Raw genomic sequence first — 111729 nt, forward strand, 5'->3', positions numbered from 1 at the left:
CATGATCTGCTCCGCCTTCCCCATCACCTTGTCCGTCGCGCCCGCCACGGCCTTCACTACCTGCCTGCGCGTGCGCTGGTCCATCATCGAAGCCACCGCCCACGCCGACACGCCCGCCAGCGCGCCCCACGCAATGCCCTTGATCCATCCGTCACCCATGATCCGTCCCTCCTTCCGATTCGATCAGCACGTCGCCGCTCGCAAGATTTACCGCGTACCGAGTGACCCATTGCCGGCCCGTGAACAGGTCGTCGAAGTAGCCCCGGGACAGCTCGAGCGCCTTTACTTCCAGCGTCTCCTCGTCCAGCAGAGCGCCGGTCACCGCGCCCACGCGGCAGCCGTCGCTCGTGCGGGCGCGCCGCAAGGCGTTGTCCTTGGGCCGCGCGCGCTTGCCGAAGTCGTCCACCAGCACCGAGACCTCGCCCAACAACCGGACCGCATGCCTGCCGATGCGGCGCGTGCCCGAGAAGCCGCCGTCCACGTACAGTGCGTTCATCCGCGCGAGCGCCTCGTCCAGTTCCACGTTCGTCACATGGCCGATCGGCTCGCCGTTCATCAACACCGGCCGGCCGATCAGCGCCTTCATGTTCCTCAAAAAATCGCCTCCACGCACATGGCCGGACAATGGGTCCTGAGTGGTCTGACAGCCACGGTAGCCGCGGTATCTTGCGGATCTTTTTCCGTCCGGCCGCGTCGCCTTCCGCTTGACGTAGCGCTGCTACGCCTGCGCTCCAGTTCCTTGCCGGACGAAAAAATTCCTCGCAATCTCCCGCACCTCCTGTGATCGTCAGACCACTATTATTGTGCGCCGTGGACGGCGAAGCTATGGTGGTAATAATTCTTGCCGCTGAGCGATCAACCAATTTTTGTCATGTCCGGAGCCGGTTCAGCCAGTCCAGAAACCTCGGTTCGGGTTCAGCTTGAAAGGTCATGTGTTCGCCGGTCGTGGGGTGCAGGAACCCCAGCCGGCAGGCGTGCAGCAGCTGCCCCCCTTGGACCGGATGAGGCGATTTCTTCGGCCCGTACACCGCATCGCCCAGCACCGGGTGGCCGATCGACGCCATGTGCACCCGGATTTGATGGGTGCGCCCGGTCTTGAGCCGCGCCTCGATCAGGCAGGCCCCGCGCAACCGTTCGAGCACGGTCCAGTCGGTGATCGCCTCGCGCCCGCCTGACACGACCGCCATTTTCTTGCGATCCGACGGGTGCCGGCCGATCGGCGCGTCTACCCGGCCGGTTTCCTCGCGCGGGTTGCCGATCAGGATCGCGCGGTAGGCGCGCTCGAGCGAATGGGCCCTGATCTGCTCGGACAGAATCACATGGCTGCGGTCGTTCTTGGCCACGAGCAGCAGGCCCGACGTATCCTTATCGATCCGGTGCACGATGCCGGGCCGGATCTCGCCGCCGATGCCCGACAGCCCCTCGAGGTGGTAGAGCAGCGCGTTGACCAGCGTGCCGTCCCAGTTGCCGGCGGCCGGATGCACCACCATGCCGCTGGGCTTGTCGATCACCGCCAGGTCGCCGTCCTGATAGACCACCTTGAGCGGCAGCGGCTGCGCCTCGGCGCGTGCCGGCGTCGCCTCGGGCGCCTCGAAGGCCACCTTCATGCCGGACCGCAGCATCAGCCCGGACTTTGCCGGAGGCCGGCCGTCCACCGTGCACGCCCCGGCCTTAATCAGCGCCGCCGCGCGCGAACGGGTCACGCCGGTGTTTTCCGAAAGGTATACGTCCAAGCGCATGCCCGCGCATGCCTCGTCCACGTTCCAGATCACGCCGCACGCCCCTTCTTGTCGCCGATCAGCATGCCCGACGCCGCCAGCACCGTGCCCGCGCTGACCAGCACGTCGGCCAGGTTGAACACCGCGAAGCGCATGAAGGTCAGCTCGATGAAGTCGATCACGTAGCCGTAGACGAGCCGGTCGATCAGGTTGCCGAGCCCGCCGGTCGCCACGAGCAGCAGGCCCCAGCGCGTTAGCCGGTTCAAACCCTTGGCCCGAAATAGCAGCGTCAGCACCACGGCGATCATCACGCCGTTGACCAGCGCCAGCGCCCAATTGTTGCCTGAGAGCATCGAAAACGCCGCGCCGGTGTTGCGCGCGTAGGTGAAGCGGAACAGCCCCGGCAGCGCGTCCGTCGTACCGATCGGCTGTAAAATGCGTTCGGCCCACAGCTTGGTGAGCCGATCGACCAACAGCATTATCGCAGGCCCTATCCACCAGTTTTTCTCCATGAATCGCTCCTTATGTGAATTATGACCGGCTCTTGACCACCTTCACGACCTCGGCGAGAAAGTCGCCGATCAGCGGGATGTTGTGGGTGACCACGCGCTGCAGAATCACCACCAGCACCGCGCCCAGCAGCGTGAACCCGACCGCCATACCCAGCCCGTGCATCACGCCCGCGAAAAAATTGACGGTGAAAAACCGGCGCTTGTCATTTACGTAGCGCAGATAGTCCGTCAGCCGCATCCGCTCAAACCGCCCGGCGATCTGCTCCAGCCGGTCGATCATCTCTTCTTTCAAATGGGGCCGCCTCCAGCAAAGGTCTCCCCCATATTGTGCCACGCGGTCGTCCTTCCATTCAGCGGAACGACCAAAACCCTGCCGCGCGCGGCAGGGTTTGATGAGGTGCAAAACCTATTTGCCGTACAGCAGCTTGAGCTGCTCCTGCAAAAGGCCGATGAACAGCGCCTTGTGCTGCGTGACCGCCTGCTTGATCGCGTCGAGCTGCGCCTTGTTCTGCTCGGTCTCCTTGCGCAGGTTCTCGCGCACCTCGTCGGCCTCGCGCTGGGCGTCCGCCTTGAGCGTGTCGGCCTGCCGTTCGGCCTCAGCGACGGTCTGCGTGGCCTGCTGCTCGGCTTCGGCGACCGCCTGCTCGGCCTGCCGCCGGGCTGCGGTCAGCGACTCCTCCGACTGGCGCTCGGCGTCGGACACCGTCTTGTCGGCGATGCGCTGGGCGGTCATCAGCGCCTCGCGCATCGTGGCCTCCAGGTTTTTAAAGTAGCCCGAGTCGTTCACCGAGGGTTCGGCGGCCTGCTGAACGGCTTCGGCCTCGGCCTGCGCCTGGCTCAGCGCCTCCGCGCGCGCCTGTGCCGTCTCGGCGCGCTCATGCGCCTCGCGTCGGCCTTCTTCCGCGCGGGCCTGCGCTGCCTCGGCGCGCGCCTGTGCGTCCTTGGCCTCGTCGGCCTTCCGTACCAACGCGCGGTTTTCGCGGATCAGCGCCTCCATTTGGTCGGCGATCTCGTCCAGAAACTCATCCACCTCGTCCTCGTGGTAGCCGTGCTTCTGCACCGAGAATTCCCGATCGCGAATGTCCTTTACGGTGATCATGCGCACCATCCCTTCAGCGCGGCCAAAAAACCGCGTCACAAATAAAAGGTAGAATAACCCTTATCCATCTTGTATTCGCCATGCATGCGCAAAATCCTCTGCATATAGATGTAAATTTATCCGCCATATACCATCAGTTGAAGCGCCAGGCGGCCCTTGCGCGTCTCCTCGGCTTCATGAAGCAGCTTCGCGCGCCCGTAGCCGCGCGCCGAGATCAGGTCGCCCGCCCGAACGCGCGCGTCCGCGCGGACTTCCGGCACGTGGTTGAGCTTGACGAGCTCTCGCGCGATCAGCCGCTGCGCCTCGGATCGGGACAGGTTGTACGCGCCCGACACCACCGCATCCAGGCGCATCGAGCCGACGGTGATGCGCTTCACGCACCCATCGGGCTCGGCGAGCGGCCCGGGCCCGTCCACGCGCATAAGTTGCAGCTTGCAGCGCCCGGCCCCGGTCAGGTTGCCCTCCAGATAGCGCGCCGCGTCCTCGAGCGCGAACAGGTAGGCGGCATCCTTACCCATCGCGATATCGCCCAAACACGCCCGGTCGAGCCCCAGCGCCATCTCGGCCCCCAGCAGGTCGCGGTGGGCGGCCTCGCCGAAGCGGGCGTCCCAGGCTGCCCGCACGCAGACGACCGGCCAGTCGGCTTCGTCGGGCGCGTCTGCCATGTAGAACGCACAGACCGCGCGCTCGGCGTCCGGGTAGCCGCCGTAAAACGCCGCCTGCACCCCGGCCTCGGCCGCGGCGCGGCGCGCGTGCGCGCGCTCCGCAGGATCCAGAAAACGCGAAAAGCGCGCGTCGCCTCGTTTGAACGCACCGCGCGCCAAATCGGAAAGGTGCTTGAACAGCACGTCGTCCATCTGCTTTAATACCGCCGCCCGTCGTCGTTGGTGCTGGCCACCATCACATTGTTGGGCGCGATCAGGTAGGTCTTCTCCGAGGCTTTGCGCAGCGTGGCCCCCAGCGCGAACGCCGCGCCGCACAGCGTGTCGATGCTGCGCTGCACCGAGCGCTCGTCCATGTCCTCGAGGTTTAAGAGCACCGATTTGCCGTCCAGCAGATCGTTGATTACCTCGCGGCACTCCTCGAGGCTGCGCAGGTAGTAGATGACGGTCTGATGGCCCGCCGGCGGCTGCGGCCGAAGGGGCACCACATTGCCGCCGCGCCCCTCTGCGCCGCCGCGCGGTTCGCGCTCGGCCCTGGGCGGGCGCTGTTGCGCGCGCTCGAACTCGTCCTCCAGCGGGTCGCGGGGCCGCGGTTCGGGCCGGTAGGGCGGCTGACGGTCGCGCGAAAACGCCGCGCCGTAGTCGCCGCGCGGCGTACCGCTTCCGCTTCGGTAATCGGAGCCGTAGCGGGGCGGCGGAGCGCTGCTGTAGGCATCGCGCCGCTGGCGCGCGTCGTAGTCGGGCCGGGCGGGCGAGGCGTAGCGCCCGCCCGCGCGGTCGTCGTAGTCGCGCGCGCGGGACGGCGGCTGCGGCGCGCGCCGACCCTGCGGCGCGCCATAGGTCTGTCCGCCCATGGGCCTCCTGCCTTGGTCGAACTCGTCCTCCTGCTCGTCGTCCACCAGCCCGATGAATTCCAGAATTTTATTGAATCGACCCGCCATGTCTACGCCTCCCGAATTGACCGGCTGCCAAAGATCGCACTGCCCAAACGAACCAATGTCGCGCCTTCTTCGGCGGCAACCACGTAGTCCCCCGACATGCCCATCGACAGCGTATCCATATTGACTTTGGCGATGGCCTCGCCCTGCAAGCGCTCAAACCATGCGCGCATCCGCCGGAAGTAGGGGCGCACCTGCTCGGCGTCGCCCGCGATCGGCGCGACGGCCATCAGCCCCTCGATCGCAATCCCCTTAAGGCGCGCCGCCTTCCGCACAAAGGCAAGCAACTCATCCTCGGGAATGCCGCCCTTTTGCGCTTCGCGCCCAATGTTGACCTGAACCAGGCAGGGCATCGCGCGACCGCGCGCCTGACAGCGCCGGTCGAGCTCCTGCGCCAGCGCCATGCGGTCGAGCGACTGCACCCTTGATACACAATCCACGATGTATTTTACTTTATTCGTCTGCAATTGTCCAATCAATTCGACCGTAAAACCTCGATTTAACGCGGGTAATTTCTGCAAAAGCTCCTGCACCCGGTTCTCGCCGATGCGCGCCACGCCCGCTGCGTAGACCAGATTGACGACCTCCGGCGGCATGGTCTTGGTCACGGCGAGCAGCTCGGGCGCGCCGTAGCGCGCCGACGCCTCGCCAAGCCGCGAGCGGCACCGTGCGACATTCGCCGCGATCTGCGACTCGTTCATCTGTGTCACCTACTTAATCAGCACGCGTTGTCCGACGGAAAGCGTGCCTTCCTTGATCGGCTTGATCAGCGCGTTGCCGCCGCCGCGCGAGAGCACCTCCACCGGGATGAAGGTGCCGCCGCCCGGCACGTCGCTCAGCCACACGCCCTGCTGCCCGGCCTGCTCGGTCAGCGCGCGCAGCGGCACGATCAGCCCCGACAGCTGCGCGCCGATCTCGGCCTTGCCCTTGCGCTGGTTGATTAACGGGCCCAACTCGCCCCGGATCTCCAGTTGCGCCATGACCGCGCCCTCGCTCTTCTGCGCGCGCACCACGGTGCCGGTATAGCTCACGTCGGGGAAGCCGACCATCTGAAACGAGATCGGCTGGCCGCTGACCGGATTCCAGTCGGGATCGCCCGACAGCAGGATGATGTACCACTTGTCGATCGACACCATGCGAAACACATTGGTGGTCAGCCGCGACTTGGCCGCGTCCGGCTTGCGCCCATCCAGTACGGCGCGCACGGTGGCAAGGCCGATCTCTGACAGGTTGTCGGCGCGGAGCTGATCCTCGTAGCCGTCGAGGTAGAAGCTGACCACCCCGGCGCGGGGCGCAACGGCCTTGTTTTGCCACGATTCGATCGCGCCCAAGCGCTTCTTTTCCTCGTCGTAGAGCGGGATCAGCTTCGCATCCTGCAGGTTGGTCTTGCGCAGGTACTCTTGGCGCTCGGCCATCGACGCTTCGAGCTGCCGCTCGAGGTTGAGCAGACTGCCGCTCGCTTTTTGGCGCACCAGCGTCTTGATCTCAAGGGCGTTCGCCTGCACCTTCTGCTCGAGCCGCTCGAGCCCGGCGTCCTTGATGTTGTCGAGTTTCTTTTCGTGGTAGGCGCGGATCAGATTGCGCACCGCGTCGAGCTTGACCATTTCCTTTTCAGAATAACCGGCCGAGTACACGTCGCACACCGGGTCGCCCTCGTTCAGGTGCGCGCCCTCGGCCGCGATGTACACGATGCGGCCCGTGCCCTCGTATCCCTCCACCTGCTCGTCGCGCACGATCACCGCGTCCACGCTGCGCGTATAGTTGGAAAAGCCCTCGGTGACCATGGCCAGCCCCGCCGGCTTGGGAAACAGCTCGCGCAGCACAAAGTACCCGCCGATCAAAAGCAGGACCAGAAACACATAGAACCTGCCCGTGACCCTCTTTCTGCGCATTCGCAATCTCCTTTATCGAGGAACATAATTCTTCACATTATGCTATTATACCCGCTCATGCAATCAAGCGCAACCCAAAAAAGCGCACATACCCGCCAGAACAAGGCGCGATACGGGTGTTTTGGTTGCGCGCGGGTAAATTATCGCGCGCGGGCGGTAGCGATTGACAGCGGTGGGGTAAAATGAGATAATATCAAGCAGTCTGCGAAACCCAAGTCCGCGATATGACGCAAAGGTCTTTTCGTCCGGCGGGGAGCCTTCGCTGCGGCGTAGCGGCGCTACGCCGAGGATTTTTCGGGCGCGAGATGGCGGACATGCCGCCCCCGCCGCGCGCGGGATTTCATCAGCGGTTGCCTGGGAGCGGCGCGGCCGGGCGGAAAAGATCAAGCCGGATCGCGGGGATTGGTTTGCGCAGACTGCTTCAGGAGGGTTCACATGCCTGTGATCGATCGAGTGGCTTTTACGCTGGCGGGCGTTCCTGTTTATTGGTACGGCATCTTGATGGCGCTGGCCATCGCCTTGGCGGTGCTTACGTGCATGGCGCGCGAGCGGCGGCTGGGGCTTGCGCACGACACCACGCTGAACCTTTCGCTGTGGGTGGTGCCGATGGGGCTGATCGGCGCGCGGCTGTACTACGTGCTGTTCTCGCTCGGCGACTACATCAAGAACCCGCTGCTGATCTTCGATCTGCGATCCGGGGGCCTTGCGATCTACGGCGCGGTAATCGCGGGGGTGCTGACGGGCATCGTCTACGCGCGCGTCACCCGCCAGCCGTTCTGGGCGCTTGCCGACCTGGTCGCGCCCACGATCGCGCTGGGCCAGGCGATAGGGCGGTGGGGCAACTTCGTCAATCAGGAAGCCTACGGCTACGCGGTGGCAGATCCCGCGCTTATGTGGTTCCCGATGAGCGTGTTCATCGAGGCCACCGGGCAGTGGCACCTGGCCACCTTCTTCTACGAGTCGGTCTGGTGCCTGCTGCTGTGCGTCGCTCTGCTGATCGCGGAGCGGCGGCGCGCTTTCAAGCGCCGGGGCGATCTGTTTTTGTGGTACGTCATACTGTACGCGCTCGAGCGCGGCCTCGTCGAGGGGCTGCGTACCGACAGCCTGATGCTGGGGGGGCTTCGCGTATCGCAGGTGCTGAGCATGGCGGCCTGCGTCATTTGCGCGATTGTGCTGTGGATGCGAAGAAACACCAAAGACCCGGAAAACGATGGGAGGCCCGTATGAAATGAGAAACCTTACGATGCTCACCGACCTGTACCAACTGACGATGATGTACGGCTACTTCAAGACCGGCCAGACCCGATCAAGGGCGGTGTTCGACATGTTCTACCGCCAGCAATCGGATGAGATGAACTTCGTGATCTTCGCGGGGCTTGAGCAGCTGATCGACTACATCAACGAGCTGCACTTCAGCGAGCAGGACCTCGCCTATCTGCGTTCGTTGGGCCTGTTTGACGAGGACTTCCTCAAGGCGCTCGGCGAGCTGCGCTTCACCGGCGATCTGTATGCGGTGCCCGAGGGCACGGTGGTATTCCCCGGCGAGCCGCTGGTGCGCGTGTCCGCGCCCATCTTTGAGGCGCAGCTGATCGAAACGACGCTGCTCAACATCTTGAACCATCAAACGCTGATCGCCACCAAGGCCCGGCGCGTCGCGCAGGCCGCCGAGGGCACGAGCGTGCTGGAGTTTGGGCTTCGGCGCGCGCAGGGCCCGGACGCCGGGCTGTACGGCGCGCGCGCCGCGGTGATCGGCGGCGCGGACGCAACCAGCAATGTGTTGGCCGGCGAGATGTTCGGTATCCCGGTTCGCGGCACGCACGCGCACAGCTGGGTGATGTCGTTCCCGGACGAGCTGACCGCGTTCCGCGCCTACGCGCGCTGCTTCCCGGCCAGCTGCCTGCTGCTGGTGGACACCTACGACACGCTGAAAAGCGGCATGCCCAACGCGATCACCGTGTTCCGCGAACTGCGCGCGGCGGGGTACGAGCCCGCGGGCGTACGGCTGGACTCGGGCGACTTGGCCTACCTGAGCCGCGAAGCGCGCCACATACTGGACGAGGCCGGATTCCCGAACGCCAAAATCTGCGCGTCGGGCGACCTCGACGAGGTGCTGATCCGCGACCTGCGCCTTCAGGGCGCCCAGATCGACATCTGGGGCGTGGGCACCAAGCTGATTACCAGCATGGACTGCCCGGCGCTGGGCGGGGTGTACAAGCTTTCGGCCGAGATTGTGGACGGGCGCACGATCCCCAAGATCAAGATCTCCGAGAACCCGGCCAAGGTCACCAACCCCGGCGTCAAGCAGTTGCTGCGCATCTACGACAACCAAAGCGGCCGCGCGCTGGCCGACCTGATCGCGCTCGAGCACGAGCAGTTCGACGAATCGCAGCCGCTGACCATCTTCCACCCGGTCGACACCTGGAAGCGCAAGACGCTGACCGACTACCACATCAAGGTCTTGCAGGTGCCGATCTTCGTGGGCGGCCGCCAGGTGTATGAGAGCCCGTCGCTCGTAGACATTCAGGCGTACGCGAAGAAGGATCTGGGCACCTTCTGGGAGCAGTACAAGCGCATGCTGAACCCGCATGTCTACAAGGTGGACCTGTCGGACGGCCTGTGGATGCTCAAGCAGTCGATGCTGCAAAACAAGAACGGGGCGTCATGAGAAACCCGCTCTCCTTTAGGGTGGGGAACGGAGAAGGCTGCAACGCCTTTGGCGCTGCAGCCCCCCGTCGATCCTTCGCTTGGCCCGGCATCTGCGCCACCCGCTTACAACTGGCCTTGCATCTGCTGGAATTTCTGCCTTGCGGCATCCACTTCGGGCATCGGAGCGTTCTTGGTCGGATATAAGCCCATTTGGCTCATCTTCTCAAAAACGGTGTACTGGTTCTGCACACAGCCGTTGAAGTTGTCGTTCAAGATCGTTCTCAACTGCGGGCAGTTAGCCTCGGGAATGAACGTGCCATAGGTGCTGATCAGGTGCTTTTCCTGGGTCAGCAGATCTTCCATCCTGTCCTGGTCGGTCAGAACACTTTGTCCCATATGATTCTTCACTGAATTACCCTCCTTCTACGCGTGGCTGTTCAGGTACCCGAAGAGCTTACCAAAGCGTTGCCGGTGTTGCTGTGCGAGATTGGTCGCCAGATCGCGAAGAGAAGGGTCTTCGAATGTCTGGGCATAGTGTTCCGCCTTTCTGCAAGCCAGAAACTCGTGCTGCATCTGATCTTCCAGTATGGTCAGGGTCTTGGTCTGAATGGCGTTGTTCGGCATGTTCATTCCCCTCCTTTTTCTGCTCGGGATCGCTCCTAATGTGTCCCAAATCATGCGTATGATGCGAGGTGATTTTTCCCATGCCGGTGGTCACGGGTCTATATGAATCGCGCGGTGTGGTGCGCGTTGCGGTGGACGGCCGCGCAGCGTGCGACATAGGCGCAAAATTTTTCCAAAAGTACCCGCTCGCCGAGGGCGAGGCGGTGGACATCGAGGCATACCTGGGCCGCGTCGCGGCGGCGCAGGCGGAAGCTTGCTACGAGTCGGCGCTGAAGCTTTTGTCACTGAGCGCGCGCACGAGCGCGGAGATCGAAAAAAAGCTGACCCAGCGGGGCTTCGTACGCCCGGCGATTTGTGCCGCGCTCGAGCGGCTGACCGAGGCGCACTTGATCGACGACCGCGCGCTGGCCGAGCGGCTGGTGGAGCTCAAGGCCGAAAAGCCGGTTGGGCGCTACGCGCTCAAGCAAAAGCTGCGCGCCAAGGGCGTGAGCGACGAGGATGCACAGGCGGCTCTCGAACAGCTCACCGATGAGCAGCAGCGCTCCGCCTGCCGTCAAATGGCCGAGAAGCTCTACCCGCGCTATCGGGACATCGGCGCGCGCGCGGCGCGCGCGAAGCTTAGCCAGGCGCTCGCCCGGCGCGGCTTCTCCTGGGACGCGATCGGCGCGGCGGTCGACGCGCTGTTGAGCGCGGACGACGACGAATGGTAGAACCCGGCGGCGGTTCGTGATATAATGGTCAAAACAAATGAAGCGGGGGCGCGCATTATGAAGGCGGTCATGTATGGCGCAGGCAACATCGGGCGCGGGTTCATCGGGTACCTGTTTAGCAAATCGGGCTATGAAGTGACCTTCATCGACGTGGCCGAGCCGGTGGTTCATGCGCTGAACCGCGACCGCGCCTACCCGGTGCGGGTGGTCTCGAGCGAGGGCTACGAGGAAGAGATCGTCTCAGAGGTTAAGGCAGTCAACGGCCGCGATGAGAACGCCGCCGCCGAGGCCATCGCCGAGGCCGACGTCATGGCCACCGCAGTGGGCGTGAACGTCATGGGGTTCATCGCACCGGTCATCGCGAAGGGGCTCAAACTGCGCCGCGCGCGCGCGCGCGCCCCGCTCAACATCATCATCTGCGAGAACCTGATCGACGCCAATCACGTGTTGTCAAGGCTCATCAAGGAGCATCTCGACATGGCTGAGCGCGCCTGGTTTGACGAAAACGTCGGGCTGATGGAGGCCTCGATCGGGCGGATGGTGCCGGTACAGACCCCCGAGATGCAGGACGGCAATCCGCTCAGGGTGTGCGTCGAGCGCTACGGCTTTTTGCCGGTGGACGCCGCCGGCTGCCGGGGCGAGATGCCGCGCATCGCAAACATGGTGCCGTTTGCGCCGTTTGACTTCTACATCCGCCGCAAGCTGTACCTGCACAACTGCGGCCACGCGATCGCGGCCTACCTCGGGCTGCTGCAAGGGCGCAACTACATCTACGAGGTGGCGGAAAACGCCGACGCGCGGCTGATCTGCCAGAGCGCCATGACCGAGAGCGCCATAGCGCTCGCCAAGGCCTACGGCGTCGACCCCGCGCCGCTGCTCGACCACGCGTTCGACCTGCTCGTGCGCTTCGAAAACCGGGCGCTGATGGACACCTGCACGCGCGTGGGTGCGGACACCGTGCGCAAGCTGGGCGCCTCCGACCGGCTGATCGGCGCGGCGCGGCTGTGCCTTGAGCAAGGCGTGACTCCGGCCTTCATCGCGCTGGGCGCGGCGGCGGCGCTGATGGGGCACCTGGACGCCGCCGGCCAGCCGCAATCGCCCGGAAACGCGCGCGCGGCGCTCGAGGCGGTGTCCGGCGTCGGCGCGGACGACCCGCTCGCCGCTCTGATCCTGCCGCTCTACGAGCTGGCCGCCGGCGGGGCCGACCTCGGAGCGCTGCGCCGCGCCGCCGACCGCGCGCGCGTAGCCGCGCGCGGGCCGATCGTTTAATTTACCTCGCCGGTACGATTTCGATCCGGTAGCCGTCGGGGTCGGCGATGAAGTACACGCCCATCGCCTCGTTCTCGAAGCAGATGTGGTCGAAGGCAAATGTCATATGCGTTCCTCCCGGATGTTATAGCTCAATCGACGCGCCCGGCTCGGTGAGCGCGACGGCGCGCGTTCCCTCGGGCATCTTTTGTTCGGCGAAGCGCTCGGCGAAGCGCGGCTGATCCCAGAAGTGCATCGGGATGATCAGCTTGGGCCGGATGCGCTCGGCAAAGCGCAGCGCGCCCTCGTCCGCGTTTTCGCCCATGCGCGGGTCGACCGGGAAGAACGCCACGTCGACCGGCAGTCCCTCCATGGTCTTGAGAATCGCCTCAAATGCGCGCTCGGCCTTGCGCGTCCAGTCGGCATTGGCCTCGCCGCGCCAGTGCCACAGGTTGAAATCGCCCGCGTGCAACACCTTGAGGGCGTTTGACTCCACCCAGAAGCTGACGCCCTGATCGGTCGAGCCGAACGCGCGCACGATCGCGCCCTCGATCACCGTGCTGTCGCCCGGCCGCATCGCATACCCCGCGCCGTGCACGTCGTATCCCTCTGCCAGATGGCACAGCCCCTGCCGAGCCCAGCCCTGAACGATCGGGTGGTTGTGGTCGCTGTGCGCGTGGCTGATGAACGCGATCGCGCGGTCCAAAGGCTCCGGATCGTCAAGGCCCGTGCCCAGGTAGTCGAACACCAGCAACCGCTGGGCCGTGCGAACCGAGAAGCCGCTGTGCCCGTGGTAGGTAATGCGCGCCATCGTCCACACCTCCTCCATATTGGTATTATGCCCACGAGGCGAGCCGATGCAACTGCCGCCCTGTCAGGTTCGTCCAATCCATGCCACTTTACAACCGGGAGGGATTGCCATGACGCCCAAGGCGGTGATCTGGGATGAGCGCGCGATGGCGCGCGCGATCACGCGGATCGCACACGAGATCCTCGAGCGCAACCGCGGCGCGCAGGACCTGCTGCTGATCGGCATCCGCCGGCGCGGCGCGCCGCTGGCCGAGCGCATCGCGGAGGCGATCCACTCAATCGAGGGCGCGCGCGTGCCGGTCGGCGCGCTCGACGTCACGTTCTACCGCGACGACTTAAGCCTGAAGCAGCCCGACCCGTGCGTGCGCGGAGTCGAACTGCCCATCTCCCCCACCGGGCGCACCGCGGTGCTGGTCGACGACGTGATCTTCACCGGCCGCACCGCGCGCGCCGCGCTCGACGCGCTGATGGACCTAGGCCGACCGGACCGCGTGCAACTGGCCGTGCTCATCGACCGCGGCCACCGCGAACTGCCGATCCGCCCCGACTTCGTCGGCAAAAACCTGCCCACCGCGCGTTCTGAACGCGTCGCCGTGCGTTTGATTGAGCAGGACGGCGAGGATGGAGTGGTTTTGTTCGAGGGATAGGGTGGACCGCTCCTTCCCCGCGTGAGCGGTCATGGGTGAATGCCTCGCAATGCTTCTGAACGGCCCCTGCGGGGAACGGCGCCGCTTCGGCGCGCCGGGGCGGGCGACCGCATGCCGCCGCCTACTCCACCCCCGTCAAGTCAAACGCCGGGATATAGCGCTCATCCGAGCTCGACAGCTCCTGCACATACCCTTCCGCAAGCCCAATTGCCAGCATGTGGTCGACCACGCGGTCGTACTCGCGCCGGGTGATCGGGCGATTGATCTCGGGCATCTGCCCGGCCCTCGCGAACGGCACGTATTGGGCCATCAGGCTGACGTAGGCGCCGGGCAGGTTGGCGGCGATCCAGTCGAGCGCTTGCATCGATTGGCGCGCGCGGCCCGGCAGGATCAGGTGGCGCACGATCAGGCCGCCGCGAATGATGCCGTCCTCGTCCAAGACCGGGTCCCCCACCTGGCGGTGCATCTCGATCAGCGCCTTCGAGGCCCAGGAAAAGTAGTCGGGCGCGTTTGAATAGCGCCGCGCGCCGTCCTCGTCCACATACTTGAGGTCGGGCAGGTAGATCTGCACCTTGCCCTCGAAGCGCTTCAAGGTGTCGGCCTTTTCGTAGCCGCTGCTGTTCCACACCACCGGCGCGCCGAGCGGTTGCTCGAGTACACGCTCCAACACATGGGAATAATGGGTGGGGTTGACGAGGTTGACATTGTGCGCGCCCTCGGCGATCAACCGCTCGAGCGCAGACCGCAATTGTTCGCGGCTCTGTTCGCGCCCGAACCCGCCATGGCTGATCGGGGCGTTCTGGCAGTAGGCGCAGCCGAGCGCGCAGCCCGAGAAGAACGCCGCGCCCGAGCCGCGCGTACCGCTGACGCAGGGCTCCTCGTCAAAGTGCAGGGCGATGCGCGCGAGCCTCGGCTCCGGCCCCACGCCGCACGCGCCCATTTGCTCGCCGCGCAGCACGCCGCATTCGCGCGGGCATTGGCGGCAGATGAACGGTTTTGTCACTATCGCACCTGCCCCGATCCGTCGATCTCGTATTTGTAGGTGGTCAATTCGCTTAGCCCCATCGGGCCGCGCGCGTGCAGCTTCTGGTTGCTGATGCCGATCTCCGCGCCAAAGCCGAACTCGCCGCCGTCGGTGAAGCGGGTCGACGCGTTCCAGTAGACCGCCGCGGCGTCCACCATGCGCTGAAAGTACGCGGCGCGCGCGGCGTCGGCGGTGACGATCGCCTCGCTATGGCGGGTGCCGTGGCGGTTGATGTGATTGACCGCCTCCTCCACCCCGTCCACCACCTTGACCGAGTAGATCAGGTCGTTGTACTCGGTATCCCAGTCCGCATCGGTCGCGGGCACGGCCCAATCGCAAATTTCAGCGACCTCCGGGCAGCCGCGCACCTCGACGCCCGCCTCGCGCAGCGCCGCAAGGCAAGGCGGCAGGAAGCGGCCCGCGACCGCGCGGTCGACCAGCAGCGTCTCGGCGCTGTTGCACACCGACGGGCGGCTTACGCGCGCGCTGACGGCCAGTTCGACCGCCATGTCGAGCTCGCACGCGCCGTCCACATACACATGGCACACGCCGTCGCCGGTCTGGATCACCGGCACGGTCGCCTTCTCGATCACCGAGCGGATCAGCCCCTTGCCGCCGCGCGGGATCAGCACGTCGATATACTCGTTCAGCGTCATCAGCCGCTCGGCGGTCTCGCGCGAGGTGTCCTCGACCAGCTGCACCGAGCCTTCCGGCAGGCCCGCCTCGCGGGCCGCGTCCGCCAGCACGCGCGCAAGCGCCCGGTTGGATTCAAAGGCGTCGGAGCCGCCGCGCAGCACCACGCTGCTGCCCGCCTTGAGGCACAGCGCCGCCGCGTCCACGGTCACGTTGGGCCGCGACTCGTAGATGATCGCGATCACGCCCAACGCCACCCGGCGCTTGCGGATTTTGAGCCCGTTCGGGCGGGTCCATGCCTCGATCACCGCCCCGACCGGGTCGTCGAGCCGAGCCACCGCGCGCAGCCCGTCGGCCATTTGCCGGATGCGCGCCTCGCTGAGCGTCAGCCGCTCGATGAACGAGGACTTGAGCCCCTTCTCCCCCGCCGCGCGCACGTCGAGCGCGTTGGCCGCCAGGAGTTCCGCCGTCCTCTCGGCCAGCATCTCGGCCGCACGCAACAGCGCCAGGTTCTTCTGCTCGGTGGTCGCGCCGCACAGCGCGAGCGACGCCGCGCGCGCATGCTCCGCCAATTGAATCAAAGCGTCCATCTTGTGGCCCCCCTCTCTATGTCTGCTTATTATAGAAAATGCACTCCGCCCTGTCAATTGCCCTTGCGCAAATCACACGTTTGGGATACACTAAGAAGGAAATTTATCCAGGAGGCGCACGTATGAAACTGAACTTCCCGGTGGATAAGGCGGCGCGCCTGTCGGCCGCGCTCGACGCGTTCGAGGATGCCGAGCGCACCGGCGAGGGCGAGTATGTGGTGGATTTCTACGACTTCGAGCCGCCGCTGTCGATGGAGCTGGCGTTTGCGCAGGGCGGCGTCGAGGTGCTGGCGGCGCAGCGGCTCTCGTTCGACGAGGAGCTCGACGGCTACTACCTGAGCGGCCCGGAAAACGACGCGGCCCTGATCGCCCGCGCGCTTGAAACGCTTTTATGACCGACGGGGAGCTGCTCGCGCGGCTGATCGGCTATGGCATGCCAAAGGCCGACGCGCCCGCGCTCGCCGGGCGCATGCTGAGAAAGCACGGCTCGCTCGCGCCGGTGCTCGAATCGCTGCCGGCGGACCTGGTTCGCGCGCACGGGCTGAGCGAGTCCGCGGCGCGGCTGATTCACCTGATCCCGGAGCTTACGCGCTACGCGGCGCTCGAGCGGCTGCGCGCCACGGAGCATGTCGGCACGTTTCTTGAGGCGGGCGCCTACCTCGCGCAGCTCTACATCGGCCAATCCAACGAGTGCTTCTACCTGCTGAGCCTGGACGCGGCCGGCCGGCTGCTCGACTGCAGCCTGGTGCAGGAGGGCACGGTGGACGAAGCGCCGTTCTACCTGCGCCGGATCCTGGATCTCGCCACGCGCGCCGGCGCGTACGCGGTGGTGCTCAGCCACAACCACCCGAGCGGCACGCCCTATCCGTCGCGCGGCGACGTGGAATGCACGATGCTGGCGCTCGAGGCGCTGCTGCCGATCGACGTGCTGGTGCTCGACCATGTGCTGATCGCCGACGGTCAGCCGCAAAGCATGCGCCGCTCGGACGCCATGCCCGAGGTGCTCTTCACCCGGCAGCGGCCGGGCGATGCGCTGATCGATAACTGGTATGAGGAGGACAACAAATGAAGGCGCTGATCCTGGCCGCGGGCTATTCCACGCGGCTGTATCCCCTGACGCTCAATACGCCCAAGGCGCTGCTGCCGATCGGCGGCCAAGCGATGATCGACTACCTGGCCGAAGCGCTGCGCACGCTGTCCAGTCTGAGCGAGGTGGTGCTGGTGACCAACGCCCGGTTCTATCCCGATTTTGAGCGCTGGGCCGAGGGCGCGCGCGCGCGCTACGCCCCGCTCAAGTTCTCGGTGCTGAACGACGGCACCGCGAGCGACGGCGAGAAGCTGGGCGCGGTGGGCGACATGGCGTTCGCGCTTGAGCGCATGGGCATGGACGACGACGTGCTGGTGGCGGCGTCCGACAACTTCTTCACCTTCGATCTGTCTGACTTTGTGCGCGATTTCGAAAAGAGCGGCCTCGATACGCTGCTGGCCGCGCGCATCGACAGCGTGGAGGATCTTCGGCGCTTCGCGGTGGCTACGGTGGATGAGCAGCTGCGCGTGACCTCGCTCGTCGAAAAGCCGAAGGATCCCCCGAGCGACATCGCGATCTACGCGCTGTACCTGTACCGCAGGGACACCCTTCAGCTGATCGCCGAGTACCTGAAATCCGGCGGCTCGCCCGACGCGCCGGGCTACTTCCCCGAATGGCTGCACAAGCGAAAGCCGGTCAAGGTCTACCTGTTCGACGGCGAGTGCATCGACATCGGTACGCCCGAGGCCTACCGTGCGGTGTGCGAGCGGTTTGGAGGGGCCCATGGATAAGTGGGATCACCGGTTCATGGAGATGGCGCAGGTGATCGCCACCTGGGCCAGCTGCTACCAGGCGAGCCGCAAGATCGGCGCGGTCATCGTCAAGAACAAGCGCATCATGACCACCGGCTACAACGGCGCGCCGGCCGGCGTCAAGACCTGCGTGGAGCGCGGCGAGTGCCTGCGGCGCAGGCTCGGCATCCCCTCGGGTACGCGCCAGGAGCTGTGCTACGCGATCCACGCCGAGCAGAACGCCATCATACAGGCCGCGCGGCTGGGCGTGTCGATCGAGGGCGCGACGCTGTACTGCACGCACCAACCCTGCGTGATCTGCGCCAAGATGATCGTCAACGCCGGCATCGCGCGCGTCGTCTACCGCGAGGGCTACCCCGACGAATTCTCGCTGGAGATGCTGGCCGAGGGCGGGGTGGCGCTTGAAAAATATGGGGACGAAATGTAATTTCGCGACCCGCCCGCCGGCGAGTAACATCAAGAGCGAGGTGATGCCAGATGACGACGCATGAATTCCTCATGCCTGTTCTGACGGCTATCGGATTGTTTACCCACTTGTTCAATAAGCGTGATGCTGCCACAGAGTAAGCGAACTGCCGTGCGGCTCCCCGCCGCACGGCGTTCTGCTTTCATCCGAACATCGGCTCCATCGGGACGGGCGCGGGCGTCGCCTCGGGCTCGGCCCAGTCGAGCGTGGGCGTTATGCGGGCGATCGGGGAGGGCTTGCCGGCGAGCTCTACGCCCTCGGCCTTGAGCGTCTTTTCGAGCGGCAGCACGTAGTAGCCCGCGTCGCCGATAGCGTCCTCGAAGTCGATCGCCGCCAAGACGTCGCCGGCCGCGCCGCTGAGCTCGGCGATCAGCTTCGCCCCGCCGTCGCGCACGCGGTACAGCTGGTAGATCGCCCAGTCGTCCACGCAGGTGAAGCTCACGCGAACGCCGCCCTCCACGCGCGCGGCCTTGAGATCGAACACGCGGCTGGGCGCGCGCCATACGTCGCTGACCGCGCGCGGCACCTGCGGCTCCGGGAACAGCTCGGCGCTTATCTGCGAGCGGGGCGTAAGCTCGCTGACCAACATCGCCCGATGGCGCTCGCCGAGCGCGCGCTTGTCGATCAGCACCTCCACAAGCCCGCTCGGCACCGGGAACGGCCCGCCGTCCGCGCGCTTGCCCGCCGCTTCCAAAAAGGTCGCCAGCAGCCGCGCCGGCTGGGCCGAGCCGCTCACCTGGTCGCTCAGTTTGCGCTCGGCGCTCGGCTGGTCGAAGCCCATCCACACGCAGGCCGTGGCCTTGGGCGTATAGCCCACCGTCCACACGTCGCGGTTGCCGCCGCCCGCCATCCCCACGGTGCCGGTCTTGCCGGCGACCGGGAATTTAAGCTTGTTCAGCGCCCGCGCGGTGCCGCTTTCGGCGGTGGTTATCAGCATGTCGGTGATCAGCCGCGCGCTGACGGGCGACATCACCTGCTTTTCGGGCTGGTAGAACGAATACACCTCGACCCCCGCCGCGTCCTCGACCCGGCGGATCAGATGGGGCGTTACCGCGCGCCCACCGTTGGCCAGCGGCGCGTAGGCCGCGCTCAGCTGAAGCGGCGACACGCCCTGGGTGAGTGCACCCAGCCCCATCGACAGGTTGTTATCCGCGGGATCGAGCCTAATCCCCGCCGCTTCGGCGTACTCGCGCGCCGCCTGCACGCTGGTCTTTGACAGCAGGTCGATCGTGGCGACGTTGAGCGAGCGCGACAGCGCCTCCCTGAGCGTGACCTCGCCGTAGTAGCGGCCGTTTACGTTGCCCGGCGTGTAGCCGCCGCCGAAGTCGCGCTGCGTGTCGTCCACAAAGCTCACGGGCAGATAGCCGAACCGATCGATCGCCTCGGCGTAGACCGATATGGGCTTGAACGCCGAGCCCGGCTGGCGCAGTATGCCGCCGGCCCGGTTGAGCCCGCGCTCCACCGCGTAGTCGCGCCCGCCGATCAAGGCCATGACCTCGCCGTCCTCGGCCCCGGCGCACACCAGCGCCGCCTGTACCGGCACGCCGCCCGCTTCGGGCGGAAACAGCGTGGGGTCGCTGAACAGCGCCTCGGCGTCGCGCTGCATCTGCGCGTCGAGCGCGGTGTAGATTTTATAACCGCCGCCCAGCAGCTGCTCCCGGTCGATGCCGAGGATTTTCACCGCTTCATCCGCCGCCTGCTCCGCGTACCAGGCGAATTGTGCGTCCTGCTTGCGCTCCATGATCTCGGGCACGTCGGCCCCGGCGGCGTCGGCCTGTTCCCGCGTCACATAGCCCTGTTCGACCATCTCGCTCAGCACCAGCTTTCGCCGCCGGATCGCGTTTTCAAAGTGCAGGTGGGGCGCGTAGTTGCTGGGCGACTTGATGACCGCAGCCAGCAGCGCGCCCTGTGACAAGGTGAGCCTGCGCGCCGGTACGCCGAAGTAGGTCTCGGCCGCCGCCTCAATCCCGTACGCGCCCGCGCCGAAGTACACGGTGTTGAGGTAGGCTTCCAAAATCTGCGGCTTATCCATAATCATCTCGAGCCGGATCGCCAGCAGCGCCTCGCGCGCCTTGCGCATGAGCGTCTTGTCGCTGGTCAGATGGGTCAGCTTAATCAGTTGCTGGGTGATCGTGCTCGCACCCTGGCCGTAGTCTCGGGTCTTGACGTTCGACCACAGCGCGCCGCCGATGCGGTAGAGGTCCACCCCGAAATGACGGTAGAAGCGCGCGTCCTCGGCCGCCACAAACGCGTACTGCACATCCTCGGGAATCTCGCCGAGCGCGATCACCTTGCGATTGACGCTGCCCGACAGCTGCGCCGCTTCCTTGCCCTCGTTGTCGAGCAGCACCGTGCTCTGCGATAGCGTGTTGAGTTTCCCCAAATCGAGCATCGAAAACGTCTCCAGCGCGAACGCCATCGCCCAGATCAGCGCCACCGCGAACAGCGCTGCGATTATCCACCATATCCATCGCCTGCGCAAAATCTCACCTTCTCACAAAGGTCAGTATGCCCGGCAAGTGCGGTTTTCTTGCCGGAACCTCTGTGCCGGCCTCATCGCTGCTTGATATCTCAAGGACCGCCGCGTATAATCGTACCAAGGCAGGTGGTTCGGATTGCAAAGGATGCTCAAGTCGCAACAGACGTGAAATCAAGCGATGCGTATCATGTGAAAGACGGGGATTTGCTTGGGGGGATAAGGGGCGAATATGAAGAACAAACAGACACCCTCGGACTGCGGACCTTTCTACCACGGCACAAAGGCCGTCCTGAAGCCGGGAGACTTGCTGGAACCCGGCTATCGTTCCAACTATGGCGGGAGAAAAAAGGCCAACTACATCTACCTGACCGCGACATTGGATGCGGCTACGTGGGGAGCGGAACTGGCAGTGGGCGACGCGCCCGGCCGAATCTATTGCGTTGAACCCACGGGCCCTTTTGAGGATGATCCAAATCTGACTGACAAGAAGTTTTCGGGCAACCCGACGCGGTCCTACCGTACCCAACACCCACTGCGGGTCGTAGGCGAGGTTTTGGACTGGAAGGGCCATTCTCCGGAGGTGCTCCAGAAAATGAGGGATCACTTGGACGAGCTTAAACACCTCGGCATCGAGGCGATCAACGATTGACCGCGCGGCGGTTGCCCAATTCCAATTTGCCTTGACCGCAAGCGCCATCCGGCAGGATGGCGTTTCTCATGCCCATCCCCGCCTTTCCTGCCAGAACTTACGCGTGGACGCGCGGTGACGGTATATATTATAATTAGTAAGGAGTTTGTGTTTCGGAGGCGGTATGATGAGGCGGATCGACGCGGTGCTGTCGGTGGCGGCGGCCTGCTGCGTGGCGGCGGCGCTGGCGCTGACGGCGGCGGGCGGCCTTGCGCCGGACGCGGCGGGCATCTGCGCGCGCGCGTTATTGGGCGTAGCGCTCGTGTGCGCGGCGCTGTTCTTCATGGGCGGCGGGCGCGCGCGCGCGGTGGAAAAGCTACCTGGGCGCTTTGACGGCGCGCCGGACGAGGCCGAGACGCCCGACATCCGCTTTTCCGACGTGGCCGCCAACGACGAGGCGCGGCACAGCCTGCTCGAGCTGACCGATTACCTGAAAAATCCGGAAAAATACGAGCGCATGGGCGCGCGGATGCCGCGCGGCGTGCTGCTGTACGGCCCGCCGGGCACCGGCAAGACGCTGCTGGCGCGCGCGCTGGCCGGCGAGGCGGGCGTGCCTTTCTTTGCGCTCACGGGCTCGGACTTCGTGCAGATGTATGTGGGCGTGGGCGCGAGCCGGGTGCGCGCGCTGTTTGACAGGGCGCGCAAGGCCGGCAAGTGCGTGATCTTCATCGACGAAATCGACGCGATGGGTAAGGTGCGCGACGACCACGCGTCCGACGAGCGCGAGCAGACGCTGAATGCGCTGCTGTCCGAGATGTCGGGCTTCCGTCCCTGCGCGGGTACGCTGGTGCTGGCGGCCACCAATCGGCTGGACACGCTCGACCCGGCGCTGACCCGGCCCGGCCGGTTCGACCGCCAGATCGAGGTGGGGCTGCCCGGGCGCGAGGAGCGGTTGAGCATCCTCAAGCTGCACGCGCAGAACAAGCCGATCGAAGGCGACATCGACCTGACCGCGCTGGCGGCGCAGACCGTGTCGTTCAGCGGCGCGTCGCTCGAGTCGCTGATTAACGAGGCGGCGATCCGGGCGGTCGGGCGCGGCGCGGAGGCGATCGGACAGCAGGACATCGACGCGGCCTACCTGGTCGCGGTGGCGGGCGCGGACAAGAAGCCGGTGGCCAGCCGCGCGGAACTTTCCGTGATCGCGCTGCATGAAGCCGGGCACGCGCTGGCTACGCGGCTGCTGCTGCCGAACGACCGGGTCACGCGCGTGTCCATCCTGCCCACCGCCAGGGGCGCGGCGGGCTACAGCCTGTCGATCCCGCAGGAGGTGCAGCTGACCGACCGCGACCGGCTGTCGCGCCAGCTGTGCGTGCTGCTGGCCGGGCGCGCGGCCGAGCTGCTGGTGGGCGGCGAGGACGCGCTGACCAGCGGCGCGATGAACGATTTGCAGCGCGCGAGCGACCTGGCCGCCGTGATGGTGATGGACCTCGGCATGGCGGCCGAGCCCTGTGTCTCGCTCAGGCAGCTGCAAAAGTCGATCGGCGGCCAGGCCGGCGAGGGCATGCAACTCGCGCGCGAGCTGCTGGGCGCGCAGTACAAGCGCGTGACCGAGCTGCTGGCGGAAAACCTGGATCCTCTCATGCGCATTACCGAGGCGCTGATCGAGCGCGAAGCGATTGATGGCGCGGCGCTCGACGCATTGATCTAAATAACGAGCAAAAAGGACAACCCCCGTCGAACGGTTATAACCGTTCGACGGGGGTTGTCCTTTTTCATGGAAGGATTCGCGCGCGGACAGGTTGAAATCACTTCTTGTTTTTGGGGAAAAAGACCGGCCAGGAAAAGTCAAGTGGTTATTCCGGGGGATTAGGAGGAAATGCAATGGTGGCGCATGAAAAAAAGCGCGGCGAGGTGGTGGTACGCCTGAGCGGCGAGCTGGACCACGCGCTGGCCGAGCGCATACGTCCGGAGCTGGACGAGCTGATCGGCGACGCGCGGGTCAAGCGGCTGGTGTTTGACCTCAGGGGCCTGAGCTTCATGGACAGCTCGGGCATCGGCATGATTCTGGGCCGCTACCGCACGATGGTGCGGCGCGGCGGCACGGTGGCGGTCAAGTGCGACAAGGGCCACATCGACCGGATCTTCGAGATGGCGGGGCTGTATCAATTGATTCAGAAACTGGCATAGAGGAGAAAGTGAAATGACCATCATCAATGAAATGCGGATCGATTTTCTGGCCTGCCCCGACAACGAGGCGTTCGCGCGCATGGTAATCAGCGCGTTTTTGTTGCCGCTCAACCCGACGCTCGAGCAGTTGGGCGACGTCAAGACCTCTGTGTCGGAGGCGGTGACCAACGCCATCGTGCACGGCTACAGGCGGCTGGGCGGCACGGTGCGCATGCGGGCCACGATCGCGGCGGACGGCACGGTGACCGTGGACGTAATCGACAACGGCTGCGGCATCGCCGACGTCGCGCAGGCGCGCAAGCCCTTCTTTACCTCCGACGCCGCGGGCGACCGCAGCGGTATGGGCTTCACCGTGATGGAGAGCTTCATGGACGAGGTGACGGTGTGCTCGGAACTGGGCAAGGGCACGACGGTCCGCATGACAAAGCGCATCGGCGCGACCGAGGAGCCGGTCGCGCGCATGGCTTGAGCGAGGCGCTCAACCAATGCAAGGCGTTGATCGAGCGCGCGCAGCGCGGCGACGCGGAAGCCATGAAGGAAATGGTAGAAGACAACCTGGCGCTGGTCAAGTACGTGGTCAAGCGCTTTCAGGGCGCGGGGCGCGACTGGGACGACCTGTACCAGCTGGGTTGCATGGGGTTGGTCAAGGCGATCAAGAACTTCAACGTGTCCTTTGACGTGAAGTTTTCGACCTATGCGGTGCCGGTCATCCTGGGCGAGGTGCGCCGCTTTCTGCGCGACGACGGCCCGATGCGGGTGTCGCGCTCGATCAAGGAGAACGCGCGCAAGATCGCCGCCTATTTGCAGGACTGCGAAGCCGAGGGCACAATGCCCACGATCGCCCAGATCGCGGAGCGGGTAGGGCTCGACCGCGAAGAAACCGTGCTGGCGCTCGACTCGCTGCACCCGGCGCGCTCGCTGTCGGAGCCGGTGGGCGGCGAAGGCAGCCTGACGCTGGGCGATACGCTGGGCGCGGATCCGTTCGAGGCGGTCGACCGGCGCATCGAGCTACAGCAACTGATGGCCGGGCTCGACGAGCAGGAGCGCGCGCTGCTGATTCGCCGCTATTTCGACCGTTGGACGCAGGGCCAAATCGCCGAAGCGCTGGGCATGACCCAGGTGCAGGTATCGAGGATGGAGAGCAAGCTATTAAAACGCCTGCGAGAAATCGCGCAGGCGGTGTGAGGTCAATTGGGTGATTTGCTTGCGAAGCCCTCCATAAGCCGCGCGGCCTTTCAGTTTTTCGGATACTGCGGAAGGCGAAGTATCCCTGTGAAGTCATGCACCCGGGAAAGGCTCCGTCGGTCCACGAGCCAGTTGCCGGGGTCATCCATGAACACGGGCTGTTTGTCTGCGCGATCCATGGGTTGCCGATTCGGACATACGGCGGCGACTCACTACGCCATGTCAAGACCGACAAGGCCGATGCGAAGAAAATCGCTCGCTGCGCCCCGACACAGGGTACTTTCATTCGATCGGATGTAACCGCAATCCTATGCCGCGCGCCGCGTGGGCACATGCGCCGTACATGCCGGCTTTCGAGCCCAACGTCGAAATCTCGACGGGGCAATGCTGCCGTTTGTCTATGACCAGGCGCCCGGTTTGTTCATAGACGGGATCGCACAACAGCTCCTTGCCTGCGTTGGAAATGCCACCGCCCAAAAGCACCTTATCGGGATTGAACAGCATCATAATGTTGGAAATCCCGATGGAAAGATAGTGGATGTAGCGCTCCCAAATCTCCCTGCTCAGTCGATCATTCGCACGAAAACCCTTCGTTACCATGGCGTTGTCAAAAACGCCTCCGTTTTCCGCCAGGTATTCATGAAGGACGGTTTGCTTCTCAGCGCTCATGCGTCCAAGCGCATATCTCTTTAACGCGGTACCGGAGCAATAGGCCTCAAAATGGCCTTTCCTCCCACACAAACATTCTTCTCCATCATCGGAGACGATAATCATATGCCCAAACTCGGCGCCCAGGTTCTCTGCACCCCGGAAAGCCTCATCATTCAGGACGACGCCACCGCCGACGCCGGTGCCCAGCGTGAGCATGACGATGTTGCGAGAACGCTCGGGGTTGCCAAAATAATATTCACCCAACACGCCCATGCTCGCGTCATTGTCGATGAAGCAAGGCGCGCGATAATGATCCGCTATCTTTCTGCACGGATTGAACCCATTCCACATCAGTTTAGCTAGATACACGGTTCTCTGGGCCTTAATGTCTACCGTGCCCGGCAGCCCCATCCCAATGGACAGCACCTTCCTCCCGGCGCTCCCGGTACCGGAGAGCATCTCGTCAAGTCTTTGAATGATCTTGTCGGAAACGGCCTCATACCCGGATTCGCTGCAGGTTTCCATAGATGCGGACGAGACGAATTCAAATTTGGAATCCACAGCCATCATTTTGATGTTCGTTCCGCCAACATCAATGCCGATGATATATTCGCCCATCAGAGATTCCTCGTTCATCGTTTTGTCGGTCAGCAAGCGTACGCGCGGAGGAAGGGGAAGCTCCGTCCACTAAAACACCGGTCAGTTTCTTCCCCATTTCCCGGTTCCTCCCTGCCCTTTTCATTCATTTCGCTCTCGTGAAATGAATGAGGGGGCAACTTCGCACGGAAACTACTCCAGGTTGGCGTGCAGCGGGAACCTTTCGCCGACCTCAAAGGCTTTCTTTTCCGCCATGTCCAAGATCATCGCGTCGCCCAATACCAGCATGCTTTCTTCAAACAGGGTGCCGCCCGGCAGCGTGGGGGGCGCCAATTCCTTGCCGCCGGCGCGCTCCACCATTGCGGGGATTACAACGAGAAAATCGCTCAGATCCGCCATCGTGGACTGCGGTTTGGTTGTAATCAGCGCCACCTTGCCGCCTGTGGACTTGGCCTTGGTGGCGAAATTGATCTGGGACGAGGTTTCGCCCGAGCCGGAGCCCACAATCAGAAGGTCGCTGCCGGTAAAGGCGGGCGTGGTGACGTCCCCCACGATATGCACCTGAAGTCCGATGTGCATGAAGCGCATCGCAATGCCGCGAAGCGCCAAGAGCGACCGCCCGCAGCCGGTAAAGAAAACCTTCCGGGCCTTCAGCGCGCTTTCGATCAGCGTCTGGACGCTCTCCTCGTCAATTCTGCTCAGCACATTGGACAACTCCGCCGCCGCCTGTGCCGCCGTACGAACCACGTTCATGGTGCTCACTCCTTGCCGTTCTTCTTGTCCAGGATCTTGCGCATGGCCTGGGCCAGCTCGCGCATGTTCTTGTGGTTGTACAGGCCGCCTCCCACGATGATGACATCCGCCGAGCTGTCCACTGCCGCCTGAAAGGTCTCCATCCGGATGCCGCCGGCAATCGCCTTGGGGATTGCGACCCCGTCCAGCCTGCGCAGCTCGGTGATCGGATCGACGCCACTTTTCTGAATGTCATAGCCGACATGGCAGCAGATGAAGTCCGGGCCCATGGCCTCGATTTGCCTGGCGCGGCCCTCCATGTCCTTGACGGCACACATATCGACCAGCACCTTGCGGCTGTAGCTCCGAGCACACTCGATCGTCGCCCTGAGGGTGCTGTCCTGCGCGACTGCCATGACGGAAACCATGTCCGCGCCTGCGTCAAAGGCCATCTTGCCGATGATCCCGCCGCCGTCCATGATCTTCACATCGGCGAATACGATCTTGTCGGGGAAACGCTTTTTGACCTCCGTGACCGTGGACATGCCGGTGGAGAGGCACAGCGGGGTTCCGATCTCTATGATGTCGATGTATTCGCCAACCTGATCGAGCACCGAGAGCGTGGTTTGGGTATCGAACAGATCCAGCGCCGCTTGCAGTAGTTTCATGTTCAGAGCACCTCTTCCAGCGTATTCTTTTTGTCCAGCATCCCCATGATTTCACCGAACCAAGCGTCCGGTTCGCTCAGGAACCGGAAGGCCTCCGGATTCTTCAGGAAGCTCTGGTAGACCGGTAGGCCAAACTTGATGCCCAGCGCCTCGTTCTCCCGGACGCGCGCGAACTTGGGCGCAATTTTCTGAGCATAGTTGGGGTTGGGGGTCACGCGCAGCTTGCCGCCCTCCTTCCGGGCGTAAAAGGACATGCCCTGATGGTGCTTCACCGCGTCGTAGTGTACTTTACAGGGGCTGTACGCCAGATTGCTGAACACCAGCGGCCCTTCGCCGATATTGATGGAGCAATGGCCGTAATCGGGAGGCACGATGATCGTCTCTCCCTCCTTGACGACTGCCAGGATCACATCGTCGATGTTCAGCTCCTCGGGCATGGCCTCAAAGTTGTCCGCCCGCTGCAAAACGTACAGTGCCGTCCCCTTGATGACCTCGTAGACTTCTCCGTAGGTATACGTCCGCTGCGGATTGTAGCCGTGGTAGTGGCCGGAGGTCTTTTTACACTCCCCGTTCAAAAGGCCGCTGCGCACGATGGTGATGTCGTATTGAAATTTCCACTCGTCCAAAATCGGCTTGTCCGCCGGATAGATGAGAGAGCGGTAGACGTCGTACACGATTTCTTCGGGCGCGAGGTCGGTTTCGTCGGCAAAAAGGCCTTTCATCTGGCCGACGGTCTTGTGGCTGAACCCCCCCAGCGTGAGGGGGACGCTGATCGCCATCAGCTCGTCATTTTCTTTCAGATAAATGGGCAATCCGCTATTCTTTAGTTCGATCATATTGTTCACCTCAGCGTGTTGAATGGCGTACGCGCGGCGGGTATCATCGCGCCGCGCGCACGCGCGGAGGAGGGGGAAGCTTCCTCCCTTGAATGCACCGGTTCTTTATCCCGGTTAATGGCCTTGCGCCTTCCCGGCGCCGATTAGTTATTTGATGAACTGGTCGACGTTGTCCTTCGTCACCAGCTGGAACGGAATCCAGGTTTCTTTTTCTACGGTCTTGCCCTGCGCCACTTCCACCGCGGCCTGCGCGGCGCCTGCGCCTTGCCCGACGCCGTCCTGGAACACCGTCGCGTCCAGCTCGCCCGACTTCACCATCTGCAGCGCGCTGTCAATCGCGTCCACGCCGATCACCACGATGTCCGCCCGGTTCGCCTCGATGCATGCGATCTTCGACGCAACAGACATGTCGTCGTTGTCGCAGATGATTGCCTTCAGCTCTTCACCGTACAGCGCGATCCAGTCCTGCGTGAACTTGCTCGCCTTGTCGCCCTGCCACTCGGCCGTCTGCTCGTCCAGCATCTTCCAGCCCGTCGCCTTGTCCATGATGTTGTGGACGCCTTCCGTCCTTTGGATCGCCGCCGAGTTCCCGATTGCGCCCTGCAGGTGGCCGTACGCGCCCGTCTCACCCAGCGTATCCAGAACGTACTGCCCCATGATCTCACCCGCGTTCACGTCGTTCGAACCCACGTACGCCGCCGCCAACTCCGCCGTGTTGCTCGTCCGTGCGTTCACCACCACCACAGGAATCCCCGCCTCCACCAGTGCCTGCAATGCCGGCGCGCTCCCATCCGCTTCTGCCGGCTGCAGGATCGCCACATCCACCCCAAGGTTGATAAGGTCGCTCGCCTGGTTGATCTGCGTCGATGGATCCGTGTTCCCGTCAAAGGTGATGTAGTCCTTGATCGTCCCATCCGCCTTCGCCTTGTCCAGGTATTCCAGACCGCCCTTGTTGATATAGGTCTCAAACACGTTCGTGGTGTTCTTCATCAGCCATCCCACCACGATCCCGTCCTCCGCCGCCTGAGCCGCCGCCGCCAGCGACAGCGCAAGCATCAGCGCAAGTACCACACTCGTCAGTTTCTTCATCATTTCCCAGTTCCTCCCTATCCTTTTCTTTCTATTCACTTTCGTGAAGTGAATGCTTGAGGGGGTGTCAGGCCATGCGCTTTTTGTTGATGACCATGTCCAGCATGACCGCGCCGATGATCAAGACACCCTTGACGACCGTCTGGTAATAGGAGTCCACTTTCAAAAGGTTCATCCCGTTGTAGATCACGCCGATGATGATGATGCCGATCATCGTCCCGGGGATGGTGGAAACACCGCCTGCGAACGATGTGCCGCCGATAACGCAGGCCGCGATCGCGTCGGTCTCGTAACCCAGGCCGATGTTGGGCTGCGCGGCGTTGATGCGGCTGGTCAGGATTATGCCCGAAATACCCGAGCAGGCGCCCATGATGACGAAGGAGAGCACGCGGGTACGGAACACGTTGATGCCCGACGCCGTGGCCGCATTGATGTTTCCGCCCACCGCGTAGATGTAACGGCCGAACTTTGTCCAATGCAGGATGACGTAGGCGACGATGGCCACGCCGATCAGGATTAGCACCGAATAGGGCACGGCATCCCAAAGCTTGCCAAGGCCGATCTTGCGAAAGTCGGCGTTGACGAGCGAAACCGACTTGCCCTTGGCCACGATGTAGGCCATTCCACGGATGACCAGTTGGGTGGATAGCGTGACCACGAAGGGGAACATGTTGAACTTCGCCACCAGATAGCCGTTTATCAGGCCGAAGATCGAGCAGGCGACGACGGAGATGAGCACGGCGAGGGGAATCGAGTTGGTGGCGCCCAGCACCGCGCCGACGATTACGCTGGTCAGCGCCAGCATGGAGCCGATGGACAGGTCGATGCCGCCCGCCGTAATCACGAACACCATGCCCAGCGCCAACACGCCGTTTGTGGAAATCTGCTGCAGGATGCTGATCCAGTTGTTGGGGGAACGGAACGTGGGCGACGCGATCGAGAGCCCTATCACCATAATCAGAAGCACGATGCCGATGCCATACTTCTGGGCGAAGGTGTCTCTGGACAGAACTGAAAGCTGTTTCCCTTTGGAATCTTGCATTGGAATTAAGCTCCTTTCTCGTGCCCGAACGCCAGCGAGATGATATCCTCCTGGGCGACGTTGCCGGAAACTATGTCTTTACGATCGATGCAGCCCCGGATGCGCCCCTCATGGTATACCAGAATCCGGTCGCTCATCCCCATGACTTCCGGGAGTTCCGAGGATACCATGATGATTGCCATGCCCTGGCTGGCGAACTGACACATGAGACTGTGCAACTCGGACTTCGCGCCGACGTCCACGCCGCGGGTCGGCTCGTCCAGAATCAGCACCTGAGGGTCGCAGAGGATCCATTTCGCCAAAACCACCTTCTGCTGGTTGCCGCCGCTGAGCGAGATCGCGTCCGCCTCGATGCTGGCGCTCTTGACCCGGAGCTTTTTGCAGATCTCGAGGGTTTCCAGCTTTTCCCGCCGCTGGTTGATGAGCGCCCTGCGCTGCCGCTTCCAAAGGTTGGGTTGCGAGGCGTTCTCGCGAATGGAGCGCATCAGGCACAGGCCGAACTTCTTGCGGTCCTCATTGACCATCGCGATGCCGTGTTTGATGGCGTCCCGCGGGTCCGAAATCTTGATTTCCCTGCCGTTCAGGAAGATCCGGCCTTTCGAAATCTTGTCCAGTCCGAAGATGGCGCGCATGGTCTCGCTGCGCCCCGAGCCTACCAAGCCGGAGACCCCCAGAATCTCGCCCTTGTGAACCTCAAAGGAAATGTCGGAAAAGCCCTTGCCACTTAGGCCCTCGACCTTGAGTGCCACCTCGCCGATCTCGCAGTCAACCTTGGGAAACACGTTCTGAACCTCCCGGCCGACCATCATGGCGATCAGTTCTCCCTTGTTCGTCTCCTGCAGGTCCTTCGTGCCAATGTACTGGCCATCCCGGAACACAGACACGCGGTCGCACACCTCGAAGATCTCCTCCATGCGGTGGGAAATGTAGATGATCGAAACCCCCTTGGCCTTGAGCCCCTGAATGGTCCTGAACAGGCGCTCGGTCTCCTCGCTGTCCAGCGAGGAAGTGGGCTCGTCCATGATAATCATCTGCGCATTGCAGGAAACAGCCTTGATGATTTCGATCATCTGGCACTGCGCCAGCGTTAGCTCATGCATCTGCTTTTTTTCATCCACCTGAAAGTTGAACTGCCGAAGGATCTCGGCCGCACGCCTGTTGGTCCTGTTCCTGTCCAGAAATGGCGTGCCTGGGATCACATCCTCCCGATTCAGAAAGATGCTCTCGGCGATGGTCAGGTGCGGCTCGGAGTTGAGCTCCTGATGAATCATCGAAATGCCCTTTCGAATGGCATCCTGCGGACTTTTCACCATGTAGGGCTTGCCGTTGAGTAGCATCTGGCCGGCGTCCGGCTTGTAAAGTCCGATGATGATCTTCATCAGCGTGGATTTTCCCGCGCCATTTTCACCCAACAGCGCGTGTACCTCGCCGGGCCTGATGCCAAATTGCACGTTTTTCAACGCCTCTGTACCGCCGAAGGACTTTGAAATGCCCATGCATTCGAACACATTGTTTTTGCTCATCGCCGCGCCTCCTATTCGCAAGCCGGGAATGCCGAACGGCGCCAATCAGTACTTGTACTGGGACAGCACGATCTCGGCGGGGTCTGTCGAGTCCATGCCGTTCGGACACCTCTGCATCAGGAAGTACACCAGGATGTCCACCACCAGCATCTCATATAGATGGGATTCGCCGCCGAAGTGCTTAAAGATCTGATCTTTGACGTTGGTGCTGAGTATATAATTCGCGATTGACGCCGCGGTCGATTCGGCGGCATTGGTGATAAGGATGGAGGGCATGCCCTTCTGCTTGGCGATCTCCAGCGCCTGGCACACATGAATGGTAGCGCCGGAATGGGAGACCGCGATAAGGATGTCCCCCGGGCCGGCCAGGAACAGGCTCATCAGGAAATAGTCCGCCACCGGGGACACGATGGTCTTCTTCCCCTGTCGCGTAAGCCGGTGCGCGATATCCTGAGCGATCGCGTTGGAATTGCCCCAGCCGGTAATGTGTATGTTCCGCGCGTTCGCAATCAACTCAATGCATTTCTCGAGGACATCCGGGGTCAGGCTCTTGGTCAGGCCCAGCACCTGAGCAGAGGTCATGCTCAAGTATTCCGCCACATCGGTCGGCTGAAACTCGCCGTCCTTCTTTTCCCGCTCCCCGTATCCGTATTCGCTGGCCAGGGTCAGTTTGAGCTGGTGGAAACCGGTGAATCCGAGGTGCTTGCATACGCGCACCACCGTCGCCTCGCTGGTGTCACTGGCCTTCGCGACTTCCGTGACATACATCGAGATGATGCTCGTCGGATTTTTCAGAATGAAGTCGGCGACCTTCTTCTCCGCCTGATACATCTCGTCGTACATCTTTGCAACAATATCAATAACCATAGCCAGCAAAAAACCCATTTTCACGAATATGAAAATCAATTTGACCGGAATGTGAGCGATGCGCGCTATTCGTGATGGATTTTTGCAATTTCACCTCCGTATCTCCGACTTGTTGCCCTGATTATACATCTCTGCACACCTCTTGTCAACTACCTATAAAAATTATTTTCACATCTTCGGAGCTCAACTTCTTGGCTGTGAGTAAAGGGCCGCCTGCTTATCGGAATTCGCGGCCAAAAAAAAGCGGCTGCGGAACTCAGTTTCATCCGCAGGAATTTATACGAACCGAAATGATGAACGCGTTCATGATTTCGATTGGCATCAGATGCTCGATCACGCCGGGCGGCACGCCGATACGCGCAGCCATCGCGCCGGAACAGTCTACAGGATAAAATCCACATCCACGGCATGAACGAGGACGAGTTGCCTGGGTAAGCGCTGATTAAAGCGCGCGTGCATCAGCAGCGCGCGCATGTTCTCCATCCGGTCGATTTCCCCAAAATTGCGCCGCAACCCCGGCGACAGCGCGGGCAGTTGATGCCCGGCGCCCCGCAGCGGTAATGGCGCATCGACTCGTCGCGCTCGTCATCCGCCGCATACATGTGCGTCCCTATACAAGCACTTTTATGCAGGCCGCTACGGGGTAACGGGTCTGGTTGTCTTTCGCAGCACCAGGCTCGACGCGAACACCGTGTGCCGCCGGCAGCTGTCGTCGCCGTTCAGTATGCCCAGCAGCATCCGCGCGGCCTCCTTGGCCATGGTGTAGTGGGGCTTCGCAACCGTGGACAGCGGCGGCTCGAAAATGCCGGCGAAGTCCAGGTCGTCGAAGCCGATCACCTCGATCTCCTCGGGCACCCGCACACCGCGCTCGGTCAGCGCCCGGATCGCGCCGATCGCCGCCAGGTCGCTGCCCGAGAACACCGCGTCGAACCGAAGGCCCTCATCGAGCGCGCCGAGAATCGCCCGGTGGCCGTACTCGACCGAGAAGTCGCCCTGGCGGATGTACTCTGGCCGGGCGGGCAGCCCGGCCCGCTCCATCGCCCGGCGGTAGCCCTCCAGTCGGCCGATGCAGCCCGAGGTGCCCGGAACGCCGTCCAGGTACAGGATGTGCCGGTTGCCGCCGCGAATCAGGTGCCCGACCGCCTCGAGCGCGCCGGAGACGTTGTCGCCGGTCACGCCCGCGTCGCTCACATAGGTGTCGAACTTGCGCCCGATCAGCACCGTGGGAATCTCAAAGCGCCGGTAGCCGCGCAGAAACTCCTCGTTGGACAGGCCCGAGCACAGGATGACCCCGTCCACGCGCTTGTCCGCGAAGCGCATCAGGTGCTGCTGCTCCTTCTGCGGGTCGTTGTCCGAATTGCACAGCAGCATCGAATAGCCGTGCGCGCTGATGTAGTCATCGATGCCGCGCAGCACGGTGTTGTAGAAGTGGTTGCCGATGTCGGGGATGACCACGCCGATCGTGTTCGAGCGGGCGATCGCCACCGAGCGCGCCAGCGAATTGGGGTGGTAATCGATCTCGCGGATCAGCTGCTGGATGCGCAGCTTGGTGGCTTCGCCCACGCCTTCGGATTTGTCGTTAATCACGCGCGAAACCGTGGCCTTCGACACGCCAGCCATCCGCGCGATGTCTGAAATGGTGTAGCCCATCGCCGCGCCTCCTTTCCCATTCCGCTGATTATACGCCAATTCCGCGCCGCCGTAAAGCCCAGGGGCTATCGAATCAACGCCGCCAGCTTCCGGCCGTAGTCGAGGATGTCCACCTCGGCCGCGAACGGCAGGCAGGTGCCGGTGGGGCGCCGTACTTTTTCGACCCAGTGCTCGGGAATGGCCTCGATGCCGTACTTCGCGCCCATGATGCCTGAGACCACCGCGCCGATCGTGTCGGCGTCGCGGCCGAAGTTGCCCGCGAGCACCGTAGCGGTGCGGAAGTCCTTGCCCCCCGACAGCTTGAGCACCGACAGCGCCGACACGATCGCCTCGGCAACCGTCGCGTGGCTCGACGTCCACAGCGCGTCGTGCAGCTTCATCCAGCTGTTCAAGATGTCATATCGCTCGCGCTCGATGATGCCGAACGCCAATTCGATGTTGTGGCGCGACCAACTCCCCTCGGGGAAGGCCGAAATCGCCGCCTGCAATATCTCGTCGACCGACGCGTCCACCATCGCCAGCGACACCGCCGCTGCCACCGCCTGCGCGCCGTAGATGCCCTCGCGCGCGTGGCTGATCTCGGCGTCGATTTGCGCCATGCGCATCGCGCGCTCGGGATCGCCCGCGCACACCACGCCCACCGGCGTCATGCGCATCGCCGCGCCGTCGGAGTTGTGGAAGGTGTTGTACGCGCCCGAGAACGGCGGACGCAGCCCGCGCCGCAGGTTGATCGCGGCCTCGTGCTCGCTCGCGCCGCCGCGCTTGAGCTCGTCGAGCGTGGCCACGTACTTGAGCCAGTGCTCGAGAACCACCTCGCCCGTCAGCTCGCCGCCGCAAGAAATCAGCTCCCGCGCGACCAACAGGCAGAACTCGGTGTCGTCGGTCGACCAGGACGCGCCCTTGCCGAAATCGGTGGTGATGCCGTAGCGCAGCTGCTGGTCGCTCTTCCTCGAAGCGTCGCCGAAGCTGTCTCCGACCGCCACCCCGATCAGCGCCCCCATGGCCCGCGATTCCTTGCGCGCGCTGTCCGATATCAGTTGTTGTCTCGTTATCATCTGTCGATCATCCTTCACATTTCCTCGAATTCCAGATCGCCGAACAGCGTGCGCCCCATGCCCAGCACCGCAACGCCGCACATGCCGTAGGCCAGGTCCGCGTCGACGGCACTCAGCAGCGGTCGACCGTCGACCGACAGCGTAAGGTGATCGCCCGCCGCCTCGAACGACAGCGCGTATGCGCGGCCGTGTACCCACGGATACGCGGCCTCGGCCAGCGCGGTCATCGCGCCTCTTTGCTTTTTGTAGATGGCCGCCTTGCCGTCGGGCGCAAGCCCCGCATAGTAGCCCCGGCGCGCGCCCTGCACGCGCAGCGAGGCCAGGTGCCCCTCGCCCGTCAGCGCGATGACCGGCACGCGCACGCGCGCGTCCCGCGCGAAGTAGTTGCCGGTCACGGCTTCGCAGCCGGACAGGCACATCGCACAAAGCCGTCCGTCCTCGACGCTCCACGCGCCGCGGTCCATCGCAAACGGCGTGACCGCGCCGAACTCCTTTTTCTGTCGGGCCATGGCGATCCGGTACCTTGCCTTGCCGCTCACGCTGAACTCGTCGATCAGCAGCCGCCCGAGGTCCTTGTGCTTGGCCGGCGAGTTGCCGCTCAGCTCGACGCCGATTTCGTCGATCATCGAGCCGTCCATGTCCGGAATCACGAATTCAATCTTCCGCCAACCGTCGTCCGTTATCACCTGGCCGCCCAGCCGCACAATCTCCCCGGAGTCGGTGTTGCGCACATAGGGGGCGACATAGACGCTCTCGCCGTTCCAGCGCTCGGCGCGGAGCATCATGCGGACCGTCTGGCCCGGATAGGCGGTCGGGGAGAACACCGGCGAGTAGCGCTCGTCGGAAAAATCCGCGCGCCGGTAGAACGGCTTGTAGTAGACGCGGCAGGTATCGCCGCGCTGCATGCGGTCGAACAGCACGGCAAGGCAGCCGCCGCCGTCCACGCCCGAGCCGCCGTCGTGGGCGATCCGGCAGAAGAACGGGTCGGACACCCGGAAGTTGTGGGTCGAGCCGGGCAGGCCGAAGTCGAAGCGGATTTCGCCGGTCGGCTCCGGCATCGGCGCTTCACCCCTCAGCGCCCGCGACAGCGCGTGCAGCTCCCGCGCGTAGTTCGGGATGTCCAGGATGTTCAGGTAACCCGATATGCCCGACAGCACGATGCCGTCATTGATCGGCGCGCGGTAGTGCCCGGGAATGGCCTCGAGGCCGTAGGAGACGCCCGCCACGGTGCCCACGTTGCCGGCGTTGCAGTCGGTGTCCCAACCGGCCATCGCGGCGATTTCCACGATCCGCGCGAAGCTGCCGTTTCCGTAGTACAGCGCCATCGCGCACACGCCGGCGTTGGGGATGATGTGGCATGCGCCGCCATAGCGGTCGTAGCCCCATTCGCTCTCGAGGTAGTCCCGGCACAGGCGCCAATCGCCCGGATGCGCCCGATGAAAGGCCTCAACCGCGCGCACCACCTTGGCGTAGGTGCAGTCCTCCGGGATGTGCGCAAGCCCCTCCTCCGCCACGCGCGCCATGTCGTCTTCGTCAAACGCGCGCGCGATGCAGGCGGCCATGAAGGCCGCGCCGTGAATCCCATCGCCGTCGTGCGACACACTGGCCGCGCGCGCAGCGTATTCTGCCGCCTTTTCCGGATTGCCCGGCCATACCAGCCCCCATGTGTCGATGAAAATCTGACCGCCAATCTGTTCGGCGAGCGTCTGCCCGTTCTGGGCGATCGAACCCGACCGCGGCGCGGGCACGCCGTGCTTGAGGTTCAGGTAGGCGGTATGCTCGGTGGACACGCCGTAGCCGCCCCACCAGAACATGCCCACGCCCTCGCGCGCGTAGTTGAGCCAGGCCTCGGCCACGTCCTGCGCGGTCAGTTCGCCCGCATGCGCCTGGTCGTACAGCGCGCGCAGGAAGAACACCGGGCCGTTGGCGTCGTCGTCGGCCGCGAAGTTGTTAAAGTCCTTCACGTAGCCGGTGATCTCGCCGTAGGTCCTCTGAATGCGCTCGTAGGTCCAGATCGTAGGCTCGACCGGCGCGCCCAATCGAATGCCGATGTTCATGCCGAGGAACCCGGCATAGATCTTTTCGAGGATTTGGTTGTTCATCTGTCTTTCCGTTCCGGGGACGCGACGCCATTTCCGGCGCCGCGCCCCCCTTAATCGTGGCCTCAGCCCAACTTCTCCTTGAGCACCGGCTTGAACGCGTCGCCGCCGGCGGCGTTCCATTTGCCGACGAACTCGTCAAACGCCGTGATCGGCTTCACGCCGCGGATGATGTCGGTCTTGTACTCGTTGTACAGCTGCGTCATGGCGTCCCACTGCGCCAGCATGTCGTCGGGGATCACGATGTTCACGTCCTCGGCGTAGTACTGCCCGATCAGCTCGAGCGACGCCTCGGCGGCGGCGGGCATCAGCGGCTGCGCGAGCGGGGTCTCCGGCTCGAACCTGTAGGTGGTCTCCCAGCAGCGCGACCACCACTCGGGGCGGCGCTCGGTAAAGACGATTTGGCCGTTCTCGACGTTGTAGTGCTTGCCCTCGATGCCGAGCAGGTCGATCATGCGGCCCTTGGGGCCGGCCATGAAGTCGAGGTAGGCGAACGCCGCGTCCTTGACCTCGGAGTCGACCGACAGGCAGAACCCGCGCGATTCCTTGGTCACGTTGACCGGCAGGTAGTGCTGCGCTTCGCCCTTCATCGGCGGCAGGCAGACGAGCTCGGCCTCGGGGCCGTAGGTAGCGGTGAACTTGTCGTTGTAGATCTTGACCACGGCGCCGGCGGTGCCGGTGGCAATGGCGCTGACGCCCGTGTAGAGCCGCTGTTCCATCACGTCCCAGGTGTTGGTCACGAATTCGGGGTCGATCAGCCCTTCGCTATAGAGCTTGTTCAGCCACTCGAGCTTGCGCTTCTCACCCTCGGAGGCGCGCGCGAAGATCCAATCGTCGCCATCCTTGAGGATGGTGGCGGTTTCGCCGAAGGCCGCGTTGAACGGGCTCTCCACGCGGTTGGGGTTGTTGTCGAAGGTGAACGGGTACTCGACCAGGCCCTTGTCCTTGAGCTCCTTGAGGAAGGCGTACCAGTTGTCGATCGTGGCGTCCTCCATCAGCTTCGCGCCCGACTCGGTCTGATCGAAAAAGTCCTTGCGCACCACCGGTACGCCCACGCGCGGCGGGGACAGCCACAGCATGTAGGGATAGTTGGCCATCGCGGCCACGTTGTGGGGCTGCATCAGCTCCTTGACATACTGCGACTGCTCGATGTAGGGCGTCAGGTCTTCGAGCAGCCCTTCGGCCGCGATCGAACGCTCGGCGTCGTTCTGGAAGTAGATGATGTCGGCCTCGAGCGTGCCGGTGCGGATCGCCAGCGGCACCACCTCGACGTACTTGCCCGCGGGCGCTTCGAGAAACTTAAGGTCGATGTAGTTGCCGTCCTCGGCCATGCCCTTCTCGACCGCCTCGCACATCAGGGCGACGTCCTCCTCGGCGGGCGACACGTCCTTCATGATGATCTTGACCGGAACCGGTGCGTCGGGCGAGCCGATGCCCTGGGCGGACGCGGTCAGCGCCCCCAAAGCGAACAAGGTGAGCATCAGCGCCAGGGTCAACGAAAGGATACGCTTCATAAGAAAAACCTCCTTCAATAAAATCAACGGGAAGTTTCGGGTTCTGCCGTCAGGTTCACCGCCCCGCCGGGGCAGCCCTCCAACGAGGGGAATGGGCTTTCTATTCTTTGACGCCCCCTCCCATGACGTCCTTGGTATAGTACTTGAGCACGATCGGGTACAGCAGCAGGATCGGCAGGATTGCCACCACGATCGTGGCCGACTGCACCGCGCCGTAGTCGAGCTTGGCGATCTCGTTGTAGTTGAGCAGGTTCTGTGCGCCGATGATCGCCACGGTGTCGTTCAGCACCACGAACTGGCGCAGGATGACCTGCAGCGTGGTCTTCATGCGGTCCATGATGTAGATCGACGCGCGGAAGTATTCGTTCCAGCGCGCGACCGCGTAGAACATGGCGATCGTCGCCACGCCCGCCTTCGACAGCGGCAGGCAGATGTGAAGCAGCATGCGCAGATGCCCCGCGCCGTCGATGTGCGCGGCCTCGATGATCGAGGGCGGCACCTCCTCGAAGTAGCGCATCATGATGACGAGGTAGTACACGTTGACCGAGCCCACCAGGATCACCGACCACTGGCTGCCCATCAGGCCGACGTCCTTGATCAGCAGGTATTCGGGCACCAGCCCCGGCTCGAACAGCATCATCACGATCAGGAACGCCATCAGCGCGCCCTTGCCGGGCAGCTTCGGCCGCGTCAGCGCGTAGGCCGCGCAGGTGGTCAGTAGGATGTTGATCAGCGTGCCCATGACCGTGATCCAGACCGAATTGAGCAGCGACCTGAACAGCACCTGATGGCTGAGCACCAGGCGGTAGTTGACCAGCGAGAAGCCGCGCGGGAAGATCGCGAGTCCGCCCATGCGAATCGACTCGGTCGGGCTGGACAGCGAGCGCGCCAGGATGTTGAGCAGCGGCACGATCATCGTCAGCGTCAGCGTGAAAAACACAATCCACAGCACGGCCTGGCCGATGCCGGGCCGTTTGCGCGCCTTGACGGCCCTTTGCATCCTACCACACCCCCTTGCCGGTCAGCCGCTTGCTGACCATGTGCGTGAGCGCGACCAGCGCGACGCCCACCACGCCCTTGACCAGCCCCACGGCGGTCGAGAGCGAATACTGCCCATTGCCCAGGCCCAGCCGGTATACGTAGGTATCGAGGATGTCGATCACCGAGTTGACTGAGTCGTTGGTGAAGTTAAACACCTGGTCGAAGCCGGCGTTCAGGAAGAAGCCCAGGTTCAGGATGAACATCGTGACCATGGGAGCCACGAGCGCGGGCAGGATGATGTGCCTGATGATCGCGCCGCGCCGCGCGCCGTCGATCTCGGCCGATTCGAAGAGGCTCTGCGGGATCGCCAGGATCGTCGTGCAGTAGATGATCGAGTCCCAGCCGAGGCTCCGCCAGCCCTCCGAGATCATCAGAATCCAGCGGATCTTGCTCTTGTCGGTCATGAAGTCGACGCGCAAGCCGCCGAAGAACGCCAAGATGTCGTTGATCGCGCCGGTCGACGGCGACAGGAACGAGATCCAGATGCCCGCGATGACGACCCAGCTCAGGAAGTGGGGCAGGTAGGACACCACCTGCACGTACCTGCGCAGAGCGCTGCTCTTAAGTTCAAACAGCGCGATCGCAAACACCACGAAGAACGGAAACAGCAGCACGTATTTCATGAGGCTGATGACCAGCGTGTTGCGCAGGATGTCGTAGAAGGCGGGCGTCGCGAAGATCTGTTTGAAGTACTTCAACCCCGCGAACACCCACGCGCTCTTGGCCTTGAAGTCGTAGAAGGCCAGCCGCATGTTGTAAATCGGGATCACGCGGAACACGACGAAATACGCGATCGTGGGCAAGATCATCGCGTACAGCACCCAGTCCAGCCGGCGCGCGCGCTTCTGAACGGTCACCATGCTCGCCTCCTATGGAATCTGAAGCCCCATCAGCGGGGCGTGCTGCTGCGCGCCGTATACGTCGCGGTCGCCCGCCGTGCCCGAAGACACGCGGCGATTGAACGTGATTTTGACGCCCAGCGCGCTGTCGAAGAACACCAACTGGGTGATTTCGGCGGGATCGAGCCGGTACAGCCGCGCGACCGCCTCCCGCGTGATTGCGCCGCTTCGCTTCACCCGCTCGTAGGCGGCCGCATCTGCGAACAGCACGTCCAGCGTCAGCTCAAACGGCCCGCTGTTCTTGCTGCGCAGCACCTTCGAAAGATCCGCCAATCTGTCCATGCGCGCTACCTCCACTCGATCTCAAACGACGCAAGGCCGTCCGCCACGTCCATCAGGTGGTATACCGAGAACGCGTACACCGGCCCGAATTCAACGTCGCTCGGCGCAAACGGGAACGCCAGATTGCCCGCGGTCGACTTGCGGCCCTCGTAGCCGTAGTGCAGCAGCGTCGAGCGCACCGAGGCGCAGACGGCGCTTGCGGTATCCTGCGTATTGGCGATGACCTCGAACAGCACCCCGACCTCGTGCGGCAGCGCGCGTTCCGGTTCCAGCGCGCCCATCACGGCGTCGATGCCGTAGTTGTAGAAGTTGATCGCGTAGTCCCCCTCGGGGATCTCGTCGTAATACGCGCGCACCGCCCGCTCGACCGCACGCTCGATCTCGTCGATCCGGGCAATGAAGAGCGGGTCGCGCGCACCGGCGATGACGAAGCTGCGATAGGCGGCGAGGCGCGCGCCCTCGAGCTTGATTTGGTAGGGCACGCGCGCGAGCCGCGCGCCCGACACCGCGACCGCGTTCCCGCGCGCCTCGAACGCGCAGCGCTCGAGGTCGAGCAGAATGCCCGGCCCATGCAACAGATACGGATGGTCTTTCTCATAGAATGTGTGCGCGGCCACCGAGGTGGCGGTGCAGACGCGCTCGGGGCTGAGCGGATACACCTCGAACCGGTCGTCGTACAGCACGCCCATGATGGAGTCCTTGGCGCTGCCCGGCTCGCAGCACAGCGCGCCGCACTCGAGTATCTTGCCCAGGTGGTAGCACAGCGCCGGGTCGTAGCCCGCGAAGATGCCCGCCGCCGCGAACGGAGCCGGGTCGTAGGCGCGACCGCACACGATGATTTGAGCCCCTTCGCGCAGCGCCTCGAGAATCGGCTCCTCGCCCATCTGCGCGACGATGCGGGTGGTTTTTGCGACCGCCTCTTTGGTCAGCTCGGGCACGTTTGCGCTCATCGGGTGCACCTGCCCGCGCGCGATCGCCAAGTTCACCGTTTCCTTTGCGATGTCGCCCCAGATCACGGCCAGCCGGGGCCGCGCGCCGCGCTCTGCGAGGATTTCTTCGATAATGGAGAGCGTCCACTCCACGTGCACGCGCGCGCCGCTGCCGCCCGCCGAGCCGACGATCAGCGGGATGCCTTTGTCGAGCGCACCGTTCACCAGCAGCGTCAGGTCCTTCTTGGCCGCCATCCGGCTGACAATCGCCACGCCCGCGCCCAGCTTGTGCGGCCCCGCGTCGGTCGAGCCGGCATCCACCACGATAGCATCCGGCCCATCCGCAAGCCCCGCATAAAACGAAGCCGCCGGAAACCCGTACCCCAGTATGCCGCAGGGCGACAGGATCTTGTAACAGCGCGCCATGGCCATTTGCCTCCTCGCCCGTTTACGTAACCGGTTTCTCTATGAAGAAAGTATACCACATCAAATTGCCAACCTTCAATTGGAATTTATTTACCAAAAATCACTCTATATTATGTGTTCTCTGGTTATATTTCTTTATTTCCAGAATTCTATCTCCATAACCTCGATCCGTTTTTGAATGCGGCGCCCGAATAGATGAATAAACCGGTTACCTTCATGGCGTGCCAAAACCCAACGAGCGCGCCCGCAAGCGGACGCGCTCGATTCGAAAACCGCCTTATAGCACCAGCACGCAACGGTCGGGCAAGTGCAGCATCTCGGACAGGTAGATGGGCTTGCCCATTTCGTTCAGCAGTGTACCGGTGACCTTGAGCATCGGCGTGCTGCGCTTGACGCCGAGCAATCGGCTCTCTTCTGCGCTGGCATAGGCGATTTCAACGGTTGAGCAAATTTGGCGGGGCTCGATGATGTCGTATTTGCTGAAGAGTATCTTGCGGATCGAGCCCTCGAGGTCCTCCTCGATGATGCCTTTATAAGGCTCGGCGTAGTAGTTGCGCTCGAGACGCACCGGCGTGTTGTTGGCGTAGCGGATGCGCACCATGTAGGCCAGCATCTGCCCGGGCTCGGCAGATAGCGCCTCCGACAGCCGCTGGTCGGCCTCGATAAAGTTCGCCTCAATGACCTTGCTGCCCGGCACCATGTTGAGCTTCTGACAGGTCCTGGAAAAGCTGGTGGCCGACGCCTCTTCGCGGAACCGGATCTCCTTGATGAAGGTGCCCTTGCCCTTCTTGCGCACCAGGCAACCCTCATCTACCAGCTCGCCAAAGGCCTTACGAATGGTGATGCGGCTGATTTGGAACTTTTCGCTGATCTCGGTCTCCGACATGACGCGACTGCCCGGCGACAGATACCCCTGCGCGATCTGCTGCCGAATGTATTCCTTGAGCTGGATGTATATGGGTATTTCACTGTTTTTGTTAATCATAATATAATTATAACGCTTCCCTTTTCCATCTTCAAGTGATACGCGGGTTAAGATTGCGCATTGCGAAACAGCGCCTTGAGCGCGCCCGACAGGCGCAGGTACTCGCCGTACCGTTCGCTCAAATCCCGTTCAGGCGCGATTTTGTCCCGCGTCCGGACGAACGCCGCCGCCGCTTCCCGGTAGGAGCCGATCTCGCCGAGCGCGCGGGCGCACACCATCGCCAGACCCATCACGCCCGAATCGGCCGCGTGCGACAGCTCGATCGGGCGCTTGAGCGCGTCCGCCTTGATCTGCATCAGCAACCGCGACTTCGTCCCGCCACCCGACGCGACGATCCGGTTGACCGACACGCCGGCGTCGCAAAACAGCCCCATGTTGCTCAAGGTCTCAAACGACAGCCCCTCGAGCACTGCGCGGTACATCGAGTGCACCGAGGTGCCCGAATCGATGCCGATGAACGAGGCCGGCGCGCGGCTGCCCGCATCCATGCAGTTGACGCCCGAGAGATAGGGTAAGAAGTACAGCTGGCCGCTGTCCGGGGCGCATAACCGCTCGGCGGCGGCGTACAGCGTATCGCCCGCCGCCTCGGCCTCATAGGCGTGCCGATTCGCCTCGATAAACCACTTGATCGAGGTGCCATGGGAGAGCTGACCGATCGGCAGCAGGAACCGTCCCGGCTCGACGAAGGGCTCGATGCAAATTTCGCGCCGAAACAGCCGGTCGCGCCGGAGTTGATCGGCCGACACCACCAGATTAAGGCTCTCGCTCGAGCCCTCGCCCATCAGCAGGTCGCCCGGCTCGACCACGCCCGAGCCCAGCGTGGCCATGACCTGGTCGTGCGCGCCCACCACCACCCTCATCTCGCGCGGCAGAGCGCAGCTTTCCGCGACGTCCGGCAGGATGCGCCCGACTACCGTGCCGGTCGGAACCACGCGCGAATAAGGCATTCTGGACAGCTCAAACCGCTCGAACACCGCCAAAGACCAGTCCAGCGCGTCCACGTCGAACATCATCGTGCGCGACGCCGTGGCCGAATCCACCGCGCACTCGCCCGACAGCTTATAAGTCAGGTAGTCGCCCAAGAGAAATATGCGCCGGGCGCGCTCGATCAGCTCGGGCCGGTTCCGCTTCAACCACAGCTGCTTGCACAGTGAATACATCTGATTGACCGGCACGCCGGTGATCTTGTAAAGCTCCCTCGGGTCAAACCGCGCGCGTACCTCCCCGGCCATTTCCGCGGCCCGGGTGTCAAGGTAGACGATGGCGTTCATTACCGGGCGATCCCACTCGTCCAGCATCACCTGCGCCTCGCCGATCGACGCAACCGCGATCGCCCGCGCGAGCGCCGATTCCGGGGCGAGGCTGGCGAGCGTTTCACAGGCCGCCGCCCACACCGCGCCGGGGTTCAGTTCCACCCAACCGGGCCGAGGCCGTTCAAACGCATATTCGCGGCTGGCCGTCTTGAGGATCGCACCCGACGCCCCGATGACCGCCGCCTTGCACCCGGAAGTGCCGACGTCCAAGCCGATGTACATTTATATCCCTCCCAGCCGGCAACCCAAGCCGCGGTTGTTTGACCGTCAAGTCTGGGCGACCCGCGGTCGCCCTCCCCCACAATTCTTTACACGCGGTATGCGGTCAGCAGCTTCAGCTTCTCAAGCGCGACCTTCTTGATCGCGGCGCGCGCGGCGGCCATCGCGTCCACCACCTCGCAGTGGGTGCCGTGCTCGGCAAAGAAATCCCGCAGCGCCGTGTTGTAGGCGATGAAGAAGTCGGTGCCCACGTTGAGCTTGGCGACGCCCATCTCGACCATGCGCAGGATATCCTCGTCGGGCGTGTCGGAGCCGCCGTGCACCACGATCGGGCAGGGCGTTTCCTTGACCAGTTCTTTGAGCAGCTCGAAGTTGATCTTGGGCGTATACTTGTAAATGCCGTGGGCGGTACCAATCGATACGGCCAGGCAGTCGATGCCGGTGTCGCGCACAAAGCGGCGGGCCACCTCGGGGTCGGTGTAGCCGGATGCGATGGTTTCGATCGAACTGTCGGCGGTGTGGATCGTGCCCAGCTCCGCCTCGACCGACACATTGTGCCGGTGCGCCAGTTCCACCACGCGGCGGGTTTCGCGGACATTGACGTCGTAGTCCTCGCTCGCCAGGTCGATCATGACGCCGGTGTAGCCGTTCTCGATGCATACCCGGCTCAACTCGAAGGAGTTGCCGTGGTCAAGGCCCATCGCGATCGGCACATGGGCGTGGCGCGCGGCGACTTCCGCGATCGCGCGCATGTAGTCGGCGCCGGCAAAGGCCACGTGAGCGCGGTAGGACTGCACGATCAGCGGGGTGTTCATTTCATCGGCGGCGGACACGACCGCCTGCACCGATTCCATGTTCATCGAATTGAACGCGCCGATGGTCACCTTGTGTTCGCGGGCAAATTTCAGGATATCGATATAGTTTACAAGCGCCATGTGGGATCCTCCCTGTCTATTCGTAGATTTATAGCACGATTTCGATGTGCTGGTCCTCGGGATAGTCGCACACCACACAGTCGTTTCCGTAGACCCGTTCGGGCATGACGATCATCAGGTGCAGCACCTCGTTGTGGACCGGATAGGGCGACAGGTGCCACACGCCCGTGTTGAGCTTGACCAGCGTGCCCTTGGGCACGATGAACGCCTCCGTCTTTTCCGGTGTGATCGCGTGGTTGGACGGCGGCGCGACGTGCATCACCGCGTCGTCGTCGATGAAGAAGATGCCCTCTCCCGTGTGGTTGTGGTACTCCGATCGGGTAATCGTCATCCGTTCGGGCTTGTTGACCGTCAGCGGCGAAAACGCAAGCTGTACGTTGCCGCTGACGAACAGTTGAACCGGATCGGGGTAGAACGCGCTGCCTTCGCCGGGAAAGCAATGGCCGGTAGGATCCAGCATGTCGGCAAACGTGCCGTAGGGCCGGAAATTTTCATGGGTGATCGGGATGGCGCGAATGGTCCTCATACGATTTTTACCCTCCCCCTGCGCTCTTTGCGAATGACGTCCAGGAAGACCGCGGCCAGGATGATGACGCCCTTGGTGATGCTCTGCACGTACCAGGGCACTTGCAGCATGCTCATGCCGTTGGCCAGCACGCCCAGCACAATCGCGCCCAGCAGCGTGCTGCCGATGCGCCCTTCGCCGCCCAAATAACTGATGCCGCCCAGGTAGCAGGCCGCCACCGCGTCAAACTCCATGGCGTTGCCGGTGGTCGGCTGGCCGGTGGTGATACGCGAGGCCGAGATCACCCCGCAAATGCCCGCCAGGAAGCCCGACAGCGCATACACGACCCAGGTGACCTTGCGCAGATTGATGCCCGAGAAGCGGGCGGCCTCCTTGTTGCCGCCGATTGCGTACACGTGCCGGCCAAAGCGCGTCTTGCTGAGCAGCACCGCCATGATCGCGAAGATGATGAGCAGGTAGATGACGGTGTGGGAATATAGGTGAAGGTGTAGCCGTTGCCCAACTGCCCGAAGCGCGCGTCGATGTTAATCATGTTGCCGCGCGTAATCACGTAGCAGAAGCCCCGGGCAATCAACTGCATCGACAGCGTGACGACGAACGGCGGGAGTGATGTGTTGGCCAGGAAGTAGCCGTTGAACAGGCCGCACAAGAGGCCAACCAGCAGCGACACGATGATCGCGAGCCCGAAGGACATGCCAAGATCGGTAATCATCCATGCGCAAAAGCAAGCCGTCAGTCCGACCACCGAGCCTTGGGACAGGTCGATGCCGTTGATGATGATGCACAGCGTCATGCCAAAGCCCAAGATGCCGGTGATCGAAATCGACCGCACGATGTTGAGCAGGTTTCTGGATTGCAGGAAGCGCGGCTCGACCGCCGCGATGCCCGCGCACATCAAAACGAGCCCTATCAAGATGCCCAGGTTGTTTCGAATATAGGTGGTGACGGGGTTTTTCTTAAGCGACCATGCGCTATGCATCCTTCGAACCTCCTACCGCGTAGAGTATGACTTCCTGCTCCGTCAGATTCTCCTTGTCAACCGCACCAACCAGCCTGCCCTCCCGGAGCACGTATACCCGATCGCACAGGTTGATGATCTCCGCCATCTCGGAGGAAATCAGGATGATGCCCACGCCCATGTCCACGATTTCATAGATCAGCCGGTAGATTTCCTGCTTGGCGCCGACGTCGATGCCCTTGGTCGGCTCGTCCAGGATCAAGATGCGCGGGTTGGTCACCAGCCATTTGGCGAGCACCACCTTTTGCTGGTTGCCGCCCGACAGGTTGAGCGCCTTCGTCTCGTAGGAGGCGGTCTTGAGCTTGAGCTTCCTCGATACCTCGTCAACCGTCCGGTCGCTCAGCTTGCGGTCGAGCCGGACGAACCGGATCAGCCGCTTGAGGATGGCGATCGTGACGTTGAAGTCCACCGTCTGGCGCATCACCAGTCCCTCGTGCTTGCGATCCTCGGGCGCGAGCACGATGCCGTGATCCACAGCGTCCGACGGCGTCCGGATCGAAATCGGCTTGCCATCGAGCTTCACTTCTCCCTTTTCCGCCCGATCGACGCCGATCAGCGCGCGCATCAGTTCCGATCGGCCCGAACCCATCAGCCCGTAGAAGCCCAACACCTCGCCCTTGCGCAGGTTGAAGCTTATGTCCTTCACGCGATCGGAGCTTATATGGCTGGCCTCAAAGAACACCTCGCCCGGCGACGTCTTGGATTCGGGATAAATGTTCTCGATCTCGCGGCCCACCATCATGTTGATGATCTGATGTTTGGTGATGTCCGCGATATCCCGGGTGCCGACGTAGCAACCGTCGCGCAAGATCGTCACCCGGTCGCAGACGCGAAAGATCTCGTCCAGCTTATGGGAGATAAAAATGATGGTCACGCCCTGCTCGCTCAATCGCCGCATGATGGCCAGAAGCGTATCGACCTCGTCGCCCGCGAGAGAGGCGGTGGGTTCGTCCATGACCAGAATCTTGAGATCCTGCGACAGTGACCGGCAGATTTCGATCATCTGACGCTGGGCGACGCTCAGTTTCGACACGCGCGTGTCGGGACTGATGCCGCTCATTCCGATCGTCTGAAGCAGCTCGGCCGCCGCCCGCGCCATCGCCCGATCGTCGACGAAGCCGAGGCGATTGACCGGGAATTTCCCGAGAAAGATGTTTTCCGCTACCGTCATGTTGCCGGCTAGGCTCAGTTCCTGATGGATGACGCTGATGCCCGCTGCGGCGGCCACCGACACGTCCGTCATGACGACGCGCCGGTCGTCAAGGTAGATTTGCCCTTCGTCGGGCTGATGGATGCCCGCGAGGATCTTGATCAGCGTGGATTTGCCGGCGCCGTTTTCGCCGATCAACGCATGGATCTCCCCACGCCTGACCTCAAAGGTGATGTCGCTCAGAGCCCTGACGCCAGGGAACACCTTGGTCACGTTCTCCATCCGCAGCGTGTATTCGCTCATCTCAAAACCTCGTTTCAATGGGAAAGCCCTGGGGTTGTGTTTGCGACGCAGGCCATCCCGCATAGGGGCGGCCTTGGGTCGCCCGCACCTGTTTGGCGTTCAACACAAGCTCCGGCAGACGGCCGACGGGGCGGGCGACCGCAGGTCGCCCCTACGGGATGTCGCCCGCCCAATCTTCCGCGTTACAGCCCCAATACAGCTTCCTTAGAAGCCCGAGAACTCCGTGTAGTTGTCCGCGTTGATCTCAGAGCACAACAGCTGGACGTTCTCCTCGACGGTCTTGCCGGCCAAGTAGTCGACCGCGTTCTTGACGCAGGTCTTGCCCAGTTCCGCGGGCAGTTGCGCGGCGGTGGCCGTCAGGTAGCCCGATTTGATCAGCTCGAGGGCGTTCTTGGTGCCGTCGATGCTGGTGACCTTGACGTCGCCTGGGGCGAAGCCGTTGGCCTGCAGCGCCGCGCAGATGCCGATGGCGAATACGTCGCCGGTGGTGAACACGCCCTTGAGGTCCGGCACGCTCTGGATCAGGTTCTCCATGATGGTCTGAGCTTCCTCGGTGGTGCCCTTCTGCACGATTTCTTCCTGCACGATCTCGATTCCGGGGTAGTCCTTTAGTTGGTCGTACAGCGCCTGCTTGCGCTGGTTGACCGCCTCGCTGCCGGTGGTGGTGATGGTGACGATCTTGCCTTCGCCGCCCATGGCTTTCACCAGCGCGCCGCCCGCGATTTCGCCGGCGCTGTAGTTATTGGCGGTGACGGTCGAGATCACACCGTCATGCTCGCCGGCGGGCGTGTCCATGACGAACACCGGGATATTCGCCTTCTTGCACTCGTCGATAGCCGGCAGGATGGAGTTGGAGTCGACGGGGATCAGGATGATGGCCTTGCAGCCCTGCGAGATCAGATCGTTGACCTGGTCGAGCTGCTTACCGGAGTCGAAACTCGCGTCGGTCACGATGACGGAACTTGCGCAATCGTACGCTTTGACGCCCTCTTCCACGCCCGCAATACAGGTCGCGTAGAACGAATTGGTCGCATTGGGCACTGCGACACCGTACTTGCCCTCTTCCGCAGACGCGACGCTGAACAGGGACAGGACCAGAACCAGGGATAGGATCGCCGATAGGATCTTCTTCATCTTCCAGAACCCTCCTTTATATAATCTGCACCAATTCGAACGCGCAAACCGTCCGATTGGACTGCTCCATGATAGTATCACACAATTCCATACAAAGCAATACAATATAATACAAATATGGAAATTTTACGCCTGCCGCCGTTCTGTAAAGTTTTCTTCCAGCATTACACTTTGCCCGAATCTATACGATATAGGTCATATAAGGACCGATACTTCACGCCTACGACGAGCGGGAGGAGATCAACCATGATGAATACGATTCGTTCCAAACTGCGGCTTACCGGCATGGCGTCGGGCCTTGATACCGAGAGCATCGTCAAGGATTTGATGATGGCCAGCAAGACAAAGCTCCAATCCGCCCAGAAGCAGAAGACCTTGCTTGAGTGGAAGCGCGAGGGCTATCGGGGCATCATGAGCAAGCTCACCTCCTTCCAGAGCAAGTACTTCGGCAGCGCGACGAACAGCGGCCTGTCGCTCGGGATCGGGGATTCGTTGCGCAAGCTAAGCGCCACCTATTCCTCGTCCTTGGTGTCGGTCACGCCTTCGGCGAACTCGACGGCGGGTACGATCGAGATCGAGAAGATCGAAAGCCTGGCCACCAGCGCCGTGGTCAGCAGCGTGTTCGACGGCGTGTCCGCCAACCCCATGTTCTTGGTGGACGAAAGCAAGCTGAGCGAAGCGTCGATGGCCGGCAAGCAGGTGCTGGTCACGCTCAACGGTGTGCAAAAGGCGGTCATCTTCCCGCCCGACGGTACCTATGATACGACGGCCGGGGTGGCCGCCGTGCTGCAAAGTCAGCTGGATTCCCTATTCGGCGGCGGGAAAATTACAGTGTCGGGCGAAACGAGCGGTCAGATCCAGCTGTCCAGCTCCAACTCCACACTGCAGATCAGCATACCCCCGGATCCTGAAAGTGTGTCCGAGGCGCTGAGCATCGGCAACGCGTCGAACCGCATCAACCGCAGCGTCGCGCTCAGCGACGCCGGGCTTGCGGGCGCTAAGATCAACCCGGAGGACGAGATCGAATTCACCGTCAACGGCAAGAGCTTCAAGTTCACCGGCGCGAACACCATGAACGAAATCATGAACGCCGTCAATTCCAGCGACGCCGGGGTCAAGATGACCTATTCCGAACTGAGCGGCCGTTTCACGATGACCTCCGCGGAGACCGGATCAAGCTCAAAAATCACCCTCACCGGCGAACTGATGGGCAGGCTCTTTGACACCACCAGCGAAAACGCCGTCAAGATGAACCAGGGCACCGACGCCGTGGTGTACCTGAAGACGCCCAACGGCTTCGGGCCCACCAAGTACACGCGCTCCACCAACACCTTCGACGTGGACGGTACGCAGCTTACCCTGCTCGGCACGACGCCCAACCTCTGGGAGGGCAAGATCGAAATCAAGCTCGGCTACAAAGCCGACGACGTGGTGGAGAAGGTCAAGGCCTTTGTCAAGGACTACAACGAACTGCTGTCCACGATAACCGGCAAGCTCAACGAGGAGCGCAACAAGGACTACCTGCCGCTCGTCGACGAGGAGCGCAAGGAGATATCGGACAAAGAGGCCGAGATGTGGACCGAGAAGGCCAAGAGCGGCATTCTTTCGGGCGATTCCACGCTGTCGGCGATCGCTTCGGAACTGCGCAGCGCGATGAGCGCCATGGTCAATGAGCTGGGTGGCGAAGGGGGCGTGGGCATCCTCGCGCAACTGGGCATCTCGACCGGCCATTACACCGAGCGCGGTCTGCTCCACCTGGACGAGACCAAGCTGCGCGCGGCGGTCGAAAGCGACCCCGACAAGGTGATGGACATCCTCACGCAAAAGAGCTCGGTCAGCTACTCGGTCTTTGCGACGGCCGAGCAGAAGCAGCAGCGCTACGCCGAGTCGGGCGTATTGTGGCGGCTGTCGGACATCGTATCCAACCACCTGAGCACCTACGGCAAAAAGGGCGCGCTGATTGAGTTGGTGGGCCGCCCCGGCGACGACAAGGCCTCCACCAGCCAGTACGGCGAGCGCATCCAGACCGCATCCCGCAAGATCGCCGATCTGGAGAAGAAGATGGTGATCGAGGAGGATCGCTACTGGAAGCGGTTCACCGCAATGGAAAAGGCGATGTCCACGCTCAGTTCGCAGAGCAACTGGATCGCCAACATGCTGGGCGGCAGCAAATAAGCAGACGGCAGGGAGTGGAGCAATCACATGACGCTGGCAAACCAATACGCGCGCTACAAGGCTCAATCGGTCGCGGCTTCCACGCCGGGCGAGCAGATCGTCATGCTGTTCGAGCATGCGGCCGTAAAGCTTGCAAAGGCCGCGCAGTGCATCGAAAACAAGGATGTCCCGGGCGCGCACAACGCCATCATTCACGCACAGAACATCTACCAGTACCTGTCGGACTGCCTGGACATGCGCTACGAAATCTCCGAGAGCCTCTTCAGCCTGTACCAGTACGCAATCGACCAGTTGACGACCGCCAACATCAAGAAGGACGCCGACATCGTGCGGCGCATCCTCAAGATGACGCGGGAGTACAAGGAAGTCTGGCAGAAGGCCGACCTGAAAACGCGCACGGAACGGGCGGCGAGGTGAGCGGCATGGAACCACTGAAGGCCCTCGAGGCGCTGTCCCATGAGCGCTTGACCCAGACCAGGCGGCTGGCCGCGCTGTCAGCCGAGGCGCTTGGGCATCTGGATGAAGAAAATTCCGAGGCCTTTGCCGACAATATCGAGGCCGGGAACGCGGTGATCGCTCAGATCGATCGGCTGTCCGCGGCCATGGAGGAGGGCGTCGGGCGGCTCAACGGCAAGGACGCGGCCATCGTTCGGGCGTTGCTTCAATCGGGGGAGGCGGATATCCGCTGCCCCGATTGGTGTGCGCAGCTTTTGTCCGACCACATCGCCCTTGTGCGGCTGCTGCGCGATTGCCAGAGCCTGAATGCCCGGATGGAGTCCGGCGCGCGGGTCATCAGCGAGAATGCACAGCATCATTTGAACGGCATCCGCATGAACCGCAAAATCGTAAAGCGCTATGCCGCGCCGGGGCCGACATCGGGCACGCGCATCAACGTATAAATCGCATTGAAATCGGAGGTCGGATATGGATATATCCAGCATACTGGGATTTATCGTCGGCTTCGGCAGCATCGGCCTCGGCTACATGATGGATGGCGGCAATCTAATCGCGCTTTGGATGCTCAGCGCCTTCGTCATCACGGTGGGCGGTTCCATCGGCGCCCTGTTTGTCTCCTGCAATCCGCGAGACTTAATCAGGTTGCCCGGTATGATGTTGGAGGTTTTTTTTAAGCCTAAATCCGCCATCCCCGCCACGATCGAATACCTCGTGCTACTGGCCACCAAGGCCCGCCAAGGCGGTCTGCTGAGCCTGGAAAAGGAGATCGACGCCTCCGGGGTCGCGGTCGATCCCTTCATCAAGCGCGGAGTGCTGATGGTGGTGGACGGCACCGACCCCGAGAAGATCAGTGATGTCCTGAACAACGACATCTACATCTACGAGACCGACCGCACGACCGCCATCTCCATGTTTGACTCGTTTGCCGCGTTTGCGCCGGCGTTCGGCATGGTGGGCACCATCGTCGGCCTGATCATGACGCTGCAGGCCGGCATGGAGTCGCCGGATATGGTGACCAAGGCCATCGGCGTGGCGTTCATTACCACGCTGTACGGCGTGTTGCTGGCAAACTCATTCTTTATCCCCGCCGCCACCAAACTGCGCGCCCGCATGACGATGTACCGCCTGGAAAAGGAAATGATCATCGAAGCCGTATGCGCCATAAGAAACGGCATCAACCCTCGCATGCTGAAGGAGCAACTATCCTCCTACTACATCCTGGGTTCCAAGAAACAGCAGCAACAACAAGAGAAGCCTCTGCGCGGCGTAAAGGGCAGCAAGGCGGCATGATGATAGCACGATGGGGGTTGACGCGCGTTGGCTAAGAAAACCGCGCCTGAAATCAAGATCGACAGCGGTCGGTGGCTGCTTACCTATGCCGACCTGATGAATAACTTGCTGGTGTTCTTCATCATGCTCTATGTCATGAGCATCGCCGACCTGAGCAAGTTCCAAAAAATGATGGCCAGCTTTCAAACCACCTTCGGCACCGCCACCAAGGTGGAGGAAGTACAAACGGGCAACTTCACGATCGACCAGCTGACCTTGGACGAGATCGACGCGCTGATCGCCCGAGGCCAGCCGCCCTCGGTGAACGAGAAGTCCGGCGGCGGCCGCAAGGACGCCAAGGACATGGGCCGGGACGAGGCGGACGAGGGCAAGGGGGTTACGGACGACGACAAGGCCGGTGCCGCGCCCACGCCGACGGGATCCGACGACATGACCGCGCTCGATGAGGGCCCGGACGAGTACGACGAGTTGGTGCAGCGCATTTCCGACCGGCTCCGAACCTACGGATATGACAAGGCGGTCGCCATCGAAAAGACCGGCGACGAGATCTTTCTGATGTTCCGCGAGGGCGTGTTCTTCCTGCCCGACCAACCGGTGCTCAAGGAAGAGGCCTACCCGATCCTCGGCCACATCGCCGAAATCCTTCTGGAGTCCTATTCCCTGATCGGCAGCATCGACATCAGCGGCCACACGGCCAAGATCGCGCGCGACATGCCGACCAAGGAAAACCTGTTTTCATGGGAGCTGTCGACCAACCGGGCGCTGACGGTGCTGAAATATCTGGTGCGGGATTGCGACATGCCGCAGGAGAAGCTGTCGGTCTCGGGCTACTCGTGCAACCGGCTGTACATCGAGGGCGACACCGAAGAATACCTGGCGCAAAACCGGCGCGTTGAGATTCGGCTGACCAAGGCATCAAAGCTCGCCAAGGCCGCGCGACCCGCCGCCGGGCACGCGCAGCCCGCCGCTCCCCGTCCCGTCAGAACCCCGCATCCATCCAAGGCCCCGAAACCCGAAGCGCCGCTCCCCCGCAGTTGACCCCCTACAGACCATCGCCCGGCCGTTCATGGCCGGGCGTTTTCCCGCTTGGTTTTGGATTGGATTTGGCCGATTCTTCGGTCTTGGGGAGGGCAGTGTGCTCGCGATCTGGAAGGGGATGATCCCGCTGATGTTCGCGGGCCGTTCCCCGCGTGAGCCTCGCGGCGATCTCGGGCTCGTTTTGGGCACGCTGCCGACATGCGCGATGGCGGATCGCTGCCCTGCATCGCGCCGCTGATCGGCTGTTTCGGGCCGGTGACGGCCGCGCCGTTCACAGCCGTGATGGCCGTGTAATCATGGTGCGGCGTGGATCAGCAACTGCCCCATAGGCCGCTCGGCGTCCTCGAGCGCGGCTCTGAGCAATTGCTCCTCCTCCAGCACGCCCGCGAAGCGCATCTCCTGATCGTACACCGCCACCCGATGCAGCGCGCGCGGGCTGAACCGGGCGATCGCCTGTCGGATCGGCGCTTCGGCGCTGGCGGCCAGCCACTTGACCGCCAGCGCGCCCTCGTCGGCCAGCTCGCCCTGCCGGTCGACCAGGCTCAGCAAACTGCCGCCCGCCGCGGCCAGCCGTTCGCGCGCGCCCGCCGCGACCACAAATGCGGCGCACAGCACCAGCGACAGGTTGAGCCGCCCGAACAGGCACGCCCCCGCCGCCGCCAACGCCGCCAACAGCCCCGCGAGCACCTTTCCCATCATGACGCCCACGCGCGCGGCGCGCGCCTGGCCCATGCGCAGCCCGAGCAGCCCGCACAGTACCCGACCGCCGTCCAGCGGCAGCGCGGGCAGCATGTTGAACAGCAAGAGCCCCGCGTTCGCCCGCACAAAGGGCGCGGCGGCCTCGGGCATCAGCCAATTGAGGTTCACCGCCCCCAGCGCCGCGCCCATACACAGCGCGCTGGCCGCGGGCCCCGCCAACGCGACCAGCGCCATCTGCCCGGCGCGCAGCGCCCAGGCGTTCTCGAGCCGCGCCGCTCCGCCGAAGGGCATCAGCTCAAGCTCCGCCACCCTGACGCCCAGCGCGCGCGCCAAGAGCACATGCCCAAGTTCGTGCAGCACAAGCGCCGTCATCAGCGCGCCCACCTCGGCGATGCCCTCCGCCAGCGCCGCCAGCGCCAGCATGACCGGCAAGGCCGGGTGAACGCGTACGCGCAGCCCCCACAGCGTGAAGGCGATCATGCGCCCCGGAGCCGCGCGGTCGGATCGGCGGACGCGCCGGACACGCGCAGCTCGAAGTACATGCGCGCGTCGCCCAAATCCTGGGTGACGCCGATTTGAGCGCCGCGCTCCACCGTCTGGCCGGCCTTGACGATCACCTTGCCGAGATAGGCGTACACCGTCTGCTCGCCCGCCTCATGGTCGATCATCAGCGTCCACTCGCCGCCCGCGTTTTCCGACACCGCCGCCACTCGGCCCGCCGCGGCGGCGTACACCGGCTGTTCGCCGCTCACCTGGTATAGAAGCCATGGCTGGCCGGCGTCATAGCCGTGGGTGAGCGCGCCCGCAACCGGCCGCGCCAGCGCGTCGTGCGCGCCCATGTTCCAAAATACCAGCGCCGCGTCGGGCATCCAGTCGCGCACGAAGTTGAGCTTGCCCAGCGTGTCGTCGAGGTTCACGCGCATGGTCATGGCGCTCGACACGGTTTGGGCCACCTGCCGCGTCCAGGGCGCGTCCACCTTGCCCAACGCGGTGATGCCGAGCAGCAACGCGCAGGCGATCGCCGTGTTGGTCAGCAGCCGTTCGCCCGCGGTGCGCTGCGGTCGCACGCGCGCAAGTTCGGGCCTAAGCTGCCGGCCCTTCGGCCTCGCCGATTTTAGGGCCTTGGGCGCGCGCTCCCACGGCCGCCAGCGGTCCTTGCTCAGCGGGTGCTTAAGCACGCGCCACTTGATGCGCTCGGTTGGCCGCTCTCCCTTAAATTCCTCGGCGCCGGGCGCGATCCCTGTGTGAATGACGAGCCTGCTTTTATCCCGTTGCACGGCCATCCCTCCTTGTCCTTTCGATTATATGAAAGGAGCCTGTGCGCAATGCGCGCCGATCAGGCTCGATCAGCCGCAGAATATTTACATGAATTTATCGTTATGTGCAACAAAAGCGCCCAACATACGCCGCCGTTTGGCGCTAATATAATGTGTAATTGTACGGATGCAAAAAGGGGCTTGATGTACGTGAAGCGTTTTTGTGCGTGGATTGCGCTGATCTTCATGCTGTTCGCGAGCGTGTCGCCGGTCGCGCTGGCGGCCCCCGGGGCGGGCGCCAAGGCTCCCCCCAAGGTCGCCGCCCAGAGCCAAGACAAGTCGGAAGTTGCGCGAGCGCAGCAACGGCTGATCGAGCTGGGCTTTCTGAGCGGCAAGGCCGACGGCGCGTACGGCAAGCAGACCGTCGCCGCGGTGAAGGCGTTTCAGGCCTACGCGGCGGAGCTCGGCAACGATATAAAGGCCGACGGCCAGTTGGGCGCGCGCACGAACAAGCTGCTGTTCGACCCCAAAATCGCCGAGCGGCTGCTGACGGTGCGCAAGGGCGACAAGGGTGCGCCGGTCCAGAAGGTGCAGAAGCGTTTGCTCGCTCTCGGGTTCCTGACGAGCGCGCCGGACGGGGTGTTTGGCGCGGGCACCGAGCGGGCGCTGATGGCGTTTCAGTCGACACTCGCGAGTCAGGGCGTCTCGGGCATTCAGGCGAACGGCGTAGCCGACCAGCTCACGCGCGAGTACCTGTTCGATCGGGATCTAAAGGGATTTGACATCCACACGCCGGTGTTCTTCAAAGACAGCGACCCGCTCGCGCTCGACGGCGACTACCTGTACGCCGGCGCGGCGCTTTTGATGGACGCCGACACCGGCGAGGTGCTGCTTGAGAAGAACGCACGAGAAAAGATGTATCCGGCCAGCACCACCAAGCTGATGACGCTGCTGCTGGGCCTCAAGCGCGGCAAATTCAAGCAGATCGTCACCATCCCGAAGGTGGCCGCGGACATCCCGGGCGACTCGTCGCGCGTGCCGGTGGTTCCCGGCGAGCAGATGCCCTACGCCGACCTGCTGTTCGGGCTGATGATGCGCTCAGGCAACGACGCTGCGATGGCGATCGCGCAGTTGGTGAGTGGCTCGGTCGAAGCATTCGTCGAGGCCATGAACCGGGAGGCCCATGAATTGGGCATGACCGGCACCCACTTCATGAACCCGCACGGCTACCACGATCCGGAGCACTACACCACGGCCTACGACATGGCGCTGCTCATGCGCGCGGCGCTCCAGGATTCCCGCGCCAAATCGGTGATCGAGCGCCGGCAGTATACGATGGCGGCAACCGCCCAGCGCAAGAACGCGCCGCTTCAACTGAGCAATCACTACGATCTGCTGGATCCGAATTCGAAGTACTACAGCCCCGACGCGTTGGGCGGCAAGACCGGTTACACCGGCATGGCGGGCCAGTGCTTTGTCGGCGCGGCACGCAAAAACGGCACCACGCTGATCGCGGTGGTGCTCGACAGCGGCTACTACAAGACCGACCGTTGGCTGGACGTCGCGCGCCTGTTCGCCTATGGGTTTGCCCGGGAGGTTGCGTAAGAAAGGCCGACTGTCCGGGTAAGCGCTGATTGATTCGGGCGGCGGCTGGCGAGATGATTTCCCGTCCGATCGTTTTTGCAAAATGCGCAGGCGCAGCAGCGCTACGTCAAGCGTTCTGTAGGAATGAGCGGGCGCAAGGGCGTCCCGCCAGACGGCGTAGGAACAGATCGGCGGTTACCTAAGCCCGTTTGCGCGCGTCCTCCTGGATATCCTGCAGCGCATCCGCCGCGCACGGGGCGGCAAGATCCTCGCGCCCGTCCCGCGCGACGTGCCTGACCCGCCGCTCCCCATCGGACCCATCCGGCATGAAGCCGATGCCGGGCGCGCCGAACACCTGCCGGTCGGCGCCCGCGGCCGACTGCTCCTGAATGTCTTCCGCAACCTCGCCCGCCAGCTTGTCGCGCTTTTCCTGCTGGATTTCGAGCCTGCGCCGAAGCATCTGCCGGCTCAACTCCTGCAAATGCTTTTGAAGCTCCTTGCGCTGCTTTGCCTTTTCCTCGAGGGGAACCCTCTCGGTGTTGGACAAGCGCTGAAGCGCCAGGCGCACATCTTCTATCTCGCCGCGGATGGACTTGAGGCGAACATCCTGACCGGCGCTGTTGTTGGTTTGAACCTGACGATAATGCGCAAAGTAAATCGCCGCATAACCGACCACCTTCACGACACAGACCCCCCTTTTTGACAACCGGGATCAGGAAGCCGCGCGTCCCGCGCCATTCTCTCCCTATTTGATATATCGCGAAAAATTCATGAAGCTAAAGCCTTTTGGGGGGATTTGTGAAAATTTAATTTAAGGGCCGCGCCTACCGATCGACGCGCGATATCAGGTAGCCGTAGCCCTGCGTCTCCATCTGCTCGAGCGGCACAAAGCGCAGCGCGGCGCTGTTGATGCAGTACCGAAGCCCGCCGCGCGCGTGCGGCCCGTCCTCGAACACATGCCCGAGATGGGAATTGCCCGCGGCGCTGCGCACCTCCGAGCGGCGCATGCCGTATGTGTTGTCTTCATGTTCGGTCACGGCGGCCTCGGTTACCGGGTGCGCGAACGCCGGCCATCCGCAACCGCTCTCGAACTTGTCGCTCGAAAGAAACAGCGGCTCGCCGGTGACCACATCCACATAGACCCCCTTTTGGAAGTGGTCATAATAGGCGTTCTCAAACGGGCGCTCGGTGCCGTTTTGCTGGGTCACCGCGTAAGAGAGCGGGCTGAGCGTCCGCCGGATGTGCTCGTCGCTCGACCGCCGATAGGTGCGCGCCGCCTTGACACGTTCGATCTTGGCGCGGGGCACATGGCAGTAGCCGCCCGGATTCTTGTCGAGGTAGTCCTGATGGTAATCCTCGGCCAGGTAGTAGTTTTGCAGCGGCCCAGCCTCGACCGCAACCGGGCGGCCCAGCGAGCGCGCCAGCGCAGCCAGGCTCGAGCGCGCCTCATCCACGTCGGCCGCCTCCAGCGCGTAGATGCCGGTCCGGTACTGGTCGCCCACGTCGCCGCCCTGTCGGTTGACGCTGGTGGGATCGATCGAATCGAAGTACAGCCCCAGCAGGAACGCAAACGGCAGCGCCGCCGGGTCGTAGATCACATGCACCGCCTCGGCAAACCCGGTCGCACGCGAGCATATCATCTGGTATGTGGGCCGCTCCACCCGGCCGTTGGCGTAGCCCACGCTGGTATGGACGACGCCGGAGATGTTCTTCAAATAGGCCTGCGTGCCCCAGAAGCAGCCGCCGGCCAGCCATACCTCGCGCTCGCCCGTTCCCGGCGCGCGCAGGCGCTCAATTTCGGTGGGCCTCATGCAAATTCCCTCCCCGCCTCATCGCGCGCGGCGTTACGGTTGCCCGACCGTCCAACCCCGGCCGTCGGTCTCGGCCACCACCGCGTCCCGGCGCGTCAGCCAGACCTGCGCGCCCGCGCGCTCAAGCGCGTATACGGTCTCATCTTCCTCGGGCTCGCCCTCCGAGCTCGTAATCACCGCGTGTTTTGGCTCAACCGCGGCGAAGAAGATCGGGCTGATCTTGTTGTACCGGCCGTGGTGGGGCACCTTGAGCAGACCGCTTTTGAGGTCGCCCTCGTCCAGCAGCTCGATCAGCCGGGCGCGCTCGGCATCCCCGGCCAGCAGCGCGCGCGCGTCCCCGGCCGTCAGCCGGATCACCAGCGAGAAGTCGTTCTCCTCATCCTCGCCGTAGAAGGCCTCGTTGGCCACGTCGATGTCGTAGTCGATCCCATCCAGTTCAAACGCGGTGTTCGCATCGAGCGCCTCGGACGCGACGCCTTTCTTGACGAGCGCGGCGCGATAGGCGTTCACGTGCTTTGAATGCTTCTCGTAGTCCGGTTCGTACGCCCGGCCAATCGGCAGCGCCTCGATCACCTGCGCCGCGCCGCCCACATGGTCCTTGTCAAAATGGGTGATAATCAGCGCGTCGAGCTTCGATACGCCCGCGCGTTCCAGCGCCGCGATCAGCGCGGGCGCGTCCTCCTTGAGCCCGGCGTCCACCAGCACCGCGCTGCCCGGCGTCTCGATCAAAATGGCGTCGGCACTGCCGGCGTCAAAAAATGTGAGCGTGGCGATCGGCTTGCCCGGCGCTTTCTCTTGCGCGCACGCGGTCAGCGCCATCGCGCACATCAACAGCGCAATCCAGCAGGCGCACCTCGCATACTTGGACATCCGTCCCTCCTTACTCGCGCGGCTTCTCAAGATAGGTCTCCAGAATGAAGCGCGGACGGCGCTTGACCTCGGTGTACAGCTTGCCCACATATTCGCCGATCAAGCCCAGCGCTATCAACTGCACGCCGCCGATCACCCAGACCGACACCATCAGCGACGACCAGCCGGCCACCGCGCGGCCGCTGAAGCGCGAGATCAGCGCGTACAGCGCCATCACCACGCCGATGATGGCGAACAGAACGCCCAGCATCACCACGTAGCGGATGGGCTTGACGCTGAACGAGGTGATGCCCTCCATCGCGAACGACAGCATCTTCCGGAGCGGGTATTTCGACTCGCCCGCGAAACGCTCGCCGCGCTCGTAGTATACCTCGGTGTGCTGAAAGCCGAGCAGCGGCACCATGCCGCGCAGGAACAGATTGGTCTCGCCGAACTGGGCAAGCGCCTCGAGCGCGCGCCGGCTCAGCAGTCGGTAGTCGGCGTGGTCGTACTTGAGATCGACCCCGAGCTTCTTCATCAGGCCGTAATACCAGTGCGCCGTCTTGCGCTTGAACGCGGTGTCGGTCTTGCGCGCCGAGCGCACGCCGTACACCACCTCGTTGCCCGCCCGATAGGCCGTAAGGAAGCCTCGGATTGCCGAAATATCGTCCTGTAGGTCGGCGTCGATCGTGACCACCGCGTCGGCCTTGTTCCTGACCGTCATCATGCCGGCCCATAGCGCGTTTTGATGGCCGGCGTTGTGGGCCAGCTTGATGCCCTCGACGCGCGGATATTGCGCCGCGCTATCCTCGATCAACGGCCAGGTACGGTCGCGGCTGCCGTCGTCCACCAGCACGATCCGGCTGTCCGCGTCGATCAGCCCCTCGCCTTCGAGCTCATCCATCAGCGCATTCAGCCGCCTGGCCGTCTCGGGCAGCACGGCCTCCTCGTTGTAGCAGGGCGCCACCACGTACAGCCGAACCGGGTCCTCTGTCCTGTCCATCGCTATTCCTCCAATAAGCCGGCCACCGCGCCCGCGCGGTAGCCCAGCGAGCGCTTCAGCGCCTCCCGATCGGGCATGGTGGCGCACAGCGCGCTCACCCGCCCCTTAAGCACCGCGCCCTCGAGCGCGGCCGGTACCAGCGCGCTGCCCCCCGCCTCGAGCGCCATGCCGCCGCCCGGCCACGTAAGCGCGCACGGCCCGAGCGCGGTAATCAAAAGCATCCGCCCGCCGTCGAGCGGCATGTCGTCCGCCACGTTCAGCCGCTTAAGCTCGAAGTATTTATTCGATATGTAGTAGGTCGCGCTGCCGCCGCGCACAAGCAGCGTCGCACCGGCGATCTTGGGCAGCTTGAGCTCGGGCCTTGTCACGTCGAGCGCCTGCTCGGTGTGCAGCGCGCGGCCGCGGCCCGCCTCGTCCACCCTCCCCCAGTCCCAGAACCGATAGGTCACGTCGCTCGACTGCTGAATCTCGTACATCAGCAACTCGCCGCCTATCGCGTGCACCATGCCGTGCGGGATGTACAGCACGTCGCCCGGCTGTACGTCCACCCAGTTGAGCGCACTTTCGAGCCGCCCTTCGGCCACGATGTCCTTGAGCGCCCGCCCGCCCGCCTCCACGCCGTACACCAGTTGCGCGCCGCACGGCGCGGCCAGCACCACCCAGGCCTCGGTCTTGCCCCGCTTGCCTTCGCGCGAACCCGCGTAGCCGTCGCCCGGGTGTACCTGCACCGACAGCCGCTCGCGCGCATCGATCAGCTTGACCAGCAGCGGGAAGCCCGGCTCTTTAAGCCCGGTCAGCGCCTCGCCCCAAATCTCCACCGCCGCGCCGAGCGGCCGACCGTTAAGCTCGCCGTTTTCGATCCGACTCTGCATGCCGGGGAGCGCCGATATCTCGAGGCTCTCGCCGGTGCGGTCGTCGGGGATGGCCTTGCCGAACAGGTCTGCGAGCTTGCGTCCGCCCCAGGGCGTTTGGGCCCCATGCCGGAAATAGGGAGACAGCTTCAGCGGATACAGCACATCGATCCCTCGCTTCTGTGGAAAGTAAACCTACAAACATTGCAATTCTGCCCAGAATCCGATAAAATGATGCGGTGTGCATTCATTGTATGCCCTGCCCTCATTGATGTCAAGTGATATGAAAGGAGCGGATTGTCGTGAAGCATCGCGTCAGCGCCCGGTCGCTCGCGGAATTCGCCACCGAGCGCGGCGACCTGTTCCCCGCGATCCGCTCGATCGATCAGATGCAGGACGGCATGGCGGGGCACAGGCTGTGGCAGTCGCGCTACCCCGAGGGGTTTGAGCGCGAGGTGGGCCTATCGATCAGCCAGGCGTTCGGCGATGTGGAGCTCACGGTATACGGGCGCGCGGACGGGCTGTGCCGCGGCTGCATCCCGCCGGTGGTCGAGGAGATCAAGACCACCCGGCTTGATCCGCACGCCGTCGATCCCGGCGAGCACCCTGAACACTTCGCGCAGGCCGTAATCTACGCGCACATCCTGGCCGCCAGGGAGAATTACGCGTCGGTCGAGGTGCGGCTGACCTATTTGCACCTGAGCGGCGAGGCGCGCACCCACACCCGTCTGCTGAGCGCCGGCGAACTGGCCGGGCGCTTCGCCGGCTATGCGGCGCCCTACGCCGACTGGCTGTCGGCGCTCGACGCATGGAAGGAAGCGGTGCTGCCTACGGCGCGCGCGCTGACCTTCCCCTACGAGGGCTATCGCGACGGCCAGCGTGAGATGGCGGCGGCGACCTACCGCGCGTTCCGCGCGCGCCGCAGCATCCTGGTGCAGGCGCCCACCGGCATCGGCAAGACGGCGGCGGCGCTGTTCGCCGCGCTCAAGGCGATGGGCGAGGGGCTGACCAGCCGCATCTTCTACCTGACCGCGCGCACCACGACGCGGCTCGCGGCCGAGCAGGCGCTCGACCGCATGCGCGAGACGGGGCTGCGCGTGCGCTCAATTACGCTGACCGCCAAGGAGAAGCTATGCCCCCGCCCCGGAACCGCCTGCGACCCATCGGTCTGCCCGCGCGCCGCCGGCCACTACGACCGCAGCCGCGAGGCGCTCAAGGGCGCGCTGGCGATCGAGCGTCTGAGCCGCGACCAAATAGAAGCGCTGGCCGATGCCGCAGACCTCTGCCCGTTCGAGTTCCAGCTCGACCTGTCGGAGACCTGCGACGTGGTGATCGGCGACTACAACTACGCGTTTGACCCGCGCGTCAAGCTCAAGCGCTTCTTCCTCGAAAAGAGCGACAGCGTGCTGCTGGTGGACGAGGCGCACAACCTGATCGACCGCGCGCGGGAGATGCTGTCGGCCGGGACGCGCGAGGGCGACTGGCGCGCGCTGCGCCGTGCGCTCAAGCGCCAGGGCGGCGAGCACACCGAGCTTTACGCGGCGCTGACCGGACTGATCGAGGCGTTCAAAGGCCTGCGTCTGAGCTACGACCATCCCTGCTGGGCGGACGAGCAGAGCGAGGCGCTGAACGAGCGGATGGAGATCTTCCTCGATGCGGCGCGGCCGCTGCTGAACGGCGCGGGCGCGTTCGCGCAGTCGCTCACCGAGCGCTACTTTGAGGCGCTGAACTACACCCGCGTGTCGGCCGACATGGGGGCTGCGCACCGCGTGCTCTACGAACCGTCGGAGCGCGATCTGTCGGTCAAGCTGTGGTGCGCGAATCCCGCGCCCTATCTGCGCAAGTGTTTCGATCGGGTGCGCGGCGCGCTGCTGTTCTCGGCCACGCTGACGCCGCTGCGGTACTATCGCGACATGCTGGGCCTGGACGAGGAGGCGGGCGACGCTCTGCTCGACCTGCCCTCGCCGTTTCCCAGCGAGCACCTGTGCGTGGTGGCGCTGCCGATCGGCACCACCTTCCGCAGGCGCGAGTTGACCGCGGGCGCGGTGGCCGAGGCGATCGCAGCCATGGCGCGCGCCAAGACCGGCAACTACCTCGTGGGCTTCCCCTCGCACGCCTACCTGAACCTGGTGGGCGACGTGCTGAGTTATGCCGCCCGCGACCTGCATGTGGTGCGCCAGCAGCCTCGCATGAGCGAGCGCGAGCGCGAGGCCTTCATTAAGGGCTTTGTCCCCAACCCCGCGCGCAGCATGGTCGCGCTGGTGGCGATGGGCGGCGTGTTTTCCGAGGGGATCGACCTGCCGGGCGACCTCTTGATCGGCGCGGCGATCGTGGGCATCGGCACCCCGCAGCTGAGCCTCGAACGCGCCGCGCTCGAAGCGCTGATGGACGACGGCGAAGGCGCCGGCCACCACTACGCCTACACCTTCCCCGGCCTCGTACGCGTGCTGCAGGCGGCGGGCCGCGTGATCCGCACAGAAAATGACCGGGGCGTGGTGGCGCTGATCGACGAAAGGTTCTGCGGCGAGGACCTGCAAGCGCTGCTGCCCGCCCACTGGCAGGTGCGCACCATGCGCGACGCAACCGCGATGGCGCGCACCTTCGTCCGGTTCTGGGCGGATTAAAAACCTTCCAAATGCGTGGCCCGTAAAATTATTGCAATCTCTTGCGTCTCATGGGAGGTTGCGCTATAATGGTCACCGCTGAGCGGCGCGCACATAGGATGTACGGGCTGCACGTACTACTTGGTTGGGAGGATGTTTATGGGATTCGTCAAGTGCCCGCGTTGCGAGCTTAACTATATTTTGGACGGGGGCCAACTGTGCACCGTGTGCCGCAAGGAGGTGCGTGGCGAGGACGAGATCGAGGACATCGCCGAGTTGTGTTCCGAATGCGGCGAGAACCCGGTCGCGCCCGGCAACGAGCTGTGCGCCACCTGCCTTAAGGATATGGCGCGCCGGATCGCCGAGGCCACCGACGACGACGTCGTGCCCAGCGAGGACCCGGCGCTCGAGATCGATTCGGTGGCCACGATGGACGAGATCGCCATCGACATCGACGACCCGCTCGAGAACGGTGACTTTGAGCCGGACGGCGACTTCTCGGGTGAAGAGGATGAAGAGGATGTGGACGAAGCGGCCGATGATGATCTTCTCGATCGCTGATCTACACCTGGACACAGGCGGCAAGCCCATGGACGTGTTCGGTTCGCATTGGACCGGGCACTTTTCTCGTATCGCCGAGGACTGGCGGGCGCGCGTTTCTCCCGAAGACGTGGTGCTGCTGCCCGGCGACCTGAGCTGGGCGATGCAACTTCATGAGGCCGAAATCCATTTGCGACAGGTCGGGGAACTGCCCGGCCGCAAGATATTGGTCAAGGGCAACCACGACTACTGGTGGGGCTCGATCAGCCGTGTGCGCGCTTGCTTGCCCGACGGCATGTACGCGCTGCAAAACGACTCGATCGAGCTTTCCGGCGTGCTGTTCGCCGGTACGCGCGGCTGGACGATCCCGGGCGCAGACGCCGAGAGCGCCGATGTGCGCATCTACGAGCGGGAACTGCTCCGCCTTAAAATGACGCTGGGCTCGGCGCGGCGGCGCTCGGAGGATGCGCGCCTGATCTGCCTGATGCACTACCCGCCGCTGACCCTCGGCCAGCGCGACACAGGATTCACGCGGCTGCTGCGCGAATACCGCGTAGAACAGGTGGTGTACGGCCACCTGCACGGCCCCTCCGCCGCGCACGCGTTCCAGGGCAGCTGGGACGGCATCTCCTATCACCTGGTGTCCTGCGACAGCCTGGGCTTCCGATTGCGCGAGCTGGCGTGAACCCTTCCATCAATTGCCAGCGCACAGTGGGGATTTTCAAGGAACTGGCGGGAGTGCCTGATTTTGCTGGGTTTTGACGCCTTTTCCCCCGAGATCGGCGCTGAAACGACGGGGGTTTGGAAGACATTGGCACGGGTCCCATGGAAACCTTTGGTGCGGCCGCCGGGTCAAAGCACCAGATTCCACAAAGGAGGGGTTTTCATGGGAAAGAAATTGGTTGCCTTGGTTCTGTCGTTGGTCTTGTGCCTGGCGGTGGCCGCGCCGGTGGCGCTGGCGGGTACCCCCACCACGCAGGTGGTGCTGCCGTCGACGATGGGTGGGCTCAACGTGCGTTCCGGCCCCGGCACGAACTATTCGGTGGCCGGCTGGGCCATCGACGGTGATGAAATCAGCATCGTGAAGCAGGGCGCGACCTGGACGAAGATCTACGTCGAGCGCAGCGGCAAGACCGGCTACATCCGCAACGCCTACATCAAGGAACTGCCCGATCAGCCGGGCGAGGTCGATCCTTCGCCCGAAGGGACTGCCAAGGCCGGCCGCGTGACCGGTCGGGGCGTGAATCTGCGCAAGGGCCCGGGCACGAACTATGCCGCGGTGGCGACGTTCAGGAGCGGGGCGAAGCTCAGGATTTGGGACGAGAGCGGCAATTGGTACTACGTAACCGCGCTGACCGGCGCGAAGGGCTGGATCTCGAAGACCTACGTCGCCAGCGGCTACACCATGATTACCAGCGCCCGCGTCAACCTGCGCAAGAGCGCCAACGGCGAACTCATCAAGACGCTGCCCAGCGGCACGCAGGTGACGGTCGTCTCGATCACCGGCAACTGGAGCAAGGTCAAGGCGGGTTCGGTGAGCGGATACCTGTTCAACAACTACCTGAGATAATGAAATATCCCATGACGGGGCCGCGGCGCCAAGAAAAGGCGCTGCGGCCCTTTCTCCCTAGGTAAGCGCTGATTAAAGCGCGCGTGCGATGGCGAGGGGAATTTTTGCCGGATTGGGCTTGCAAAATCCGAAGGCGTAGCAGCGCTACGTCGAGGATTCTGCGGGCCCGAGCTGGCGAAAATGCAACCGCCACCGCGCGTGGGATTTGATCAGCGATTACCTAGGTAAGCGCTGATTAAAGCGCGCGTGGGATTTGATCAGCGGTTACCTAGGCTCCCTCTGACGAGGGAGCCTAGGGGCCCCGGCATCCTGTCGGATATTGTCAACCCTTGCACACCCGGCATTGGCAATCTTTGTAGGCCGCCGCTTGACATATGCGCGGCGGCTTCGTAGAATGGAGGGAATGCAACATTACAAAACGGAGGCCCTCATGCGATTGACATACCGGCACACGCTGCTCGCCAGCTACCTCGGCTACATCACCCAGGCCATTGTAATCAACCTGTCGCCGCTGCTGTTTGTGACCTTTCAGCAGTCATTCGGCGTGTCCATCGAGCGCATCGCGCTTTTGATCTCGTTTAACTTTATCGTGCAGATCGCCACCGACTACCTGGCCTCACGGCTGGTGGATCGGATCGGCTTCCGCGTGCCGGTGGTGCTGGCGCACGTCGTGGCGGTGCTGGGGCTCGTGCTCCTGGCCGTGCTGCCGGGGCCGGTTGCGCCCTATCCGGCGCTGCTGATCGCCACGCTGTTCCTCGGCGTGGGCGGCGGGCTGACCGAGGTGCTCATCAGCCCGATCGTGGAAGCGCTGCCGGGCGAGGAGAAGGCCGGCGCGATGAGCCTGCTGCACTCGTTCTACAGCTGGGGGCTGGTCTGCGTCGTGCTGCTGTCCACCGGCTTCTTCGCGCTGTTCGGACGCACAGCCTGGCGCTTTTTGCCGATCATGTGGGCGCTGGTGCCGTTTGTCAACATTTTCCTGTTCGCCAAGGTTCCGCTGAGGCCGCTGGTCGCCGAGCACGAGCGCCAGCGCGCCCGAACGCTGTTCGCCCAGCCCATCTTCTGGCTACTGCTGCTGATGATGGTGTGCGGCGGCGCGGCCGAGCAGGCGATGAGCCAGTGGGCGTCGCTGTTCGCCGAGGTGGGCTTGGGCGTGCCCAAGGCCATGGGCGACCTGCTCGGGCCCTGCGCCTTCGCGGCCATGATGGGGCTGGCGCGCGTGTATTACGGCTTCATGGGCGGCAAGCTCCGGCTGCGGCGCGCCATGGGGCTCAGCGCCGCGCTGTGCGTGGTCGGTTATTTGATTGCGGTATTCTCGCCCTGGCCGCTTTTGTCGCTTGTGGGCTGCGCGCTGACCGGCCTCGCGGTGGGGCTGATGTGGCCGGGCTCGCTGAGCCTGTCGGCGGCGGCGTTCCCGCTCGGCGGCACCGCCATGTTTGGCATCATGGCGCTCGCGGGCGATCTGGGCTGCACGGTCGGGCCGATGCTGGTGGGCCGGGTATCGGGCCTGGTCGAACGCGGCGGCCTCGCGCGCGCCGCCGCCTGGTTCCAGGGTACGGGCGCCGAGGCCGGGCTCAAGCTGGGGCTGCTTTTTTCGATCGCCTTCCCGATCGTGATGATCGTTGCCATCGCCGCGCTGGGTCGTCGCGCGCGTCCGTCAACATTTTATCAACGCTCTTCCGATGAATCACTTGACAAGCTGACTGATGAATGATACAATAAGAATGTAATTGATTGATAAAAATGTTTTCATTGCGAAGCTCAAGAGAATGACGTTTTTGGTTGTGCTTGCTATAGGAGTGGCGTTGATTCAACCGGCCCTCGCCGCATGTAATCATGATGGGCATCTCCTGCTTTCCGGCACAACAGGCTGGAACTTTAACAGAACTTATCATTGGAAGGGCTTATGGTCGGATTTTCGATGCCGTACTTGCTTAAGGAACTTCACTTGGCGATCCTGAGGATAGGAATCACGTCCGCATCTGCCGGCGGTTTTTTGTTGTCTTGGCATTGCTTGATGCTCTATCTACAGAATTCCGGGTTAAGTGAGGCGAAGATTAACTCGTCTGATTTACGCGCAAATGCTTCCAACATCGGGATCAAATGAAGACCATTAGGAGGATTCCGGGCGATGTCTTCTACTTGGGTGGCGCGCCGGCGGAAGCGGCGCACGCGCGGGGGGCTGCCGGGCCTTTTCAAGATGGCCGCCGTGATCGCGGCGGTGACGTTCGCCATCGTGCTGCTCATCCGCTTTGCAACGCGCGGGACCGCGGACGACAGGTTCTGCGAGGGCGTGTATGTGGACGGGGTGTCCCTGGGCGGCATGAGCTACGACGAGGGCGCCCAGCGGGTCTTGGGCCGGGTGCAGGAGCGGCTGAGCGGCACGTTCACGCTGACCCACGGCGAGCGGCAGTGGACGTTCACGCCCTCGCAGTTCGGCGCGCACCTGAGCGCGGATGCCGAGGCGCAGTTGAAGCAGGCCTGGAACTGGGGGAAGACCGGCACCGCGCGCGAAAAGCGCGAGCAGGTCGAGCTCCTCAAGGCCAACCCGCAATACTACGACAGCGAGATCGTCTACGACGAGGCGATGTTCACGCAGTTCCTCGAGGGCATCGCGGCCGAGATCAGCGTGCCGGCGGTCGAGGCGACGGTGATTCCGGGCCTGAGCGAGCAGCTGACGGTGGAGCCGTCTCGGGACGGGCTGGGGCTGTCGGTGGAGGATTTGCGATCGACGCTCGACGCGGCGATCCGCGAGGGCAGCGGGGCCGAAATCGCGCTTCAGACGCATGTGCTCAAGCCTGCGCGCACCACCGAGGACACGCTGCAGAACACCCAGTTGATCGTCTACTACGTCACGTCCACCAAGGCCAGCAGCAGCAACCGCACCAAGAACATCCGGCGCGCGCTGCAGGCGTTTGACGGGTTTGAGGTCAGGCCGGGCCAGACCGTATCGATAAACGAGGTGGTGGGCCCGCGCACGGTGGAGCGGGGGTTCTTCGAGGCGCCCGAGTACAACGGCACCGAGATCATCTCGGGCATCGGCGGCGGCACCTGCCAGGCGTCGAGCACGCTCTACGGCGCGCTGCTGCTGGCGAACATGGACATCGTCGAGCGCCAGTCGCACAACATGACCGTGGCCTACGTCAAGGCCAGCATGGACGCGGTGGTGTCGCTGCAGCGGGGCAGGGAAAAAGACCTGCGCTTCACCAACCCCCTGCCCTACTCGATCTTCATCTACACCCACGTCGACCAGGAGAAGGCGCGCGTGCGCATCTACGGGCCGCAGAATGCGTACGAGATCCAGCTGGATCACAGGATCGTGGATCAGAAGCCGCCCAAGAAGAGCCGGTACGTGCCGGACACCAAGGGCAAGATCGTGTACTACAAGGACGAGGAGCCGGTGCTCAAGACCGAGGGCAAGGACATGGTCAAGAGCGTGGGTATGCGCATCTACTACGACCGCGCGACCGGCCAGGAAGTCGACCGTCAAGTGTTTGACCAAGATACCTACTACGAGAAACAGCCGGAATACTGGGTCGGCGTGCATGAGCGGGGGTTCGAGGGTTAATACGCGCATGATACCTGGCATCGATTCCGGCGCATAGGTAAAGTAAAAAACGAGGGAGATGCAGCGCATTTCTCAACTTCGGTTCGCATCATCCGGGGAACAGCTCCGTTGGGGTTGCCCCCGGCTTTTTTAGCCCCAGCACCGCGAGCGCGATCAGGAACAGCGCGGCCAGCAGATAGACGGGCGCGCCGAGCAGCCAATAGACGGCCAGCATGAACAGCGCGTAGATCAGGCAGTAGGGCGCTTTTTTGCGGCTGGGCGCGAGGCGGGGCAGGCGCAGGCGGCGGCGCGCGGGCGGGGCCTCGGGCAGCTCAAGGCCGCTTCCCGCGAGCGCGTCCGCGAGCGCGTCCGCGTCCAGCAGGCGCACGGCGGGCGACCTGAGCGTCGCGGCGAGCGCTTGCGCTTCCCGGTCGATCGGGCCGGTCGAGGCCGCGACCAGGCGCTCGCCGCCCGCGTGCTCGCGCCAGAGCGCCAACAGGTCGTTGGCGTTGAGCGGCGGCGCGGCGCCGTGGCGGGCGAGCAACCGGAAGGCAAACGGCGGGGACGAGGCAAAGCGCGCGCGCACATGTGCCTCGGCCGCGTCGGCGTCAGGGCGCACGGCCCACCCGTCGATCAGCGCCCGTGCGTCGCGCGCGCGGGCGCGATTGTATGCGCGGTTCGCTCCGCAGCGCGCGCGCCAGGCGCGGCAGCAGGCGTGCGTCGAAAGGCCCAACGCGCAGGTCAGCGCCAGCGCGACCGGCCAGCGGCCGACCGCAGCCCAGAACAGCACAAAGCCCAGCGCCAGCAGCAGCACAAACAGCGCCGCACGGTCGATCTTACCCGGCATGGTCTTCGCCTCCCGCCAAACTTTATCCGCCAAACTTCATCAACTTTATCTTAGAGCATGTGTAGATTTTCCTTTTCTAATCGCCGCGCATGGTATATAATATAGAGAACGAAGCGGGGAGCGATGGCGATTGGGTACGATTGGCATCCTGGGTGGGACTTTTGACCCGATTCACCTGGGGCATTTGAAGATGGCGGAGGCGGCGACCCGGCAGCTGTCGATCGGGCGCATGCTGTTCATCCCCGACGGCGATCCGCCGCACAAAGGCACGCAGGCCAGCGCCGAGGACCGGCTGAACATGGTGGTGCTGGCAATCCAAGGCCGGCCGGGTTTTGAGGCATCGGACGTGGAGGTGAAGCGCGCGGGCGTGACCTACACGCTGGATACGCTCAGAAGTCTTCGCGCGAGCGAGCCGGACGCGGATTTTTGCTACGTGGTAGGCGCGGACACACTCTTGACGATCGAGACCTGGCACGCCTTTGACGAGGTGGCCTCCTTGCTCAGGATGCTGGTGCTGGTGCCGCGGCCGGGCACTCCAGACCCTCTGATTAAAAGTCAGATGGCCTGCATCTCGGGCAAGTACCGCCTGGACATCCGCATGATCGGCCAGCCGGTATCGAATCTGTCGTCCACCGAGGTGCGGCAACGGGCCGCGCGCCACGAATCGCTCGCGCTCTACGTGCCTGAGCCGGTCGAGCGCTACATCAAGGCCCGCAAGCTGTACCACGACCCGATGCTCGAAACGCTCAGGCACACGATGACCCCGGCGCGCTACCGCCACACGCTGGGCGTGGAGCGCATGGCCGTGAGGCTTGCGCAGCTGCACGGGGTAGATGTCGAGCAGGCGCGATTGGCGGCGCTGCTGCACGATTGCGCCAAGCACATGCAGGTCGCCGAGATGGCGGCGTTGGTCGCGCGCGAGGGCATCGCGCTGGCGGCGGGCGAGGGCGAGAGCCGGGCGCTTTTACACGCGGCGGCGGGCACGGCGCTGGCGCGCGAGCAGTTTCACGTGACCGACGGGCAGGTGCTCGATGCGATCCGCTGGCACACCACGGGCCGGGTCGGCATGACGGCGCTCGACAAGGTGATCTATCTGGCCGACATGACCGAGGAAAACCGCAGGGCCTTTCCGGGCCTTAACGAGATACGCGAGGCGGCCGAGGTGGATCTCGATCAGGCGATGGCCATCGCGGCGCGCCGCACGGTCGACTACGTGCGCACGCGCGGCATGCCGCTCAACGAGAGGACGCTGGAGCTCCTCGAAAGCATAAAGAATGACAGGATGTGAGGGAAAAGACATGATGAATCCCAAGGAACTGGCGCAGCGGATCGCGGCGACCCTTGATGAGAAAAAAGGCGACAACATCATGGTGCTCGACGTCAAGCACCTGACGTCGATCACCGACTACTTTGTCATCGCGAGCGCGAACAATACGATCAAGGTGCACGCGCTGGCCGAGGCGGTGGAGGAGAAACTCGAGCAGGAGGACATCCCCGTCCGCCGCAAGGAGGGTCAGCGCGAGGCGCGCTGGGTGGTGCTCGATTATGCAAGCGTCATCGTGCACCTGTTCCATGAGGAGGAGCGGGCCTATTACAACATCGAGCGGTTGTGGATGGACGGCGGCAACCTGACGCCTTTTTTGCCCAAAGATGCGGAGGAAGAACGCATATGACCCCGGCTGATAACGCGGTGGTGCTCACCGTACCCGCCGAGCGCGAGATGATGCTGGTGGTGCGGCTGACCACCTCGGGCGCGCTGGCGCGCTCGGGGCTGTCGGTCGACGTGGTGAGCGATGTAAAGCTGGCGGCTGAGGAGGCGTGCGGCTGCCTGATGCGCACGTCGCACTGCCGTTCGCTGCGCGTGTCCTACTGGACCGAGGACGGCTACTTCTGCCTGCGCGCCGAGTCGACCGCCTGCGATTGCCAAGAGGGTGGGTCGTTGCTGAGCGACGATGAGATCTCGGTAATTCGGTGCGTGCTGAGCTCGATGACCGACGAGGTAACCTTGAGTTTCGACGATGACCGCCTGCGTGCGATCGACATGCGCAAGCGGTTGCCGCGCTGAGGGGCGACCATGGCTTACAAAGGCACAACGTACAGCACGGAGGCGCTGATCCTGCAGTACCAGCAGTCGAACGACGTCGCGCTGCGTGATAAGCTGGCCGCGGCGCACCTGTACATCGCCGACATCGTGGCCCGCCGCTTCTCGGGGCGGGGCGTGGAGTACGACGATCTGTACCAGGTGGCTTCGCTTGCGCTGCTCAAGGCGATCGAGCGCTTCGACGTCCAAAAGGGCGTCAAGTTCGTCAGCTACGCCACGCCCACGATGGTGGGCGAGGTCAAAAACTATTTCCGCGACAAATCGCGCCTGATTTCGCTGCCCCGCCGTTCAACCGCGCTGAACCGCCGCATCAAGAACGCCTGCACGGATCTGGAACAGCGGCTGATGCGCTCGCCCACGCCCATCGAGCTGGCCGAAGAGCTGGACGCGCCGCTCGACGAGGTGCTCGAGGCGCTCGAGGCGCAAAACGCGGCCAGCCCGCTGTCCTTGGACGCCTCTCCGGCGGGTGTGGACGACTCGCCGCTCCAGTCGATGTTGGGCCGCGAGGAAGAAGGCTTCGCGCGTTTTGACGAGCGCGACCTGCTCGAGCGCGCGCTGACGAAGCTCAGCGAAGACGAGCGGCGCGTGATCGCGGAGCGCTACTTCGAGGGGCTGAGCCAGCGGGTGGTCGGCGAACAGATGGGCGTGTCGCAGATGACGATATCGCGCATCGAGCGGCGCGCGCTGGACAAGATCCGCTCGCTGATCGTGCGCGGGGATGGGGAGGCGGAGGCATGAACCTGGGATTCATCGGAGCAGGCAACATGGCGGGCGCGCTGATTCGGGGCGTGGTCGCCGGCGGCGTGTTGCGGGCAGATGACGTACACGTCTTCGACGTGAACGCGGAACTGACGTCGCGCATGGCGTCGGAGCTTCGCGTCGTCGCGCACGAATCGTGCGCCGCCATGATCGAAGCATCCGACATGGTGGTGCTGGCGGTCAAGCCCAATGTGGTCGCGCAGGTGCTCGCTGAGCAAAAACAGGCGCTCAGAGGCAAGGCGCTGATTTCAATCGCGGCCGGCTGGACGTGCGCGATGCTGCGCGCGGCGCTCGAAGAGAGCACGCGCGTGCTGCGCGCGATGCCCAACACCCCGGCGCTGGTCGGCCAGGGCATGACGGCGTTCAGCCGCGCGCACGCGCTGACCGATCGGGAGCGCGCGTTCGCCGAGCGCATGTTTGAATCGCTTGGCCGGCTCACCTGGGTGCGCGAGGATCAGATGGAGGCGGTGGTCGGCGTGTCCGGCAGCGGCCCGGCCTACGCCTATCTCTTCCTGGAGGCGCTGGCTGACGCCGGGGTCTACCTGGGGCTTGCGCGCGATCAGGCGCTCGCGATGGCGGCGCAGACGCTCAAGGGCGCGGCCGAGATGGCGCTCGTGACCGGTCAGCACCCGGGCGCGCTCAAGGACGCGGTGTGCTCGCCGGGCGGCACCACGATCGCGGCGGTCAAGGCGCTCGAGGAGGGCGGTCTGCGCGCGGCGGTGATCGGCGCGGCGGTGGCGGCGGCTGAAAAAGCGAGCCAAATGAGCCGGGCATGAAGCAGCTTAAGCTGTATACCGACGGCGCCTGTTCGGGCAACCCGGGCCCGGGCGGGTGGGGCGCGGTGCTGATCTACAAGGACTTCCGGCGCGAACTGTCGGGCTACGACCCGGCCACCACAAACAACCGCATGGAAATGCAGGCTGCGATCGAGGGCCTCAGCGCGCTCAAGGAGCCCTGCGAGGTCGCGCTGTACACCGACAGCGCCTATCTCGCCCACGCGTTTCAAAAGCGCTGGCTCGACAACTGGCAGAAAAACAACTGGCTCAAGAGCGACAAAAAGCCGGTGGAAAACCGCGACCTGTGGGAAGCCCTGCTTTCGCTCACCGCCCGGCATAAGGTGAGCTTCATCAAGGTCAAGGGGCATTCCACCAACAAAGAAAACAACCGCTGCGACGAGCTGGCCACCGGCGCGATCAAGCGCGCGCGGGGGCAGAGCTAAGGAAGCATGGCGATGATCTACTTGGACAGCATCACCTTCCCGACCGAGGATCAGGAATGGGGTTTCCGGCTTTCGGTCCAGCGGACCTGCTACAACAGCTTATACCCGTTCTACGTGCTATCGCAGGCGGGGCTTAAGCGCATCGACTTCGAGCCCGTCACGATCCTGTACGGCGGCAACGGCTCGGGCAAGACGACCGCGCTGAACGTCATCGCGGAAAAGCTGGGCGCCCAGCGCGGCGCGCCCTACAACCGCTCGAATTTCTTTGAGGATTATGTGAATATGTGCCGGGTGCGGTTGGAGGCGGACGTTCCGCCTCACAGCCGGATCGTGACCAGCGACGACGTGTTTGACTACATGCTGGGCATCCGCAGCCTCAACGAGGGCATCGACCGGCAGAAGGAACTGCTGTTCGACGAGCATTACGCCGCGAGGCATTCCACCTTTCAGATACGCTCGCTGGAGGATTACGAGGCGCTGAAGAAGCGCAACAGCGCGCGGCGCAAGACGCAGTCGGCCTTTGTGCGCGAGCAACTGATGGACACCGTGCGCGAGCAGTCCAACGGCGAAAGCGCGATCTTCTACTTCAGGCAGAAGATCGAAGCCGACGCGCTCTACCTGTTGGACGAACCGGAAAACAGCCTCTCGGCCGCAAAGCAGATTGAGCTCGCCCAATACCTTGCGGAGTCGGCGCGCTACATGGGCTGTCAACTGGTCATCTCCACGCATTCCCCCTTTTTGCTGGCAATGCCGAACGTCAAGATCTACGACCTCGACGCGCGTCCCGTGGACGTCAAGCCATGGACCGAGCTTGCCAACGTGCGCGCATATTACGATTTCTTCTCACGGCATGCGGGGGCGTTTGAAAATTGACATGCAAAATGGCGCATGATATGATGGGCGAGGATTTGAGACTCAGAAAGGGACGATACTTCCTATGGCACTTTACACGATGAAGGAATTGCTGCACGACGCGCAGCGCAGGCACTACGGCATCGGCTTTTTCAACGCGGTCAACATGGACATGGCGCGCGCCTACATCTTAGCCGCCGAAGAGGTCGCCTCGCCGATCATCATCGGCACGGCGGAGGCGCTCTTGGGCTATGCGTCCATTGACTGGATCGCACCGTTGCTGATCGACGCGGCCCGGCGCGCGAGGGTGCCGGTCGCCGTGCATCTGGATCACAGCTACCGCTTCGACACGCTGATGCAGGCGCTGCGCGCGGGTTTCGGCTCGGTCATGTACGACGGATCGCGCGAGACGCATGAACACAACATCATCAACTCGACAAAGATCGCCGAGATCGCGCACACCATGGGCGCGGGCGTCGAATGCGAGCTGGGCCGCGTAGGCGGGTTATCCGACGAGACCGGCAGCGAGGACACCACCGAGTACACCGACCCGCTTATGGCGAAGGACTTCGTCGATCGCACCGGCGCGGACTTCCTGGCGGTGTCGATCGGCACCGCGCACGGCGTGTACAAGTCCACGCCCAAACTCGACTTTGAAAGGCTCAAGGCCATTCGCAAGACGGTGGATGCCCCGCTGGTGCTGCACGGCGGATCGGGGCTGTCGGACGACGACTTCCGCTTGACGGTCGCCCACGGCATCGCCAAGGTCAACGTCTACACCGACGTAATTCTGGCCGCGAAACGCGCGCTGTCAGGCCACCCGGACGCCTCCTACACCGACGCGCTGCAACTGGCCGAAGCCGCGATGAAGCAGGCGACGCTGAAAAAGCTGAACCTGTTCGGCAGCGCGGGGAAGGCATGAAAACAGGAGGGCGGTTTGGCGCTCTGCCGAAAGGCGAGCGCCTTGAACGCATCAGGCGTTCGCCGCACTACTTGAACGGACACTTCCTAAACCTGGTGCCCACCGTTCAAATTGTCAAAAAGAACCGCCTCGCGATATGGTGGGCGTTTGCTTTCCCGCGGCAGGAACGGTTGATGCCGGCGGATGCCCTTCCTTCCATAAAGACAGACCTCAAAACCTTGGATAAGGGGAATGACGCGGTCGTCTGGCTGGGTCATTCCTCCTATTTCATGGTGCTCGGGGGATATCGCATACTGATCGATCCTGTGTTCAGCGCCTATGCGTCGCCCGTTCCCTTCGCAAACAGGGCCTTTGCGAGAACCGATCCCTATACGGCCGTGGACATGCCGGACATCGACTACCTGCTCATTTCCCACGATCATTGGGATCACTTGGATTATCCCACCGTCGCCGCGCTCAAGCCGAAGATCAAGCATGTGATCTGCGGCTTGGGCGTAGGCGCGCATTTTGAGGCATGGGGATTTGAAGATAAGATCGTCCACGAGGCGGACTGGTTCACCGAGCTCAAGATGGGAGATGACTTTGTCGTCCGTGTATTGCCGGCGCGCCATTACTCCGGCCGCCTGTTGCCCAACAAGACGCTGTGGGTCTCCTATGCGCTGCTGACGCCCAATCGCCGCGTATTCTTCGGAGGCGACAGCGGATACGGGCCGCACTTCAAGGAAATCGGAAAGGTATTTGCGGGCTTTGACCTGGCGATCATGGAAAACGGCCAGTACAACGCCGCCTGGCCCAACATCCATATGATGCCGGAAGAAGTGGCCGAGGCTGCCGAAGCGCTGCATGCCAGAGCGCTGCTGCCCGGCCACGCGGGCAAATTCATCCTGTCCAATCACGCCTGGGACGACCCGTTCAAGCGAATCGTCGCCGCCAGCCAAGGCAAGCACTACCGTCTGCTCACGCCCATGATCGGCGAGCCGGTAAAGCTTGATGATGAACGGCAGGTGTTTACGCGCTGGTGGGAGGGCGTGCGGTGAGGGGCTATACCCATCGAAATCATACGTTCGAACCAAACCGCCCGGCGGCTTAGGGTTGTTGTGCCGCGCGCCAGTCGGCCAGCAGCCGCAGGTCGCGCTCGTACACCGGGGCCAGCGCGCGGTTGTAGATCAGCGATGCCGGGTGGTAGATCGGAAACAGCGTACGCCCGTCGATTCGGGCAAACCTGCCGTGCGCCTCGCCGATCAGCGCCTTGCGCCCGGCGAGCGCCCTGAGCGCCGTGTTGCCCATCGTCACCACGCAGGCCGGATCGACGAGCTCGATCTCGCGCTTGAGCCAGGGCAGGGACAGCTCGACCTCCTCGCGCGTGGGCGCGCGATTGGAAAGCCGCCCGGCCTCGGAGCGGCGGGTGGTTCGGAACTTGACGACATTGGTGATGTAGAGCGCGCCCCGATCAAATCCGGTCAGCTCAAGCAGTCGGTCCAGGTTCTTGCCGGCCTTGCCCACGAACGGGCGGCCTTGAAGCGTCTCCTGCTCGCCCGGCGCTTCGCCGACCAGCATCACCCGCGCGCCTTTGCGGCCCTCACCGTAGACCAGCACCCGGCCGTCCTCGTACAGGCGGTCGAAGAATTCGCCCATTTCACGGTTAAACTTTCGCATCTTCAAGCTCCCGCAATTTCTGTGCGATCGACTGAAAATCCCTATACGCCTCGCGCTTTTGCCGGACATCGCGCAGCATGGCCGAGGGGTGGTAGGTGGGCATCATCCACAGGCCGCGCCGCTCGGACCAGCGCCCGTGGTCGCGCCGGATGCGAACGTCCTCGCCCAGCACATACTTGGCCGCGGTGCCGCCCAGCAGCACCAGCGCCCGAGGCTTGACCAGCGCGAACTGCGCGCGCAGATAGGGCATGCACTGCTCGGCCTCATCAGGCGCGGGCGTCCGGTTGCCGGGCGGACGGCATTTAACGATGTTGGCGATGTACACCTGGCGGCGGCTGAGCCCGATCTCCTCGAGCAGCGCCGTCAGCAGTTGGCCCGACGCGCCCACGAACGGACGGCCCAGCCTGTCCTCCTCCGCGCCCGGCCCCTCGCCGACCAGCATCAGCCGCGCGTCCGGGTCGCCCTCGCCGGGCACCGTCCAGGTGCGCCCGGCGCTGAGCGGGCAGCGCGCGCAGGCGGCGATCTCCTCAAACAGCTCCATCCATCCCATGGCGCGCCTCCTTCCGAAAGACTAGTATGACGCAAGACATGCGCAAATTATGTGGGGTCGATGCCCGCGCTGCAGGCGTGGTACGGCAACAGGGCCGCCTCCAATCGAAGAGCGATCACCCCTGCGCGTCCAGATGCCTGCGCGCCAGCCGACAGGCGAACTCGATGTCCCTGCGCCAGTCCGGCTGGCCCACGTACCACAGCTCGGTGACGAAGCGGCGTACGCCCAGCGACCAGGCGGCGCCGATCGCGGCGGCGAAATCCACATGGCCGGTGCCGAAGGGGATTTCGCGATACTTGCCGGGCACGGTCTCCTTGATGTGGGCGGCGATCAGGTGCCCCGCGCCCCTGCGCAGGTCGTCCGTCACCGGCTCGCCGTAGAGCAGCGACGCGTTGGTCAGGTTGCCGATGTCGGGGTACACATGCAGGTAGGGCGATTTCACTTCATTCACATAGGCCATGGCCTTGCCCACCGTGTCCATGAACGGCGTCTCCATGGTCTCAAAGCCCAGCAGCACGCCAAAGGACGCCGCCATCTCGACCGCGCGCGCGAGATTGTCGCCGAAGCGTTTGATCGTGTCGGGCGTGGACTTTTCGTAGTACACGTCGTAGCCCGCCAGCTGGATCACCGGAATCGATAGCTCGACCGCCAGCTCGAGCGCCTTTTGCATGATCTCAAGGCCGCGGCGCTCGGTCGCCGGATCGGCGCTACCCAACGGATACCTACGGTGCGCGCTCAGGCAGATGCTCGAAAAGGGCAGGCCCTGATTTTGCGCCTCGTCGCGCAGGGCCTTGCGCTCCGGCGCGGACCAGTCGAGCCGGCTGAGGCGCTCGTCGGTCTCGTCCACGCTCAGCTCCATCGCGTCAAACCCGGCCCGCTTCGCGACTTCCAGCCGCCTATCCCAGCCGAGACCTCCGGGCACCGCCTTCTCATAAAGCCCCAGTTGGTATCGCTTCATGCGCCCCGCCTCCTCGATACAAATGGGGGCCGCCGTGAGGCGACCCAAAAAAGATGGTGAGTGCTGTCTATAAGCCGAGTTCTGTCGCGGACGACCATCTATCTAGGCCCGCGGTTGCCAGCGGGCTCCAGCGATTACCCGGGAGCGTGACGGGCCGCCACACAATGCTCCCCTATCAATCTTGCACCAGGTGGGGTTTACAGAACGGACAAGTCGCCAAGCCGCTGGTGAGCTCTTACCTCACCTTTCCACCCTTACCGCGGCCGGAGCCGCGGCGGTATATCTCTGTTGCACTTTCCTTGGAGTCGCCTCCACCGGGGGTTACCCGGCACCCTGCCCTACGGAGCTCGGACTTTCCTCACGCGCAAATGCGCCTGCGGCCGTCCAACAGCCTCACCAAACCGTTTGACGAACAATTGCGTTTCATCGTTCCCTATATCGCTTCGCCTTCAGGCGCATACAGAATGCGCCCGCAGTTGTCGCATTCCACCACCTTCTCGCCGGTCGTAAGCTCTTTGAGCGTCACCGACGGCAGCGACATGTAGCAGCCGGCGCACTGCCCGCCGGTCAACAGCGCCATCGGCGGCGTGGAGTGCTGCTTGATGGCCTTATAGCGCTCCATCAGCGCCTCTTCCACCGCGGCCCCTTCCTTCTGCGCCTTCTCGCGCAGCGCGTTCAGCGTCACCGAGTCGTTCTTGAATTCGCTGTCATAGGTGAGTATCAACTGATCGAACTCCGCCTTGGTCTTGGCGGCGCGTACGCGGATCTCCTTCTGCTGGCGGTCGCGCGTCTCGGCGTCCTTTCGGATCTTTTGAAGCTCCTGCTCGTAGCGCGACAGGTTATCGACCAGCTTCTGGAACTGGGTGAGCGCCTTGTCCGCCTCCTCGGGCGTGGTGGGCGGCGCGTCCTCGATCGCCTTGCGCTCCTTTTCGAGCAGTGCGGAAAGCCGGTCGGCCTCGTCCTGAATGGCGGCCAGTCGGTCGGCCTGCGCCAAAACGTCGGCCTCGATCTTCTTCATGTTGCTTTGCTGGTCGACCAAGAACGCCCTCTGCCTGAGCAGTTTCTGCCTGTTGGGCGCCTGACGCATGTCGGCTTCAAATTTGTCGGCCTCCATGTCCAGCTGCATGAACTTCCAAAGCAAATCCAATTGCACGATAATCCTCCTTGGTTCCTGTTAAAACGGCTCGCTCTCGCTTTCAAAGACCATTACACTATATTGTAGCGCATCGAGCGCGGTTTGTAAAGCGATTCGCATAGCTTTTACCGACGGCTGTTCGGTCGCGCGGTGGCCGGCCTCGACGAGCGCCAGCCCCCACTGCGACGCCGCCAGCGCGTCGGCATGGCGCACCTCGCCCGTGAGCAGCGCGTCCGCGCCCGCGTCGCGCGCGATCTTCCAAAATCCGCCGCCCGCGCCGCCGCACACCGCCACCTTGTCGAGCCGCCGGTAACCCCGGTCGTAGGGGCGCACGACTGCGTGCAACGCCGCGCCCGCGGCCTCGCACAGCTCGGCAAGCGTCTTGCCCCAACGGCCGATGCGCAGCCCCTCGGGCAGTTCCTCGACCTCGGATAGCCTGAGCGCCGCCGCCAGCGCGTCGTTCACGCCGCCCGCAGCCACGTCGAAGTTGGTGTGCGCCGCAATCAGCGACCGGCCCGAGCGCACCAGCGCGCACAGCAACGCGCCCTCGGGGTCGTCCTCGCGCAGGTGCTTGCGGCCGTGAAACATCACCGGATGGTGGGTTATAATCAGCTCGGCGTCCATGCGCGCGGCCTCGTCGATCACGCCGGGCGTCAGGTCGAGCGCGGCCAGCACGCGTTCGACCCGGCGGTTCGGGTGCCCGGCCAGCAGTCCCGCGTTATCCCAGCCCTGCTGGGTCTCAAACGGCGCGATCCGATCGATCGCCTGGTATATCTGTCCTACGGTAGCGGCCATCGCTCGATCTCCTTCCACATGTCGTATTCCCGCGCAAGCAGCCCGGCGGCGGGGTCTCCCCCCTCTCGCGCGCCCAGCAGTGCTTTTTCGGCCACGTGCGCGCGAAAGGCGGCGTAGCCCCGAAGCGCCTCGCCGCGTTTTTTCAGCAGCACCGGCCCGATCATCAGTTCCCGTTCGTCGTACGCAGCCGCGCCCGGACGCGCCGCGATCACGGTGTACCAACGCCCGGCGCGCACCGCCTTCTCGTCCTCGATTCGATAGCCCAGGCGCATCAGCCGCAGCCGCAGTTCGTACTGCGCCACATTCGGCTGCATGACCACGAGCGCGTCCCGGAGCACGGCCCGGCCCGCCTCGACGATGCCCGCGATCGTCTCGCCGCCCATGCCGGCGATCACGGCGCAATCGGGCGTCTCACGAAGCGCAAGCGCGCCGTCGCCCGCAAAGAACGCCGCTTGGGCCTCAAGGCCCAGCCGCCCTGTTAAGGCGCGCGCCTTGTCGAGCGAAGGCGCGCTGATGTCCGCGAACGCCACCCGCCGCGCGCGCCCGTCGAGCAGCAGCTTTGCGCCCAACCGGCCGTGGTCGCAGCCGATGTCGGCGACCAGGTCGCAGCGCGGGATCATCGCTTCAATGGCTTGAAGCCGCGCGTCCAGCGTATAGGTGCGCATGTAGACACTCCGTCTTTCACTTTTGTGCGCGCCCCCCATGGGAGGGTCTGGGAGGGCCGCAGTCCTCCCGGAAGCGCGCCCGCCGGCGTGTGCGAAGGGCGTGAATGGGATTTTGACCAAGAGAGGGCCGCAGCGGGGCCGACTCAAAATCCCTACCCGTCCGACTGCCGCCCGGAAAATCTCACGGGATTTTCAGGCAGGCGGCCCCGTTCATCGGCTCGAAAGATTCCCGACCGGCAGTCCGCGCAGCGGGCGGAAGGATTTCGAGCCCCCGCGTCAGCGGGGATTAATCCAATGAATCCTTCAGTTTCCGCGACCGGCTCGGGTGGCGCAGCTTGCGCAGCGCCTTGGCCTCGATTTGGCGGATGCGCTCGCGGGTCACCTTGAAGTACTTGCCCACTTCCTCGAGCGTGCGCGCGCGCCCGTCTTCGAGCCCGAAGCGCAGCTTAAGCACCTTCTCCTCGCGCGGCGTCAGCGTGGACAGTACGCTCATCAGCTGCTCCTTGAGCAGCGTGAACGCGGCGGCCTCGGCGGGCGCGGGGGCGTCGTCGTCGGGGATAAAGTCGCCCAGGTGGCTGTCTTCCTCTTCGCCGATCGGGGTTTCGAGCGACACAGGCTCCTGCGCGATCTTGATGATCTCGCGCACCTTGTCCTCGCTGATGCCCATCTCCTCGGCGATCTCCTCAGGCGTGGGCTCGCGGCCCAGCTCCTGCAGCAGTTGCCGGGACACGCGGATCAGCTTGTTGATGGTCTCGACCATGTGCACCGGGATGCGAATCGTGCGCGCCTGGTCGGCGATGGCGCGGGTGATCGCCTGGCGGATCCACCAGGTCGCGTAGGTCGAGAATTTGAAGCCCTTGCGGTAGTCGTATTTTTCGACCGCCTTGATGAGCCCCAGGTTGCCTTCCTGGATCAGGTCCAGGAACAGCATGCCGCGCCCCACGTAGCGCTTGGCGATCGACACCACCAGCCGCAGATTGGCTTCGCTCAGCCGGTGTTTGGCGACCTCGTCGCCCTGCTCCATGCGCTTGGAGAGCTCGATCTCTTCTTCCGCCGTGAGCAGCGGCACCTTGCCGATTTCTTTGAGGTACATGCGCACCGGATCGTCGATAGAGATGCCCTCGGGTACCGACAAGTCGAGATCCTCTTCATTCAATTCGACGATGGGCTCGGGTTCGACCGCGACCTTTTCCTCGTTGACCACATCGATGCCCATGTTGTCGAGCGTATCGAGCACCTTGTCGATTTGATCGGCGTCCAGCTCGAGTTCGCCCAGCTGCTCGATGATTTCCTTATAAGTAAGCATGCCCTTCGTCTTGCCGGTCTCGATCAGTTCCCGAACGCGAATCGCCGCGCTCTCCATATTTGCCTTATCCAAAGCGGTTCACTCCCTCCGACCGGTCATCAGGCCATTCCTTTGGCTTTTGTCAGTTCCGTAATTTTCATCAGCAATTCCATTTTGCGCTCGGGCGCGATTCCCGGAAGGGCAACCTCCTGCGTGAGCCGCTCGAGTTCGTCTTCCATGCGCGCGCGGCGAATGACCTTAAGGCACTCCTCCGCCGCGTCGAGCGCGTTGCGCTCGTCGGGCATCACCTCCAGGCTGAGCGCCTGCGCCGCGGCCGCGCGCTCCTCCTCGGGCAACGCGTCGAGCGCCGCCGCCGGGGGAATGCCCGACAGCAGCAGCCCCGCCAGCTTTCGGCTCAGCGGGTCGTCAAAATCGCGCTCGCTCACCGTACTCGGCTCGATCATCCGCCCCGCGAGCAAGGCCAGCAGCTCGTGCTGCGCCTTGTCCACTTCGTTCAGCTTTGCAACAACCCGCCTCGGCGCGCCGCGCGGCGCGGCGCTCTGCGGGATCTGCCTGACCGCCGCGCCCACCTGGCGCATCAGCACGTCCTTTTCAAACCCGGTCTCTACGCGCAGCCGATCGAGGTATCCGTCCAGCTCGACCGGGCTGTCCACCGCCTTCAGCAAATTGCAGCAGACAATCGCGTACTCGGTGCGCCCCTCCTGGGTGGACAGGTCCAGCCCGTCGGCGGCGCGCTGCATCCGATAGTCGATCGGGTCCATGGGCTTGAGACTATGAAACCCCTCGAGCCCGCGCTCGCGCACGAAGTCGTCGGGGTCCTGCCCGTTTGGGAAATTCAGCACACGCGCCTTGATGCCGCCGAGTTCCGCGATGATGTCCAGCGCGCGCAATATGGCCTGCCGGCCCGCGCCGTCCCCGTCGTAGGCCACCCACACCTCGGGCACGTAGCGCTTGATGAGCCGGGCCTGTTCGCTTGTGAGCGCCGTGCCCAGCGTGGCCACCACGCCTTCCACGCCGCGCGCGCGCAGCGACACCACGTCCATATAGCCCTCGACCAGCACCAGGCGCTTGAGGCCGCGCTCATTGCGCACCATGTTCATGGCGTACAGGCCCTGCCGCTTGTTGAACACCGGCGTATCGGCGGTGTTCAGGTACTTGGGGGTACCATCGCCCATCGCGCGCCCGCCGAAGCCCAGCACCCGGTTCTGGGCGCTGATGATCGGGAAGATCACCCGTTCTCGAAACATGTCGTAGCGCCGGCCGTTTTTGGAAACCGTCAAGCCGGCCTGGATCAGCTCTTCCTCGGAGAATCCCTTGGCGATCAGGTGCTCGGTCAGCGCATCCCAACTGGCCCCGGTCGCGCCGAGCCCGAAGCGGCGCACGTCGGCATCGTCCAGGCCCCGCTTGTGCAGGTAGGCCAGCGCGTGCGCTCCGCTGCTTTGCCATATGGCGTCGTGGTAGAAGCGCGCCGCCAACTGATTGGCCTCGTAGACGCGCTCCTTGAGCGTCCGCGACGCCCCGCTCCCGCCGCCTTGATCGCGGGGCAGCTCAAGCCGCGCCCGCTCCGCGAGCAGCTTGACCGCGTCGATGAACTCCATCCGCTCCAGTTCCATCACGAAGTGGATTGCGGTTCCGCCCTTGTGACAGCCGAAGCAGTAGAACATCTGCGCGTCGGCGTCCACGCTGAAGGACGCGCTCTTCTCGTTGTGAAAGGGACACAGCCCCCAATAACGCCGGCCTTTTTGTTTGAGCGGCACGTATTCCGACACCACATCGACAATGTTCAGCCGGCTGCGCAGCTCATCCAGCCAAGCATCGCTCAATCTAGCCGCCATATTCACCTTCTATCGATCGTTCCGCCCCGCTTGCGTCTTGCAAGATAATTCGATGCGCGACGGCGGATTTCCTGCATAGGCCAAAAATTCCCGCACGAAACATCCGCATCTCATCCGTACGTATGTCCTCCGCACTGTTGCTATATACCACACGCGGGCGGGCAAACCCTGCAAACATCGAAATTTTACCTGGAGACTGCGTACATGACCCGAATCGGGTCATGTACGCAGTCCCTGAGGCGCCAAAAACCGCGCCCGCCGCACGTACGTGCGGCGGGCGGCTTTGGACGTTTGTTTATGATGTCGCAGGTGCGTTCCTTCTCATTCCCCTCCGAGGAGGGGTTGAGCCCCGTTCGGTCGTCCGTCTGCAATCTACAATCTCTCGGGATACGTCTTAACCTCGGCCTCCGCCACCCACTTGGCGAGCGTCTCCTCGTAGTGGGCTTCCTTGGCGGCCGACAGCGCGATTTCTTCGATGGTGTCCTTCAATTGCTCCATCGGCACCGGGCCGGCCGGCACGTCGCGCAGGTAGCGCACGATGTGCACGCCCGACGAATCGGCGACCGGCTGCGAGATGTCGCCCGGCTTCTCGAGCGCCATCGCGGCCTGGATGACCGGCTCCTCCCACATTTCCGATTGCGCGGACAGGTAGACGCCCTCCGTTTTTCCCGGCTCCGCGGTCATGGCGTAGTCCTCGCCGTATTCCTCGATCAGCTGGTCGAAATCGGCCCCGGCGGCGATCTTTTGCATGATCTCGTCGACCTTCGGCTTCAGCGCCAAGGTGTACTCGGCCTTGAGCGCGTCGAGTTGGCGGGTCAGCTCCGCCTGCTGGGCCTTGAGCTCCGCTTCACTCAGCACCGGCGCGTCGCCTTCGCCCTCGAAGTCCTCGTCGGGCAGATCCGCCGGCTCGGGCTCGCCGACGATCGGCTCGGGGGTGGCTTCGGCGGCCGGTTCGGCCGTCGGTTCCGCGGCGCCGTCCGACTGCAGGTTGAGCTCGTCCCCGGTGTGCACGTGTCCGTCGCCCTCGAAGTGCTCGAGTTCCTCCTCCGGCGGCAGGTCGCCCTCCTCCTGGCCGCCCTCGAGCTGGTACTGGATATCGTCGATCTCCGCCATCAGGTCTCCGAGCTTCATCATTTGATCCTCGGTGAACGGCAGCAGGATCTGCTTGATGGCGCGGTAGCCCTCGGGAATCCAGGCCACCTTCTCGCCGCTGGCCACCGCGAACTCAAAGTCGTAGGGGCTGGCCGAGAAGGTCTCTTGGTTGGCGGCCACCATGTCGTCGTAGGCGGCCTTGATCTGCTCGGGCGTCGCGACCACGCCGCCCGTGACCTGCTCGTTGAGCTTCGACTGCCAGGCGCTCTCGATCGCGTACTCAATCTCGCCGTCCAGCGTGAAGTTCTGCTGGGCCAGGAAGTCGATCGCGGCCTGTCGCTTCTCCTCGTCGGTCTTGACGTCCTCAAAGTACGCCTTGTAGTAGCCGATCGCCTCTTCAAACGAGGCCGTGACCTCCCGCGTCAGCTCGGCCTTTTCCTCGTCGCTGAGCACGGTCAGCTTGAACTCGTCCGCCTTGGAGCGCTCAATGGCCTTCTCACACTCGATGTCGAGCAGATCCTGCTTGATCGACTTGATGGTCTCAGGGTCGGTGAGCTCGTCCCCGAAGCTCTGATAATACGCCACCACGTCGGCAAACCGTTCGTCGATCGTGGCCTTAAGCACCTGGCCGCCCTTGAATTCGGCGACCACCGCCTGTGGGTCGTTCGCATTCGCCGCCGTATTTGCCGGCTCCGCCGCCTTCTCCACCTTGACGACGCCGCAGCCGCTGAGCAGCAGCGCAAGCGCCAGCAAGAGCGCCAGCAACTTTCCCGTCTGTTTGTTCATGAAGTCCGTTCTCCTTCCTCGTGTGCATCCACCGATGTGGATGCATCGTAACCCAAACCCATGTCAGTTTGCGAGCGAATCTGTGTCGAAGCCATGTCGGATGTGCTCCACAATCGCTTCGATCACCCGTCGGCTCGCCTCGCCCGGCACGCCGAGCGGGCAATCGCCGTAGGTCCACAGCACGTGCGCCTCCCGGGCGGACAGGCCGCCGAGCAGCCGTCTGACGCCCGACGTCCCGCCCAGCGATGCCACCAGCAGAGTGGGCGCGACCACCGCGAACAGGTTGCGCTCGGCCAGCCGCGCAAGCGCCCTCGCGCCGCGCTGCGCGCCCCGCTCGGGCGCGACCAGCGTGAGCGTCTCCGCCGGGTATTGCTCGGCCAGCAGCAGCGCCACCGCCGCGCCCGCGCCCAGCCCCACCACCGCCGCGCCGCCGCAGCGCTCGGCCAGGCGCACGTAGGCGTCCCGCGCCGCGTCCAGCGGCGCGCCGCGCCGCGGTTCGTCAAGCTCGCACAGCTGTGCGTCCCAGCCCCGAAAGCGCAGCGCCTCCACCAGCGGCTCGAGCAGCCGCGCCTCGGCTTGTCCGCCGCCGACCGCCAAACAGCCGCAGCCGTTCGCCATACCGCCACCCCCATAGACGCAACGCGGACGTGGCGCGTTGCAAGTGGTATAGCTTATTGGAGTACGATCAGCGGTATGCCCGCGCGCACGCCCTTCTCGCGGAGCGCGGCGACCCGCTTCATGCCCTCGGCCCGGGCGATGGGCTTCAGCAGCACCGCCGTCATGCCGTCGACTTGAACCGAGCGGAGGGCGGGCGGCAGTCCCTCGGGCAGCGCGCCCTCGATGCGCACCGCCAGCGCGACCGGTTTTTCGTCCGGCGAAACGAACGCCGGCACGCTGTCAAAGCGCTCGATCGAGGCGGCCGTGCAGCCCGAGCGCACCGCCTCGATCACGTCGCCGATCACGGCGCTGGCGGTGGGCAGCTTGCCCGCGCCGCGCCCGTGGAACGTGACGTCGCCCACGCAGTCGCCGGTCACCGTCAGCGCGTTGAACACGCCCCGGACCGAAGCGAGCATATTGCCCTCCATGACGAGCGTGGGATGCACCCAGCCGGTCCAGCCCTCGCCCGCACGCTCCGCGTGGGCGATCAGCTTGACCGCGCCGTGCAGCGCCCGGGCGCAGACGAGGTCGCGCTCGGTCAGCCGCGCGATGCCCTCGGTGGGGATCAGCGCATCGTCCTTAAGCCGGCTGCCGAACACGGCGTTCGTCAGAATCGCGAGCTTGCGCCGCGCGTCGTAGCCCTCGACGTCGTCGGCGGGGTCGGCCTCGAGATAGCCGAGCGCCTTGGCCTCGCCGAGCGCCTCCGGGAAGCCCAGGCCGCTTAACTCCATGCGGGTGAGCAGGTAATTGGTGGAGCCGTTGACGATGCCCGACAGCTGCGAGACGCAGTTGCCCGCGAGACAGGTGTTCAGCGGGCGCAGCACCGGTACGCCGCCGCACACCGCGGCTTCGTACAGGTACCACGCGCCATGCTCGGCCGCGAGCCCCTTGAGCTCGTCGCCGTGCGCCGCCACGAGCGCCTTGTTCGAGGTGATAACGCTCACGCCCTTCTCGAGCGCGCGCCGGGTGCAGTCATAGGCCACCCCCGTGCCGCCGATCGTCTCGACCAGCACGCGCACGTCGCCGTCTTCCAGCACCCGCTCGAAGTCGGACGTCAGCGCCACGCCCTCGGGCACTTCCACCTTGCGCAGGTCCACCATGTACTTGAGCGCCACATCCCGACCGGCCGCGCGGGAAATCCCCCCGCGGTTCCTTGTCAACATCTGTGCAACGCCCGATCCTACCACCCCGCAGCCCGCAATCGCAACGCCTACCGCCCCTGCCATCACACCCGCACCCTCTCCACCGTAATTCTTTCGATTACCGCCTCGCATTTTGCCCGATCAGCCAGCCGCGTGCCCGCCTCGAGCACGCTGGCGGTGGCGCAGGCCGCGCCGCGCCGCAGCACCTCGTCCGTGGGCAGGCCCTCGGTGAGACCCGACACCATGCCGGCCACCATCGAGTCGCCCGCGCCCACGGTGGACAGCGCCTTGACCCTCAACCCCGGCGCAAAGTACGCCGATTTTTCGTCGGCCAGCAACGCCCCCTCCGCGCCCAGCGAAACCGCCACCCGCGCGATCCCCCGATCGGCGAGCGCGCGCGCCGCGCGCGCCACCTCCGCGACGCTGCCGAGCGAATGCCCTACCTCCATCTCAAGCTCCATCCGGTTGGGCTTGATTAGGTAGGGGCAGGCGGCGATGCCGGCCTTCAGCGCCTCGCCTTCGGCATCCAGCACACACCGGCAACGCGCGCCCTTAAGCGAGCGGATGATGCCCGCATAGTAGCTCTTGGGGCAGCCGGGCGGCAGCGAACCGGTCAGCACCAGATAGTCGCTGTCCGTAGACGCCTGCAGGATCAGCCCGGTCATCTCCTTAAGCTGCCCGTCGGTCACCTTTTCACCCGATTCGTTGATCTCGGTCACCACGCCCTGCGCCGCGTCCAGCAGCTTGAGGTTGGTGCGTATGCTGCCGGGGAGCCACAGACACTTGGATTCGACGCCGTGCCTGCGCAGCTTGTCCTCAAACAACCGCCCGTTATTCTTGCGCAGCAGCGCGACGCAGCGCGCCCTGAGACCCAATCCCGCCGCCACCACCGCCACGTTGACCGCCTTGCCGCCCGCGTCCGTGCGCGAACCCGCCACGCGGTTCATCGAGCCGTACTGAAACCGCTCGACCACGAGGCCCCTATCCACGCTCAGGTTGATGCCCACTGTGGTGACCATGCCGTCCCTCCGTCCTTCCGGGCGGATCATATCCGCCCTTACAACTTCGCTACGCGCCGCTTTGCCTGCCCGCGCTTGCGCCGGTCTCTCGAGCGCATCGATATGCCCAGCACCATGCCCATGCCGATCATGTTGGTCAGCAGGTTCGAGCCGCCGTAGCTGATGAAGGGCAGCGGAATGCCGGTGACCGGCAGCACGCCCACCACCATGCCCACGTTTTCGACGATGTGGAACAGCAGCATCGCCATGACGCCGATGATGACGTAGTTGCCGAATGCGTCGGCGGCCTGCGACGACAGCACGATCAGCCGCAGGATCAGCAGCGTGAACGCCAGCACGAGCACCCCCGCGCCCACGAACCCGAACGCCTCGCATACGATCGCAAAGATAAAGTCGGTGTAGTCGTCGGGGATATAGTTAAGCGAGGCGATGCTGCCCTCGGAGAACAGGCCCTTGCCGAACAGCCCGCCGGAGCCCACCGCGATGCGCGCGTTGGCCATTTGCATGCCCGCGCCCGCAGTGTCGTGGGTGGGGTCGAGGAACACCAAAATGCGGTTCAGCCGAAAGCTGTTCTCCGCCATGTTCATCATATACCAGACCGGCACCAGCATCAAAACCGCCAGCGCCAGCATGCCGATAATCAACTTGTAGCCGGTGCCGGACGCAAACAGCATGACGCCGAAGATCACGATGTACACCATCGCCGTGCCATAGTCGGGCTGCAGCACGATCAGGATCAGCGGCAGGCCCACATAGGCAAGCGTCGGCAGCAGCTCCCGCACGGTGGTGATGGGCTTCTGCCGCCCGGCGAACAGCTTCGCCAGCGATATGATGATGGCGAGCTTGCCGAACTCCGACGGCTGCATCGTACGGTTCATGTCGCTGCCCCAGCGGAACCAGCCGGCCATGCCGCCGCGCCCGCGTTCCATGAACAGCACCACCACGAGCATGAGGATGTTGCTCCAATATATCTTGTTGGCATGGCGCTCGAACAGCTCGTAGTCGAGAAACACCATGAGCCCCATGAAGACCAGCCCCGCGCCGATCCACATCAGCTGGAGCCGCGCGTAGTAGGTGGGCTGGGTGCGCAGCAGTTCCAGAAAGCTCAACCGGCCCACGTTGCCCGAGATCAGCGGCGTAGCCGTGGCGCAGAAGATGGCCAGCACCCCGAACAGCGCGATCGACAGCACCAGCAGGAACAGGCCCCAATCGAAATGATGCATCAGCGACGGGGTGAATTTGTTGCGCTCGATGAAACGCAGCGTGCGCTCATACTGACGGCGCATGGCCCCCGATGAAGCCGGGGACTTCGGCCTCTCAGCGGTTCTTTGCATGATTCCTCCTTGATTATTGATCCTTCAGCGCGAGGTATAGCCGCTGAAGCAGCGTCGGCCGCACAACCGGTTCGAGGGCGACCGCTTCGCCCAGCACCCTTCGCGCGATGAGATCCGCTGCCCGGCTTGCCGGCGGCAAGCCCGGATCGGCGTTCGTATGAACATCAAGCCTCCGCTTGAGGCGTGGCTCCTCGGGCACCAGCCCTATGATCGGCAGACGCAGCCGCTCCTCAAACGCGCGCGGGCCGACATCCGCATCCTCCATGTCGCGCGGCAGCATCCGGTTCAGGATCACGCCGTCCGCGCGCACGCCCCGGCGCTCGAGCAGCCCCACGACCCGCTCGGCGTCGCGCAGCGCGATCGGGTCGGGCGTGGCGACGATCAGCGCGCGATCCGCGCAGCCGGCGGCGTTGTGGAACCCGCGCCCCACGCCCGCCGGGCTGTCGATCAGGATCATGTCGAACCGGTCGCGCAGCTGAAGCACCACCAGCTCCATCCCCCGCGGCGTCAGCGCGTCGCCCCCGCGCGTCTGAGCGGCGCTCAGCAGCCACAGATCCTCCATTTGCGGGGACTTGACCAGCGCCTGCCTGACCCGGCACATGCCCTCGGCCACGTCGGCCAGGTCGTACACCACCTTGTGCTCGAGCCCCAGCATCATGTCCAGGCTCCTGAGGCCCATGTCCATGTCGATCAGCACCGTGCGCCGCCTTCGCGCGGCCAGCGCACGGCCGAGCGCGGCCGCCAGCGTGGACTTGCCCACGCCGCCCTTGCCCGATGTGATCAGGATCACTTCGCTCATCGTAACACTCCTACTTTGCAGGGCAATCGCCTGGGGGGAAAACCCCCGGGGGATTGCCGGGCCGGGGCCCTCCATGTCCAATCATTTCCGCCGGCTTTGCCGGTGCGGATGGATTCCGGCAAAGGGCGGGCTTGGCCGCCCCGGCCCGGAACCGGTTCGCAGCCGGACCCGCGTGACCTACTTGGCGATCGCGTTGGGCGCGGGCACCGTCAGCGAGTCGGTCTTTTTCTGATCCTCGATATAGTACTCGATGATCTCCCGGGCGGCCTTGCCCGCCCTCGCGCCGCCGAGGCCGTTCTGGATGTAGACGACCACCACGATCGTGGGCCGCTCGGCCTCATAATCGCCGTAGGCCACCAGCCACGCGTTGTTTTCGACGTCGATCTTACTGCGCTGCGCGGTGCCGGTCTTGGCCGCGATCTTGACATGGGAGCCCTTGAACACGGCCGCCGCGGTGCCGTCGTTTTCGGTCGAGGTCACGTCCTCCATGCCCTCCTGAATGGCGGCCAGGTAGGCGTCGGCGCCGCTGATGTAGTTGGCGACGACCGGCTGCTTTTCCAGTACCACCTTGCCGGTGGGCGATACGATCTTGTCGATGACCTGCGCGTCGTAGACCGTGCCGCCGTTGCAGACGGCCGCCACGTAGCGCGCGGCCGCGACCGGGGTGATCTGGGTGATCGACTGGCCGATCGCCTCCATGATGGTCTCGTTGGGCGTCCAGCGCAGGTCGTTGATGTAGGTGACAAATTCGGAAACCATCGTATGCCGGCGGATGTAGTCGGCGGGGAGGTTCATTTCCTCGAGCAGCACCTTCTGGATCTTGCGCAGCCAGGTGGACTTGTTGCCCTCGTCGCTCGCGACGTCCAGGATCATCTTGGTCGCCTTGTTCAGCCGGTCCTCGTCGTACTCGATGCCGCGATCCTCGCCCGCCGCGCGCAGCCGGTTCTTGATCGCCCGCGCGGCGAAGTAGGGCTTGCCGGTGTATTGCCCGTCGATCGGGCGGTCCGGGTCGTACAGCTTCGACTGGTCGCCCACGAAGCTGGTCGACTCGTTGGGCAGTTCGATGCCGGTGCGCGAGGTCAGCCCCAGCTTGGCGGCCCACTTGACGATGTTGTCCACGCCCAAGCGCAGCCCCACCGTGAAGAAGAAGTAGTTGCACGAGTTCTTGATGCCCTCGACCACCGTCTGGTCGGCGTGCTTGTAGCGGTTGGCCTTGCTGATCCAGCAGCTGGGTTGGTGCGACTTGTCGTCGGTCAAGGTGAACGGGCTTTTGTCGGTGATCTTTTCGTCGAGCGTCAGCTTGCCCTCGACCAGCGCGGCCAACGCGGTGACCATCTTGAAGCAGGAGCCGGGCGTGTCGCGCGCTGAGATGGCGCGGTTGTACAGCGGATTGTCGGGGTTCTTAACCAGCTCGTTCCAGTACTCGGGCGCTACTTGGCCGCCGGTGAATCGGCTAAGGTCGATCGTGGGGTGGCTGGCCATGGCCATGATGCGGCCGGAATCGGGGGCCATGACCACGATCGCGCCGCTGGTGGCGGTCTCCACTTTCTTGCCGATCGACTCGTAGCGCAGCAGTTCCTCCTGGTTGTCGCTGCGCCATCTGGAGTCGTTCATCATGTCCGCCTGGATCCTGTTGATGCCCTCGATCGCCTTGTAAAGCGCGGCCTCGGTCACCTGCTGCAGCCTTGAATCGATCGTCAGCACGATCGAGTTGCCGTCGATCGGGGCCTGATAGCTGATCTCGCGGATGATCTTGCCGCGGTTGTTGATCTCCACCACCCGCTGGCCCTTCCTGTACTCCATGTAGGGCGTGAGCTGATCCTCCATCGAATACTCGATGCCCGTTTGACCCATGGTGGCGTCGTTGCTGTAGCCCTTTTCTTTATAATTGGCGAGGGTTTCCTCACCCGAAATCTTCGAGATATAGCCCACCACATGGGCGGCGGTCTGCCCCTTCGGGTAGACGCGCACCGAGCTCTGCTTGATGCTCATGCCGATCAGCTCAAGCGAGCGGGTCTCAAGCTCGCTGACGGTGTCAAAGCCCACGTCCTTGGCGATCACGACCGGCATGGACAGGAAGTTGTACATGCGCGACAGCTGCCAGACCGACAGCACCTTGACCTTCATATCGTCGTCCAGGCTTGCCGGAATCTTGTAGTTTGCGCACAGGCGGTCGAACAGCTCCGCCTCCGACACGTTTTCGAGGTAGAAGTTCTGCCGCCACTGCTTTTCGCGCTTGGCGGCCACCGCCGGATTGTCGGTGCCGGTGTCGAAGCGCCATGTTCCGTCCTCGCCCTTCTTGAGCCAGAACTCGATCACGGTGCGTTTGCCGCTGCGCTCAATCAGCGCGATGGTGTCGATGATCGACTGGGTGTAGGCGGCGCGGTCGTCGTCTCCGGTTAACGAGGGATCGCGGTAGAACTGCACGTCGAACGCGGGCTTGTCGTAGGCCAACGGGATCATGTTGGCGTCGTAGATCGTGCCGCGCCTGCCGGTCAGCGTGATCGTGCGCGTGGTCTTCGTGCTGGCCGCCTGCTGATAGTCCTCATAGGCCAGAATTTGCAGGTCGTACATCTTGAGTGCGATGACCGAGAAGATCCCGATGATGATGAGCGCCAGCACCACGTAGCGCGCGCGTTTGGGTCGCATGGTAACACCTCCCTCGTGGCACCCCCCTCAGGTACCAGTCACGTTAAGATCGGTAAAGCCGCCCGGCCCTCCGGAACCGGATGCCCGCGTCAGCGGGCCGCGTAGCGCGACCAGCTGGGTTTGAGCATCCGATTATACAATAAGTAGAGGAATTGCGCAAGCAGCGTCTGCACCGCGATCCGCGCGAGCGCGCCGCGCAGCGCCGTCGTGCCGAGCACCTGCCCCGCGAGCAGCGCGTAGAGGGCGAGCACGCTCTCGTACAGCGCAAAGCATACGATCGGCGCGAACACCGCCGTCAGCAGGTAGCGCTGAAACCTTCGTCCGGCCAGGCCCGACAGGTAGCCGGTCGCGATCAGCAGCCCGGTCATCAGCCCAAGCGGGTAGGATGCGGTGATATCCATCAACAGCCCGCCGATCATGCCGTACAGCATGCCGTTGGTGCGCCCGAGCAGCAACCCCAGCACGCTCACCGTGGTCGGCAGCATGAGCGGCACCGCCCAGTGGTCGGTCAGCATCGGCACGACCGACGTATCGATGAGCAGCGCCAGCACCGTGAGCACCAGCGGCCAAATGCGCCTCATTTGATCCCCTCCCCTATCTTGCCCATCGATCCTCAGGCGACAGATCGCCCAGGTCCGCCTGGGGCGCGGGCGTAGGCGAGGGGGCGGGGGTCATCTGCGCGCCCTCGGGCGGCCGGGGCGTGGGATAGCTCCAGTAGGACGGCTGGTCCTCATCCTCGCCTTGCCGGACCTCTTCGGGCCGGGGTGTGGGCGTGGGCGCCTCAGTCGGCTGGGGCGTGGGCGTCATCAGCGGTTGAAGCGGCTGATCGTCACGCTCGACCGTCGTGCGCAGCACCATCACCTCTTCGATGTGCAGAAAATCGACCGCGGGCTGCACCACGATGTAGCGGTCGGCCAGGTCGCTCTGGCGCGACACCGACGCGACCGTACCCACCACCAGCCCCTTGGGCAGCAGCGAGCCCTCGCCGCCGGTCAGCACCACGTCGCCCGGTATGATGTCGTTGACCGAGGGCACGTAGTACATGTGGCACTCGGCCCGATCCGTGGAGGCGTCGGTCCGGCCCCAGATTTGGCCCTGGTCGCGGGTTCGCTCGACCATCGCGCCGATGCTCGAGCGCGGGTCGATCACCGACAGTACCTTGGCGTAGTTGAGCCCCACCTCGATCACCCGGCCGGCCAGCCCCGCGCCGGTGGCCACCGGCATGCCCACCGCGACGCCGTCGTTCGTGCCGCGGTTGATCGTGAAGGTCTCCATATAGGTGCCCGGGCCCTTGGCGATCACGCCGGCGAACAGCGGCTGCATGTCGTCCAGGCGCTCCTTGACGTCCAGCAGGTCGCGCAGCCGCCCGTTCTCGATCGCGTAGGCCTCGTACTTGGACAACTGCAGCTCGAGCAGCGCGCTTTTCTGGCGCTCGTAGGCCAGGTCGCTCTCCATCTGCGCGTAGCTGCGCGCGCCGTCGATCAGGCCACGCACGTAGCGGGTGGCGGAGGACACCGCGTTCTGGATCGGCGAGAGCACCGAGCCCACCGCGTTTTCTACCACGCTCAGCCGCTCGGCGTCGCGCACCACCAGGAAAAACGCGAGCGCGACGATCGCCAGCGTTACCAAAATCGCAAACATCACGCGCCCCCACGCGCCGCGCTTTTTCTGCGCGCCGCGCCGGAGGGCAGGCTCGGGTCTCTTGGGCTTCTTGCCAAACGCCATGCGGTTCTCTACTCCTTACAGTTCCTCGGCCGCGCCGGTCATGAGCAGCAGCTTCAGCAGCCGCTCGTCGGCGGCCAGCGTGCCGAGGCCCAGAATTACATCCTCGTGCGGGTGCTCGCCCACCGACACCGGCACAGCGGTCTCGGCCGCCAACCTCGGGGCCAACCCTTTAAGCAGCGCGCCGCCGCCCGACAGGCAGATGCCCGCGTCCAGGATGTCGGCGGCCAGCTCCGGCGGCACGCGCGACAGCGCGTCGCGCAGCGCGTCCACCAGCAACGCAATGCTGCCCTCGAGTCCCAGCGCAATGTCGCGCGGCGTGATCTCCACGGTAGTCGGCTGGCCGGTCTTGGCGTCGCGGCCCTTGAGCAGCACCTTCTCGCCCTCGTCCGGCGCTTCCATTTTGTCTTCTTCTTTGCCGTCCTTGTCGTCGGCCCCGTCCTGCGCGCCCTCGGCCTCTTCCTCGGGCAGCTCGGCCGAGCCGATGTCGCACTTGAGGTCCTCGGCCGTGGTCAGGCCGATGACGACGCCCTTCTCGCGCCGGATGTGGCGCGCGATGGCCTCGTCCATCGACAGAGTCCCCGTGCGCATCGAGCGTGCGGCCGCGATCGCGCCGCTCGCGATCACGGCAATCTCGGTCGTGCCGCCGCCCAGCACCACGATCATCAGAGCGCGCGTATCGTCCACCTTGAGCCCCGCGCCCAACGCCGCCGCGACCGGCGTCTTGACCAAGACCGCGCGCTTCGCGCCGGTCATGCGCACCGCCTGGATGAGCGCCGCCTTCTCCACCTTGGTCAGCCCCTGCGACATGCTGACCAGCAGCTGCGCCTTCTCCATCGGCTTCCTACGCCCGGTCGCCCGCTCGGCCAGCGACACCATGAGCAGCGCCGCCATGTCGGCGTCGGTGACCGCGCCGTCCATCACCGGCGACAGCCGCTCGAACCTGCCCTGGCCGCGCCCGCCCATCGCGTAGGCGTCGCCGCCCACCGCGTACACCTGCGCGGGGTCGTCGGCCATCACCAGCACACTCGTCGGCTCGCGCAGCACGATGCCCTGGTTCTCAAGGTAGATCGTGGTGTTGGCGCTGCCCAGGTCGATCGCGATGCCGTCCCCCGAAAAAAAGCTCACTGCGCCTTCGCCTCCCAATCGGCCATCATTTGTGCAAGCGCCTCGACCGGCAGCCCCATCACATTGCTGTACGAGCCCTCGATCGCCGACACGAACGCTCCCGCCCCGCCTTGGATGGCGTAGGCGCCCGCCTTGTCCATCGGCTCGCCGCCATCGACATAGGCGGCGATTTCCGCCTCGGTCAGCGCGCGGAACGTCACCCCGGTGCGCTCGACATGAACCGCCGTCCGCCCGGTCGCGGCGTCGAACAGGCACACCCCTGTGTATACGTCGTGCGCGCGCCCCGACAGCTTCCCGAGCATCTCGCGCGCTTCGCGTGCGTCCAGGGGCTTGCCGAGCGCGCGCCCATCGAGCGCCACCAGCGTGTCGGCCCCGAGCACCAAGGCGCTTGCGAGCCCCTCGGCGGCCGCGCGCGCCTTGCGCTCGGCCAGCACGCCGACGGCCCGCTCGGGCGGCTCGTCCGTGTGCTCGTCGGCTGACTGAACGCGCGTGATAAAGGGGATGCCCATCTGTTCAAGCAGCGCCCGCCGCCGGGGCGACGACGAGGCCAGCACAATCGTTTGACGCAAGCGCTTCCCTCCGGTCTCCATATAGGCGTTTAACATTATAGCACAGAAACCGCGATCTGCAAACCTCGCGCGCGCCCACTGCCCGCATTGCCATCAAAAGATAACCGGACCGCAAATCCCCCGCCACAACCGGCGATGCCCTGTCGCCATGCCGCCACCGGGAATCTCCAATCAATTTTAAATTATTTAAGCAATTCTAAGCGAAATCACTTAAAAACGCCCGCAGATTGCCGATGTAAATAGCGATATGGGTAAATTTTATAACAAACCCGACCGACGAAACCGCATTGCTTCGCGCGCCGCACAGCCGATACCATGGATAAACCGACACCATTGATAACTGGGAGGAATAGACAGCCATGTTCAGAAAAATGAAGTTAGGCGCGAAACTTGTCCTGGTCGTCTCGCTAATCATGAGTATCGTGATGGTAGCCGTGCTGGGGTATCAGACGCTCAGTAGCCGAACGCGCGATGTCTTGAGCGCGTACGACCAAGCTCGATCGCTGGGCAACGCGAATGCATCCCAGTTGAAGGCCCAGTTGGAGGAAGCGTTGAGCGCGACGCGGGCGATGGCGTCGACGCTGGGGACCTTTAAGGAGATACCGAACGCGCTTCGGCGCGAGATTCTGACCGCGGTGCTCAGGCGGGTCGCCCTGGACAACGACTACCTCACCAGTGCGTGGGCCTGTTTCGAGCCAAACGTGGTGGACGAGCGGGACTCCCAATTCACGAACAGCCCGGGCAGCGACAAGGGCGGCCGCTTCGTCCCCAAAATGGTTCGGGATGAATCGGGCAAGGTAACCCTCTCCACGCTGATCGGCTACGATGTGCCGGGCGAAGACGAATTCTACCGACGGGCGCTCGATTCGGGCAATGAAGTATTGCTCGAACCGGTCGAATACGATATGAACGGCAAGATGGTGCTGACGACCTCGTTCGTCGTTCCGATCCGGACCACGGCGGGCAAGATCGCGGGCGCGGCGGGTATCGACATTGCGCTCGACACAATCAATAAGACGGAACTGCAGCGCGCTGACTACAAGACGATCAACATCTGCGTGCTGTCCAACGCCGGCACCTTCGTCACGTATCCTGAAGCCGAGGGCGTGGGCACCCACCTGTCCATGTACGAGAGCGAAGCGGCGCTCGAGCCCATGCTGGAGGCCATTCGGACCGGCTCCGGCTACACGCTCGAGTCCGCGTCCACCTTGACCGGCGAACCCGTGCTCACGGTGTTCTCCCCCATCACCCTGGGCAAGACCGGCACGCCCTGGTCGGTCATGCTGTCCATCGCCATGGACGAGATATTGGCCAAATCCTTGCAGAACATCTGGATTGCGATCGCCGGGCTGGTGCTGGCGCTGGTGTCCGTCGTGCTGGCCGTCGCCGTCTCCGTCAAACGAATCGTCACCCTGCCCGTGCGGGCCGCCACAGAGAAGGCTCGGGAATTCGCCGCCGGCGACTTCTCAAGCTCGATATCCGAGACGTTCATGCGGCGCGGCGATGAAGTCGGCGATTTAACCAGGGCCAACGACACGCTGTTCCGTCAGATGAACAGCCTGCTGCAAAGCCTCAAGGGCGCGGCCAATCAGGTAGGCGCGGGCGCGCGGCAGATTTCGGATTCGAGCACGGCGCTCGCGCAGGGCGCAACCGAGCAGGCGAGCTCCGTCGAGGAACTGAGCGCCTCGATGGAGCAGATCGCCGCCCAGACCCAGGTCAACACAGAAAACGCCAAAAAGGCCAACGAGCTGTCCGAGCAGGCCAAGCGCGACGCCGAGCAGGGCAACGAGCAGATGAAGCGGCTGCTGGGCGCGATGGACGACATCAACCATTCGTCGGGCAACATCTCGGGCATCATCAAGGTGATCGACGACATCGCGTTCCAGACGAACATCCTGGCGCTGAACGCCGCGGTCGAAGCCGCGCGCGCGGGCGAGCACGGCAAGGGCTTTGCCGTGGTGGCCGGCGAGGTGCGCAGCTTGGCCGCCAAGTCGGCGGAGGCCGCCAAGGAAACGGCCAGCCTGATCGAGGAATCGATCGCGAAGGTCACCGGCGGCAGCAAGATCGCGAGCGAGACGGCGGAGGCGCTGCGCGCGATCGTTACGGAAGTGGACAACGCCACGCGGCTGATGAACGGCATCTACACGGCGTCGGTCGAGCAGGCGAGCGGCATCGCGCAGGTCAACCAGAACATCATGCAGGTGTCGCAGGTGGTGCAGTCCAACTCCGCCACCGCCGAGGAATCCGCCGCCGCCAGCGAGGAACTCAACGGCCAGGCCGACCTGCTGATCCGGCAGGCCAACCAGTTCAAGCTCAGGGACGCCCAGGTAGACGCTGATTATAGCGTGCGTGCGGCGGTGATCTGAGTTCTCGTCAGACCGCGCTTGCAAAAGCCTCGGCGTAGCGGCGCTACGCCGAGGCTTTCAGTTTTGCTCCCGCGGAAAAGGCGCCGCCCGACGGATGCGGGCATGGTTCCGGTTGTTATGAAACGCAGAACTGGCCAGGCGCCGCGCATTTCACGCTTTTCGTTACATTTTGAGTGGGGTTCGGCTTGACAGTGCATTATATTGCGCATATAATTGGATTATCGTTCCAAATATATTAAGAATCGGATGGAGGTTTTGCGATGAAGAGGTTCCTTACGCTCGTGTTCACGTTGCTCTTGGTGCTCTCCTTCTTTGCGGTGCCGGGCGCGTCGGCTGCACAACCGATCGAGCTGGACATGTACTTCCCCGTCTCGGTCGGCGGCGGACCCGACCAATTGATCTCGGCGCTGTGCCGCCAGTTTCACGAGGAGAACCCCGACATTATCGTCAACCCGGTGTACGCCGGCACCTACGCCGAGACGCGCACCAAGGTGCAGGCCGCGCTTAAGTCGGGCAACACGCCCGCGATTGCGCTGATGTTCTCGATCGATCTGTTCTCCCTTTTGTCGATGGACGCGCTCTACGACTACGACCAGTTCTGCGCGACCGAAGCCGACCAGGCCTGGCTGAACGGGTTCTACGACGGGTTCATGGAAAACAGCCGCACGGGCGGCAAAACCTACGGCATCCCGTGGCAGCGTTCGACGATCATCCTGTACTATAACAAGGACGCGTTCCGCGAGGTGGGGCTTGACCCCGAAACGCCGCCCGCCACCTGGCAGGAGCTCGAGGACTACGCCTCGAAGCTGACCAAGGTGGACAACGGCGCCACCACCCGTTACGGCATCCAGATTCCTTCGGACAAGGCGGGCTACGCCTACTGGATGCTGCAGACCTTTTGCACCCAGCAAAACGGTTTTAACCTGATGAATGACGCCGGGACCGAGGTGTACTTTAACGATCCGCGCACCATCAAGGGGCTGACGTTCTGGAAGGGCTTGTCCGACAAGGGTTACCAGGTGCCGGGCACGGCGGCCTGGTCGACCACGGTAACCGACTTCCTCGAGCAGCGCGCGGCGATGGTGTACCACACCACCGGCAACCTGACCAATGTGCGCAAGAACGCCTTGTTCGAGTTCGGTACGGCGATGCTGCCGGCGGATGAATCGCGCGGCTCGCCCACCGGCGGCGGCAACTTCTACCTGTTCAAGGGCGTGCCCGAGGAGCAGACGCGCGCGGCGTTCCGCTTTATCCAGTGGATGACGAACGACCCCGACCGGGTGGCGCAGTGGTCGATGGACACCGGCTACGTGGCGACCCGCCCGGCCGCCTACGAGACCGATCGGCTCAAGGCCTACGCCGCCGAGTTCCCGCACGCGCTGACCGCGCGCGACCAACTGCCCTACGCCCACGCCGAATTCTCGGTATACGATCAGGGCATGGTGCAGGACGCGCTCGACACCGCCATCGAAGCGGTCATGACCGGCGCGGCCTCCCCGGAGGAGGCCATGGGCCAGGCGCAGCAGATCGCCGACGGCGTACTGGCCGCCTACAAATAGTACAAACGAAGCATCATGAGGGCTGTAGCCAGGCGCGCTACAGCCCCATTGACTGGAGGTGGCTTTATGGCGCAAAGCCTTGCCCCCGCCGGCCGCGCCCGGCACGCGCACCTCTCGCCCTACGCGCGCAAAAAGTGGCGCACCAGCGTCCTCGCGTGGGGCCTGTTGCTGCCATCGTTCCTCTTCTTGGGCACGTTCACGCTATACCCGATCGTGTCGAGCGCCGTCGCCAGCTTCTACCGCGACAATCTGTCTACGATTAAGCCGGTGTACGTGGGGCTCAAGCAATACGCGCAACTGTCCGGCGACCCGATCTTCATGAAGTCGTTTTACAACAACCTGCTGGTGGCGGCGGTGACCATCCCGGCCAGCATCGGTCTGGCGGTGGCCATGGCCATCTTCGCGCACAAGGTGCGCTTCGGCAAGGGCTTCGTGCGGGTGGCCTTCTTTTATCCGACGCTGCTGCCGATGGTGGCGGTGGCCAACATCTGGCTGTTCATCTACACGCCCGGCTATGGGCTGCTGGGCTACATCAACCCTTCCTGGCGGCTGCTCAGCAACCCCGACAGCGCGATCTGGGCGCTGATCGCCATGCTGATCTGGAAACAGGCCGGTTACGTCATGATCTTCTATATTTCAGGCCTTCAGAACATCAACGAGGAACTGTACGACGCCGCCGAGATCGACGGTGCGCGTCCCCTCGGCATCTTCCGGCACATCACATGGCCGCTCTTGCGCCCCACGACGCTGTACGTGAGCATCATCGCGCTGACCAACGCCTACAAGCTGGTCGACCATCTCTACATCATGACCAAGGGCGGGCCCAACAACTCCACCAACATGCTGCTGTTCTACATCTTCCAGGTGGGGTTTGACTTCTGGGATGTGGGGCGCGCCTCGGCGATGACGGTGGTGCTGGTGGGACTCTTGCTGCTGGTATCCGCCGTCCAGTTCTTTACCCAGGACAAACGTACATTCTACAGTTAGGGGGAAGCGCGGATGGCACAGTATTCGGCTACGCAAAGGCGGCTGGGGATCGGCCGGGCCGTTCACTACGGCTTGATGTATCTATTCGCGCTGGTATGCGCGATTCCGCTGATCTGGATGGTGCGCACGGCGTGGATTCCCTCGAGCCAGGCGCTGGATCTGTCCTCGGTCGCCTGGCCGACGGCGGAGAACTTTCTCAGGGTGTGGAAAGCCGCTGCGTTCTCCATCTACTATTGGAACACGCTGCTCATGGTGTTCGGAGTGCTGGCGGCGCAGTTTGTGCTGATTACGCTGGCGGGTTACGCGTTCGCGCGGCTCGATTTTTACGGCAAGAACGTGCTGTTCATCTTGATGCTGACCCAACTGATGATTACGCCCGACGTGCTGATGATCCCCAACTACCAAATGATGGGACGGATGGGCCTCATCAACACGCGCATCGGCGTGATGCTGCCTTTCTTCGCCTCGGCGATGGGCACCTTCCTGATGCGCCAGACCATCAAGACCATCCCCTACGAGCTCGAAGAAGCGGCGCGCGTGGACGGCTGCCCGTTCTGGCAATTGCTGATCGACATCTACGTGCCGCTGCTGACGCCATGCTACATTGCGTTCGGGCTGATCTCGGCCTCGTACCAGTGGAACAATTTCCTGTGGCCGCTGGTGATGATCGACTCGGTCGCCAAGCGCCCGCTGACGGTGGGGCTGGCGATCTTCGCCATGTCCTACGAGACCGGCGCGCAATGGAGCGACGTGTGCGCGGCCACCTTCTTGGTGGTAGCCCCGCTGCTCATCCTGTTCTTCTTTTTCCAAAAGCAATTCATCGAGTCGTTCGTATACTCAGGGATTAAGTGAATCACATAAAAGGCCCCCGTCCGCGGATGCGGACGGGGGCCTTCTTTTCGATGCGTTAGTTCTTCGGCAGGAACTCCGGCATCTCACCGCTGGCCACGTAGGTGCCGGCGATGAAGCCCATCGCGCAGGCATCGGCGTCGGCGTTGGAGCCGAGACGATTGGTGCCGTGCACGCCGCCGGTCACCTCGCCCGCCGCGTACAGGCCGGGGATGACCTGGCCGTAGATGTCCTTGACCTCGGCCTCGGTGTTAATCACCAGGCCGCCCATCGTGTGGTGCACCGACGGGAACTGCGGGATGGCGTAGAACGGACCGTTCTCGATCTTCACCATGGTGTCGGCCATCACCTTATGGAAATCCTCGTCCACCTTGCTGTCGATGAAGCCGTTGTGGCGCGCGATCGAGTTCTCGAGGTTTTCCGCGGTCACCTGCGGGAACTTGCCCTTGATGGCGCAGGCGTTCATCTTCTCGGCCAGCTCAGCCAGTGTGTCAGCCTTGAGCACACGGCCCGACTCGACGCCCTCGACGATCTCCTCGGGCTTGGCAAACTTGGTCAGCAACTCTTCATTCGCGATGGAATAGGTCGAGATAAAGCCCGAATTCGAGGCGGCGTTGGCGCACACGTCGCGGCGCTCGCCCTCGCTCACGTAGCGGTTGCCCTGGTAGTCGACGTACACGATGCCGAAGCTCGGGCCGGTGAACGGCCACACCGCGTACTTGTCGAGCACGCCGCTCTCGGGATCGGCGAACGGATAGCGCTGGATGTTGGACATCTGCATGGTGTTGGCGCCGATCGCCTGAGCCAGGTAGATGCCCTCGCCGGTAGAGGCGGCGGGGATGTTGGTGGTCGGGAGATCGGCGGTCAGGAAGGGCACCTGGGTGCTGCGCATCTCGATGTTCGAGCTGAAGCCGCCGGTGCACAGGATGACGCCCTTCTTGGCTTCGATGGTCTTGTAGCCGTCTTCGGTCGCCACGCGAATGCCCACCACGCGGTTGGCCTCGTCGCGCGTGCGGTAGATCTCAACCATCTTGGTCTCGAGCCGCACATCGACGCCGGCTTCTTTGACCATCTTGTACTGCAATCCGGTGATGTCCGCGCCAACCTGGTTCTCGGTCACGTAGGTGCGGTAGCCGTAGTGTCCGCCGGGCCTGGCCAGGATGTCGCGGATCACGAGGCCGTTGTCCAGCAGCAGGTTAAACACATAGGGGGAGCCGTAGACCATGTTCTTCACCAGCGCCGGATCCGACATGAAGTCGCCGCCCTTGAGCGTGTCCTCAATGTGCTTCTCAGCGGTGTCGGGCTCGAGGTTGAACTTCTTCTGCAGATCGGCCGCCACCTTGGAGGTGTAGGCCGCGTACTGGCCGCCGTTGATGGCCGAGTTGCCGCCGGTCACGGACAGCTTCTCGATCAAAAGCGTGTCGGCGCCCGCCTGCTTGGCGGCGTAGGAGGCCATGAGTCCGGCAAAGCCCGAACCCACCACCACCACGTCGTGGCTCTCGTCCCAAGTCGCGGGCACTTCAAACGAGCCCATAACCGGGAAGTAGGATGTCGCTTCGGCGGCTTCCGGCGCCTTCGAATAGGCCGCCAGATCCGCGCCGGCCTCGGTCAGCGCCAGCGTCACCGCCTCGATGATGCCCTTCGACGTCATCGTCGCGCCCGCCAGCGTGTCCACCGCCACGCTCTGCGCAGCGACGATTGCGGCCGGAATCTTCTCAAGCGCGGGAAGGCCCGTATCGGTTTCGTTGTGAGCGGTAACCTTCACGTCCTCGATCGCCGAGTCGCTCAGCTTCACCTCGACGGTCAGCCCATCGAACATGCCCTTGACCGTCTGGGTGTATGTACCCGCGGTCTGGGCCATCGCCACGCCGGGCATGGCAAAGCACAACACCAACAACAACAACCAGAGTTTCTTCATCCTCGTTACCTCCTCTGCATTGGTCCCTCGATAATTATATATCAATCCGGCACGAATGTCCAGTATGAACCAATCATTTATAGTTGATTTATTTCTGCCTTTATTTGTTACAATGGCTTTAACCCGATCGCGGGCGTCGGTCGGGTCGCGCGGCATAAAAGCCACCGCACGCGGTAATACTCTGAGAGAAACGCGAATCAAATCCCACGCGCGGAGGTGGCTTTATGATCGGGAAGGTCGAAATCTGCGGGGTGGACACGAGCAGGCTGCCGGTGATTAAGAACGAGCGCATGCGCGAGTTGTTTCCCCAAGTGCACGCGGGCGACCAGCGCGCGCGGCATGAATTCATACAGGGCAATCTACGTCTGGTGCTGAGCGTGCTGCAACGCTTCCACAACCGCGGCGAAAACGTGGACGACCTGTTTCAGGTGGGCTGCATCGGGCTCATGAAGGCCATAGACAACTTTGACTTATCACAAAACGTGCGGTTCTCCACCTACGCCGTGCCGATGATTATCGGCGAAATTCGGCGCTATCTCCGGGACAACAACCCGATCCGGGTGTCGCGTTCGCTGCGCGATATGGCCTACAAGGCGCTCAAGGCGCGCGACCACTTGGTGCAGCGCGACGGGCGCGATCCGACGGTGGCCGAGATCGCGCGCGAGATGGAGGTGCGCGAGGAGGACGTGGTGTTCGCGCTCGAGGCCATCCAAGACCCGGTGTCGCTGTACGATCCGGTATTCCAGGACGGCAGCGATTCGATCTACGTGCTCGACCAGGTGCGCGACGACCGGGTGAGCGAGGACGACTGGGTGCGCTCGCTCTCAATCAAGCAGGCGCTTTCGCGCCTGGGCGCGCGCGAGCAGAAGATCATCCGCCAGCGCTTCTTCGCCGGTCGCACGCAGATGGAGGTGGCCGAAGAGATCGGCATCTCGCAGGCGCAGGTCTCGCGGCTGGAGAAGGCGGCGCTGGCGCAGATGAAGAAGTACGTATAAATCGATTGCGCACGGCGTTCGCCCGCCCTCGCAGCATAGCCCCCCGGCAAACCCCCGCCATGCGAAAGCTCGGCGGGGGTTTGCCGTTGATCGGGCCCGACCGGACGTCCGGTCTTTTGCCATCGGTTAATTTTCCAGGCAGCGCTTGACGGCAAAACATTGTTTTGTTATACTCTTGTCGTAACAATGTTTTGTTTCGTATGAAGGCCAGAGGTGAGGGGGCGCTTATGGAAGACTGGATTTCCAAAAAGGAGTTGCTGGACGCGACGGGCATCTCCTATGGGCAGCTTTACCGATGGAAGCGGGAGCGGCTGATCCCGGACAGCTGGTTCGCCAAGCGGTCGGCGTTCACGGGACAGGAGACGTTTTTGCCCAGGCGCGCCGTCGAGCGCATTCAATTCATCCTGGAAAACAAGGATCGCTACTCGCTGACGCAGCTGATGGACATGCTGTCGCCCGAGGCCGCGAGCCGCACCTACCGGGCGGAGGCGGTGGGGATGCTGCCCTTCGCCGCGCGCCCGGCGGCGGCGCTGCGACGATTGATCCGCTCGGAGGAATTCGACCACGGGCAGGCGCTGTGCGTGATGATTGCGGCGGACGTGCAGCGCGCGGGCGTAAAACTGAGCGACGACACGCTGCGCGAGGTGCTCGACGCGCTGATCGCCTGGCAGCAGGCCGGACTGTTGGGCAAGGACGACGGGCGGATCGTGCTGCTCAAAAGCGGGGAGGCCTACCTGCCGCTCTACCTCCAGCCGGATGGCGTGGTTCACCCGCCAAAGGGCGTTGAGGTCGCTTGGGGCCTGTCGCTCTCGGATCTGCCGGAGAAATGCAACCGACTGCTGGGGAAATTGTTGGAGGGGGAAGAGAACCATGCATGAGAACCTTCAGGACTTGAAGGCGTCCGGCTCGGCCAGGCTCGGCGGCGGCACGTACCGAAACGTAAACGTCTCGGGCAGTGCTTATATCGACGGAGACGTCGCATGCGAGGCGTTTGTATCTTCAGGCAGCGTCAAGGTGGCGGGCGGCGTCAAAGGCGACCGGTTTAAGGCGTCGGGCAGCGCCCGCATCGAAGGGAACGCATCCGTCGGCGAATTCCGCGTCGGCGGCACGGCGTCGGTGGGGGGCAACCTGGACGCAAAGGAGTTGCTCTCGTCGGGCACTTTCAAAGTAGAGGGCGACGTGACCGCGAAAAACGAAGTTAAGCTCAGCGGAATCAGTGCTGTCGGCGGGGCAATCCGGGCCGGAACGCTGCATGCCACCGGCAGCCTGAAAGCCGCCAAGGGCATCGAGTGCGAGGCGCTGACGCTCTCAGGGGCCTTCGAGGTGGGCGGCCTAATCAACGCGGGTACCGCGGACATCAGCCTGGCCGGGCAGAGCCGCATCGACGAGATCGGCGGCGAGCGCGTTTCCGTGCGTCGCGGCGGCATCTTTGGCGCGCTGGGCATCCCACTTCCGTTAGAACTTCCGTTCGGCCTGGGCGGTTTTCTCACCGCCGATTCCATCGAGGCCACCTGCGTCTTTCTGGAGTTTACCCGTGCCAAGGTGGTGCGCGGCGCGGAAGTGACCATAGGAAGCGGCTGCGAAATCGACCGCGCGGAGTATTCCGTTTCATTGGACGTAGCGGAGGACGCCGTCGTGCGGGAGCGGATCAAGGTAGATTAGGTATGGCGGGCGGCCTATGAATTGCGAGGAGGCGGGCAACCGCAGGTTATCCGCCTCCTCGGCCTCCATTCATCACGCCATCTTCAGCAACTCCGTCTGCAGTTGCCGGATGATGCGCTTTTCCAGGCGCGATATGTAGCTTTGCGAGATGCCCATCAGGTCGGCGACCTCCTTCTGCGTGTGTTCGCAGCCGCCGTACAGGCCGTAGCGCAGCCCCACGATCCGCTTCTCGCGCGCGCCCAGTCGTCTGACCGCCTCGTAGAGCATCTGCCGTTCGACGTCGGCGTCGAGGTCGCGCGACACCAGGTCGCTGTCGGTGCCGAGCACGTCGCTCAGCAGCAGCTCGTTGCCGTCCCAGTCGGTGTTGAGCGGTTCGTCGAACGACACCTCCATCTTGAGTCGGTTGGTGCGCCTGAGCACCATCAGGATCTCGTTCTCGATGCAGCGCGACGCGTAGGTGGCCAGCTTGATGTTCTTGTCGGGGTTGAACGAACCCACCGCCTTGATAAGCCCGATCGCGCCGATGGAAATCAAGTCTTCAATGCCTATGCCCGTATTCTCGAACTTGCGCGCGATGTAGACCACCAGCCGCAAGTTGTGCTCGATCAGCGCGGCGCGCGCCCGCGTATCGCCCGCGCCCATGGCGCGCATGGCCCGTGTCTCCGCGTCCCGGTCGAGCGGCGCAGGCAGCATGTCGCAGCCGCCGATGTAGCACACGCTGCCCCGCCGTATCCTGACCACCAGCCCAAGCACCGTCTGCCTCATCGCCTGATGTGCGGGATAGACCATCGGTACCGACCTCCTTCTTCGCTTTTGATGATCCGCCTGCCGGCGGGTGTTATTCTTCCAATCACCGCGGGCGCCAGCGCGTGCGCCGAGCCCGGTATCCTGCCCGGATACACCGCCACCCACACGTCGGGCGCGCGCATCCAGCCGTCGCCGTAGCTCACGAGCAGCTCGTCCGGCGAAAAGCAGCCCATCCTCCCCTGCCCGCCCAGCGCGCCGTAGCTGACCAGCCGAAATTCCGGTGGCAAGGTCGAGACCGGCCGCATAGGATCGAAGGGGGCGGGCAGCATCCGCCTGAGCCTTCCCGCTTCCACGATCAGCACCGGCAGACCGCTCAGCGGCTCGTGCAGCCGGTTGCCGGTATCGATCAGCGCGGTCAGCCGCGCAGAAACATTGCCCCGCCGGATCAGCACCTGCGCCTCCCAACGCTCGAGCCGCTGCGCGCGCACCGCCAACGCCGCCACCAGCGCCGCGCCGCCGGCGATCGCGCCGAGCGACAGCGTCAGCGGCGACGGGCCGCCCAGCAGCCGGATGAGCAGCTGCTGCGCCCCGCCCAGAAACACCGTGCCGCCCACGAGCATCAGCGTGCCGCTCGCCAACTCCTTAGCGCTTCCAACCCTCACGCCCACGAGCGTCAGCACGACCGCCAACATCGCCTGGCAGGGCAGCCAGTTCAGCTGCGGGAACCAGCCGGAGCGCGCGGCCACCGCGTACAGCGCGCCGAACCCGGCCGCGCACAGCACATGCCCCCACCGGATGCGACCCCGGCTGCGCGCCACCGCCGCGATGATGATCGTATTCATGGTGAAATTGATTAGCGC

110 protein-coding genes, 1 other RNA gene and 2 pseudogenes (1 of these 113 only partly in view) are annotated in these 111729 nt (G+C 63.8%); 42 read left to right on the forward strand and 71 right to left on the reverse strand.

Annotation, left to right across the window (positions count from 1 at the left end):
* Window positions 1–151: 151 nt before the first annotated feature.
* The 9 genes from ACH6CV_RS04150 to ACH6CV_RS04190 form a co-directional block, all read right to left on the reverse strand.
* Entirely contained in the window at window positions 152–595 is a 444-nt protein-coding gene (locus tag ACH6CV_RS04150; protein ID WP_456356905.1) for a hypothetical protein, read from the reverse strand.
* A 274-nt stretch (window positions 596–869) separates the two neighbouring features.
* A complete protein-coding gene (locus tag ACH6CV_RS04155; protein ID WP_456357025.1) occupies window positions 870–1739 on the reverse strand; it encodes an RluA family pseudouridine synthase in 870 nt (289 codons plus the stop codon).
* A gap of 29 nt (window positions 1740–1768) precedes the next feature.
* Window positions 1769–2230: a signal peptidase II gene (gene lspA / locus ACH6CV_RS04160; RefSeq protein WP_456356906.1), complete on the reverse strand. Its 462-nt coding sequence runs from the start codon at window positions 2228–2230 to the stop codon at window positions 1769–1771.
* Window positions 2231–2249: 19 nt separating this feature from the next.
* Window positions 2250–2522: a DUF5665 domain-containing protein gene (locus tag ACH6CV_RS04165; protein ID WP_456356907.1), complete on the reverse strand. Its 273-nt coding sequence runs from the start codon at window positions 2520–2522 to the stop codon at window positions 2250–2252.
* A 114-nt stretch (window positions 2523–2636) separates the two neighbouring features.
* Window positions 2637–3329, reverse strand: coding sequence for a DivIVA domain-containing protein (locus ACH6CV_RS04170; protein WP_456356908.1), 693 nt, complete (start codon window positions 3327–3329; stop codon window positions 2637–2639).
* A 116-nt stretch (window positions 3330–3445) separates the two neighbouring features.
* Window positions 3446–4186 carry a YlmH/Sll1252 family protein gene (locus ACH6CV_RS04175; RefSeq protein ID WP_456356909.1) on the reverse strand — a complete coding sequence of 247 codons (741 nt, stop codon included), beginning with the start codon at window positions 4184–4186 and terminating at the stop codon, window positions 3446–3448.
* Window positions 4187–4191: 5 nt separating this feature from the next.
* Entirely contained in the window at window positions 4192–4932 is a 741-nt protein-coding gene (sepF, locus tag ACH6CV_RS04180; protein ID WP_456356910.1) for a cell division protein SepF, read from the reverse strand.
* 2 nt (window positions 4933–4934) lie between these two features.
* Window positions 4935–5630, reverse strand: a complete 696-nt coding sequence (locus ACH6CV_RS04185; RefSeq protein WP_456356911.1) for a YggS family pyridoxal phosphate-dependent enzyme — start codon at window positions 5628–5630, stop codon at window positions 4935–4937.
* 9 nt (window positions 5631–5639) lie between these two features.
* Window positions 5640–6821 (reverse strand): HlyD family efflux transporter periplasmic adaptor subunit, encoded by a 1182-nt coding sequence (locus ACH6CV_RS04190; protein ID WP_456356912.1) that lies wholly within the window; start codon window positions 6819–6821, stop codon window positions 5640–5642.
* A gap of 435 nt (window positions 6822–7256) precedes the next feature.
* Here ACH6CV_RS04190 and lgt point away from each other — a divergent pair, with 435 nt between their 5' ends.
* Both lgt and ACH6CV_RS04200 read left to right on the forward strand, forming a co-directional pair.
* A complete protein-coding gene (lgt, locus tag ACH6CV_RS04195) occupies window positions 7257–8048 on the forward strand; it encodes a prolipoprotein diacylglyceryl transferase (protein ID WP_456356913.1) in 792 nt (263 codons plus the stop codon).
* A gap of 1 nt (window position 8049) precedes the next feature.
* Window positions 8050–9486 carry a nicotinate phosphoribosyltransferase gene (locus tag ACH6CV_RS04200; RefSeq protein ID WP_456356914.1) on the forward strand — a complete coding sequence of 479 codons (1437 nt, stop codon included), beginning with the start codon at window positions 8050–8052 and terminating at the stop codon, window positions 9484–9486.
* A gap of 104 nt (window positions 9487–9590) precedes the next feature.
* Here the strand turns inward: ACH6CV_RS04200 and ACH6CV_RS04205 are convergent, their stop codons facing one another.
* Together ACH6CV_RS04205 and ACH6CV_RS04210 are read right to left on the reverse strand one after the other, a co-directional pair.
* Complete coding sequence (locus ACH6CV_RS04205) at window positions 9591–9875, reverse strand: spore coat protein (protein WP_456356915.1); 285 nt, start codon at window positions 9873–9875, stop codon at window positions 9591–9593.
* A gap of 15 nt (window positions 9876–9890) precedes the next feature.
* Window positions 9891–10091, reverse strand: coding sequence for a hypothetical protein (locus ACH6CV_RS04210; RefSeq protein ID WP_456356916.1), 201 nt, complete (start codon window positions 10089–10091; stop codon window positions 9891–9893).
* Window positions 10092–10171: 80 nt separating this feature from the next.
* Between ACH6CV_RS04210 and ACH6CV_RS04215 the strand changes: the two genes are divergently transcribed.
* Together ACH6CV_RS04215 and ACH6CV_RS04220 are read left to right on the forward strand one after the other, a co-directional pair.
* Entirely contained in the window at window positions 10172–10801 is a 630-nt protein-coding gene (locus tag ACH6CV_RS04215; RefSeq protein ID WP_456356917.1) for a regulatory protein RecX, read from the forward strand.
* A 57-nt stretch (window positions 10802–10858) separates the two neighbouring features.
* Window positions 10859–12070 carry a mannitol dehydrogenase family protein gene (locus ACH6CV_RS04220; protein WP_456356918.1) on the forward strand — a complete coding sequence of 404 codons (1212 nt, stop codon included), beginning with the start codon at window positions 10859–10861 and terminating at the stop codon, window positions 12068–12070.
* Window position 12071: 1 nt separating this feature from the next.
* Here the strand turns inward: ACH6CV_RS04220 and ACH6CV_RS04225 are convergent.
* Together ACH6CV_RS04225 and ACH6CV_RS04230 are read right to left on the reverse strand one after the other, a co-directional pair.
* A pseudogene (locus ACH6CV_RS04225) lies at window positions 12072–12155 on the reverse strand (lactoylglutathione lyase); the annotation flags it as partial.
* Between the two features lie 39 nt (window positions 12156–12194).
* A complete protein-coding gene (locus ACH6CV_RS04230) occupies window positions 12195–12860 on the reverse strand; it encodes an MBL fold metallo-hydrolase (RefSeq protein ID WP_456356919.1) in 666 nt (221 codons plus the stop codon).
* A 109-nt stretch (window positions 12861–12969) separates the two neighbouring features.
* Between ACH6CV_RS04230 and pyrR the strand changes: the two genes are divergently transcribed.
* Window positions 12970–13506, forward strand: a complete 537-nt coding sequence (gene pyrR / locus ACH6CV_RS04235; RefSeq protein ID WP_456356920.1) for a bifunctional pyr operon transcriptional regulator/uracil phosphoribosyltransferase PyrR — start codon at window positions 12970–12972, stop codon at window positions 13504–13506.
* Window positions 13507–13627: 121 nt separating this feature from the next.
* Here pyrR and ACH6CV_RS04240 read toward each other — a convergent pair whose 3' ends face one another.
* Window positions 13628–14509 (reverse strand): radical SAM protein, encoded by an 882-nt coding sequence (locus ACH6CV_RS04240; RefSeq protein ID WP_456356921.1) that lies wholly within the window; start codon window positions 14507–14509, stop codon window positions 13628–13630.
* Entirely contained in the window at window positions 14509–15753 is a 1245-nt protein-coding gene (locus ACH6CV_RS04245) for a glutamate-5-semialdehyde dehydrogenase (RefSeq protein ID WP_456356922.1), read from the reverse strand. Before ACH6CV_RS04245 ends, ACH6CV_RS04240 begins: the two co-directional genes overlap by 1 nt.
* Window positions 15754–15875: 122 nt before the next feature.
* On the opposite strand from ACH6CV_RS04245, the gene ACH6CV_RS04250 reads away from it, so the two are divergent.
* The 4 genes from ACH6CV_RS04250 to ACH6CV_RS04265 are packed head-to-tail and all read left to right on the forward strand — an operon-like array spanning window position 15876 to window position 18019.
* On the forward strand, window positions 15876–16148 hold the full coding sequence (locus tag ACH6CV_RS04250) for a hypothetical protein (protein ID WP_456356923.1): 273 nt from the start codon (window positions 15876–15878) through the stop codon (window positions 16146–16148).
* Window positions 16145–16822 (forward strand): JAB domain-containing protein, encoded by a 678-nt coding sequence (locus tag ACH6CV_RS04255; RefSeq protein WP_456356924.1) that lies wholly within the window; start codon window positions 16145–16147, stop codon window positions 16820–16822. Before ACH6CV_RS04250 ends, ACH6CV_RS04255 begins: the two co-directional genes overlap by 4 nt.
* Window positions 16819–17571, forward strand: coding sequence for a nucleotidyltransferase family protein (locus ACH6CV_RS04260; RefSeq protein ID WP_456356925.1), 753 nt, complete (start codon window positions 16819–16821; stop codon window positions 17569–17571). The genes ACH6CV_RS04255 and ACH6CV_RS04260 overlap by 4 nt, the downstream gene beginning before the upstream one ends.
* Complete coding sequence (locus ACH6CV_RS04265; protein ID WP_456356926.1) at window positions 17564–18019, forward strand: deoxycytidylate deaminase; 456 nt, start codon at window positions 17564–17566, stop codon at window positions 18017–18019. The genes ACH6CV_RS04260 and ACH6CV_RS04265 overlap by 8 nt, the downstream gene beginning before the upstream one ends.
* A gap of 181 nt (window positions 18020–18200) precedes the next feature.
* Here the strand turns inward: ACH6CV_RS04265 and ACH6CV_RS04270 are convergent, their stop codons facing one another.
* Window positions 18201–20540 (reverse strand): transglycosylase domain-containing protein, encoded by a 2340-nt coding sequence (locus ACH6CV_RS04270; protein ID WP_456356927.1) that lies wholly within the window; start codon window positions 20538–20540, stop codon window positions 18201–18203.
* Between the two features lie 226 nt (window positions 20541–20766).
* Here ACH6CV_RS04270 and arr point away from each other — a divergent pair, with 226 nt between their 5' ends.
* From arr to ACH6CV_RS04295, 5 genes are all read left to right on the forward strand, one after another.
* Window positions 20767–21186 carry an NAD(+)--rifampin ADP-ribosyltransferase gene (gene arr / locus ACH6CV_RS04275; RefSeq protein WP_456356928.1) on the forward strand — a complete coding sequence of 140 codons (420 nt, stop codon included), beginning with the start codon at window positions 20767–20769 and terminating at the stop codon, window positions 21184–21186.
* 166 nt (window positions 21187–21352) lie between these two features.
* Window positions 21353–22873, forward strand: a complete 1521-nt coding sequence (locus ACH6CV_RS04280) for an ATP-dependent metallopeptidase FtsH/Yme1/Tma family protein (RefSeq protein WP_456356929.1) — start codon at window positions 21353–21355, stop codon at window positions 22871–22873.
* A 173-nt stretch (window positions 22874–23046) separates the two neighbouring features.
* Window positions 23047–23352, forward strand: coding sequence for an STAS domain-containing protein (locus tag ACH6CV_RS04285; RefSeq protein WP_456356930.1), 306 nt, complete (start codon window positions 23047–23049; stop codon window positions 23350–23352).
* 13 nt (window positions 23353–23365) lie between these two features.
* Window positions 23366–23821: an anti-sigma F factor gene (gene spoIIAB, locus ACH6CV_RS04290; RefSeq protein ID WP_456356931.1), complete on the forward strand. Its 456-nt coding sequence runs from the start codon at window positions 23366–23368 to the stop codon at window positions 23819–23821.
* Window positions 23818–24537 (forward strand): sigma-70 family RNA polymerase sigma factor, encoded by a 720-nt coding sequence (locus tag ACH6CV_RS04295; protein ID WP_456356932.1) that lies wholly within the window; start codon window positions 23818–23820, stop codon window positions 24535–24537. The genes spoIIAB and ACH6CV_RS04295 overlap by 4 nt, the downstream gene beginning before the upstream one ends.
* A gap of 282 nt (window positions 24538–24819) precedes the next feature.
* Here ACH6CV_RS04295 and ACH6CV_RS04300 read toward each other — a convergent pair whose 3' ends face one another.
* The 24 genes and pseudogenes from ACH6CV_RS04300 to ACH6CV_RS04415 form a co-directional block, all read right to left on the reverse strand.
* Window positions 24820–25806: an ROK family protein gene (locus ACH6CV_RS04300; RefSeq protein WP_456356933.1), complete on the reverse strand. Its 987-nt coding sequence runs from the start codon at window positions 25804–25806 to the stop codon at window positions 24820–24822.
* A gap of 171 nt (window positions 25807–25977) precedes the next feature.
* Window positions 25978–26538: a 6-phospho-3-hexuloisomerase gene (gene hxlB / locus ACH6CV_RS04305; RefSeq protein ID WP_456356934.1), complete on the reverse strand. Its 561-nt coding sequence runs from the start codon at window positions 26536–26538 to the stop codon at window positions 25978–25980.
* A 5-nt stretch (window positions 26539–26543) separates the two neighbouring features.
* Window positions 26544–27185: a 3-hexulose-6-phosphate synthase gene (gene hxlA, locus ACH6CV_RS04310; RefSeq protein WP_456356935.1), complete on the reverse strand. Its 642-nt coding sequence runs from the start codon at window positions 27183–27185 to the stop codon at window positions 26544–26546.
* Window positions 27186–27187: 2 nt separating this feature from the next.
* Entirely contained in the window at window positions 27188–28021 is an 834-nt protein-coding gene (locus ACH6CV_RS04315) for a glucose-6-phosphate isomerase family protein (protein WP_456356936.1), read from the reverse strand.
* Window positions 28022–28168: 147 nt separating this feature from the next.
* Window positions 28169–29113, reverse strand: coding sequence for a substrate-binding domain-containing protein (locus ACH6CV_RS04320; RefSeq protein ID WP_456356937.1), 945 nt, complete (start codon window positions 29111–29113; stop codon window positions 28169–28171).
* A gap of 64 nt (window positions 29114–29177) precedes the next feature.
* Window positions 29178–30152, reverse strand: a complete 975-nt coding sequence (locus ACH6CV_RS04325; protein WP_456356938.1) for an ABC transporter permease — start codon at window positions 30150–30152, stop codon at window positions 29178–29180.
* Window positions 30153–30157: 5 nt separating this feature from the next.
* Window positions 30158–31675, reverse strand: a complete 1518-nt coding sequence (locus ACH6CV_RS04330; protein WP_456356939.1) for a sugar ABC transporter ATP-binding protein — start codon at window positions 31673–31675, stop codon at window positions 30158–30160.
* A 45-nt stretch (window positions 31676–31720) separates the two neighbouring features.
* Entirely contained in the window at window positions 31721–32542 is an 822-nt protein-coding gene (locus ACH6CV_RS04335) for a MurR/RpiR family transcriptional regulator (protein ID WP_456356940.1), read from the reverse strand.
* A gap of 636 nt (window positions 32543–33178) precedes the next feature.
* The gene (locus ACH6CV_RS04340) at window positions 33179–34192 is read right to left on the reverse strand and encodes a LacI family DNA-binding transcriptional regulator (RefSeq protein ID WP_456356941.1); all 1014 of its coding nucleotides are present in this window, start codon (window positions 34190–34192) and stop codon (window positions 33179–33181) included.
* 65 nt (window positions 34193–34257) lie between these two features.
* Window positions 34258–35247, reverse strand: a complete 990-nt coding sequence (locus ACH6CV_RS04345; RefSeq protein WP_456356942.1) for an ADP-ribosylglycohydrolase family protein — start codon at window positions 35245–35247, stop codon at window positions 34258–34260.
* A gap of 14 nt (window positions 35248–35261) precedes the next feature.
* The gene (locus ACH6CV_RS04350; protein WP_456356943.1) at window positions 35262–37349 is read right to left on the reverse strand and encodes an ADP-ribosylglycohydrolase family protein; all 2088 of its coding nucleotides are present in this window, start codon (window positions 37347–37349) and stop codon (window positions 35262–35264) included.
* A 62-nt stretch (window positions 37350–37411) separates the two neighbouring features.
* On the reverse strand, window positions 37412–38860 hold the full coding sequence (locus ACH6CV_RS04355; protein ID WP_456356944.1) for an extracellular solute-binding protein: 1449 nt from the start codon (window positions 38858–38860) through the stop codon (window positions 37412–37414).
* Between the two features lie 100 nt (window positions 38861–38960).
* Window positions 38961–39860 carry a carbohydrate ABC transporter permease gene (locus ACH6CV_RS04360; RefSeq protein ID WP_456356945.1) on the reverse strand — a complete coding sequence of 300 codons (900 nt, stop codon included), beginning with the start codon at window positions 39858–39860 and terminating at the stop codon, window positions 38961–38963.
* A gap of 1 nt (window position 39861) precedes the next feature.
* Window positions 39862–40761: an ABC transporter permease gene (locus ACH6CV_RS04365; RefSeq protein WP_456356946.1), complete on the reverse strand. Its 900-nt coding sequence runs from the start codon at window positions 40759–40761 to the stop codon at window positions 39862–39864.
* 9 nt (window positions 40762–40770) lie between these two features.
* Window positions 40771–41082, reverse strand: coding sequence for a DUF4387 domain-containing protein (locus ACH6CV_RS04370; protein WP_456356947.1), 312 nt, complete (start codon window positions 41080–41082; stop codon window positions 40771–40773).
* Between the two features lie 5 nt (window positions 41083–41087).
* Window positions 41088–42437 carry an acyclic terpene utilization AtuA family protein gene (locus ACH6CV_RS04375; RefSeq protein ID WP_456356948.1) on the reverse strand — a complete coding sequence of 450 codons (1350 nt, stop codon included), beginning with the start codon at window positions 42435–42437 and terminating at the stop codon, window positions 41088–41090.
* Between the two features lie 277 nt (window positions 42438–42714).
* A complete protein-coding gene (locus tag ACH6CV_RS04380) occupies window positions 42715–43422 on the reverse strand; it encodes a GntR family transcriptional regulator (protein WP_456356949.1) in 708 nt (235 codons plus the stop codon).
* Between the two features lie 47 nt (window positions 43423–43469).
* On the reverse strand, window positions 43470–44957 hold the full coding sequence (locus ACH6CV_RS04385) for an FGGY-family carbohydrate kinase (RefSeq protein ID WP_456356950.1): 1488 nt from the start codon (window positions 44955–44957) through the stop codon (window positions 43470–43472).
* Between the two features lie 86 nt (window positions 44958–45043).
* Window positions 45044–45889 carry a class II fructose-bisphosphate aldolase gene (locus ACH6CV_RS04390; RefSeq protein WP_456356951.1) on the reverse strand — a complete coding sequence of 282 codons (846 nt, stop codon included), beginning with the start codon at window positions 45887–45889 and terminating at the stop codon, window positions 45044–45046.
* A 28-nt stretch (window positions 45890–45917) separates the two neighbouring features.
* The gene (locus ACH6CV_RS04395) at window positions 45918–46415 is read right to left on the reverse strand and encodes an ureidoglycolate lyase (RefSeq protein ID WP_456356952.1); all 498 of its coding nucleotides are present in this window, start codon (window positions 46413–46415) and stop codon (window positions 45918–45920) included.
* Window positions 46412–46849, reverse strand: a complete 438-nt coding sequence (locus ACH6CV_RS04400; protein WP_456356953.1) for an ABC transporter permease — start codon at window positions 46847–46849, stop codon at window positions 46412–46414. The genes ACH6CV_RS04395 and ACH6CV_RS04400 overlap by 4 nt, the downstream gene beginning before the upstream one ends.
* 110 nt (window positions 46850–46959) lie before the next feature.
* Window positions 46960–47394 (reverse strand): annotated as a pseudogene (locus tag ACH6CV_RS04405) (ABC transporter permease); the annotation flags it as partial.
* On the reverse strand, window positions 47387–48886 hold the full coding sequence (locus ACH6CV_RS04410; RefSeq protein ID WP_456356954.1) for a sugar ABC transporter ATP-binding protein: 1500 nt from the start codon (window positions 48884–48886) through the stop codon (window positions 47387–47389). The gene ACH6CV_RS04410 and the pseudogene ACH6CV_RS04405, both read right to left, overlap by 8 nt.
* 204 nt (window positions 48887–49090) lie before the next feature.
* Window positions 49091–50020 carry a sugar ABC transporter substrate-binding protein gene (locus tag ACH6CV_RS04415; RefSeq protein ID WP_456356955.1) on the reverse strand — a complete coding sequence of 310 codons (930 nt, stop codon included), beginning with the start codon at window positions 50018–50020 and terminating at the stop codon, window positions 49091–49093.
* Window positions 50021–50266: 246 nt separating this feature from the next.
* Between ACH6CV_RS04415 and fliD the strand changes: the two genes are divergently transcribed.
* Genes fliD through ACH6CV_RS04440 form a run of 5 tightly spaced genes read left to right on the forward strand, consistent with a single transcriptional unit; the run spans window position 50267 to window position 54979 of the window.
* The gene (gene fliD / locus ACH6CV_RS04420; protein ID WP_456356956.1) at window positions 50267–52195 is read left to right on the forward strand and encodes a flagellar filament capping protein FliD; all 1929 of its coding nucleotides are present in this window, start codon (window positions 50267–50269) and stop codon (window positions 52193–52195) included.
* 27 nt (window positions 52196–52222) lie between these two features.
* A complete protein-coding gene (gene fliS, locus ACH6CV_RS04425; protein ID WP_456356957.1) occupies window positions 52223–52612 on the forward strand; it encodes a flagellar export chaperone FliS in 390 nt (129 codons plus the stop codon).
* A 5-nt stretch (window positions 52613–52617) separates the two neighbouring features.
* Complete coding sequence (locus ACH6CV_RS04430; protein ID WP_456356958.1) at window positions 52618–53094, forward strand: hypothetical protein; 477 nt, start codon at window positions 52618–52620, stop codon at window positions 53092–53094.
* A gap of 25 nt (window positions 53095–53119) precedes the next feature.
* Complete coding sequence (locus ACH6CV_RS04435; RefSeq protein WP_456356959.1) at window positions 53120–53941, forward strand: motility protein A; 822 nt, start codon at window positions 53120–53122, stop codon at window positions 53939–53941.
* Between the two features lie 27 nt (window positions 53942–53968).
* The gene (locus tag ACH6CV_RS04440; RefSeq protein WP_456356960.1) at window positions 53969–54979 is read left to right on the forward strand and encodes a flagellar motor protein MotB; all 1011 of its coding nucleotides are present in this window, start codon (window positions 53969–53971) and stop codon (window positions 54977–54979) included.
* Between the two features lie 294 nt (window positions 54980–55273).
* Here the strand turns inward: ACH6CV_RS04440 and ACH6CV_RS04445 are convergent, their stop codons facing one another.
* Both ACH6CV_RS04445 and ACH6CV_RS04450 read right to left on the reverse strand, forming a co-directional pair.
* A complete protein-coding gene (locus ACH6CV_RS04445; protein ID WP_456356961.1) occupies window positions 55274–56158 on the reverse strand; it encodes a site-2 protease family protein in 885 nt (294 codons plus the stop codon).
* Window positions 56155–56955 (reverse strand): peptidoglycan DD-metalloendopeptidase family protein, encoded by an 801-nt coding sequence (locus tag ACH6CV_RS04450; protein WP_456356962.1) that lies wholly within the window; start codon window positions 56953–56955, stop codon window positions 56155–56157. The genes ACH6CV_RS04445 and ACH6CV_RS04450 overlap by 4 nt, the downstream gene beginning before the upstream one ends.
* A gap of 189 nt (window positions 56956–57144) precedes the next feature.
* Between ACH6CV_RS04450 and ACH6CV_RS04455 the strand changes: the two genes are divergently transcribed.
* Window positions 57145–58539, forward strand: coding sequence for a peptidoglycan-binding protein (locus tag ACH6CV_RS04455; protein WP_456356963.1), 1395 nt, complete (start codon window positions 57145–57147; stop codon window positions 58537–58539).
* A 178-nt stretch (window positions 58540–58717) separates the two neighbouring features.
* Here ACH6CV_RS04455 and ACH6CV_RS04460 read toward each other — a convergent pair whose 3' ends face one another.
* The 5 genes from ACH6CV_RS04460 to ACH6CV_RS04480 form a co-directional block, all read right to left on the reverse strand.
* Window positions 58718–59200 (reverse strand): hypothetical protein, encoded by a 483-nt coding sequence (locus ACH6CV_RS04460; protein WP_456356964.1) that lies wholly within the window; start codon window positions 59198–59200, stop codon window positions 58718–58720.
* A gap of 142 nt (window positions 59201–59342) precedes the next feature.
* Window positions 59343–60329 (reverse strand): peptide-methionine (R)-S-oxide reductase MsrB, encoded by a 987-nt coding sequence (msrB, locus tag ACH6CV_RS04465; RefSeq protein ID WP_456356965.1) that lies wholly within the window; start codon window positions 60327–60329, stop codon window positions 59343–59345.
* Window positions 60330–60362: 33 nt separating this feature from the next.
* Window positions 60363–61199 (reverse strand): ComEC/Rec2 family competence protein, encoded by an 837-nt coding sequence (locus tag ACH6CV_RS04470; RefSeq protein WP_456356966.1) that lies wholly within the window; start codon window positions 61197–61199, stop codon window positions 60363–60365.
* A 10-nt stretch (window positions 61200–61209) separates the two neighbouring features.
* Complete coding sequence (locus ACH6CV_RS04475) at window positions 61210–62181, reverse strand: glycosyltransferase family 2 protein (RefSeq protein ID WP_456356967.1); 972 nt, start codon at window positions 62179–62181, stop codon at window positions 61210–61212.
* Between the two features lie 2 nt (window positions 62182–62183).
* On the reverse strand, window positions 62184–63197 hold the full coding sequence (locus ACH6CV_RS04480) for a type I phosphomannose isomerase catalytic subunit (protein ID WP_456356968.1): 1014 nt from the start codon (window positions 63195–63197) through the stop codon (window positions 62184–62186).
* A 137-nt stretch (window positions 63198–63334) separates the two neighbouring features.
* Between ACH6CV_RS04480 and ACH6CV_RS04485 the strand changes: the two genes are divergently transcribed.
* The 6 genes from ACH6CV_RS04485 (at window position 63335) to ACH6CV_RS04510 (ending at window position 71310) form a co-directional block, all read left to right on the forward strand.
* Complete coding sequence (locus ACH6CV_RS04485) at window positions 63335–65656, forward strand: ATP-dependent DNA helicase (RefSeq protein ID WP_456356969.1); 2322 nt, start codon at window positions 63335–63337, stop codon at window positions 65654–65656.
* A gap of 138 nt (window positions 65657–65794) precedes the next feature.
* Window positions 65795–66196 carry a hypothetical protein gene (locus ACH6CV_RS04490; RefSeq protein ID WP_456356970.1) on the forward strand — a complete coding sequence of 134 codons (402 nt, stop codon included), beginning with the start codon at window positions 65795–65797 and terminating at the stop codon, window positions 66194–66196.
* Window positions 66156–66860 (forward strand): metallophosphoesterase, encoded by a 705-nt coding sequence (locus ACH6CV_RS04495; RefSeq protein WP_456356971.1) that lies wholly within the window; start codon window positions 66156–66158, stop codon window positions 66858–66860. The genes ACH6CV_RS04490 and ACH6CV_RS04495 overlap by 41 nt, the downstream gene beginning before the upstream one ends.
* A 201-nt stretch (window positions 66861–67061) precedes the next feature.
* Entirely contained in the window at window positions 67062–67745 is a 684-nt protein-coding gene (locus ACH6CV_RS04500) for an SH3 domain-containing protein (protein WP_456356972.1), read from the forward strand.
* 430 nt (window positions 67746–68175) lie between these two features.
* Window positions 68176–69456, forward strand: coding sequence for an MFS transporter (locus ACH6CV_RS04505; RefSeq protein WP_456356973.1), 1281 nt, complete (start codon window positions 68176–68178; stop codon window positions 69454–69456).
* Window positions 69457–69873: 417 nt separating this feature from the next.
* Window positions 69874–71310: a VanW family protein gene (locus tag ACH6CV_RS04510; protein ID WP_456356974.1), complete on the forward strand. Its 1437-nt coding sequence runs from the start codon at window positions 69874–69876 to the stop codon at window positions 71308–71310.
* 88 nt (window positions 71311–71398) lie between these two features.
* On the opposite strand, the gene ACH6CV_RS04515 is transcribed toward ACH6CV_RS04510, so the two are convergent.
* Complete coding sequence (locus ACH6CV_RS04515; protein WP_456356975.1) at window positions 71399–72136, reverse strand: hypothetical protein; 738 nt, start codon at window positions 72134–72136, stop codon at window positions 71399–71401.
* Window positions 72137–72266: 130 nt separating this feature from the next.
* On the opposite strand from ACH6CV_RS04515, the gene nadD reads away from it, so the two are divergent.
* The 9 genes from nadD to ACH6CV_RS04560 all read left to right on the forward strand — a co-directional run bounded on the left by nadD (window position 72267) and on the right by ACH6CV_RS04560 (window position 79026).
* Window positions 72267–73424 carry a nicotinate-nucleotide adenylyltransferase gene (gene nadD / locus ACH6CV_RS04520; RefSeq protein ID WP_456356976.1) on the forward strand — a complete coding sequence of 386 codons (1158 nt, stop codon included), beginning with the start codon at window positions 72267–72269 and terminating at the stop codon, window positions 73422–73424.
* A gap of 10 nt (window positions 73425–73434) precedes the next feature.
* Entirely contained in the window at window positions 73435–73809 is a 375-nt protein-coding gene (gene rsfS / locus ACH6CV_RS04525) for a ribosome silencing factor (protein WP_456356977.1), read from the forward strand.
* The gene (locus tag ACH6CV_RS04530; RefSeq protein WP_456356978.1) at window positions 73806–74201 is read left to right on the forward strand and encodes a hypothetical protein; all 396 of its coding nucleotides are present in this window, start codon (window positions 73806–73808) and stop codon (window positions 74199–74201) included. Before rsfS ends, ACH6CV_RS04530 begins: the two co-directional genes overlap by 4 nt.
* Before the next feature lie 9 nt (window positions 74202–74210).
* Window positions 74211–74975, forward strand: a complete 765-nt coding sequence (locus ACH6CV_RS04535) for a sigma-70 family RNA polymerase sigma factor (protein WP_456356979.1) — start codon at window positions 74211–74213, stop codon at window positions 74973–74975.
* A complete protein-coding gene (gene proC, locus ACH6CV_RS04540) occupies window positions 74972–75772 on the forward strand; it encodes a pyrroline-5-carboxylate reductase (RefSeq protein WP_456356980.1) in 801 nt (266 codons plus the stop codon). The genes ACH6CV_RS04535 and proC overlap by 4 nt, the downstream gene beginning before the upstream one ends.
* On the forward strand, window positions 75769–76215 hold the full coding sequence (gene rnhA, locus ACH6CV_RS04545; RefSeq protein ID WP_456356981.1) for a ribonuclease HI: 447 nt from the start codon (window positions 75769–75771) through the stop codon (window positions 76213–76215). Before proC ends, rnhA begins: the two co-directional genes overlap by 4 nt.
* 12 nt (window positions 76216–76227) lie before the next feature.
* A complete protein-coding gene (locus ACH6CV_RS04550) occupies window positions 76228–77088 on the forward strand; it encodes an AAA family ATPase (protein ID WP_456356982.1) in 861 nt (286 codons plus the stop codon).
* A gap of 64 nt (window positions 77089–77152) precedes the next feature.
* Window positions 77153–77989 carry a class II fructose-bisphosphate aldolase gene (locus tag ACH6CV_RS04555; protein ID WP_456356983.1) on the forward strand — a complete coding sequence of 279 codons (837 nt, stop codon included), beginning with the start codon at window positions 77153–77155 and terminating at the stop codon, window positions 77987–77989.
* A complete protein-coding gene (locus ACH6CV_RS04560; protein ID WP_456356984.1) occupies window positions 77986–79026 on the forward strand; it encodes an MBL fold metallo-hydrolase in 1041 nt (346 codons plus the stop codon). The genes ACH6CV_RS04555 and ACH6CV_RS04560 overlap by 4 nt, the downstream gene beginning before the upstream one ends.
* Before the next feature lie 49 nt (window positions 79027–79075).
* On the opposite strand, the gene ACH6CV_RS04565 is transcribed toward ACH6CV_RS04560, so the two are convergent.
* The 20 genes from ACH6CV_RS04565 to ACH6CV_RS04660 form a co-directional block, all read right to left on the reverse strand.
* Window positions 79076–79645 carry a uracil-DNA glycosylase gene (locus tag ACH6CV_RS04565; RefSeq protein WP_456356985.1) on the reverse strand — a complete coding sequence of 190 codons (570 nt, stop codon included), beginning with the start codon at window positions 79643–79645 and terminating at the stop codon, window positions 79076–79078.
* A complete protein-coding gene (locus ACH6CV_RS04570) occupies window positions 79632–80195 on the reverse strand; it encodes a uracil-DNA glycosylase (RefSeq protein WP_456356986.1) in 564 nt (187 codons plus the stop codon). The genes ACH6CV_RS04565 and ACH6CV_RS04570 overlap by 14 nt, the downstream gene beginning before the upstream one ends.
* 115 nt (window positions 80196–80310) lie before the next feature.
* A complete protein-coding gene (locus ACH6CV_RS04575; protein ID WP_456356987.1) occupies window positions 80311–81153 on the reverse strand; it encodes an L-ribulose-5-phosphate 3-epimerase in 843 nt (280 codons plus the stop codon).
* Between the two features lie 53 nt (window positions 81154–81206).
* Window positions 81207–81549: RNase P RNA component class A (gene rnpB / locus ACH6CV_RS04580), an RNA gene on the reverse strand.
* Between the two features lie 37 nt (window positions 81550–81586).
* Window positions 81587–82306 (reverse strand): zinc ribbon domain-containing protein, encoded by a 720-nt coding sequence (locus tag ACH6CV_RS04585; protein ID WP_456356988.1) that lies wholly within the window; start codon window positions 82304–82306, stop codon window positions 81587–81589.
* A gap of 21 nt (window positions 82307–82327) precedes the next feature.
* On the reverse strand, window positions 82328–83083 hold the full coding sequence (locus ACH6CV_RS04590; protein ID WP_456356989.1) for a Nif3-like dinuclear metal center hexameric protein: 756 nt from the start codon (window positions 83081–83083) through the stop codon (window positions 82328–82330).
* Complete coding sequence (locus ACH6CV_RS04595; protein WP_456356990.1) at window positions 83068–83748, reverse strand: tRNA (adenine(22)-N(1))-methyltransferase; 681 nt, start codon at window positions 83746–83748, stop codon at window positions 83068–83070. The genes ACH6CV_RS04590 and ACH6CV_RS04595 overlap by 16 nt, the downstream gene beginning before the upstream one ends.
* Window positions 83749–84034: 286 nt before the next feature.
* Window positions 84035–85111, reverse strand: coding sequence for an RNA polymerase sigma factor RpoD (gene rpoD, locus ACH6CV_RS04600; RefSeq protein ID WP_456357026.1), 1077 nt, complete (start codon window positions 85109–85111; stop codon window positions 84035–84037).
* A 41-nt stretch (window positions 85112–85152) separates the two neighbouring features.
* Window positions 85153–86889, reverse strand: a complete 1737-nt coding sequence (dnaG, locus tag ACH6CV_RS04605; protein ID WP_456356991.1) for a DNA primase — start codon at window positions 86887–86889, stop codon at window positions 85153–85155.
* A 372-nt stretch (window positions 86890–87261) separates the two neighbouring features.
* Window positions 87262–88767 carry a peptidylprolyl isomerase gene (locus ACH6CV_RS04610; protein WP_456356992.1) on the reverse strand — a complete coding sequence of 502 codons (1506 nt, stop codon included), beginning with the start codon at window positions 88765–88767 and terminating at the stop codon, window positions 87262–87264.
* A gap of 63 nt (window positions 88768–88830) precedes the next feature.
* Window positions 88831–89385 carry a hypothetical protein gene (locus ACH6CV_RS04615; RefSeq protein WP_456356993.1) on the reverse strand — a complete coding sequence of 185 codons (555 nt, stop codon included), beginning with the start codon at window positions 89383–89385 and terminating at the stop codon, window positions 88831–88833.
* A gap of 53 nt (window positions 89386–89438) precedes the next feature.
* Window positions 89439–90698: a homoserine dehydrogenase gene (locus ACH6CV_RS04620; RefSeq protein WP_456356994.1), complete on the reverse strand. Its 1260-nt coding sequence runs from the start codon at window positions 90696–90698 to the stop codon at window positions 89439–89441.
* On the reverse strand, window positions 90650–91585 hold the full coding sequence (locus ACH6CV_RS04625) for a 1-phosphofructokinase family hexose kinase (RefSeq protein ID WP_456356995.1): 936 nt from the start codon (window positions 91583–91585) through the stop codon (window positions 90650–90652). Before ACH6CV_RS04625 ends, ACH6CV_RS04620 begins: the two co-directional genes overlap by 49 nt.
* A gap of 38 nt (window positions 91586–91623) precedes the next feature.
* Window positions 91624–92919: an FtsW/RodA/SpoVE family cell cycle protein gene (locus tag ACH6CV_RS04630; RefSeq protein ID WP_456356996.1), complete on the reverse strand. Its 1296-nt coding sequence runs from the start codon at window positions 92917–92919 to the stop codon at window positions 91624–91626.
* A 13-nt stretch (window positions 92920–92932) separates the two neighbouring features.
* A complete protein-coding gene (minD, locus tag ACH6CV_RS04635) occupies window positions 92933–93718 on the reverse strand; it encodes a septum site-determining protein MinD (RefSeq protein WP_456356997.1) in 786 nt (261 codons plus the stop codon).
* A gap of 177 nt (window positions 93719–93895) precedes the next feature.
* Window positions 93896–96367, reverse strand: a complete 2472-nt coding sequence (locus ACH6CV_RS04640) for a penicillin-binding transpeptidase domain-containing protein (protein WP_456356998.1) — start codon at window positions 96365–96367, stop codon at window positions 93896–93898.
* Window positions 96368–96456: 89 nt separating this feature from the next.
* Window positions 96457–96948 carry a hypothetical protein gene (locus tag ACH6CV_RS04645; protein ID WP_456356999.1) on the reverse strand — a complete coding sequence of 164 codons (492 nt, stop codon included), beginning with the start codon at window positions 96946–96948 and terminating at the stop codon, window positions 96457–96459.
* 13 nt (window positions 96949–96961) lie between these two features.
* Window positions 96962–98092: a rod shape-determining protein MreC gene (gene mreC / locus ACH6CV_RS04650; RefSeq protein ID WP_456357000.1), complete on the reverse strand. Its 1131-nt coding sequence runs from the start codon at window positions 98090–98092 to the stop codon at window positions 96962–96964.
* Window positions 98093–98107: 15 nt separating this feature from the next.
* Window positions 98108–99217: a rod shape-determining protein gene (locus tag ACH6CV_RS04655; RefSeq protein WP_456357001.1), complete on the reverse strand. Its 1110-nt coding sequence runs from the start codon at window positions 99215–99217 to the stop codon at window positions 98108–98110.
* Window positions 99214–99786, reverse strand: coding sequence for a Maf family protein (locus ACH6CV_RS04660; protein WP_456357002.1), 573 nt, complete (start codon window positions 99784–99786; stop codon window positions 99214–99216). Before ACH6CV_RS04660 ends, ACH6CV_RS04655 begins: the two co-directional genes overlap by 4 nt.
* Window positions 99787–100145: 359 nt before the next feature.
* On the opposite strand from ACH6CV_RS04660, the gene ACH6CV_RS04665 reads away from it, so the two are divergent.
* The 4 genes from ACH6CV_RS04665 (at window position 100146) to ACH6CV_RS04680 (ending at window position 105550) form a co-directional block, all read left to right on the forward strand.
* The gene (locus tag ACH6CV_RS04665; protein ID WP_456357003.1) at window positions 100146–102152 is read left to right on the forward strand and encodes a methyl-accepting chemotaxis protein; all 2007 of its coding nucleotides are present in this window, start codon (window positions 100146–100148) and stop codon (window positions 102150–102152) included.
* A 260-nt stretch (window positions 102153–102412) separates the two neighbouring features.
* Window positions 102413–103711 (forward strand): ABC transporter substrate-binding protein, encoded by a 1299-nt coding sequence (locus ACH6CV_RS04670; RefSeq protein WP_456357004.1) that lies wholly within the window; start codon window positions 102413–102415, stop codon window positions 103709–103711.
* A gap of 66 nt (window positions 103712–103777) precedes the next feature.
* Window positions 103778–104698 carry a carbohydrate ABC transporter permease gene (locus ACH6CV_RS04675; protein WP_456357005.1) on the forward strand — a complete coding sequence of 307 codons (921 nt, stop codon included), beginning with the start codon at window positions 103778–103780 and terminating at the stop codon, window positions 104696–104698.
* A gap of 12 nt (window positions 104699–104710) precedes the next feature.
* Complete coding sequence (locus tag ACH6CV_RS04680; RefSeq protein ID WP_456357006.1) at window positions 104711–105550, forward strand: carbohydrate ABC transporter permease; 840 nt, start codon at window positions 104711–104713, stop codon at window positions 105548–105550.
* 55 nt (window positions 105551–105605) lie between these two features.
* Here the strand turns inward: ACH6CV_RS04680 and ACH6CV_RS04685 are convergent, their stop codons facing one another.
* On the reverse strand, window positions 105606–107465 hold the full coding sequence (locus ACH6CV_RS04685; protein ID WP_456357007.1) for a flavocytochrome c: 1860 nt from the start codon (window positions 107463–107465) through the stop codon (window positions 105606–105608).
* Window positions 107466–107689: 224 nt separating this feature from the next.
* Between ACH6CV_RS04685 and sigG the strand changes: the two genes are divergently transcribed.
* The 3 genes from sigG (at window position 107690) to ACH6CV_RS04700 (ending at window position 110122) form a co-directional block, all read left to right on the forward strand.
* Window positions 107690–108460, forward strand: coding sequence for an RNA polymerase sporulation sigma factor SigG (sigG, locus tag ACH6CV_RS04690; protein ID WP_456357008.1), 771 nt, complete (start codon window positions 107690–107692; stop codon window positions 108458–108460).
* A gap of 227 nt (window positions 108461–108687) precedes the next feature.
* Window positions 108688–109338, forward strand: a complete 651-nt coding sequence (locus ACH6CV_RS04695; protein WP_456357009.1) for a DUF4004 family protein — start codon at window positions 108688–108690, stop codon at window positions 109336–109338.
* The gene (locus ACH6CV_RS04700; protein WP_456357010.1) at window positions 109331–110122 is read left to right on the forward strand and encodes a polymer-forming cytoskeletal protein; all 792 of its coding nucleotides are present in this window, start codon (window positions 109331–109333) and stop codon (window positions 110120–110122) included. Before ACH6CV_RS04695 ends, ACH6CV_RS04700 begins: the two co-directional genes overlap by 8 nt.
* 72 nt (window positions 110123–110194) lie before the next feature.
* Here ACH6CV_RS04700 and sigE read toward each other — a convergent pair whose 3' ends face one another.
* Entirely contained in the window at window positions 110195–110911 is a 717-nt protein-coding gene (gene sigE, locus ACH6CV_RS04705; RefSeq protein WP_456357011.1) for an RNA polymerase sporulation sigma factor SigE, read from the reverse strand.
* Window positions 110884–111729: the 3' portion of a sigma-E processing peptidase SpoIIGA gene (locus tag ACH6CV_RS04710; protein ID WP_456357012.1), read on the reverse strand. Its footprint extends 24 nt past the window's final position; the window shows 846 of its 870 coding nt (coding positions 25–870); the start codon falls outside the window, past its right edge; its stop codon occupies window positions 110884–110886. The genes sigE and ACH6CV_RS04710 overlap by 28 nt, the downstream gene beginning before the upstream one ends.

The organism is Anaerozeibacter quisquiliarum (assembly GCF_051162045.1).
GTDB classification, from domain to species: Bacteria; Bacillota; Clostridia; order Christensenellales; family Aristaeellaceae; genus Anaerozeibacter; species Anaerozeibacter quisquiliarum.

What these genes read in the sequence shown, in the direction of transcription:
- ACH6CV_RS04155 (WP_456357025.1), bottom strand. Translation starts at nt 1,739, where the DNA reads ATGCGCTTGGACGTATACCTTTCGGAAAACACCGGCGTGACCCGTTCG.
- lspA (WP_456356906.1), bottom strand. Translation starts at nt 2,230, where the DNA reads ATGGAGAAAAACTGGTGGATAGGGCCTGCGATAATGCTGTTGGTCGAT.
- ACH6CV_RS04170 (WP_456356908.1), bottom strand. Translation starts at nt 3,329, where the DNA reads ATGATCACCGTAAAGGACATTCGCGATCGGGAATTCTCGGTGCAGAAG.
- ACH6CV_RS04175 (WP_456356909.1), bottom strand. Translation starts at nt 4,186, where the DNA reads ATGGACGACGTGCTGTTCAAGCACCTTTCCGATTTGGCGCGCGGTGCG.
- sepF (WP_456356910.1), bottom strand. Translation starts at nt 4,932, where the DNA reads ATGGCGGGTCGATTCAATAAAATTCTGGAATTCATCGGGCTGGTGGAC.
- ACH6CV_RS04185 (WP_456356911.1), bottom strand. Translation starts at nt 5,630, where the DNA reads ATGAACGAGTCGCAGATCGCGGCGAATGTCGCACGGTGCCGCTCGCGG.
- ACH6CV_RS04190 (WP_456356912.1), bottom strand. Translation starts at nt 6,821, where the DNA reads ATGCGCAGAAAGAGGGTCACGGGCAGGTTCTATGTGTTTCTGGTCCTG.
- lgt (WP_456356913.1), top strand. Translation starts at nt 7,257, where the DNA reads ATGCCTGTGATCGATCGAGTGGCTTTTACGCTGGCGGGCGTTCCTGTT.
- ACH6CV_RS04200 (WP_456356914.1), top strand. Translation starts at nt 8,050, where the DNA reads ATGAGAAACCTTACGATGCTCACCGACCTGTACCAACTGACGATGATG.
- ACH6CV_RS04210 (WP_456356916.1), bottom strand. Translation starts at nt 10,091, where the DNA reads ATGCCGAACAACGCCATTCAGACCAAGACCCTGACCATACTGGAAGAT.
- ACH6CV_RS04215 (WP_456356917.1), top strand. Translation starts at nt 10,172, where the DNA reads ATGCCGGTGGTCACGGGTCTATATGAATCGCGCGGTGTGGTGCGCGTT.
- ACH6CV_RS04220 (WP_456356918.1), top strand. Translation starts at nt 10,859, where the DNA reads ATGAAGGCGGTCATGTATGGCGCAGGCAACATCGGGCGCGGGTTCATC.
- ACH6CV_RS04230 (WP_456356919.1), bottom strand. Translation starts at nt 12,860, where the DNA reads ATGGCGCGCATTACCTACCACGGGCACAGCGGCTTCTCGGTTCGCACG.
- pyrR (WP_456356920.1), top strand. Translation starts at nt 12,970, where the DNA reads ATGACGCCCAAGGCGGTGATCTGGGATGAGCGCGCGATGGCGCGCGCG.
- ACH6CV_RS04245 (WP_456356922.1), bottom strand. Translation starts at nt 15,753, where the DNA reads ATGGACGCTTTGATTCAATTGGCGGAGCATGCGCGCGCGGCGTCGCTC.
- ACH6CV_RS04250 (WP_456356923.1), top strand. Translation starts at nt 15,876, where the DNA reads ATGAAACTGAACTTCCCGGTGGATAAGGCGGCGCGCCTGTCGGCCGCG.
- ACH6CV_RS04255 (WP_456356924.1), top strand. Translation starts at nt 16,145, where the DNA reads ATGACCGACGGGGAGCTGCTCGCGCGGCTGATCGGCTATGGCATGCCA.
- ACH6CV_RS04260 (WP_456356925.1), top strand. Translation starts at nt 16,819, where the DNA reads ATGAAGGCGCTGATCCTGGCCGCGGGCTATTCCACGCGGCTGTATCCC.
- ACH6CV_RS04265 (WP_456356926.1), top strand. Translation starts at nt 17,564, where the DNA reads ATGGATAAGTGGGATCACCGGTTCATGGAGATGGCGCAGGTGATCGCC.
- arr (WP_456356928.1), top strand. Translation starts at nt 20,767, where the DNA reads ATGAAGAACAAACAGACACCCTCGGACTGCGGACCTTTCTACCACGGC.
- ACH6CV_RS04280 (WP_456356929.1), top strand. Translation starts at nt 21,353, where the DNA reads ATGAGGCGGATCGACGCGGTGCTGTCGGTGGCGGCGGCCTGCTGCGTG.
- ACH6CV_RS04285 (WP_456356930.1), top strand. Translation starts at nt 23,047, where the DNA reads ATGGTGGCGCATGAAAAAAAGCGCGGCGAGGTGGTGGTACGCCTGAGC.
- spoIIAB (WP_456356931.1), top strand. Translation starts at nt 23,366, where the DNA reads ATGACCATCATCAATGAAATGCGGATCGATTTTCTGGCCTGCCCCGAC.
- ACH6CV_RS04300 (WP_456356933.1), bottom strand. Translation starts at nt 25,806, where the DNA reads ATGGGCGAATATATCATCGGCATTGATGTTGGCGGAACGAACATCAAA.
- hxlB (WP_456356934.1), bottom strand. Translation starts at nt 26,538, where the DNA reads ATGAACGTGGTTCGTACGGCGGCACAGGCGGCGGCGGAGTTGTCCAAT.
- hxlA (WP_456356935.1), bottom strand. Translation starts at nt 27,185, where the DNA reads ATGAAACTACTGCAAGCGGCGCTGGATCTGTTCGATACCCAAACCACG.
- ACH6CV_RS04315 (WP_456356936.1), bottom strand. Translation starts at nt 28,021, where the DNA reads ATGATCGAACTAAAGAATAGCGGATTGCCCATTTATCTGAAAGAAAAT.
- ACH6CV_RS04320 (WP_456356937.1), bottom strand. Translation starts at nt 29,113, where the DNA reads ATGATGAAGAAACTGACGAGTGTGGTACTTGCGCTGATGCTTGCGCTG.
- ACH6CV_RS04325 (WP_456356938.1), bottom strand. Translation starts at nt 30,152, where the DNA reads ATGCAAGATTCCAAAGGGAAACAGCTTTCAGTTCTGTCCAGAGACACC.
- ACH6CV_RS04330 (WP_456356939.1), bottom strand. Translation starts at nt 31,675, where the DNA reads ATGAGCAAAAACAATGTGTTCGAATGCATGGGCATTTCAAAGTCCTTC.
- ACH6CV_RS04335 (WP_456356940.1), bottom strand. Translation starts at nt 32,542, where the DNA reads ATGGTTATTGATATTGTTGCAAAGATGTACGACGAGATGTATCAGGCG.
- ACH6CV_RS04340 (WP_456356941.1), bottom strand. Translation starts at nt 34,192, where the DNA reads ATGGGCTACACCATTTCAGACATCGCGCGGATGGCTGGCGTGTCGAAG.
- ACH6CV_RS04345 (WP_456356942.1), bottom strand. Translation starts at nt 35,247, where the DNA reads ATGATAACGAGACAACAACTGATATCGGACAGCGCGCGCAAGGAATCG.
- ACH6CV_RS04350 (WP_456356943.1), bottom strand. Translation starts at nt 37,349, where the DNA reads ATGAACAACCAAATCCTCGAAAAGATCTATGCCGGGTTCCTCGGCATG.
- ACH6CV_RS04355 (WP_456356944.1), bottom strand. Translation starts at nt 38,860, where the DNA reads ATGAAGCGTATCCTTTCGTTGACCCTGGCGCTGATGCTCACCTTGTTC.
- ACH6CV_RS04360 (WP_456356945.1), bottom strand. Translation starts at nt 39,860, where the DNA reads ATGCAAAGGGCCGTCAAGGCGCGCAAACGGCCCGGCATCGGCCAGGCC.
- ACH6CV_RS04365 (WP_456356946.1), bottom strand. Translation starts at nt 40,761, where the DNA reads ATGGTGACCGTTCAGAAGCGCGCGCGCCGGCTGGACTGGGTGCTGTAC.
- ACH6CV_RS04370 (WP_456356947.1), bottom strand. Translation starts at nt 41,082, where the DNA reads ATGGACAGATTGGCGGATCTTTCGAAGGTGCTGCGCAGCAAGAACAGC.
- ACH6CV_RS04375 (WP_456356948.1), bottom strand. Translation starts at nt 42,437, where the DNA reads ATGGCGCGCTGTTACAAGATCCTGTCGCCCTGCGGCATACTGGGGTAC.
- ACH6CV_RS04380 (WP_456356949.1), bottom strand. Translation starts at nt 43,422, where the DNA reads ATGATTAACAAAAACAGTGAAATACCCATATACATCCAGCTCAAGGAA.
- ACH6CV_RS04385 (WP_456356950.1), bottom strand. Translation starts at nt 44,957, where the DNA reads ATGTACATCGGCTTGGACGTCGGCACTTCCGGGTGCAAGGCGGCGGTC.
- ACH6CV_RS04390 (WP_456356951.1), bottom strand. Translation starts at nt 45,889, where the DNA reads ATGGCGCTTGTAAACTATATCGATATCCTGAAATTTGCCCGCGAACAC.
- ACH6CV_RS04395 (WP_456356952.1), bottom strand. Translation starts at nt 46,415, where the DNA reads ATGAGGACCATTCGCGCCATCCCGATCACCCATGAAAATTTCCGGCCC.
- ACH6CV_RS04400 (WP_456356953.1), bottom strand. Translation starts at nt 46,849, where the DNA reads ATGGCGGTGCTGCTCAGCAAGACGCGCTTTGGCCGGCACGTGTACGCA.
- ACH6CV_RS04410 (WP_456356954.1), bottom strand. Translation starts at nt 48,886, where the DNA reads ATGAGCGAATACACGCTGCGGATGGAGAACGTGACCAAGGTGTTCCCT.
- ACH6CV_RS04415 (WP_456356955.1), bottom strand. Translation starts at nt 50,020, where the DNA reads ATGAAGAAGATCCTATCGGCGATCCTATCCCTGGTTCTGGTCCTGTCC.
- fliD (WP_456356956.1), top strand. Translation starts at nt 50,267, where the DNA reads ATGATGAATACGATTCGTTCCAAACTGCGGCTTACCGGCATGGCGTCG.
- fliS (WP_456356957.1), top strand. Translation starts at nt 52,223, where the DNA reads ATGACGCTGGCAAACCAATACGCGCGCTACAAGGCTCAATCGGTCGCG.
- ACH6CV_RS04430 (WP_456356958.1), top strand. Translation starts at nt 52,618, where the DNA reads ATGGAACCACTGAAGGCCCTCGAGGCGCTGTCCCATGAGCGCTTGACC.
- ACH6CV_RS04435 (WP_456356959.1), top strand. Translation starts at nt 53,120, where the DNA reads ATGGATATATCCAGCATACTGGGATTTATCGTCGGCTTCGGCAGCATC.
- ACH6CV_RS04445 (WP_456356961.1), bottom strand. Translation starts at nt 56,158, where the DNA reads ATGATCGCCTTCACGCTGTGGGGGCTGCGCGTACGCGTTCACCCGGCC.
- msrB (WP_456356965.1), bottom strand. Translation starts at nt 60,329, where the DNA reads ATGAGGCCCACCGAAATTGAGCGCCTGCGCGCGCCGGGAACGGGCGAG.
- ACH6CV_RS04470 (WP_456356966.1), bottom strand. Translation starts at nt 61,199, where the DNA reads ATGTCCAAGTATGCGAGGTGCGCCTGCTGGATTGCGCTGTTGATGTGC.
- ACH6CV_RS04475 (WP_456356967.1), bottom strand. Translation starts at nt 62,181, where the DNA reads ATGGACAGGACAGAGGACCCGGTTCGGCTGTACGTGGTGGCGCCCTGC.
- ACH6CV_RS04490 (WP_456356970.1), top strand. Translation starts at nt 65,795, where the DNA reads ATGGGATTCGTCAAGTGCCCGCGTTGCGAGCTTAACTATATTTTGGAC.
- ACH6CV_RS04495 (WP_456356971.1), top strand. Translation starts at nt 66,156, where the DNA reads ATGTGGACGAAGCGGCCGATGATGATCTTCTCGATCGCTGATCTACAC.
- ACH6CV_RS04500 (WP_456356972.1), top strand. Translation starts at nt 67,062, where the DNA reads ATGGGAAAGAAATTGGTTGCCTTGGTTCTGTCGTTGGTCTTGTGCCTG.
- ACH6CV_RS04505 (WP_456356973.1), top strand. Translation starts at nt 68,176, where the DNA reads ATGCGATTGACATACCGGCACACGCTGCTCGCCAGCTACCTCGGCTAC.
- ACH6CV_RS04510 (WP_456356974.1), top strand. Translation starts at nt 69,874, where the DNA reads ATGTCTTCTACTTGGGTGGCGCGCCGGCGGAAGCGGCGCACGCGCGGG.
- ACH6CV_RS04515 (WP_456356975.1), bottom strand. Translation starts at nt 72,136, where the DNA reads ATGCCGGGTAAGATCGACCGTGCGGCGCTGTTTGTGCTGCTGCTGGCG.
- rsfS (WP_456356977.1), top strand. Translation starts at nt 73,435, where the DNA reads ATGATGAATCCCAAGGAACTGGCGCAGCGGATCGCGGCGACCCTTGAT.
- ACH6CV_RS04530 (WP_456356978.1), top strand. Translation starts at nt 73,806, where the DNA reads ATGACCCCGGCTGATAACGCGGTGGTGCTCACCGTACCCGCCGAGCGC.
- ACH6CV_RS04535 (WP_456356979.1), top strand. Translation starts at nt 74,211, where the DNA reads ATGGCTTACAAAGGCACAACGTACAGCACGGAGGCGCTGATCCTGCAG.
- proC (WP_456356980.1), top strand. Translation starts at nt 74,972, where the DNA reads ATGAACCTGGGATTCATCGGAGCAGGCAACATGGCGGGCGCGCTGATT.
- rnhA (WP_456356981.1), top strand. Translation starts at nt 75,769, where the DNA reads ATGAAGCAGCTTAAGCTGTATACCGACGGCGCCTGTTCGGGCAACCCG.
- ACH6CV_RS04550 (WP_456356982.1), top strand. Translation starts at nt 76,228, where the DNA reads ATGATCTACTTGGACAGCATCACCTTCCCGACCGAGGATCAGGAATGG.
- ACH6CV_RS04555 (WP_456356983.1), top strand. Translation starts at nt 77,153, where the DNA reads ATGGCACTTTACACGATGAAGGAATTGCTGCACGACGCGCAGCGCAGG.
- ACH6CV_RS04560 (WP_456356984.1), top strand. Translation starts at nt 77,986, where the DNA reads ATGAAAACAGGAGGGCGGTTTGGCGCTCTGCCGAAAGGCGAGCGCCTT.
- ACH6CV_RS04565 (WP_456356985.1), bottom strand. Translation starts at nt 79,645, where the DNA reads ATGCGAAAGTTTAACCGTGAAATGGGCGAATTCTTCGACCGCCTGTAC.
- ACH6CV_RS04570 (WP_456356986.1), bottom strand. Translation starts at nt 80,195, where the DNA reads ATGGGATGGATGGAGCTGTTTGAGGAGATCGCCGCCTGCGCGCGCTGC.
- ACH6CV_RS04575 (WP_456356987.1), bottom strand. Translation starts at nt 81,153, where the DNA reads ATGAAGCGATACCAACTGGGGCTTTATGAGAAGGCGGTGCCCGGAGGT.
- ACH6CV_RS04590 (WP_456356989.1), bottom strand. Translation starts at nt 83,083, where the DNA reads ATGGCCGCTACCGTAGGACAGATATACCAGGCGATCGATCGGATCGCG.
- ACH6CV_RS04595 (WP_456356990.1), bottom strand. Translation starts at nt 83,748, where the DNA reads ATGCGCACCTATACGCTGGACGCGCGGCTTCAAGCCATTGAAGCGATG.
- rpoD (WP_456357026.1), bottom strand. Translation starts at nt 85,111, where the DNA reads ATGGAGAGCGCGGCGATTCGCGTTCGGGAACTGATCGAGACCGGCAAG.
- dnaG (WP_456356991.1), bottom strand. Translation starts at nt 86,889, where the DNA reads ATGGCGGCTAGATTGAGCGATGCTTGGCTGGATGAGCTGCGCAGCCGG.
- ACH6CV_RS04610 (WP_456356992.1), bottom strand. Translation starts at nt 88,767, where the DNA reads ATGAACAAACAGACGGGAAAGTTGCTGGCGCTCTTGCTGGCGCTTGCG.
- ACH6CV_RS04615 (WP_456356993.1), bottom strand. Translation starts at nt 89,385, where the DNA reads ATGGCGAACGGCTGCGGCTGTTTGGCGGTCGGCGGCGGACAAGCCGAG.
- ACH6CV_RS04620 (WP_456356994.1), bottom strand. Translation starts at nt 90,698, where the DNA reads ATGCGAGGCGGTAATCGAAAGAATTACGGTGGAGAGGGTGCGGGTGTG.
- ACH6CV_RS04625 (WP_456356995.1), bottom strand. Translation starts at nt 91,585, where the DNA reads ATGGTCACCACAGTGGGCATCAACCTGAGCGTGGATAGGGGCCTCGTG.
- ACH6CV_RS04630 (WP_456356996.1), bottom strand. Translation starts at nt 92,919, where the DNA reads ATGCAAAGAACCGCTGAGAGGCCGAAGTCCCCGGCTTCATCGGGGGCC.
- minD (WP_456356997.1), bottom strand. Translation starts at nt 93,718, where the DNA reads ATGAGCGAAGTGATCCTGATCACATCGGGCAAGGGCGGCGTGGGCAAG.
- ACH6CV_RS04640 (WP_456356998.1), bottom strand. Translation starts at nt 96,367, where the DNA reads ATGCGACCCAAACGCGCGCGCTACGTGGTGCTGGCGCTCATCATCATC.
- ACH6CV_RS04645 (WP_456356999.1), bottom strand. Translation starts at nt 96,948, where the DNA reads ATGAGGCGCATTTGGCCGCTGGTGCTCACGGTGCTGGCGCTGCTCATC.
- mreC (WP_456357000.1), bottom strand. Translation starts at nt 98,092, where the DNA reads ATGGCGTTTGGCAAGAAGCCCAAGAGACCCGAGCCTGCCCTCCGGCGC.
- ACH6CV_RS04665 (WP_456357003.1), top strand. Translation starts at nt 100,146, where the DNA reads ATGTTCAGAAAAATGAAGTTAGGCGCGAAACTTGTCCTGGTCGTCTCG.
- ACH6CV_RS04670 (WP_456357004.1), top strand. Translation starts at nt 102,413, where the DNA reads ATGAAGAGGTTCCTTACGCTCGTGTTCACGTTGCTCTTGGTGCTCTCC.
- ACH6CV_RS04675 (WP_456357005.1), top strand. Translation starts at nt 103,778, where the DNA reads ATGGCGCAAAGCCTTGCCCCCGCCGGCCGCGCCCGGCACGCGCACCTC.
- ACH6CV_RS04680 (WP_456357006.1), top strand. Translation starts at nt 104,711, where the DNA reads ATGGCACAGTATTCGGCTACGCAAAGGCGGCTGGGGATCGGCCGGGCC.
- ACH6CV_RS04685 (WP_456357007.1), bottom strand. Translation starts at nt 107,465, where the DNA reads ATGAAGAAACTCTGGTTGTTGTTGTTGGTGTTGTGCTTTGCCATGCCC.
- sigG (WP_456357008.1), top strand. Translation starts at nt 107,690, where the DNA reads ATGATCGGGAAGGTCGAAATCTGCGGGGTGGACACGAGCAGGCTGCCG.
- ACH6CV_RS04695 (WP_456357009.1), top strand. Translation starts at nt 108,688, where the DNA reads ATGGAAGACTGGATTTCCAAAAAGGAGTTGCTGGACGCGACGGGCATC.
- ACH6CV_RS04700 (WP_456357010.1), top strand. Translation starts at nt 109,331, where the DNA reads ATGCATGAGAACCTTCAGGACTTGAAGGCGTCCGGCTCGGCCAGGCTC.
- sigE (WP_456357011.1), bottom strand. Translation starts at nt 110,911, where the DNA reads ATGGTCTATCCCGCACATCAGGCGATGAGGCAGACGGTGCTTGGGCTG.